We start from the raw sequence: 111,440 nt of genomic DNA, 5'->3' as shown, positions 1-111,440 counted from the left end.
CAGTGTCGGCGGCTCCGGGTCGACCAGGTCACCGAGGTCGGCGTCGAAGATGATGCTGACGTTGTACCCGAGGCTGCCGGGACCGTGTCGGTCGACGCCGAGTGCCTCGCGCACGTCGCTGCGGTTGCCATCGGCGGCGACGAGGTAGTCCGATCGCACCTGGCTCATCTGCCCGTCGCGGCGCCCGCTGAGCATGGCGGTCACACCGTCGTCATCCTGGCTGAAAGACACCAGCTCGGTGTCGAAGCGCAGCTCGGCGCCGAGATCCTCGGCGCGCCGACGCAGCAGCGGCTCCAGCTTGTCCTGGCCGGCCGTGCCCAGCCTGGCCGGGGACAGGGCGCTGAGGTCCGTGGTGTCGGTCTCGGAGACTTCCTCGTGAAAGGTCGGCCCAGGCAGGCTGGCCGCAATCCTGACCCTGAACTTGGCCAGGCTCGGGGTGAGGGTCGGCACGTCCCCAGCGAGCCCGCCGAACCCCAGCAGCTCCATCGTGCGCTGGTTCTGCCCCACCGCCCTGGGAAACAACGAGGTTCCTGAGCGCCGCTCGACCAGGAGCACGTCGACTCCGCGCTGCGCCAGGAACATCGCGCTGGCCAGGCCGGCCAGTCCCGCCCCCACGACCAGCACCGACACCCGTTTCTCCACGACTCTTAAATCCTCCGCCAAGTGTTAGCTCTCTCTTTTAGAGAGAATAGGATCTCGAGGCTATCTGCTCAGGTGTCCGCAGTGCACGAAGATCGACGATCTGTCCGAGATGGCCGATGAACTCGTCGCCCGGCTCGGGGCCCGGCTGGCGTACTGACACTCACAGAACACGCCGTACGCCCGGACGCCATCGCGGTGCGCAAAGCCGGTGAGGCGGCGCTGCGCAGGCGTCTGGAGCAGGCCACCGATCAAGCTTGCGGTAGGCCTTGACGCGGCCGTCCGCGGGTGGGGGCAGTGGCCATAGCGGCAGGACGCCCTGCCGGCCGGCGGTCCAGTCCAGGTAGCCGTCGGAGTGGTCGGCCGCGATCTCGTGCCGCCACACCGCCGGGGCGTGCCGTGGGTCGGGGGAGGGCCGCCAGGGGAGCAGGCTCCACCAGCCGGTGTGCGGCGGTCCGGGGGTGGTCCGGAGCCAGGAGGTGTACCGGTGCGGCCGGGACGGTGCGGTACGAGCCAGGGCGGCGGTGATCGGCGGCAGGAGCGGGGCGGGCGGGGCGAGGCGGTGGTGGTGGACGCCGTAGTTCCGGTGCGCGACCTCGGCGAGCAGCAGCGGCCGGGTGTCCTGGCTGATCCAGAACGGGCGGGGGCCGGCGATCTCGACGCGCAGGCGCTGGGCGGGGCCGGGGCGCGTACGTGCAGGCGGAGTCCTCCGCCGGGCAGGTCCTCGGTGCGCGTGCCCGGGGGCCGGTCAGGCTCGTACGGCGCCGGTGTCACAGGGCCTCGGGCGGGATGCCGACGAGTTTCCCGGTTGGAGTGGCTGAACAGCCTGGCCAAGGACGCGTCGGCGTCGGCGGTGAAGACCTCGATCGAGAAGCTGACCTGGTTCCGCAATATCGACGCCCACCTGCTGGATCTGTCGATGCTGCCGAACGAGCGGCGCCGGTTCCTGGCCACGGTCGCGCGCCGCTCCACCAACCAGGGTCTGGAACGGCGCGGGGATCGCAAGTTCCCGATCCTTTTGGCGTTCGTCGCTCAGGCCGCCGTTGACCAGCTGGACGAGGTCGTGGCGTTGTTCGACCAGGCGGTGTCGGCGCGGGAGTCGCGGGCCAAGTCCAGAACCGATGAGGCGCTGGCCGAGCGGCCAAGAAGGGCGAGGTCCGGCAGCTGCTGATGGATGTGATCCTTCCGGTGCTGGCCGATCCTTCGATCCCGGACGAGGAGGTCGGCGGCATCTTGCGGAACCGGGTCGGGATGCAGATGCTGCGGGAACTGAACGCCGACACCTGGACGCCGCTGCCCAAGGACCACGGCCGGCTGTCGGAGCTGGACTCCTCCTACACCTACCTGCGGCAGTTCATCCCGAACGTGCTGACGGCGATCGACTTTAAGGGCGGGCCGGGCACCCGTGCGCTGATGCAGGCCGCAGCCATCCTCAAGGAGCTGAACGCCACGGGCGGCCGGAAGGTCCCAGCGGATGCGCCGACCGGGTTCGTCCCGGCCAAGTACGCCGACTACCTGGACAAGGCTCGCAGGTCCGAGGAGGACACCGCCTACCGGCATTACTGGGAACTGTGTGTGATCTCTGAGGCGAGATTGACTGGGAAAGAGACGACTCGCTTCTTGCGCGTATCGAGTCGCTGGACTGGCGTCAGCGATATCAGGCCACCGTGACGGCTCCCCTATGAACGCCTCAAGCAAAAAGCCCAGGCCCAGACGTAAATGATCTTCGTCGGTCGCACATCGACAAGCTTGAGGCCCTGTTCCGGGGAGATGGCGTCGGAGCTGTACGGAACCTGAAGCATTCGGCGAACATCGGATAAGGATCTTGATTGATCCAGGCTGCGGATGTCCGAAGGAGAACGAGATGACCCCGCGTTTCCGGTGGCTCGCGTCGCCCGTGCTGGGCGGGGTGTGCGTAGCGGTTGCAGGCTGCACACCGGCGTCACCCGCCTCGCCTGCCCTGCCGAGCAGGCCCCAGGCGTGTGCGTCCAGGACTGCCGTGCCCAGCCCGCGACCGACGCCGACGGCCAAGAAGTTGGCCTGGCGGGCCGAGGAGTTGCCTGACGGCTCCGTGGAGATGACGGTCGGCGACGTCGATGCCGCTCCTCGCGACCCTCGTGCCCTCAATGTCGCCGACTACCGGGCTCCCGCGGACGTGAACGACTGTGACCAGGTGCAAATCGTCTCGGTGCGGGGCTGGTGGTGCACGACCAATGTGAAGGCCCTCCGCGAGGACGGCGAGATCGTCGTGAGTGGCGGGCCGTCCCGCGCCAGGCTCAGCTCGGCGGGATTCGCGACCCGCTGCTCCGGCCCCCGCCCCGGCAAGATGCGCGAGCTGTATCAGATCGAGCGTGACAGCTGGTCGGGCTGGCGTAGCTACACCGGTCAACAGCCGACCGAGTGGACGCCGTCCAAGGACCAGACCGAAGGCCCGGTGTCGGCTCCCTGCCCTGTCGGACGGGTCGGCACCTACGACTACCGCGTGGCGGTGGCGCTGGACATCGAGGGTTTGCCGGTCGGCGACTCACCGGCCACCAGCACCCGGATCCGCGTCCCCTGCGGCACCGGCACGAGCTGAAACCCTCGTCCGCATTGTCAACGACACACCACAATCGGAGCCGCCGGCCTCCCCTTGAGCGCCACCCGGAGCGTGGGTAAGACTCGTGCAATGTCTCGCGTGCCGGTCCTCCCACCGGCCGTGCGACGCTTGGGCCGTGTCCTTCCCGGCTCGTGATACTGGAACATCGGAACGAAAACGTACGCTAAGCCGGTTCTGCCAGGTCAGCCGCCGTACGACGTTCGCGTTCGATGCGAAGCGCGTGCCGCAGAAAGCGGTTCCGGACGTCCGTCGGTCGGACGGGCCGGCACCAGGCGCGCGGTGCGCCGGCGCGGTTGGGGTAATCGGGCGGCGGCGCTTCAGATCCGGCGGTCGGATTCGTGAAACCGCAGTGATCACGACCTACCAACCAGGCCCTACGCCTCAACATCACCGCAGGTGGCGTCCATATCCGACCGAATTTTCGTCAGTGCTACCGGGACCCCGGACCACGAGAGTGACCGCGACCCAAAAGGTCCGCATCTCCTGACCCAGGCCGACCCGGGCCTACGTACCGCCGGGGTGCGCACCGGACCTTCGAACGCGGTACTTAGTACTTCAGTTGACGTACTTCACCTGAAGTGGTTTACTGGGAGTACTTCAAAGCGAGGAAAGAGGTGTGGGATGCGTCAGAACCCGGCCCGTCGGGCCGCGCTGCTCGACGGCGCCATCGAGGTTCTCGCCCGCGAGGGGGCGCGGGGCCTGACGCAGCGCGCCCTCGACAAGGAGGTAGGGGTGCCCATCGGCACCACGTCCAACTACTTCCGCAACCGCGACGAGCTGCTCGTCCAGGCCGGCGTCCGCGTCTACGAGCGGCTCAGGCCCGCGGAGGACGCACTCACCGAGATGTTCGACCAGGCACGGGACGCCGCGTCGTACGGCACGATGCTGCGGGAGAGCATCGGCAGGGTCGCCGCCTTCCGATCCGGGCACCTGGCGATGCTGGAGCTTCGGCTGGAGGCCACCAGAAGGCCAGAGCTGCGCACGCTGCTCACCGAGCGGGTCCGCGCCGACATCGATGAGAACGTCACCCGGCACGAGGCCGCGGGCCTGCCCGGCGGCGCAACCGCCGTCCTGCTGATGTACCTGGCCATGAACTGGCTGATCGTCGAGCAGCTCACACTTCCGGACGTCTTCACAGACGCCGAGCGCGACGAACTGGTCACTCAGGCAGTAGCGCGCCTCGTCACTCCGTTCCCCACAGCCACAAAGTGACACCCCGGTGGCGTCCGGCCCCGACCGGCACCGTCCACGCCGACCGATCAACAAAGGACTGACTTTGCGCAAGCTCGTGTACTTCATCGCCTCCACCCTCGACGGTTTCATCGCCGGCCCCGACGGCTCCGACCCCAGCGGCCCCGGCGGCTTCTGGTCCCCGTCCGAGGACTACATCCAGCACCTCATCGGGGAGTACCCCGAGACCCTGCCGGGGCCGGCCCGGGCCGCGCTCGGTGTCACCGCCGAAGGCACCCACTTCGACACCGTCGTCGAAGGCCGCAAATGCTATGAGGTCGGCCTCGCGGCCAACGTGACCAACGCCTACGCCCACCTCAAGCACCTGGTCTTCTCCCGGACACTGACCGAAAGCCCGGATCCAGGCATCCAACTCGTCGCCGATGACCCGGTGGCGACGGTACGGGAGCTGAAGCGCGATGGCGGCAAAGACATCTGGCTCGTCGGCGGCGGGGAACTGGCCGGCGCACTGTACGGCGAGATCGACCGCGTGATCATCAAACTCAGCCCGCTCACCATCGGCTCCGGCATCCCCCTTTTCGGACGGACCACGGTCTTCGCGCCCAACGCCTGGGAGCTCATCGACCACACCGTCCTCAAGACCGGAGCTGCCTTCCTCACCTACGACCGGGCCCCCGGCACTCCGCAGTCCTCCAGCAGGTAGACGCAGGAGAAGAGCATCCTCACGGACGCCTGTACTGCGGCGACTCTCGGCGCGGCACAGGCATCTCGCCGAGCACGCCGCAAAGTCCCCGACAGCGCCCGCGGCTTTGACCCCTACTTCGGTGCCTGGAAGCCGCCGATCCTCTGCTCGAGCAGTTCGGCCAGCCGCAGCGGGGTGCGGTCCTCGAACATCGGACCGATGAGCTGCACTCCCACCGGCAGACCCTCGCAGGACCGGCCGGCGGGTATGGCGGTGGCGGGCAGGCCGGGCATGGTCGCCACACCGGCCCAGACGGACTGGTCGAGGTAGGGGTACTCGACGCCGTCGATGTCGATCCGGCGTTCCCCGCGATCGGAATTGTGGTCGTGCGGAAACGCGGGGACCGACGTGATCGGACACACCACGGCATCGAACTCGACGAACAGCTCCCGCCAGCCACGGCGGTGCAGTTCACGGCGGAAGTCCGCCTCGATCCAGTCGCGGTGGCTGAACACCATGCCGCGCAGCCGCGCCGCGTCGAGACCCTGATCGTCCGCGCTCAGTCCGGCGGCGCGGCTCCGCAGCCGCTCGTACGCCTCGGCGGGAATACGCGCGCCTTGGTGCGAACACAGCAACTGCGCGTAGAGCGTCGCGGCTTCGGCCAGATCGGGCAGCAGCGGACTGTGCCGTTCGACGCGGGCCCCGCCGTCGACGAGTGCGTCGGCCACCCGGTTCACCCCGGCCCGCACCGCCGACCCGGTCGGAATGAACGGATGCTCGTCGAGGACCAGGACCCGAAAGTCGCTCAGCCGCCGATGGCGCGCGGGCGGCAGCGTCACGTCGTAGGCGACGCCGCGTGTCAGCGGGTCCGGTCCCGCCATCACGTCCAGCAGCAATGCGAGGTCGCGGGCGGTGCGGGCCATCGGACCGCAGACGGCGAGGTCGCCGTCGACCGGCAACGCCGGTGCGGGCGGCGGCACCATTCCTCGGGTCGCCACCAGCCCGAACGTCGGCTTGTGCGCGTAGACACCGCAGAAATGCGCCGGGTTGCGCAGTGAACCGGCGAGGTCGGAGCCGATGGACAGCGCACCGAATCCCGATGCCAGCGCCGCCGCCGACCCGCCGGAGGATCCACCCGACGTACGGTCGTGATCCCACGGGTTGTTGGTGGTGCCGTAGATCTCGTTGAAGCTCTGCCAGTCCTGCAGCATGAACGGCACGTTGGTCTTGCCGAGAATCACCGCGCCCGCGGCCTTCAACCGCGACACCGCTACCGCGTCCTCGACGGGCAGATGGTTCGCGTACTGCGGCATCCCCCAGGTCGTGGGCAGCCCGGCGACGTTGTAGGACTCCTTGACCGTCACCGGAACACCGAGCAACGGCCGGTCCTCACCACCGGCGCGCGCCTCGTCGGCCCGGCGCGCGGCGGCTCGCGCACGGTCGAAGTCCGGCACGCAGACCGCGTTGATCACCTTGTCGTCCCGCTCGACACGAGCGATGGCCTCGTCGGTCAGCTCCACCGAGGTGACCTCACCGGCACGCAAGGCGGCCGTGAGCGCCTCGGCCGGAAGAAAGCTCCACTCCACGAATTCGCCCCTAACGACCCGCGCCACAGGCGCTCGACCCGACAAGCCGCCTCTATCAAATCGCCTCGGACGACGCGGAAGGAACGCCTCCGCAGGACCTTGCGGTTCAGCCGTCGATGGCGTGGCGCATGGCGCGGAACTTGGTCTGGGTCTCGGCGAGTTCGGCGGCCGGGTCGGAGCCGGCGACGATGCCGCCGCCGGCGTAAAGGCGGGCCCGGGTGCCCTCGATGTGGGCGCAGCGCAGCGCGATGCCCCATTCGCCGTCGCCGCGGGCGTCGATCCAGCCGACCGGCCCGGCGTAGCGGCCGCGTTCCATCAGCTCCAGCTCGCGGATCGTCTCGAGCGCGTCCGTGGTGGGCGTGCCGCCGACGGCGGGGGTGGGGTGCAGCGCGGCGACGACGTCGAGGACGGAGCGTTCTTCGCTCAGCCGGCCGCGTACGGGCGTGGCCAGGTGGATGAGGTTGGACAGGCGCAGCAGTTCCGGCTCGTCGGGCACGGTGAGCTCGCGGCACAGCGGGGCGAGGGCGGCGCGGACCATGTCGGCGGCGTAGGAGTGCTCCTCGCGGTCCTTGGCGGAGGCGAACAGGGCCGCGGCGGAGACGTCGTCGGCGGCGTCGCGGGCGATCGTGCCGGCCAGCACGAGCGACTCGACCTGCCCGCCCATGCGGCGTACGAGGAGTTCGGGGGTGGCGCCGACGAGGCCGGCGCAGGCGAAGGTGTAGCAGGAGGGGAAGCGGTCGGCGAGGCGCCGCAGCAGGACGCGCGTGTCGATGGGGGAGTCGGCGGTCGCGAGCAGGTCGCGGGCGAGCACCACCTTCGACAGGTGCCCGGCGCGGATCCGCTCGACGGCGGCGGCCACGGCGCGCATGTGGCGGGAGGCGTCGACCGCGCCGTCGGCCCAGCGGACGCCGGTGGGGGGTACGGGCGGGCGCAGCAGCGCCAGCGGCTCGGGGTTGCCGCCGATCGTGGTGTACCAGGCGTGGCCATCGCGGCGGCCGAGGACGACGCGCGGGACGATGAGCACCGAGTCGCCGGACTTGGGATCGAAGGAGAAGCTGCCGAACGCGACCGGGCCCGACCCCGGGACGCCGAGCGGGTCCTCGACCGACGCGGCGGCGAACACGGAGGCGAGCCATTCGCGGGCGCGCGTGAAGCGGTCCTCGCCGCCCGGCAGGACGAGCCGCGCGGCCTCACCCCAGCCGACGATGCCTTCGCCGTGCCGGATCCAGGCGAGCGCCTCGGAGTGCGGCAGGCGTGCCACCAGGTCTTCGTGCGCTGAGACGTCGCCGGACACGACGGTGGTCCGGACGGCGAGCCGGTCGGGGATTCCCACAGCGACGTTCACAGTGAACCACTGTACGGGATTTTTGAACCTGTTCAAACAGTGGTGATCCCTGCATCCGGTGAGGTCGCGGGGACCGGCCCGACCTGCGCCGACGCGCCTGATGCCGGATCCTGCCATGGCCGGGCGCGGCCATCGCCGACTGCCAGTGACATTCCACCTTGTTCGACGAACTCTCTAGATATATCGTTAACATGTCTAGATCATCGCTGGAGGTGCGACATGGACGACTGGCTGCCGGGGCCGATGGACCCGGCCGTATTCCTCGCCGCGGGCGGCCCGGGCGACGGCCCGCATCCCCCACCGCCACCGCACCCACCGCACCCACCGCACGGCGCGCCGTTCCCGCCGCCGGCTCCTCTTTTGGGCGCGCCGCCGATGCCGGATCTGTTCGGACCGGGCGCGCCGCCGCCCGGCGTCGCGCCGAAGGTGCGGAAGGGTGACGTGCGCGCCGCCGCCCTGGCGCTGCTCACCGAGGGCCCGCGCAACGGCTACCAGATCATCCAGGAGATCGCCGAGCGCAGCCACGGCCTGTGGCGGCCCAGCCCCGGCTCGGTCTACCCGGCGTTGCAGCAGCTGGAGGACGAGGGGCTGGTCCGGGCGAAGGAGGAGTCCGGGCGGCGCACGTACCAGCTCACCGACGAGGGCCGTGCGCACGTGGCCGCGCACGAGGAGGCGCTCACCGAGCCCTGGGCGGCGGTCGCCGGGTCGGTCAGCGAGGAGATGGTCGACCTGCGGACGCTGTTCGTGCGGATGGCCATGGCGCTGCGGCAGGTCGCGGAGGCCGGCACGCCCGCCCAGCACCAGGAGGCCGGACGGATCCTGGCCGACGCGCGCCGGTCGCTGTACCGGCTGCTCGCCGAGGACCTCGGGGAAGAGGACTGAACGCGCCCGCGGGGCCGGCCATCGCGGTGGAGGGCCTGGCCAAGCGGTACGGCGGCCTGGAGGCGGTCAAGGGCATCGGGTTCGAGGTGCGGCCCGGGGGAGGTGTTCGGATTCCTGGGACCCAACGGCGCGGGCAAGACCACGACGATCGGGATGCTGTGCACGCTGGTGCGTCCCAGCGGCGGCGCCGCGTACGTGGCCGGCCACGACATCGTCGGCGAGCGCGGTGAGGTCCGCCGCGACATCGGGCTGGTCTTCCAGGACCCCACCCTGGACGCGTACCTGACCGCCGAGCAGAACCTACCTGCACTCACCGCGGGTCCTGTTCCTGGACGAGCCGACCGTCGGCCTGGACCCCCAGGCCCGCGCCGCGATCTGGAGCTACATCACCGCTGTACCTGCTCGTGCTGGGCACCGGCGGCGGCACGGTGAACCTGAAGACCTTCACTTTCCCCGGCGTCATCGCGATGTCGGTGATGTTCACCGGGATGTTCTCGGCCGCCTCGATCGTGTGGGACCGGGAGTTCGGGTTCTTGCGGGAGATGGGTGTTCGCCCACATCACCGCGCGCCCCGCGCTGAAGGCCCGGTTCAACCCGGGAGTCACCTGGTTCGGCTGGCACGTGCCTCCGCTGCCGGAGGTTGGTCATCGTGCTCGGCGCGGGCCTGCTCGCCGCCGCGATCGCCCAGTTCCGCCGGACCGACCAGCCCCGCCGGCCTTCACTCCGCGTACGGCCCCAGCGCGGCGGAGAAGGTCCGTACGGCGTCGAGCAGGTCGCCCGCCGACGGCACGCCGCCGGGGTCCAGGAGCCACTGGGCGGCCGTGCCCGACAGCAGGGCCTGCAGGTACGCGCCGATCCTCTCGGTCCGGTCCGGGCCGAGCGTCTCCGCGTCGACGCCGAACAGCTCGGCCAGGCCCAGGCGGGCCTGCCGGTTCGCGGCGGCGAAGACGCGGCGCAGCTCGGGGGTGCGCTCGATGTGGGCGAGGACCTCGAACTGGACCGCCCACAGCGGCCGGGTCTCGGCGAACGCGTCGAGGATGCTCGCCCACGTGGCCTCGAATCGTCCGGCCGGGTCCGCGTCGGCGCTGGCCGCGGCGGTCATCGCGGCGGCGATCCGGTCGCCCCACTCCTCGATCGCGCCGCGCAGTGCCTCGTGCAGCAGCACGTCCTTGGAACCGAAGTGGTAGCCGATGGCGGCGAGGCTGACCCCGGACGCCTGCGCGATGTCGCGCGCGGTCGTCCGCGCGTAGCCCTTCTCCAGCAGGCAGCGCCGGGCGCCGTCCAGCAGATCCTCACGATTGCCCATGCCGCCGACTCTATCCACTGACGAGACGAACGTCTAACACGGACGTCTTGCACAATTGTCTAACACGCTTGTACCGTTGGCGTCACCCGAGGCGAACGGCCTGGGGCAGGACGGTGCGAGGAGCCGTGATCATGAAGAACGCCAACGTGTTGATCTCCGGTGCGGGCGTCGCGGGCGTCACCCTGGCCTACTGGCTGAGCCGGCACGGCTTCACCCCGACCGTCGTGGAGCGCGCCCCCGCCCTGCGCGCGGGCGGCTACAAGGTCGACATCCGGGGCGCGGCGCTCACCGTCGCCGAACGCATGGGACTGCTGGAGGAGATCCGCGCGCTGCGCACCGGCGTACGGCGCGGCACCGTCGTCGACGCGACCGGCAAGAGCGTGGCGAGCATGGACGGCGACACCTTCGGCGGCCGGACCCACGGCGACGCCGAGATCCTGCGCGGCGACCTGCACCACCTGCTGTACCGGCGGACCGCCGAGTCGGTCACCTGCCTCTTCGGCGATTCGATCACCGCCCTGCGCGAGACGCCCGACGGGGTCGAGGTCGACCTGGCGAGCGGGCGAAGCGCCACGTTCGACCTGGTGATCGGCGCGGACGGGCTGCACTCGGTGACCCGCGCGCTGGCGTTCGGGCCAGAAGAGCGGTTCGTCCGTGACCTGGGCTACCGCATCTCGATCTGCGACGTGCCCAACCACCTTCGACTGGATCGCGAGGAGGTCACCTACGTCGGTCCCGGCAAGACGATGCTCGCCTACAGCACCGCGGGGGAGGAGGGCGCCAAGGCGATGTTCCTGTTCGGCTCGGCGGAACTGGACGGCGAGCCGGACGGCCCCGCGGAACGGCGGCGCGCCCTGGCGTCCGTCTACGCCGGTGAGGGCTGGGAGGTGCCGCGCTTCGTCGAATCCGCCGTCGCCGCACCCGACCTGTACTACGACTCGATCAGCCAGGTTCACCTGGACCACTGGTCGGCGGGCCGGGTCGTCCTGCTCGGCGACGCCGCGCACTGCGCCTCGCCGGCGTCCGGCCAGGGCACCAGCCTGGCCATGGTCGGCGCGTACGTCCTGGCGGGCGAACTGGCCGCGGCCGGCGGAGACCACCGCGGCGGGTTCGCGGCCTACGAGCGGGAGATGCGGCCGTTCGCCGAGGCGAACCAGCGGCTCGGCCCGGCCAACATCAAGCGGATGGTGATGCGCACGCGCGGGCAGGTCCGGCTCTCGATGGCGACGCTCGGCCTCCTGGACAAACTGCCGGGCAAAGACCGGATCATGGCCAAGGCCGTCGCGCCCATCCACCGGGCCGCCACCGCGATCACGCTCAAGACGTACTAGGGCCTAAGGCTCGATCATCGTGACGCCGGTGGGCGAGGTGGTTCCCATGGCCGCCAGCGCCTGCGGCGTCCCGGCCAGGCCGATCGTGGTGGTGATCAGGCGGTCCGGGCGCAGCGTGCCCGCGGCGACCAGGTCCAGCATCGGCCCGTACGCGTGGGCGGGCATGCCGTGGCTGCCCAGCACGCTGAGCTCGTAGGCGATGACCCGCTCCATCGGAAGCGCCGCCGGGCCCGCCTGCGGCGGCAACAGGCCCACCTGGACGTGCCGTCCGCGGCGGCGCAGGCACGCGATCGAGTTCGCGCAGGTCCGCGGGTCGCCGAGCGCGTCCAGGGACACGTGCGCGCCGCCGCCGGTGACCTCCGCGATCGCCTCGGGTACGCCGTCCGGGCCCTGGAGGCACGTCCCGGCGCCGAACACGCGGGCCAGGTCCAGCGCGGCGGTGGAGACATCGACGGCGACGACCCGCGCACCGGCCGCGGCCGCGATCATCACCGCGGACAGGCCGACACCGCCGCAGCCGTGCACCGCCACCCACTGCCCCGGCGCGACCCGCCCGTGCGCGGTGAGCGCACGGTAGGCGGTCGCGAACCGGCAACCGAGGCCGGCCGCCGCCGCGAAACCGAGCCCCTCGGGCAGGCCGACCAGGTTAACGTCGGCGTTCTCGACGGCGACGTACTCGGCGAAGGAACCCCAGTGGGTGAACCCGGGCTGGGTCTGCCGCTCGCACACCTGCTGTTCGCCGGCGGCGCACGCCGGGCAGCGCCCGCACGCGCACACGAACGGCACCGTCACCCGGTCCCCGGCCCGCCACCCGGTGACCCGCGGCCCGGCCGCCTCGACCACCCCGGCCAACTCGTGCCCGGGAACGTGGGGGAGCGCGATGGCCGGGTCGTGACCCATCCACCCGTGCCAGTCGCTGCGGCACAGCCCGGTCGCCGCGACCCTGATCACCACCCCGTCCGGCGACGGCGCGGGATCGGCCACCTCGCGCAGGTCCGGCATCCGCCCGAACTCCTCGAACACCACCGCTCGCACCCGGTCACCGTACCGCCGGCCGGGCGCGCGGCGGGCCTCAGGTCCGCGAGGTCGCGCGCGGGCCGCGGAAGGGCAGGGTCTGGCGGTAGACGATGTTGGTGGTGGTGCTGCCGAAGTCGGTCAGCTCGCCGACGATCTTCTCCAGGTGGGTCATGGAGGCCGCGGCGACCTTCAGCGTGTAACAGTCATCGCCGGTGGTGCGCAGGCACTCCAGGATCTCGGCGCGCTCCTCCAGCAGCCGGTGCAGCGGCTCGTGCCGGTTGCCCGGATACTTCAGGCGGACGACGGCGAGCACCGGGTAGCCGACCTTCTCCAGGTCCACCTCGGCTCGGTAGCCGGTGATGACACCGGCGGCCTCCAGTCTCCGGACCCGCTCGGTCGTCGCGGAGGCGCTGAGGCTGACCCGCCGGGCCAACTCGGTGAGGGGGACGCGGCCCTCTCGCTGCAGCTCCCCCAGGATCGCCCAGTCCGTCGCGTCAAGATCCTCGGCCATGTCGTGAATATACCGTCAGATCAACGGCTGACCGCGGTCAACGCCGGTGATGATCCCTTCCGTCGGCGGTGATCGCCTGGATAGCGTGAAATGGTGAAAATCGGCGTGAACGTCCCGAACTTCGGGCCCGGTACCGACCCCGGCGTGCTGCGCGACTGGGCGCGCACGGTCGAGGGGCTCGGCTTCGACCTGCTGATGGTCTCCGACCACGTGGTGGTGACGCCCGACGTTGCCGAGCAGTACCCGGCACCGTTCTATGAGCCGTTCACCACGCTGTCGTGGCTGGCCGGCGTGACCGAACGGATCCGGCTCGGCACCACCGTGGTCATCGTCCCGTACCGGCATCCCCTGCTGCTGGCCCGCATGACCGCGAACCTGAACGACCTCAGCGGCGGCCGTCTCGTCCTGGGCGTGGGCGTCGGCTGGGCCCGGCAGGAGTTCGCGGCGCTCGGCGTGCCGTACGGCGAACGCGGCCGGATCACCGACGAGCACCTGCGCGCGGTACGGGCCGCCTGGGCCGACACGGCCGACTACCGCGCGGGGTCGATCCCGCTGTGGGTCGGCGGCAACAGCGACGCGGGCATCCGCCGGGCCGTACGCCTCGGCGACGCCTGGCACCCGCTGCGAATCACCCTGCCGTGGCTGCGGCAGGCCCGCGAACGCCTCACCGCCACCGCGCGCGACCAGGGACGGCCCGTGCCCGCGCTGACGCCCCGCATCGCCCTGCGGCTCACCGCCGAACCCCTTACCGGCCCGGACCGGCTCGCCGGCCACGGCACCCTCGTCCAGGTCACCGCGGACCTGGACGAACTGCGCCGCCTCGGCGCCGAGACCGTCGTGCTCGACCCGTTCCACGGCGACCCGGCCGAGACCCGCCGCCCGCAGGAGGCCTGGCGGGCGCTCGCGACCGTCGCCGCCTCCCTCACCACCGACCGATCGGAGTGACCATGCCATCCCACCCTCACGACCTGTTGCGCCGGGCCATCGCCCTGGCCGCCGAGGCGCGCGCGGCCGGCGACCCGCCGTTCGGGTCGCTGCTGGCCGACCCGGACGGCGCGGTCCTCGCCGAGGAGCGCAACACGACCGTCACCGGCGCCGACATCAGCGCCCACCCGGAGCTGAAACTGGCCCGGTGGGCGGCGCGTGAGCTGGACCCCGCGACCGCGGCGGCCACCACGATGTACACCAGCTGCCAGCCGTGCCAGATGTGCACCGGGGCGATCGCCCGCTCCGGCCTGGGCCGCGTGGTGTACGCGCTGTCGGACGAGCAGCTCGCCGGCCTCAAGCCGGGAGGCGAATGGCCCGACGTGCCGCAGGAGGGCCCGGCGCTGTACGAGGAGGCGCGCGTCCCCGTCGAGGGCTACTACTGAGCCTGCCCGGCTATATACCTTGACTGGCATATAGCCAGTTGGGTATGTTCCCTGCGTGCCCACACCATTCGATGTGCTAGCCGAGCCGACGCGGCGGCGGATCCTCGACCTGCTGCTGGAACGTCCCCGCCCCGTCGCGGAGCTGACCCAGGCGCTCGGCCTCACCCAGCCCGGCACCTCCAAGCACCTGCGGGTGCTGCGCGAGGCCGGGCTGGTGCGCGTCCGCGCCGAGGCGCAGCGCCGCTGGTACGAGCTGCGGCCCGAACCGCTCGCCGAGATCGACGCGTGGCTGCGGCCGTACCGGCGGCTGTGGGAACGCTCGCTGGACGCCCTCGAACGACACCTGGACGCCATGCCCGACGACGAGCCGGGCGGCGCGTCCGCGCAGACGGGAGACGACTCATGAACGCGACCCTGCACACCACCGACGGACGCAGCGTCCTGCGGTTCGAACGCCGCCTCGCGCACCCGGTGGAGAAGGTCTGGCGCGCGGTCACCGACCCGGCCGAGATGGCGCACTGGTTCCCCGCCATCGTCGAGATGGACCCGCGCCCCGGCGGCCGGATCCGCTACACCTACCCGGCCGGCGAGGCGGCGCCCGACGAAGGGCGGATCATCGAACTGGACCCGCCCCGGGTGTTCGCCCTCACCTGGAACGGCGACGCGCTGCGCATGGAGCTGACACCCGACGGCACCGGCACCCGGCTCGTCTTCACCCACACCTTCACCGACCGGCCCATGGCCGGCAGCTTCGCCACCGGCTGGGAGACCTGCCTCGGCGCGCTGGACAAGACCCTCGCCGGACCCGTCGAAGGCTCCCTCATCGCGCCCGAACGCTACGCCGAACGCCACGACGCCTACGTCGCGCGGTTCGGCCTGGGGGAGGGCACCCTGCGCGCCGGCGACGACACGATCCGGTTCGAACGGCTGCTGCCCCATCCGGTCGAGCAGGTCTGGCCGGCGCTGACGCGTACCGAGAACGGGGAACCGGCCGTCGGCGGGCCGCCGCCGCTGCCCGCCACCAACGCCTACGTCCCCGCCGGCGACCTCACCGCCGTCCGCGACGAACAGCTGCTGGAGTACACCTGGCTCCGCGACGGCGCACCGGCCGGGCGGGTGCGCTGGGAACTGACCGGCGGGCACCCGGCCGGCACCCGGGTCGTGCTCACCCAGACCGGCCCCGCCGACGAGCCCGCCACCGCGCTGGCCGCCTGGCACACCCACCTGGAGGTGCTCGCCGACCACCTGCGCGGCGTCACCCACTGCCCCTGGCCCAAGGAGCGCACCGAGGAACTGGCCGCGCGCTACGCCGGGCGGGCCGAGGCCAGGTAGACCACGTCGGGTTCGCCGCGGGGCACCGGCACCGCGTGGGCGGCGACGTCGGCGAACCGCTCGCGCAGCAGCGCCTCGAACACCGGCGCGGCGCCGGCGCTCCAGACCGCCAGCACCCCGCCCGGCCGCAGCCGCCCGGCCAGCAGCGCGAGACCCTCCGGCCCGTACAGGGCGGCGTTGCCCTCGGTGACCGTCCAGTCCGGCCCGTTGTCGATGTCCAGGCACACCGCGTCGAAGGCGGCCGTGCTCGTGCGCAGCCACGCCGCCAGGTCGGCGCGTTCGACGCGCACGCGCGGGTCGGACAGGGCACCGCCGGAGAAGGGCCGCAGGTGCGTCTCGTGCCAGCCGATGACCGCCGGCTCGCGTTCGATGACCGTCACCGACCGCGCGTACGGGGAACGCAGCGCCTCGGCGAGGGTGAAGCCCACGCCCAGCCCGCCGATCAGGACGTCCGCGGGCCGCGCCAGGCGTTCGAGCGGCGCGCGGACCAGCAGGCGCTCGGACTCACCGGCGCGAGTGTCCATGAGGAACACGCCGTTGCTGATGATCTCCAAATGCCGGCCGTCGCCGCGCAGCACCAGCTCGCCGTTCTCCCCGTCCCGGCGCTCGTAGACCTCCACGCGGCCTCACCCTACCGAGTCGGAGCGCTCCTGAAAGCGGGCGCCGGGTCAGGTCCGGGGCCGCCACGGCGAGTCCGGCTGGGTCGGGCGCGGGGCGACGGCCACGCGCAGCCCGTACGCGGGGGTGTCGCCGTACGGCGGCGGCACGGGACCCAGATAGACATGGCCGGTCATGTGACACCAGGCGGCCAGGTCCAGCGGTGCGGCCGGATCGGCGGCGATGAGGTGGACGATCGTCCCGGCGGGCAGTACGGCCAGCCGTCCGCGCAGCTCCAGCAGGAGCCGCACGCAGGCGCGGTCGCCACCGTCGATCACTACCGGGGTGGAGCCGGCATCGGTGTCGGTCATGACGTCCCCTCGGGTGGTTCATCGGCTGCGGACGGTGGTGACACCGGCCGGGACGATGATCAAAGAGCGTACGCCACCGGCGACGGCGGCGGCCGGAACCTGGTTTCGGCGCGGGCGCGCCCGGTCACGGTGTGCGGAAGCCCCGGAAGGTCACGGGTTCGCGGGTCGTGAAGCCGAGCCGCTCGTAGAGGCTGATCGCGCCGGTGTTCGTCTCGGCCACGTGCAGGAAGGGGCGTTCGCCACGCGCCAGGACACGCGCGACGAGCGCGCCGACGAGGCGGGCGGCGTGGCCTCGCCCCCGTGCCTCCGGAGCCGTGCAGACGGCGCTGATCTCGGTCCAGCCCGGCGGCCGGAGACGTTCGCCCGCCATCGCGACCAACGTGCCGTTGTCGCGGACGCCGAGGTAGGTGCCGAGTTCGTGGGTGCGCGACCAGAACGGCCCCGGGCGGGTCCGCCCGGCCAGGTCGAGCATCTCGGGCACGCTGTCCGCGCCCAGTTCGACGACACCGGTGACGGGCTCGGCCCACGGGTGATCGGGCCGGCCGCCGCCGGGCCAGATCATCTGCCGGCCTTCGAGGACGAAGACCGGCTCCCAGTCCGGCGGCGGTGTCGCCGGGCAGCTGAACATGTCGGCGAACCCGCCCGGGCCCAGCAGCCGGGACAGGTCGGCCCACTCCGCCGGACCGGGGTCGGCGGGCACCGCGCAGAAGGTCGCGACTCCCGGCAGGTAGGTCGCGGCCCGGCCGAACCGGCGGGCGAGGTGCGCGTGGTGACCGCGAAGCGATTCGCCCACCGGATCCTCGAGCGCGGCTTCACGATTCACCATCGACGTGCGGCACCTCCCGTATCGCGCGGAACCATCAGCATCGGGTACGGGCCCGGCGTCACAGGAGCGGCAGCTGCTCGGCGACCGGCCCCGGGGCGGCCGGCGGAGGAGGCGGGGCGGACAGGCGGCGGGGGTTGCGGCGGCCTCCGATGCCGTGCTTTTCGGCCAGTTCGGCGACCTTGGCGGAGATGCGCCGCTGGTAGTCCTTGGGGACGTACGCGCCGCGCCCGTACAGCCGCTCGTACGGGGCGACCAGCTCGGGACGGCACTCGCGCAGCCACCGCATGAACCACTCGCGCGCGCCCGGGCGCAGGTGCAGCACGATCGCCGACACCGACGACGCGCCCGCCTCGGCGATGCGGCGGACCGCCGCGTCCAGCTGCCGGGGCGTGTCGGTCAGGTACGGCAGGATCGGGCCCATCAGCACGCCGCAGCCGATGCCGTGCTCGACGAGCGTGGCGCACACCTCCAGGCGTTTGAGCGGGCTCGGCGTGCCCGGCTCGATCAGCCGCCACAGCTCCTTGTCGACGAAACCCACCGACACGGCCGCGCCCACCTCGGTGCGCTCGGCGGCCTCCTCCAGCAGCGGCAGGTCGCGCAGGATCAACGACCCCTTGGTCAGGATCGAGAAGGGGTTGGCGTGGTCGCGCAGCGCCTCGATGATGCCCGGCATCAGCCGGTAGCGGCCCTCGGCCCGCTGGTAGCAGTCGACATTGGTGCCCATCGCGATGTGCTCACCGGCCCACCGGGGCGCGGCCAGTTCCCGGCGGACGAGCTCGGGCGCGTTGACCTTCACCACGATCTGGGAGTCGAAGTCCTGACCGGTGTCGAAGTCCAGATACCGGTGGGTGCCCCGGGCGAAGCAGTTGTGCGAGACGACGCCGTTCGCGATGAAGTCGCCCGTCCCCGTGGTGATGTCGTACATCGGCACGTCGATGCCGATCGCTTCGACGGACGCGACACCCAACTCGGCACTGCTGTTGAGCGCGACGCCTTCGATGTCCCGCTTGCGGGTGATCGCGGGGTCGGTCAGATGGAAGAACCTCAGATGTTCGGCGAGGCCACCGGGCAGCCGGACAACGCCCAGCGACCGCCGGTGCGGTCGCTCGACGGTGTGGTCGAATCCGAGACGTTCCAGGCTGCTCGTGATCGCATGGCTGGTGTCCGGGTCGCGGTGGGGGATGCGCAGGACACCGCCTGAGCAGCTTCCCTCGGCGTCGAAGATGCCGGCGAGGAAGCCCTTCCGCCATTCGTCCGTCGTAATGTCGGGCCAGGCGATCAGACGCTCGGCGGGGACACCGAGATCCTCCAGGAAGAACCGCGCGCGACGCAGGGCCTCATGGCCGGGGGAAGATGCGCATGACCCGAGATTCACGCCGCCGCGCAGCAATCCGCACAGATAGCCGAACCGGTAGTCCGCCTCATTCTTCGGAGGAGCGGCGAACCCGCCCGTCCCCACCAACCTGCTGTCGAGCTTCAGGTGCGGGCGCTGGTCGGTGCCGGTGACGTACCTCCATCCGAGGTCGCTCAGGAAACGGTGATCGCCACTGGCGATCAGCTCGGTTCCGTCCTTCAGACGGATGCGATATGCCGGCTTGACCGTTTTCCAGTGCGCCAGCACCTCTGTCACGACGTAGCGACGAGAGGAGCCCTTGACCTCCGTGCCGTAAATGGCATCGCCGACGCGCAGGTCCCGTATCGGCTTGGCGCGTCCGTCGGCCATGAGGATTGGCGTGTCACCGAAGAGGCAGTAAACACACGCATGACTGCAGCCCCGGTAGGGGTTGATCGTCCAGGTGAACGGCACCCGCGAGGCGCCCGGCACCTTGTTGATGATCGACTTGGCGCGGATCTCGTGGAAGGTGATCCCGCGGAACTCCGGCGTGTCGACCGTCACCGGCCGGCCGAACAGGCCCGGCTCCTGGCCGTCGAGTGACAAAGCGTCCCAGCGCATCCGCCCATGGTAGAACATACGTTCGAGGTGAACCCGCTGGGCGCGTCGAACTTTGTGGAGAGGTCCGAGGTCGGCACTCAGCGCCTGGTCTCGTACCTGGTCAGGAGCACGCCGTCGGGAAACGTCCGGGTCTCCACCAGGGTCAGGTTCACCCAGTTGTCCAGCGCCGTGAAGAACGGCGTGCCGCCGCCCACCAGGACCGGTGCGGTGACCAGCACGTACTCGTCGATCAGCCCGGCCCGCATGGCCGCCGCGGCGAGGGTGGCGCCGCCGATGTCCATGGGGCCGCCGTCCTCGGCCCTGAGCCGGGTGATCTCGGTGACCGCGTCGCCGGTGACCAGGCGGGTGTTCCAGTCGACCGTGCTGGTCGTCGAGGAGAACACCACCTTCGGCATGTCCCGCCAGCGGCGGGCGTACTCGATCTCCGCCGGTGTGGCGCCCGGCCGCTGGTCGGCGGTCGGCCAGTGGGAGCTCATCGTCTCCCACAGCCTGCGCCCGTACAGCGCCAGGCCCGTCGCCCCCACCCGGTCGGACCACCACTGGAACAGCTCGTCGCTCGGCACGCTCCAGCCGAGGTCGTCGCCGGGCGCGGCGATGTAGCCGTCCAGGCTCAGGTTCATGCCAAAGGTCAGTCTCCGCATGGCGTCAGCCTCCCGTGAGTCGGTACTCGGCCTACAAGACCAGCACGGTGCGGAAAAATCATCGGTACGGGGGCGCCCCGGTGCGTCCCCACAGCCGGAGACCGAGAGGACCGCCGATGACCGTTCCGTTGCCCAGGACGCAATACACGCCGCTGGTGCGCACCGGCTTCGCCGACCCGGCCGCGTGGGAGGCCCTGCGCACGGTGGTCGAGACGCCGAACGAGTACGAGTTCCTCGCCCACGTCGACTACATCGACGACCCGGCCTACCGCGACCTGCCGCCGGAGCGGATCCTCGAGCTGACCCCGGACGGGCATCCGATCGTGATCGTCGCCGACGACACCGCCCTCGGCTCGCCCGAGATGCCGCTGCTGGTCATCGACCTGCGCGCCGAGCGCGGGCGGGCGGTCCGGGTGATCGCCGAGAGACTGTGGAGCATCGAGAACAACCTGTCGATCTCCAACATGGACTTCGCCGAGTTCGCCGGCGCCGCCGGCGAGGACGGGATCTTCCGCGGCTTCTAGGAGGCCGGCAGGCGTTCGAGCGCGCGCGTCAGGTCGCGGGGCGTGACGATGCCGACGAGGCGCTCGCCGTCGAAGACCAGCAGGCGTTCGCGGGCGAGGCGGGGCAGCAGTTCGGCCAGCGAGGTCTGCGCCGCGGTGCGCCCGGCCTCCTCCACGACCGCGCCGACCGGCGCGGACGGGTCCTGTTCGCCGATCCGCTCGGCGGTCACGATGCCGCGGACGACACCCTCGTCCACCAGCGGGTAGGCGGTGTGACGGTGGCGGGGCAGCATCTCCCGCGAGAACTCCGCCGCCGTCATCGAGCCCGAAACCGTGAAGGGGTCCGGCGTCATGATCCGGCCGATCGTGATGCCCTCCAGGCGGGCGATCACGCGGGCCTGGCCCGCCTCCATCCCGGCCGCGGCGATCAGGAACCAGCCGATGACGATGAGCCACAGCCCGCTGAAGGTCCACAGCGACACGTAGAACCCGGCCACCATCGCGGCCCAGCCGAACCCGCGGCCGGTCTGGGCGGCGTGCAGGGTCGCCTTCGTACGGTCGCCGGACAGCCGCCACAGCAGGGCGTGCACGAGCCGCCCGCCGTCCAGCGGCGCCGCCGGGATCACGTTGAACAGGGCCAGCACCACGTTGATCGCCGCCAGCCAGGCCAGGCATCCGGCGACCAGGCCGTCCACGCCCGCCAGCAGCAGGACCGCGGACCCGGCGGCCAGCACCACGCCCAGCAGTAGACTCACCAGAGGTCCGGCCCCCGCGATCCGCAGTTCGGCGCCCGGGCTGTCCGGTTCGCCCTCGAACCGCGCCACCCCGCCCAGCAGCCACAAGGTGATGCCGTCGACGGTCAGCCCGTTGCGGCGCGCCACGACGGCGTGCGCGAGTTCGTGCGCGAGCAGCGACGCCATGAACGCCGCGGCGGTGACCAGCCCGCCGAGGACGTACACGACCGGGTGCAGGCCCTTGTAGGACTGGGGCAGGCGGTCGGCGGCCAGGCCATACGCCAGAAGAGTGAAGACGACGAGGACGGTCCAGTTGACGCCGACGCGCACGCCGACGATCCGGCCCAGCCGGAAGGTGTCGTTCATCCGCCGCCGCCTCATGAGAGTGCCCTTGCTGAACCGATACCCGGATGCGGGCCCGGACTCTCCGGCAGAATGCCATCCCATGGGCGGATCTCGGGGGCGGCACGGCAGGTGGAGATCGCGGCGGGTGAGCGCGGCGGCGGGCGCGGCGCTGCTCATCGCGGCCGGATCGGCGGCTTGTGGCGGGGGCCACGACGAGCCGCGGGCCTCGGCGGCGGGCGCGCCGGCGGCCGAATGCGGCCAGACCACCGCCGCGCGCGCCGGAGCGCGCCAGACCCGCGCGATGTGGATCGCGACCGTCAACAACGGCGACTGGCCGAGCCGGCCCGGGCTGCCGGTCGCCAAACAGCAGGCCGAATACCGCCACCTGCTGGACGTGGCCGAGAAGCTGAACTTCAACACCGTCTACGTCCAGGTACGCCCGGCCGCCGACGCGTTCTACGCCTCCCACTACGAGCCGTGGTCGCGGTTCCTCTCCGGGAAGCCGGGCGCCGACCCCGGATACGACCCGCTGCGGTTCCTCATCACCGAGGCGCACAAGCGCGGCCTGCAGCTGCACGCCTGGTTCAACCCCTACCGCGCCGCCACGCAGGCCGACCCCGGCAAGCTCGCGGCGAACAGCCAGACGCGGCTGCACCCGGACTGGGTGCACCGCTACGGCGGCGCACTGTGGTTCGACCCGGGGCTGCCGCAGGTCCGTGACCTGGCCGTACGGGTCGTCCTGGACGTGGTGCAGCACTACGACGTCGACGGCGTGCACCTGGACGACTACTTCTACCCCTATCCGATCGCGGGCAAGGCCTTCCCCGACGCCGCGACGTTCAAGAAGTACGGCGCCGGCTACAAGAACCTCGGCGACTGGCGGCGGCACAACGTCGACGCCCTCATCCAGGACCTGCACACGCGCATCCACCAGACGAAGGGCTGGGTGCAGTTCGGTGTCAGCCCGTTCGGGGTGTGGCGCAACAAGTCCCGCGACAAGGCCGGTTCGGCCACCGCCGCGCTGCAGAGCTACGACGACATCTACGCCGACAGCCGCACGTGGGTGCGCAAGGGCTGGGTCGACTACATCGCCCCGCAGCTGTACTGGCCGGTCGGGTTCAAGGCCGCCGACTACCGCACGCTCGTCGCGTGGTGGGCCAAGCAGGTCGCCGGCACCCACGTCCAGCTCGTCATCGGCCAGGCCGCCTACCAGGTCGGGCAGCCCGGCGCGTGGAAGGATCCCGCCGAGCTGTCCCGCCACGTCGCGATCGACGCGGGCTACCCGCAGGTCGGCGGTGAGGCGTTCTTCAGCGCGCACGACCTGGCCCAGGACCGCCACGGCTTCGCGACCCGGCTGCTGCGCGACCACTACTCCCGCCCGGCGCTGGCCCCGGTCGCCGGTCCCGGCGCGCCGCCCGCGGCCCCGGCCGAGCTGACGGCCAAGAACGGCCGGCTGACCTGGAAGGGCACCGGCGCCGCCGCGTACGCGGTGTACCGCGCCCCGGCCAAGAGCCCGGCGTGCATCGCGCCGGACGGCCGGTTCCTGCTGAAGGTCGTCGACGGCGACGCGCACACGACCTCCGACAAGACGGCCAAACCCGGCCACACCTACACCTACTACGTCACCGCGCTGGACAGCCGCCGCCACGAGTCGGCGACGACCCGCGGTGTCCAGGCGGCCGCGGCACACGACTGAACCCCGGCGCTTCCACGCGTACGGCCCGGACCTCGCCGGTCTCCGGCGCGGCGACAACCCTGTGGATCTCGGCGGCGGATTTGCTGCACACTGATGGCAAACCGCCATCCGCGCCGATGAAGGACAGCCATGGAGCTCGCGCCACCCCTTCCGGCGTACTACCGGCTCAAGCGCCGGCTGCTGGCCGACATCGAGGCCGGTCACTACGGCACGGACGGGCGGCTGCCCACCGAACACGAGCTGTGCGCCGCCTACGGCCTGTCCCGTACGCCGGTGACGCGGGCGCTGTCGGAACTGGCCGCCGAGGGCGTCGTCGTACGGCACCGCCGCCGCGGCACCTTCGTCGACCCCGGCTGGATGGCCCGCCTGCACGCCGCGCCGAAGATCTCGGTGATGGCCACCCACGGCAGCTGGGAGGGGCAGTTAAGAGAGGCGGCAGGCAACGACCTGCGGCTGGAGTTCACCACGGCGCCGCTGTGGGAGACACGGGCGATGTTCCGGCGCGCGATCGCCGAGGGCCGCGGCCCCGACTTCGCCATCGTCGACTCGGTGTGGGTCGCCGAGTTCGCCGAGTCGCACATGCTCACCCCCATCGCCGAGCTGGACGCCGACTGGGCGGCCGAGCACGACGCCGACTTCCTGCCGCCCTTCGTCGACGCGTACCGGTTCGAGGGGCAGGGCCTGGTCGCGGTGCACGCGCCGGCCGACGTGGCCGGGCTGTGGTACGACCGCGCGGCCCTCGGCGGGGCGGCGCCGCCGCAGACCTGGCGTGAGCTGCGCGCGCTGGCCCGCGCCCTGGCCGCCGACGCGCCCCGCGGCGAGCACGCCCTGGTCATGCCGGGCGGCGCCGCGGCGGGGGAGACCACCACGTACGCGCTGGTGGCGCTGCTGGTGGCCAACGGCGCGACCGTGTTCACGCCCGAGGCGGTGACGCTGGACAGCCCGGCGACGGTCGCGACGCTGCGGTTCCTGCGCCGGCTCGCCGACGACGGCGCGCTGCCCGCCGAGGTCGTCACCTACGACATGGACCGGGCCGCGCAGATGCTCGCCGCCGGTCGCGCCCGCATGATCATCGGGGCGAGCTACCAGGCCGAGAGACTGGCCGCCGAGACCGGCACGCCGCTGGCCGAGGTCGCCGGGCGGTTCGGGTTCGCGCCGCTGCCGGCCGGCCCGCACGGCCCGCCGGGGATCCTGTGCGGCGGCATGGTGTACTGCGTCCCCCGCCAGGCCCGCCACCCGGAGCTGGCGATGCGGCTGCTGCGCGCCGCGACCGCGCCCAAGTGGCTGGCGCAGGTGTGCGCCGAGACCGGTCAGCTCCCGCCCCGCCGCAGCGTCCTGGACGCCCTGGCCCCGGTCTCCCCGTTCCACGCCGAGACCGCCGCACTGCTCGAGCACGCCGTCGTACGGCCCTCCGCGCCGACGTACGCGCTGGTGTCGGCGCAGTTGCAGACGATGCTCGAAGGAGTGCTCACCCGCCGCTGGAGCCCGGCCGCCGCGGTCAGCCTGACCGCCGACCGGATCAGCGCCATCACCGGCCGCCCGATCGTCCGCGGCTGACCGCTCCGGCGTCACTGGTCCTCCGCCGGGCGTGGCTCGGCGAGCCGGCGACGGGCGTGTTCGAGTGGTTCGCGCAGGCTCCGGGTCCGGCGTGTGCGCGCCAGGCGGACGAATCGTCGGTAGCAGTCCGCCGCCCGCTCGGTGCGGCCGGCGGCGTCGTGGCACATCGCCTCCCAGAAGTGCGCGGTGACCGCACCCGGGTCGAGCCGCGCGGCCTTGCGCGCCGCGGCGATTCCGCGCGCCGGGTCGCCCGTGCCCGTTCTGAGGGTGTGCTCGGCCGTCGCGGCCGCGAACTCCAGCAGCGCCCGGACGTCGTCGGGGTGCGCGCGGAGGTCGTCCGCCGCGTGGGCGAGCCGCTGCCCGAGCGCGCGGGCCGCCCGGCGTTCCCGGCGGCACTCGGGGCACGACGCGGGCGGCCCGCCCGCCACGGACAGTCCCAGGACCTCGTACCAGTGCCGCTGCCGCTCCGCGGGCCAGACGAACGCCGTGCCGCATGCGCGGCAGCGGAGTTCCCGGTCGACGTAGAAGTACCGCGGCGGCCGGCAGCGCGGGCAGAATCCCCGCTGCCGTGAGGGGTCGCCGCGTACGGCCCCGGAGGGCAGGTCGGGCTGGAACGTCAGGTCGTAGCCGGCCGGGGCGTGGGGGATCGGCCCGTAGAGCGGGTGGTCCTCCCACCGCACGCCATCACGCCCGCCGGCGCCGCGCTCCTTCGGGTTCGGCGTCACGTGGCGGCCCTTTCCGGCATCGGTGCTCTCTCAGCCGGCGTGAAGGATCCGGAGGCGATCGGGTTCCGCCGGATCCCGATCAACGACCTGGACCGGCGTCCAGGCCCATTGCCAGACGCTGACGCCCGGCGTGCGGGAGAACCGGAACGAGAGCGCCGATCCGCACCGCTGATCCGTCAGGTCCGCTCCGCGCCATACGCCCCGCCTCAACTCGCCGTCGTGCGTGATTATGACGTGCGTCGGTGGCCACGCGCGGCGGCGATGTAACCAACCAGTAAGGTGTCTGTCACCTCTTCTGTCAGGCCTTGACGCCACACGCCCGTCCTTCCACATTTGCCACAACACAATGGCAATTCGCGGAGGTGCTGCGCATGCGGCGGCAATGGGCTCTCGTGATGACGGCGGTGACGGTCGCGGCGGGGTTGAGCGCCTGCGGCGACAGCGGATCCTCGGACGGTAAGACGATCAAGGTCGCCTACCAGAAGTTCGGCAACTTCATCGGCGCCGACGAGCTGTTCAAGAAGATCAAACCGGTCTTCGAGCAGCAGAACCCCGGTGTCAAGCTCAAGCTCATCCCGATCGAGGCCGACGAGAACTCCTACTACACCAAGCTCGGCCTGATGCGACGCTCCAAGTCCACCGCGCCCGACGTCGCCTACGAGGACACCTTCTTCGTCAACTCCGACGCCCAGGCCCGGTTCCTCATGCCGCTCGACGACAAGCTCGCCTCCTGGCCGGACTGGAGCCAGTTCGTCGCCGCGTCCAAGGCCGCCGGCAAGGCCGGTGACGGTCACACCTACGGCGTCCCGATGGGCACCGACACCCGCGGCCTGTGGTTCAACAAGAAGATCTTCGCCAAGGCGGGCCTGCCCGCCGACTGGCAGCCCAAGAACTGGAACGACCTGCTCACCGCGGCACGCCAGATCAAGGCCAAGGTCCCCGGCGTCATCCCGCTCAACGTCTACGCCGGCAAGGGCGTCGGTGAGGCCTCCTCCATGCAGGGCTTCGAGATGCTGCTGTACGGCACCGCCGACAAGCTGTACGACGACCAGACCAAGAAGTGGGTCGCGCCCAGCCGCGGCATGAACGACGCGATGAACTTCCTCAAGACCGTCTACTCCGAGAAGCTCGGCCCGACCCAGCAGCAGGCGCTGGACCCGCACTGGAGCGACAACGTCGCCGCGCAGGAACTCCCGCAGGGCAAGCTCGCCATCGCCCTGGACGGCTCCTGGCTGCCGCAGGGCTGGATCCCCGGCGGCGTCTCCGCCTGGCCCGACTGGTCCAAGACCCTCGGCACCGCGCCCATGCCCACCCAGAACGGCCAGGCGCCCGGCAAGGTCAGCCTCTCCGGCGGCTGGCTGCTGTCGGTCGGCGCGAACACCAAGAACCCCGACGCGGCGTGGAAGCTGGTCCAGCTCGCCATGAACAAGGAGAACTCCCTGTTCTTCTACATCAAGGGGACCCAGGTCTCGGTCCGCAACGACGTGACCAGCGACCCGGAGTACGTCAAGGGCAACCCGACCCAGCAGTTCTGGACCAGCCTGGTCCAGTACACCCAGTACCGCCCCGCCTACAGCGTCTACCCCCAGATCTCCAACCAGCTCCAGGCCGCCACCGAGGCCGTCGTCACCGGCCAGTCCGCACCCGACAAGGCGGTCAATGACCTGGCCGGCCAGATCAAACAGCTCGCCGGACCGGACAAGGTCGAAGGGACCTCCTGATGGTCGCGGTGGACCTGCCCGAGTCCACCCGGCCCGCCGCCCGCCGCTCGCCCGCCGCGCGCGGGCGGCGGGCCGCCGGCCGGATCCTGCCGCTGGTTCCCGCGTTCGCGCTGATCGCCCTGTTCTTCCTCGGCCCGATCCTGTGGTGCGTCTACGCCTCCTTCACCGACGTCGCCCTCACCGGCGCCACCGCCAGCACCCCGCACCTGATCGGCCTGCGCAACTACCGGCGGATGTTCGCCGACCCGGCGTTCGGCCAGTCGCTGTGGCTGACCGTCGTGTTCGTGGTCGGCTCGGCCGTCATCGGGCAGAACGTCGGCGGCATGGCGCTGGCGCTGCTGATGAAGTCGCGCCACCGGATCGCCCGCGCCGTCGTCGGCGCGATCGTGGTCGGCGCGTGGGTGATGCCCGAGCTGGTCGCCGGGTTCGTCTGGTACGCGTTCCTGGCCGACGACGGCACCCTCAACGCGATCCTGCGCGCGGTGGGCCTGCACGGAAAGAGCTGGCTGTACGTCATGCCGCTGCTGTCGGTGATCATCGCCAACGTCTGGCGCGGCACGGCCTTCTCCATGCTCGTCTACTCCGCCGCGCTGTCGAACGTGCCCGAGGACCTGCTGGAGGCCGCCGCCGTGGACGGCGCCTCGGCGTACCGGCGGCTGCGGCACATCACCCTGCCGCTGATGCGCCGCGCCGTCATGACCAACCTGATGACGATCACACTGCAGACGCTGGCGGTGTTCACGCTGATCTTCGTGATGACCGGCGGCGGGCCCGGCACCAAGACCCAGACCCTGCCGATCTACATGTACCAGAGCGCGTTCAAGTTCTACCAGCTCGGCTACGGCGCCGCGCTGGCGATCGTGCTGCTCGCCGTCGGCGGCGTGTTCTCGGTCATCTACCTGCGGATGATGCGGGAGGAAATATGACCACGGCCGTGAGCGCGACCCCGCGCACCTCCCGGCCCCCGCGCCTGTCCACGACCGGACCGCGCCGCCGGGCCGCCGCCGCCGTGGCGTACCTGGTGCTGGCGCTGGTCGCGATCGCGTTCCTGCTGCCGTTCGGGTGGCTGTTCCTGGCCTCGGTCTCCGACCAGGCGTCGCTGAAGGCCGACGTTCCGCACCAGCTGACACTGCGCAACTTCGCCGACGTCCTCACCGGCGACAACCTGCACGCGCTCGCCAACAGCCTGGTGCTGTCGCTCGGCGCGGCCGTGCTCACCCTCGTGCTCGCCGCGCCGGCCGCCTACCCGCTCTCGCGCTACACCCGGCGGTTCGGTCGGCCGATCCTGCTCGGCCTGCTGTTCGCCACCGGCCTGCCCATCACCGCGATCCTCGTGCCGGTGTACGGGCTGTTCGTCCAGCTCGAACTGCTCGACTCCATCCCGGCCACCACCTTGTTCCTCACCGCGACCGGGCTGCCGATGGCGATCTGGATGATGAAGAACTTCATGGACGAGGTGCCGATCGCGCTGGAGGAGGCGGCCTGGGTCGACGGCGCCTCGGGGTTCCGTGCCCTGCTGCGGATCGTGCTGCCGCTCATGCTGCCCGGCACCACCGTGGTGTTCACCTTCACGTTCGCGTTGACGTGGGGGAACTTCTTCGTGCCGTTCATCCTGCTCGTCGACCCCGCCAAACAGCCCGCCTCGGTCGCCATCTACCAGTACTTCGGCCTGCACGGCACGGCCTCCTACGGCCTGCTCGCCGCGTTCTCCATCCTGTACTCCCTGCCCGTCGTCGTGCTGTACACGTTGGTCCAGCGGGTGCTGGGGAACGCCTTCGCCCTGTCCGGAGGTGTCAAGGGGTGAGGCGACCGGTTCGCGCCGAAGAAGAACGAACGGTAATCGGACTCCTTCCTCAAGGTTTCCCCCCGGAGGTAAAGGGGGGATGATTCGAGGAAATGTAAGACCCCCTGGAGGTGCGGCATGGCGCTCTCGATGGAGGAGGAGCGGATCCTCACAGAGATCGCATCTCAACTCGGCCAGGAAGACCCGGCGCTGGCGGGCCGCCTGGCGAACTTCGGGCGCCTGCGCAGGCGCCGGCGTATTCGCGCCATCGCGGCGATCGTGATCGCGGTGCTCGTGATCGCCGCATTGGTCGGAGCGGCGTTCGTGACGCTTCCCACCTGACAAACGTGAACCGCCCCCGCCGGATCTGGATCCGGCGGGGGCGGCACGTCTGGGCCGGTGTGGTGGTCGCCTCGCGGCGAAGGCACAACGCGGCTCCTGCTCCGGCCGAGACCGGACGGTATTCCGCGAAGGCGATAGGTGCGGCCCGGGGACACATGCCACACCGGCACCACCAATGTAACCCCTTCCCACCGGTGGATATTCCATCGCCGCGCCTGCGGCCCCGGCCGGCACCCGCCGTGTCACCGGCGCGGCGCCTGCCAGCGGGTGTCGAGCCGGCCGTGCCGCATCCGGCCCACCACGCGGACGTACAGCGTCTCCGGCGTGTCGTCGCCCGCGGTCCTGCTGATCGCGAGCGCGCTGTGCCGTACCGACAGCTCGTTGGCGTCCACCACCATGCCCGGCGCGAGGACCAGCTCCACGTTGCCGCCGCGCACCTGCAGCTCGATGACCAGCTCGGGCGCGCTGCGCACCGCGCTGGTCAGGTCCAGCATCACGTCGCACCACGCGGTGCGCAGGACCAGCCGGCGCGGCAGCGTCCACCGGCCGTCGCGGCGCACCGAGCCGTGCTTCTCACGGATGGTGAGCAGTTCGGCGGCCGGCGTCCCGGCGAGCGGCGGAGGGAGTGCGCCGCCGCCCGGCACCGCGATCAGATCGGTGATGAGCGGGGTCAGCGCGTCGACGGTACGGGCGGCCAGCGCCGCGTCCAGCCGCTCGTCGAACTCGACCGGGTCGAGCCGGCCGTCGGCGACGGCGGCGTGCAGCAGTTCGATGATCCGGTCGCGGTCCGTGTCGGACGCGCGCAGCGCGGGGGAACTGGGCGGATCTGCCGGCATCCGGCCTCCTCGGCGGTGAGGTGATCGTTGACTGTTCGGCTAGCCGGCGACGATTCTGCGGCGGTAGGCGGCCATCGGACCGGCTGCTGTGCGAACAGGTCGCGGATCGTGTCGACGATGGATGTCACGGGTCAGTTGTCGGCGAAGGCGCGCACCGGCGCGGGCATGGTGTCGGTGGGGACGAACGTCGAGCTGATGAACGGCAGGAAGACGAGCGGGTAGGAGAAGGCGCCCGCGCCGTCCGGGGTCTTGGCGGTGAGGCCGGCGACGACGGCGAGCCAGGTCAGGGCCAGGGTGAAAACGACGGTGACGTGGCGCATGGCTCGGCCCGTCAACAGGGCGGTGTCGCCGGAGAAACGCAGGGCCATCGTGATTCCTCGGTGGTCCGTGCCGCGGCGGTGTCACTCGCAGAACACCTGCACCTTGGTGTCGGGCTCGTCGACGTCGACGATGACGTCGCCGAGCTGATCGATGAGCTCTTCGAGGTGTTGCGGCTTGAGTTCGGTGAGGTCGATCGGCACCCCGGACCTGTCCAGCTCCGCGTTGACCCTAGCGAGCGCCGGCGGAGGGATGAGGCTCGCGAGCCGGACCCCGGCGCGCAGCAGCTGGAGCGGGACCCGGATGTTGATCCGGGTCGGCTCGGCGCCGGGGTGGTCCGCCGCGTTCACCACCACGCGCAGGTACTTGGGCCGGCGGCGTGGGTGGGACTCGGCCGCCGGCGGCGACTCGGGCCGTGCCCGTTCGAGGGCGTCGATCAGCCGTTCGGCCTCGTCCGCGGTGATCTTGCCCTCGGCCAGCATCTGCAGGATCTGGCGGCGCTGCTCGTTCATCGCTGTTTCTTTCCTCTGACTCATCTGACGCTTACCAGCACGGCCGTCCGGCCCTGCTCGATCTCGATCCGAGTGCCGGGCAGCGCCCACAGCAGCCGCCCGGTGCCGCGCAGCGCGCCCGTCGGGCTCACCCGGAAGACGAGGCATGCGACCAGTCCGGCCAGCACGCCGAGCAGCAACAGCGGTGAAAGCACCAGGAGTACCGGCACGACAGGGACGTACAGCCGCAGCGACCGGCCGTTGCGACGGCGATGACGGACCGTCACCAGCTGCGGGATCATCAGGATTTCTCCAGCTCGGCCAGCGCCTCCTGGACGCTGATCTCCCCCCGCCGCAGGCGGTCGACGACGTCGGCGCCGGTGGGCTCCGGGTCGACGTCGACGAAGTCGAGGTGCTCGGCGATCCGGTTCAGCCGGGACTTGATGGTCGGGTAGCTCACCCCGAAGATCCGCCCCATCTCCTTGATCGAACCGTGCGACCGCAGGAACGCGGCGACGAACACCTGGTCGTCGACACTGAGCTGAGCCAGCTGCGGCGGCTCGAACCGGCCCTCGACCACGACGCCGCTGTCGGCCAGCCGGACCCGCTCGACCACGAACGGCCGCCCGTGCGTCAGGTCCGTCAGTTCCTGCCAGTCCACTCTCGGCCCCTCACCCTCGGCGACATGCCCGCAGTTCATTTCTACCTTGATTTTCTTAAGCTCTCAACGCGGCGAACATAATTTTATCGATGTTGATCTTGAAGATCATAAAGCTCCAGCTCAGTGTCGCTCGCGTCGCCACGTCCTTCGGCGGCGCGTCCCGGCGGTCATGCCGGCGGCCCAGACGCTGAGACCGATGCGAACACCGACCACACCCGCTCGTGGACCTCCTCAAGGGGCCGGTCCGCGGGGATGTGGACGTATCCGGTGGCCGCGTCCAGGGCCAGGTAGGCGTCCCGCAGCGAGACGAGGTACTCGAGGGACTCCTCGTCATGACCGCGGCGCAGGATCCGTTCCCGGGCGATCCGCGGGTCGAGGTCCAGCCAGACCGTCACCGTCGGGCGCGCCAGGTACAGGTCGGCGAGGACCTGGAGCAACCTCGCCGGATCCGGGGTTCGCGAGACCGCGTCGACGGCCAGGTGGCAGTCCGCGTAGCGGTCAGAGACCCAGACGGCGCCCCGGTCGGCGGCCTCCTGCCGCGACCGGGCGATCCAGCCCGCCGCGGTCTCGGCGAGAGCGACTCGCTCGGCCACCGAGTGCCGCTCGACGTCGACACCCGCTGCGTCCCACCGTGACCCGGCCTCCCGCCGTCCGGAAACGAGGACACGTCGGCGACCTGCGGCGATACCGTCCAGAAAGTCGCCACCGGCCGTTCCGATCTTCCTCGCGGGCCGCCCTGCACGGTCGTGGACATCACTCTCCGTATTTGCTTGTATTCAAATCGTCACCATCGAGGTCAAGTCTCGGGCACAACGGACTAAAGGAGATATCAATGTCCAAACTTCGCAGCTCACTCTGCGTCACGGCCGTGGCCGCCGGATTGGCCTTCGCGGGCGCGGCGGCCGCCGGTACCGCTCAGGCGATCACGGCCACGCCCACCAACCGGCACGGCGCGCACCAGCGGGCTGACGCGATCTTCCGGCCCACGGTCACGCTGTACCGCAACGAGGCGCTGACCTCGGGCAACGGCCGGGCCATCCTGCGGTTGCAGGAGGACGGCAACTTCGTGCTCTACAAGGACGGCAGGCCGGTCTGGCAGGCGCCGAACGCCTGGGGCAACGGCGTCTCCGCGGTCTTCCAGGAGGACGGCAACTTCGTGGTCTACGCCAGCGGCGGCAGGCCGGTCTGGGCGTCGAACACCTGGCACAGGGGCGCCTACCTCGCGGTGCAGGACGACGGCAACGTCGTCATCTACAACAGCAACAGGCAGCCGGTCTGGGCCACCAACACCGGAGACTGACCGCTTCGCCGTCACAGGTGACCCGGGCGCCCTTCCGTAGGCGACCCGGGTCCGCTTGTTCCTGAGAGGCCGAATTCCCGGGGCGCGTGCCGTCCGGCCATCACATACCGTGGCGTGCGGAAGCCGGCACGGGCCGACAGAGGAGCCGGCATAGGAGGAGGTCAGGGGCGTGACGGCGCTGATCCCGCGGCCGCGGGCGGAGGTGGCGCCCGGGGCGGTGCACGTCCCGGGCTGGCTGACCGCCGACGAGCAGCGGCGACTGCTCGACGCCTGCCGCGAGTGGGCCCGTTCCCCGGCGGGGATGCGACAGACCCGCCTGCCGGGCGGCGGCGTGATGTCGGTGCGCACCGTCTGCCTCGGCTGGCACTGGGTGCCCTACCGCTACCAGCGCACGGCCGACGACGGCGCTCCGGTCAAGCCGTTCCCGGCCTGGCTCGCCGACCTCGGCCGGCGCGCCGTCGCCACCGCGTACGGTCACGACGGCGGTTACCGGCCCGACATCGCGCTGGTCAACTTCTACGACGCCGAGGCCCGCATGGGCCAGCACCAGGACAAGGACGAACGCAGCCTCGCGCCGGTCGTCTCGCTCAGCATCGGCGACACCTGCGTGTTCCGTTTCGGCAACACCCGCGACCGGGGGCGGCCCTGGAGCGACGTCCAGCTGGAGTCCGGTGACCTGTTCGTGTTCGGCGGCGAGTCCCGGCTGGCCTACCACGGCGTGCCCAAGACCCTGCCCGGCACGGCCCCGCCCTTCCTGGGGCTGCGCGGCCGCCTCAACCTGACCCTGCGCGAGTCGGGCCTGGGCCCGGACGGCGGTGCGGTGTGAGCGCGCCGTGGTTCGCCGGCCCGCCCCGCCGCGTTGAGGTGGTGTTCAGGATCTTCGTGTTGACTGACCCGGTCACCCGTTGTCGAGCGCAGGGTTCTCCGTTTTGACCACCGTCGCCTCGGTCAGCACCACCCCGCCCGCACGCTCGCGTGCGGCCGTCCGTGACCCCTACTTCGACAACGCCAAGTTCCTCGCGGTCGTGCTCGTGGTGATCGGCCACGCCTGGGAGCCGCTGCGGGCCGCGAACGTCGGCGGTCGGGTGCTCGAGGCGGCCCAGACATTCGTCTACGCCTTCCACCTGCCGGTCTTCATCGTCATGTGCGGATACTTCTCCCGCGGGTTCACCGCCGGACGCGACCGCACGCGCAAGCTCGTCGCCGCGATCGTCGTCCCGTATGTGATCTTCAGCGTGGCGTATCCGCTGTGGGCCGGCCTGCTCGCGGGCAACCACGTCGGCTGGGACCCGCTCGAACCGTACTACCTGACCTGGTTCATGCCCGCGCTGTTGCTGTGGCGGCTGTCGACCCCGCTGTGGCAGCAACTCCGCTACCCCATCACGGCCGCCCTGGTGATCTCGATGCTCGCGGGCTTCATCACGCTGCCGAGCATGCTCAACGCCGCGCAGGTGCTGTCGTTCCTGCCGTTCTTCGTGGTCGGGCTCACTCTGCGGCCGCACCACTTCGCGTTCCTGCGGCGCCGTACGATGCGCGTCGCCGGTGCGGTGCTGCTGGTGCTCGGCGGGGTGGCCGCCTACGCCGCGGCGCTGACCGTGGACCCCGAATGGGTGCACTGGCGGCGCAGCTTCGGCCAGCTCGGCGTCGGCGCGCCCGCGGGCGTGGGGTTCCGGCTGCTCGCGCTGGCCTCGGCGGTCGCGCTGACGGTGGGTTTCCTCGCCGTCGTGCCGGGCCGCCGCACGTGGTTCACCCGCTTCGGGTCCGCCAGCATGTACGTCTACCTGCTTCACGGCTTCGTCACCCTGTTCCTGTCCTACCAGGGCTGGTACTACCGGGTCTCCGGAGCGGAGCTCGTGCTGGTGACCGTCGGCTGCGGGGCCCTGGCCGTGGCGCTGGCCAGCGGCACCGTACGCGGGGTGTTCCGGTGGGCGGTCGAGCCCCGGCTGGACTGGCTCTTCCATCCCCGCGTGCCCGCACCGGCCGGAGCCGTACGGCGGCCGGCCGGCACGGACCACGCCGGCCCCGCCAGGTCGCGGGACCGGGCGCAGGCCCTGCCGCCGGAACGACAGGGCGGCGCATCACCTCGGTGACCGGCCCCGGATCGGCCACCGCGGGACGTACGGGCGTCAGCGTACGAACAGGGCCTGCCGGCTGATCGGCAGCGTGCTCGCGGCCTCGTAGATCTCGGTGATCTGCTCGGGGGTGTAGCGGACGCGCCGGTTCCGCAGCCATCGAGGCAGGCGGTGCGCGCGCAGCAACGTGACGCCCTCGGCGCTGACCAGGCCGCGCTGCAGATCGCCGCCGTAGACGACCTTCACCGGCTCGACGGGAACCTCGCGGCCGAGCCGTTCGCGCAGCATTTCGGCCGCCTCCTCGGCGGTTTCGCGCAATTCCGTGGCGACCTTGGCTCCGGACCGCTCATCGATATACAGCTTCCCGCGGTATTCGGCCAATTGCGTGTCCGGAGGCACCGCCTCGTTCTGGATGAGCATGACGCCGGTGCCGCCGACGACCAGATGGTCGATCTGCCCGCGACCGGGGATGTTCCGGCCGTGCAGCACGTGGAAGCCACGCCATTCGACGAGCGTCCGCAGGATCCGTGCCGTGCGGCGCTCGCCGCGCATCCCCTTGCGCCACACGCTGGAGGACGCGCGTTCCCGCCAGTGCCACAAGGTGTCCGCGGCCGCGACCACGAGCGCGGCCAGCAGGCCCCAGGGCAGGGAGAACAGCCAGGTGCCGACAATGAGGCCCGCGGCGGCCATGCCACCGCGGATCTGCAGGCGCCGGCGCCGGCCCTGTGCCCACAACTGCTCGTTGATGGACTGTGGTGACCCGCCGACCCACGCGGGGTTGTCCGGAACATAGATCGACCTGCCGAACATTTTTGCCGCCCCTTTCCGCGATGCATGCCTATTGTTACTTGCCTCGCGGTGAGGTGCACGAGCGGGTAAGCCATTTGACGCAGCAGAGCAATATTACAGAATGTGTAATGCCAGTGTTGATAAAAGTTGCAGCGCAAGCGCCGGCGGCTGCGAGCGCGGGTCTCCTGCGGCGGGGACGTCCGTGTGGTCGAGGGCCTGAACCGGTCGGAGCCGAGGACCCGTCAGGGGCGCTCCGCGAACGTGACGTCCCACCGGACCAGGGAGGTTGGCGGCCGAGGGCATGAGTTTGGCAGGCTACCGGTGGCCGGGCGCCGCGCTTGTTGCCGAAGGTCGCCGCGCAGCACCCGGGCGGAGGACGGAGGCGGACCCGTGGGCGAAAGTGAGGCGGCGGCGCTGCTGGCGCGGTTGCACGCGGCGCAGAACGACTTCTACGGCGGTGGCGGGGACGCCGCGCTACGCGAGGTGCTCAGCCCGGAGATCTCCTGGCACGTGCCCGGCGACAACGCGATCGCCGGGCACTACGAGGGCATCGAGGCCGTGCTCGCCTACTTCGCCGGACGTCGTGACCTCGCCGGGCGCACCTTCCGGATGCGCCCCCGCGACCTGCTCACGGGCCACGGGGCGTGGGTGGCTTCGCTCACCGACGGCGAGGCGGTGCTCGGCGGGCGGCAGGTCGCCTGGTCGACGGTCGGGCTGTACCGGCTGAGCGGCGGCAGGGTCGCCGAGTGCCGGCTGCTGCCGCTCGACCCGGAGACGTTCGACGCGGTATGGGCGGACCCGGCCGAACGCCGGGCGGACGTACCGGCCACACCCGTCGGCGCCGAGGCGGCCCCGGCAACCAGCGCGATGAGTCGCGCGACGCTGGCCGCCGGGTACGACGTGGCCTCCCCGACCGGCACGCCGGGCGACGCCACGGCGGCCGGATCCGGCCGTACCCCGTCATCTCCGGAGACCGGGTCACGCGCGTCGAGCGTCTCGGCGTTCCGCGTGCGGCCGCGGCACTGTGACGCGCAGGGCATGGTGTACGCCGGTCGGTACCACGAGTTCTTCGAGGACGCCTTCCTCGACTGGCTGGACGAGCACGCCGGCGGTTACGCGCGCCTGCGGGCCGAGGGCGTCGACATGGTGATCGTCTCCAGCGCCTGCGACCATCGCCGTCCCGCCCGCCTGGGCGACCCGCTGACCGTCGAGGCCGGGCCCGAACGGACCGGCCGTACGTCGCTGACCATGGCGTTCACCGTACGCGACCCCGGCGGGCCGGTCGCGGAGGGACGCATCACCTACGTCGCGGTCGGGTCCGGAGGCGTGAAGACCGGGCTGCCCGGAGCGCTGGCCTCACGCACCGAGGATCGGGGAAGATGAGCACCCGCTGCGGGCCCAGGCCTATGTTGTCGCGCTGAACGGCCCGCACCCCGCGGGTGCTCCAAAGCCGCCAGCCAATCGGGCGAACAGGCGCGCCCGCAGCGGAAGCTCGGTGTGCGGCCGCCCGGCGGGCGGCCGCGCGTACACCACACCTTCATCGTTACCCGCCGGCCGCGGGAAACGCAAAGCTATGCGGCCGCGCTTCCCTCCAGCAGGACCTTGGTCACCTGGTCCGGGTCGTCGCCCATCGGCACGTGCCCGCAGCCGCGCAGCCACACGAACCGCACGTGCGGCAGGTTCTGCTGTGCCCGTACGGCCTGGCCGCTGCGCAGGAGCCGGTCGCGGGTGCCCCAGGCGATCGTCGCCGGGACGTCGCGCAACGCGCCCTGGAACCGGGCGCCCCGGCCGGCCCGCAGAGTCGGCACGAACCCGACGGCGCCGTGCAGCGCGGCCGCGTCGGCGATCAGCGTTTCGACGTCGATCAGGTCCGGCCGGCCGTAGATCATGCCGAACATCAGGTTGCGGAGCCGCGGCGAGCGGGCCAGCCGGCGCATGAGCGGCTCTGGCACGCCGGCGCCGAGGCGGCAGGCCCGCAGCACGGCCGCGACGTACCGCAGTTCCATCGGTGTGAAGAAGCCCGCCGGGGACAGCGCGGTGACCGACCGGGCCAGGCCGCGGTCGGCGGCCTCGAGCGCGAACAGGCCGCCGAGGGAGTTGCCGGCCAGGTGCGGGCGGTCCAGGCCGAGCTTGTCGATGAACTCGCCGAGCACCGTGACCATCGTGTCCAGGCCGTACGGCATCTCGGGCGGCAGGGGAGGGGAGGCGCCGAAACCGGGCAGGTCCACGGCGATGACCTCGCGTTCTTTGGCGAGGCGGTCCATGACCGGCTCCCACGCCTGCCAGCGGTGGCCGATCCCGTGCATGAGGAGCAGCGGCGGGCCGTCACCCCGCCGCTCGAAGACGATGTCCACGCGCCGAGACTAGACCTGAGTTACCGCTCAGTCACCGTGACCGCTGTCACCATCGACGCCCCGGAAAGTCAGGGTCATCGGTTCCGGGACTGGTGGGCCGCGCGGCCGGCCTCGATGTGCGGGACGTGCTCGATGGCCCAGCCGGCGCGTACTCGACCCGTGGCGGCACCTCGGCGTACACCGTCCGGGAGACCAGGCCGTCGCCTTCGAGTTCCGCGGCGTTCCGCTCAACATCGTCCTTCTGGTCGCGGCCGCGGCGGCCGTCTGGCTCGGCACCGTCTGGCTCCGAACGGCCGACGATCTTCGCTGCCCATGTCACAGGTCGGCGGGGCTGTCTCGTCTCGGGTCACAGAGACAGACTTCTGCGTCGGGAAGGTGACGATCATGCGGGTTTTCGTGGCGGGTGGGACCGGGGTTCTGGGGCGGAGGTTGGTGCCCCAGCTGGTGGCTCGTGGCCACCAGGTGACGGCCACGACGACGAGCGCGGCCAAGCTGGACCTGCTGGTACGGCTGGGCGCGGACGGGGTCGTGATGGACGGGCTGGACGCGGCCTCGGTCGGCGAGGCGGTGGCCGGGGCCCGGCCGGAGGCGATCGTGCACCAGATGACCGCGATCTCCATGACGCACGCGGGCAAGCCCGACATCAAGCACCCGGATCGGTGGTTCGCCGCCACCAACCGGCTACGGACCGAGGGGACCGACCACCTGCTGGCCGCGGCCCAGGCGACCGGCGTGTCGCACTTCGTCGCGCAGGGCTACGCGAGCTGGAACGGGATCCGTGAGGGCGGATGGGTGAAGACCGAGGAGGACCCGCTGGACCTGCTGGAGGGGACGGCGGCGCAGGTGGGCATGGAGGCGATACGCCACGTGGAGGACTCCGTCCTCAAGGCCGGCGGCGCGGTCCTGCGGTACGGCGCCTTCTACGGACCGGGCGCCATCGACGACCAGGTCGAGCTGGTGCGCAAGCGGCAGTACCCGCTCGTCGGCCGCGCCGGCGGCTACAGCTCGTGGGTGCATCTCGACGACGCGGCGAGCGCCACCGTCCTGGCCGTGGAGCAGAAGGTGCAAGGCGTGTTCAACATCGTCGACGACGAACCGGCCCCGGCGAGTGAGTGGCTGCCCCACCTGGCCGCGTGCGCGGGCGCCAAGCCGCCGAGACGGGTCCCCACGTGGCTGGCCCGGCTGCTGGCCGGAGAGCAGGCGGTGGTGATGATGACGCAGGGGCGGGCCTTCTCCAACGCCAAGGCCAGGGCCGAGCTCGGCTGGGAGCCGCGGTACCCGTCGTGGCGGCAGGGTTTCAAGGAGGAGCTGGCGTGACCCGCGAGGAGGAGTTCGAAGACCTGCGGCCGCTGCTGTTCTCGATCGCCTACCGGATCCTGGGCAGCGTGAGCGAGGCCGAGGACGCGGTCCAGGAGGCCTGGCTGCGCCACGAGGCCGCCGCCGCCCGGCCGGCCTCGACCAAGGCGTACCTGTCCGCCGTGGTGACCCGGATCTCGATCGATGTGCTGCGTTCGGCGCGCCTCCGGCGGGAGGAGTACCCCGGGCCGTGGTTCCCCGAGCCGCTGCTGAGCGACCCCTACGAGGACCCGGCGCGGTCGGCGGAGCTGGCCGACTCGCTGTCGATGGCGGCCCTGTTGCTGCTGGAGCGGCTCAGCCCGCTCGAACGCGCCGTCTTCGTGCTGCGGGAGGTGTTCGGGTTCGGGTTCCCCGAGATCGCCTCCGCCGTGGGGCGTTCGGAGGCCGCCTGCCGCCAGCTGGCGGTACGGGCCCGCCGCCACATGGACGAGGGCCGGCCCCGGTTCCAGGCCGACCGGATCGAACGGGAGAGGCTCGCCGGGCGATTCCTCGACGCCTTCCGGGACGGTGACGTCGACGCGCTGCGGGAGCTGCTGGCCGCCGACGTCCACCTGGTCAGCGACAGTGGCGGCAAGGCGCCGCAGTGGGGCAGAGGCATCCTCGGCGCGGACAACGTCGCCCGGGCGCTCGCCACCCTCCTGCCGCCGTTCGTCCGCATCGGCGGCGTCGTCGAGCCGCACGAGGTGAACGGCCAGCCGGGCGCGATCTTCCGCGACCGCGACGGCCGGGTCATCAACACCTGGACCCTCGACATCCTCGACGGCCAGGTCCAGACGATCCGCACCGTGGTCAACCCCGACAAGCTCGGCCACGTGGGTCCCGTCGCGGACGCCTGGGCGATCGTCCACGACGCCTACCATGCGCGCCGCACCACGGACCGGCCGGAAGAACCACCCGCGCCCTGAGCAGGGGGCGGCCAAGGCCGGACAGAAAGTACGACGCACGGTGGCGGACGGCCCGGATGGCGTGCGCACACCGCTCATCAACGTGATCACCGCAGTCGGGCGGTTCCACCGCGACCTGCGGAACGAGCTCACCGCCGTAGGGTCGTAGATCCGGCCCTACGGACCGTAGGCATCACGACAGGGGAGTGAGTGCGTCCTCCAACGCCGCCCGCGCGCCGCGCAGGGCGAGACGGAGCTGGTCCGGTGTACGGCGGACCTGGGCGAGCAGGAGGCCGCCCTGGATCGCGGCCATCGTGAGGTCGGCCAGTTCCGTCACGTCCACGTCCGGGCGTAGCTCGCCCGACTCCTGCATCCGGCGCAGGCCCGCGATGAGGGGAGCCTCCCAGCGCGCGAAGGCGTCCACGAACGCCTGTCGGGTGAGGTCGTCCCGACCGCTGAGCTGGCTGGCCAACGATCCGATCGCGCAGCCGCCCACCGCGTCCTGCCGTGTCCCGTTGGCCACGATCGCGTCGAACCAGCGGTCGATGCCGGCCGGCGAGTCGACCTCCAGGAGCAGCGGTTCCTGCGCGGCCAACACCGTGTCCACAGTGGAGTGAACCACAGAGCGGATGAGATCGTCCCGGTCGTCGAAGTAGTGGTAGAGCTGGCTGCGGCCGACCCCTGCGGCGCGTTCGACATCGTCCAGCGTCACCGCCGCGACGCCGCGCCGCTGGATGAGGTCTGCCGCCGATTCGAGGATGCGCGCTCGGGTCGCGCGACCCCGCGCGGTGGTCGGTAGGTGTCCCATGATCCTCCCTCCCTGCTCTGTACTTTCCAATACAGAGATTCTGTACTCGGTGATACAGTCTCGCGCGGACCGTTCTGTACTGGACGATACAGTCCGCGAGGAGGAGTTGTGAGTCGGTTCGCGGTTACGAACACACGGGTCTTCACCGGGACACACGTGGCCGATGCCTCGGTGGTCGTCGTCGAGGACGGGGCGATCGCCGCGGTCGGCCACGAGGCCCCCGAGGGCGTGGAGGAGCTCGACGGCGGGGGCGGGACACTGCTGCCGGGTCTGATCGACGCCCACACCCACACGGACGAGGATGGTCTGCGCACGGCCCTGCGCTTCGGCGTGACAACCGAGCTGGACATGATGTCGGTGCCGGAGGTGATGGACCCGCTACGGAAGAAGGTGCAGACCGCGTTCGATCTGGCCGACGTCCGCACCGCCTCGTGGGGCCTCGCCCACCCCGACGGACATCCCCACCAGCTGCGGCGCGGCCTGAACGACCCGGTGTGGCCCACCGCCTCCGTTCCGAGCGAGGCTGCCGCCTTCGTCGCGGGGCGCCTGTCCGAGGGCGCGGACTACATCAAGATCATGGTCGAGGACGGCGCCACGTTCGGCACGTCGCTGCCCGTGGTGCCGCCCGAGGTCGTCGCCGCGGTGGTCGAAGCGGCTCACGAGCGCGAGGTGATGGCCCTGGTCCACGCCTTCAGCGCCACGGCCACACGGTGGCCGTGGAGGCGGGCGCGGACGGCGTGACCCACCTGCACTATGACGAGGTCATCAGCGATGATCTGATCACCCGGATGCGCGAACAAGGCATGTTCGTCATCACCACCCTGGCCGTCACCGCTTCCGGCGCCTCTGACGGCGCCGGCCCACGCCTGGGCGCCGACCTGCGTGTGGCATCCCGCCTGAACACGGCATGGCGCGACAACCTGGGCCGCGAGTTCGCCTGGAATGCCCGCTTGTCCAACGCCCTGCGCTCGGTCGGGTTGCTCCACGCCGCCGGCGTCGAGGTCCTGGCCGGTACCGATGCGGCCCACCTTGGCGCCCCGGGTCTCGCTCACGGCGCCAGCCTGCACGACGAGCTACGCCTGCTCGAGGCCGGCGGGCTGAGTCCGGTCGAGGCGCTCACCGCGGCGACACGGCGTACCGCTGACCGGTTCGGCCTCACCGACCGCGGGCGGATCGAGCCCGGCGCCTCGGCGGACCTGGTGCTCGTGGACGGTGACCCGACCTCGCAGCTCTCCTCGACGCTGAACACCCGCGCGGTGTGGCGTCGGGGGCACCGTCTGGCACCGGGGTGAGCCGAGTGGCCGTACGGACCGCGCCGAACGGCCTGCTGCCCGACCAGAGCACCCAGCCCGCTCGGACGGATGATCAAGCGGACGGGACGACGGCGACCTGGCCGGGCGGTCAGAATTCGAGTTCCGCCGCCACGCCGCTGAGGTCGCCGACGTCCAGGGTGAGGGAGATCTCGCCGCGGAACACCTGGGTCTCGCCGGCCTGGCTGAGATGCCGGCTGCACGCGCGGTCGAGGTAGGCCTCGACGAGGCGGGCGTTGGTGAGCCGCCCGCGCCCGCGCAGCACCCCCAGGTCGCGCCGGGCCTCCTCCCAGGCGCCGGCGGTCAGGCGCAGGTGCCGTTCGGAGGCCAGCAGCCCGGCCAGCGCGACCCGCGCCTGCGGATCGGCGAAGTCCGGCAGGCGTACGGAACGGAAGTCGGTGACCAGTTCGGGGCTGGCGTCGGTCAGGGCGCTCAGCCGGTCCGGCGCGCAGGTGGCGACCAGCGCGATGTCGCTGACGCCCTCGGCCCGCAGCCGGTATAGGGACGTGGCGTACGCGGCGCCGCGGGCGTCGTCGAGGATGAGAGTGTCCAGGCCCTCGACCAGCAGCGTGTGGCCGGAGTGTTCGGCGAGGCGTTCGCGCAGCTGCCGCGGGTCGATCTCGGTGAGGTCGTCGGCGTCGACGGTACGGACGTCGCCGCTGTTCATCCCGCCTTCGGCGAGCGCGCGGGCGATCATGCGGGTGAGGCGGCGCTGCCCGCAGGAGATGTCGCCGACCAGCAGGACCGCCGGCGCGGAGGCGCTGGAGACCTCCTGGCCGCGCAGGCTCTGCGCCCACTTGCCGCGGCGCCGCAGCTCGGTCAGCAGCCGTTCGACGTCGTCGGCGCCGGGCAGGAACGAGATGCCGTACGCCTCGACCACGGCCGGCGGCTGGCCCGCGACCGATGTGGCCGGGGCGCCGGCCGCGACCGTGGGCGGGGAGGGGGAGTACGCGGGCGGCTCCGCGGTGGTGGGCGGGGCGCCGGACGTGCCCGGCCAGGCCGTCGTGCCCTCCGCCGCCGCGTCGGTGCCGGGCCAGGCCGTCGTGCCCGGCTGCTGTGCGGCCGGTTCCGTACCGGGCCAGGCGGTGGTGCCCTGTTGTTCCGCCGCCGCGTCGGCGCCCGGCCAGGCGGTCGTGCCGGGTTCTTCGGCCGCGGGGTCGGTGCCGGGCCAGGCCGTGGTCGCCTCGGGGGCGGGTGCGGGCGGTTCGGCCGCCGCCGCGTCGGCCTTGCGCTGTTCCGCCAGGTGTGCGCGCGCCGCCTCGATGATCTCCCACGGCGTCATCGACTCGCCCGCGACGGGGTCGGGCGCGGCGATCAGCGAGTTCATCAGCGCGGCCGGCACCGTGAAGCCCGGCCGGGGCGGTGCGGTGCCGGCGAGCCGGCACCAGGCCAGGTCGGTGGCGTAGGAGGCGGCCAGCAGGGTCCGCAGGATCTGCGGGTCGGCGCCGGCCACCGCGTCGGGCAGGGTGCCGCCGGTCGGCCACAGCCGCCGCAGCGGATGGCCGGGCTGGGCGAGGGACTGCAGTGTGCGGACGCCGTCGGCGTCGAGCCAGGCCATGACGGGCCCCGCGGCGGCGGGTGAGTCCTGCAGGTCGGCGGCGAGCAGCGCGAGGGCGACGCGCCGGGCCTCGGCCGGCCCGCCCGCCGCGGCCGGCAGCATCGCCGCGGCGGCGGCCAGGTCGTAGCAGGCGAGGCGGAAGTGGTCGCCCGGCGTCGTCTCGCGCAGCACCGCGATCCGCAGCTGCGGCGGGCAGCGCCGCAGCCACTCCTGGTAGACGGCCGCGTCGCCGTAGCGGACGCCGGCGTGGTCGTTCTGGATCATCTGCAGGGTCGCGCCGCTCATCGCGGCCAGCGCGTCGGCGCGCGGCCGGAACGCCGCGCCGCCGCGCAGCGTCTCGGCGGTCTCCCAGATCGTGCGGACGATGTGCGTGGCGCCCATGGGGTCGTTCGCGCGCAGGCGTTCGGTGTAGGCCCCGACGATCAGCGACAGGTCGGGCTGCAGGAACCAGCGCGGCCCGCCGTCGGTGCTGCTGAGGAAGCGGCTGAAGACGCCGAGGATCGGGTGGTCGGCGTCGGCGACCGGCGCGCCCGCGCACCACAGCACCGAGAACAGGCAGACCGCCGCCGGGCTCGGCGTGCCGGGGATGAACTGCGGGTCGCGCATCGGGAACTGCGCCGGGTTGACGGCGGCGGCCGTGACCAGCGTCTGCTGGAGCCGGGCGAGCAGCGGAGGAGGCGGCGGCGCGCCGAACAGCCCGTCGGCGGCCAGCGGGCCGGGCGTCAGGTCGGGGCCGCTGGGCACCATCGACGGGGGCACGGGCGGGCTGCCGGCGCCGGGCGGCGCGGGCCTCATCGCCTGGCGCGTCATCGGGTCGAACGGCGGGGGGCACAGGTGCCAGTTGCCCTCCAGGCCGCAGCGGTACCAGCGGCCCCAGAGCCCGAACAGCCACCACTCGCCGGCGCCGGCGAGCATGCGCGCGGTGACGGCCTGGGCACGTTGCGGCGGCGCGGCGCTCATCCACCAGGGCGAGGCGGTCATGGCACGGATGTCCGTTTCGATCGCCGCGAACGGATCGGTGGGGGCTGCGCCGGGCCAAGTCACCCTGGGCATGGTAGTGGCGTCGGGAGAATCCCGTTGTCGTACGTAAGGAGCATGATGTATTGATGCTCCTGATTCGACAGGTGAAGGGGACTCCGTGGACGCCGCTCGAGTGAAGGCATGGGGACTGGGATTCGGGGTGTTCTCCTCGGTCTGCTTCGGCACGTCCGGTGCGTTCGGCAAGGCGCTGATCGAAGCCGGCATGTCGCCGTTGCAGGCGTCGTGGACCCGGGTGGCCGGAGCGACGCTGGTGCTGGTGCCGGTGATGCTGGCGGCGCGCCGCCGAGCGGCCGCCGCGGCGCTGCGCCACTGGCGCCTCCTGCTGCTGTACGGCGTCATGGGGGTGGCGGGCTGCCAGTCCTTCTACTTCGTCGCGGCGTCGCGGCTGCCGGTCGGGGTGGCGATCCTGCTGGAGTTCACCGGTCCGGTGCTGGTCGTCGGCTGGACCCGGTTCGTGCTGCGGGCGCCGCTGCCGCGTTCGGCCGCGGTCGGGGTCGGCATCGCGCTGGTCGGGCTCGCCTGCGTGGTCGAGGTGTGGTCGGGGCTGCGGCTGGACATGATCGGCGTGCTCGCCGGGCTGGGGGCGGCCGCGTGCCAGGCGGCCTTCTTCCTGGCCGCCGACCGGGCCGTCGGGCGCATCGACCCGCTCGTCATGACCGCCATCGGCTTCGCCGTCGCCACGATCGTCCTCGCCGCCTGCGCCCCGCCGTGGACGGTGCCCTGGCACGAACTGGGCATGGAGGTCGCGCTCGGCGGCCACACCGCGCCCGGCTGGCTCCTGCTCACGCTGCTGGTGCTGATCAGCACGGTCGTCGCGTACGTGACCAGTGTCGCGGCCGTGCATCGGCTGTCGGCGCCGGTCGCGGGCGCGGTGGGCTACGTCGAGGCGGTCGCGGCGGCGGTGTTCGCCTGGGCGACTCTGGGCGAGCACCTGTCCCCGGTCCAGCTCGCGGGCGGTGTGATCGTGCTGGGCGGCGCGTTCGTCGCCCAGCGGTCCGTGGCCGCCCGCGCGCAGGTGATCGGGGAACTGCCCGTCGTGGAGACCGTCGCTCTCACGCGTTCCAGCGGATGAACGTCCGGGTGCCGACGGCGACGGCGACCGCCGCGAACGCCACTGACACGACGACGCCGCCGGTCAGCGCGGCCGAGGCGTAGTGGCCGGCGAAGGCCGCCCGCAGCCCCTCCACCGCGTACCGGAAGGGCGTCGCGCGGGAGAGCACGTCGAGCCAGGCCGGCGCCGTCGACATCGGCAGCAGCGCGCCCGACAGCAGCAGCATCGGCACGATGACCGTGCTGGACATCGGCGCGAACATCTCCTGACGGCGGAGCGTGAGCGCGAAGGCGTACGACAGCGCGGCCAGGCTGACGGCCAGCGGCACGATCAGCGCCAGACCGATGAGCAGCCCGGCGATCGGCACCCGGAACCCGAACGCGAACCCCACGGCGACGACGAGCAGTGACTGGCCCAGCAGCACGACCACGTTGGTGAGCACGCGGCCCAGCAGCAGCGCGGTACGGGGAGCGGGGGTGACCCGCTGGCGGTCGAGCACGCCGAAACGCGCGTCGAAGACGATGCCGAACCCGGCCAGGCCCGCGCTCAGCAGCGCCAGCTGCATCAGCACGCCGGGCACGAACACCTGCCAGCTGCCGGGCCCCAGGTAGGCGCTCAGCAGCGGGCCGAACAGCGCCAGGTTGAGGACGGGCTGGAGCACGCCGAACACCAGCCCGAACCAGCCGCCCAGGGACAGCCGCAGCTGGTGCCGGAAGATCAGCCAGGTGTCACGCGGCACGGGTCACCTCTGATGAGGTCAGGGCGAGGAAGACGTCGTCGAGGGTGGGCCGGGCCAGGCGCACCGACCGCGGCTCCACGCCGCCGGCGTCCAGCGCGCGGGCGAGCTGGAGGAGGATCCGGTCGCCGTGCTCGACGGTGAGGCGCAGCGTCCCGCCGGTCACCTGCACCTCTCGTACGGCGTCCAGGTCGGCGAGCGTGGCCCGGGCCCGACGCGGGTCGCCGTCGATCTCGACGGTGACGATGTCGCCGGACAGGCGGCGCTTGAGGTCATCGGGCGTTCCCTCGCCGATGACGCGTCCCCGGTCGATGATGAGGATCCGGTCGCACAGCGCGTCGGCCTCCTCCAGGTAGTGCGTGGTCAGGAAGACCGCGGTGCCGTGTTCGTCGCGCAGCCGCCGGACGTGGCGCCACACCTCGGCGCGGCTCTGCGGATCCAGGCCGGTCGTCGGCTCGTCCAGGAACACCAGGGCGGGGACGTGCACGATGCCCAGGGCGATGTCGAGGCGGCGTTTCTGCCCGCCCGACAGCGACCCGATGGGCCGGTCGGTGAGGCCGAAGCGCGCCATCAGGTCCCGCGCCCGCTCGTGCGGGTCCGGCACCCGGTACAGCCGGGCCTGCAGCACCAGTTCCCGCATCACCGTGCAGGAGGGGTTCGTCGTGCCGCCCTGGGCGACGTAGCCGATGCGGCGCCGCACGCCGGCCGGGTCGGCGACCAGGTCGCATCCGGCCACCGTCGCGGCGCCGGCCGTGGGGCGCAGCAGGGTCGTGAGCATCCGCAGGGTGGTCGTCTTGCCGGCGCCGTTCGGGCCCAGGAACCCGACGATCTCTCCGGCCGCCACGGTGAGGTCGACGCCGCGGACCGCTTCCGCGCCTGTGAAGGACTTCGCGAGGCCATGCGCCTCGATGACGTGATCCATGCGGCCCACCCTCGCACAATCTTGGTGTCACTACAAATTTAGTGTGACACCAAGTAGGTACGATCGGCGACGTGGCAGAAGAACTGAGCCTGCGCGAGCGTAAGAAGCGCGAGACCCGCCAGCGCATCGCGGACGTCGCCATGGGCCTGTTCATGCTGCGCGGGTTCGAGAAGGTCACGGTCGCCGAGGTGGCCGAGGCCGCCGACGTGTCGGTCAACACGGTCTTCAACTACTTCCGCACCAAAGAGGACCTGTTCTTCGACCGGCAGGACGTCGTCGTGGAGAACATGGGCCGGATCGTGGCGGCCCGGCCGCCGGGCCAGTCGGCCATCGACGCGCTGCGCCGCGACCTCCTCGCCTCCATCGACGCGCGCGACTGGCGGTACGGCATCAACGGCGGCGCGTCCGACTTCTTCAAGATGGTGGCCGAGAGCCCCGCGCTGGCCAACCGGATCCGCCAGCTGCACGAACAGCGCGAGGAGTACCTGGCCCGGGTGCTGGCGGAGGAGACCGACGCCGACCCCGACGACCCCACCCCCAGGCTGGTCGCCGCCCAGCTGGCCGCGCTGACCCGCGCGGTGGGCACCGAGTTCCTGCGGCGGCGGCTGGCCGGGGAGAGCGTCGAGACGATCCTGCCGTCGGTGCGCGCCGCCGCCGAGCGCGCCTTCCACCTGCTGGAGTCCGGGGTCGGCGCGTACGCGGTCAAGCCGGCCTGACGCGCCGGCGCAACTACCGACGCCCGAACGCGGGTAGGTCCCGAAGGGGGAGGGGCGCCCGGAAAGGGGGAGTCGGGTGCGCGTCGTCGTGGATCTCACGCGCTGCCAGGGGTACGGCCAGTGCGTCTTCATGGCGCCCGAGGTGTTCTCGATGAACGGCCGTGAGGCGCTCGCCTACGACCCCGCCCCCTCCGCGGACCAGCGCCAGAACGTGCTGCGGGCCGCGGCGGCCTGCCCCGTGCAGGCGCTGCACGTCGAGCGGAACGCCGCGGACCCCGAGCCCGGGCCGTACCCCGCGGACGGCGACGGCTTCCGCCGCGACGGGCGCGTCGTCATCGTCGGGTCCTCACTGGCCGGCACGCGCGCCGCGGCCGTGCTGCGCGGCGAGGGCTTCGCCGGCTCGCTGACCCTGGTCGGGGACGAGCCCGGCGAGCCGTACGACCGGCCGCCGCTGTCCAAGCAGGTGCTCAGCGGCCGGGTGCCCGCCCGCGGCACGGCGCTGCCCCGGCCCCCCGACCTGGACGCCGTGTGGCTGCGCGGCACACCCGCCACCGGGCTGGACCTCGACCGCCGCCGCGTGATCCTCGCCGACGGCCGCGACCTGCCGTTCGACCGGCTGCTGATCGCCACCGGCACCCGGGCGCGGCCCTGGCCGGACCCGGCGGAGGCGGCCCTGGACGGGGTGTGCACGCTGCGCACGGCCCAGGACGCCACCGTGCTGCGGCGCCGGCTGGCCTCCGGCGACGGCCGGGTGCTGGTCATCGGCGGCGGATTCACCGGCTCGGAGATCGCCTCGGTCTGCCGCGAGCTGGGCCGCCCGGTGACCGTCGCCGAACGCGGACCGGCACCCCTCGTCGGCGCCTTCGGCGGCGTCGTCGGCGCGATCGCCGCCGACCTGCAGCGCGCGCACGGAGTGGACCTGCGCTGCGGGATCGGCGTCACCGCCCTGGAGGGTGAGGACGGCCGGCTGCGCCGTGCCCGCCTGTCCGACGGCGACGTCCTGGAGGTGGACCTGGCGGTCGCCGCGCTCGGCGCGGTCCGCAATGTCGAGTGGCTGGAGGGCTCCGGGCTGGCGGCCGGGCCCTGGGGCGTGGCCTGCGACGCGGGCTGCCGGGCGTTCGACATCAACGGCCTGGTCACCGATGACGTCTTCGCCGCCGGCGACGTCGCGCGCCTGCCGCACCCGGTGTACGAGTACCAGTTCCTCGCGCTGGAGCACTGGGGGAGCGCGGTCGCCCAGGCCGAGGTGGCCGCGCACAACATGCTCAGCGGCCAGACGCACCGCTGGCCGCACCTGGCGCTGCCGGTGTTCTGGTCCACCCAGTTCGGCGTCGAGATCAAGTCGGTGGGCGTGCCGACCTTCGCCGACGAGGTGATCATCGTGCAGGGGTCCGCCCGGGAGTTCCGTTTCGTCGCCGTGTACGGCTACCGCGGGCGGATCACCGCCGCGGTCACCTTCGACCAGGGGATGTGGCTGGAGTTCTACCAGGGCCTGATCGAACAGGCAGCGCCGTTCCCGCCCCGGTTCCGCACCGTCGACCCGGCCGGTGCGGCGTGCCCGGTCCCGGCGCAGGTGCCCGACCGGGTGGGGGCCACCCACGGCGCGACCGTCGTGGTGACCGGCCACGACCCGGCCGAACGCCGGGCCTGGCTGGTCCACCGCTCCCGGTGACCACCGCCGCGCGTCACCGGACACGGCAGAGGGGGAGCCATGACAGAGAGCCAGGTGTTCGGCCGGATCCTCGACCGTGCCGGGCGCGCCGACCCGTACCCGCTGTACGCCGAGTTGCGTAAGACCCCGGTGGCGGCGCTCGACGACGGAGGTTACGTCGTCAGCACCTACCGCGAGATCGTCGCGCTCCTGCACGATCCGCGGGTCAGTTCCGACCGCCGCAACCTCGCCGAGCACTTCGCCGACCGTGAACCCGCCCCACCGGGCCGCGCGCCCGCCTTCATCGTCGTGGACCCGCCGGAGCACGACCGGCTGCGCGGGCTGGCGATGCGCCACTTCGGCCCGCCCGGCTCACCGGACCTGGTGACGGGGCTGCGGCCGGAGCTGACCGCGATCGTCACCGAGCTGATCGACGCGATCGCCGACGACCGGCGTGCCGACATCGTCGAGGCGGTCGCCTACCCGTTCCCGGTGACGGTGATCTGCCGGATCCTCGGCGTGCCGCGCGAGGACGAGCCACGGTTCCACGCGTGGTCGACCGAGATCGTGGAGAGCTTCGGTCCCGGCGATGACCACGTCGCCCAACGGGTGCGCCGCCGGGAGCGCGCCGCCGAGGCCCTGGGGGACTACGTGCGCGGGCTGGCGGACGCGCGCCGCCGCGACCCCGGCCGTGACCTGCTGTCGGGGCTGCTCACCGACGACGGCCCGGACGGCGGCATGTCGATGGAGGAGGTGGTCAGCACGGTGACGCTGCTGCTGGTCGCCGGGCACGAGACGACCGTCAACCTCATCGCCAACGGCATGCTCACCCTGCTGCGCCACCCGGAGGTGCTCGAGCGGATGCGGCACGAGCCGGGCCTGGTCGTCGGCGTCGTGGAGGAGCTGCTCCGCTACGAGCCGCCGGTGCACTTCCCCGCGACACGCGTGGCGCTCGACGACATCACCATCGGCGACACCACGATCCCGCGCGGCGCGCCGATCGTGCTCGCGCTCGCCGCGGGCAACCGCGACCCGGACCACGTACGCGCACCGGAGCGTTTCGACCCGTGCCGCGAGGCCAACGAGCACCTGGGCTTCGGCGGCGGCGTCCACTACTGCTTCGGCGCGCCGCTGGCCCGGCTGGAGGCCCAGACGGCACTGGCGGAGCTGACCCGGCGGCTGCGCGACCCCCGGCTGGTCACCGACCCGCCGCCGTACCGGCCGAGCTCGGCGCTGCGCGGCCCCCGGCGGCTCCTGGTGGACTACGACGGCGTCGATCCCTGAACCTCCGGCGGCACGGTCGACGGCTCAGCGGATCGTGACGGCCGTGAGCTTGGCAGGGTTGCGGACGCAGTAGACGGCCGTCACGGTGTCGTCGCGAATCTCGATCGAGGTGACCTGGTCGAGCCTTCCGTCGATGAACACCGCGATGGAGTGCATCCCGTTGTGGACGCCGAGGCGGATGCCGAGTTCACCCATCCGGGCCCCCTTGACCAGCAGGCCGAGAACCATCCGGGCCACCTTGTCGGGACCCGTCACCGGACGGCGCGCCGCGCTCACGACACCGCCGCCGTCGGCCAGGAACACCACGTCGGGCGCGAGCAGGTCCATCAGGCCCTGGACGTCGCCGGTGGCGGCCGCGGCCAGGAAGCGTTCGGCGATCGGCCGGGCCTCGGCGGGGTCGGCGATCGCGGTACGGCGCCGCGCGTGCACCTGGTTGCGGGCACGCTGGTTCAGCTGCCGCACCGCCGCCTCGGACCTACCGACCGCCGCGGCGATCTCCGGATAGTCGAAGTCGAACACCTCGCGCAGGACGAACACCGCCCGCTGGAGCGGAGTCAGGGTCTCCAGCACCAGCAGCATCGCGGTGGTGACCGCCTCGCCGGTGAGCACATGGTCGATGCCGGTGGGCCCGGTGCCGGCGGTGGTGTCGTCGGCCAGCGGGTCGGGCAACCACGGCCCCACGTACTCCTCCCGGCGCCGGGCGGCGGACCGCAGCACGCCAAGGGCCTGGCGGGTGACGATCCGCGCGAGATAGGCCCGCGGGTTGAGCACGGACGCGTGGTCGACCGACCGCCATCGCAGGTAGCTGTCCTGCAGGACGTCTTCGGCGTCGGCCACCGACCCGAGGACCTCATAAGCGATCGAGAACAGCAGCGGCCGGTGGGCCGCGTACTCCTTCTCCGGATCGGTCTGTTCGGTCACTTCGGGCCTCGGAGCCAGACGTAGTTGGCCGTGCGCGCGCCGTACCTCGCAGAGCGGCAGACGCGCTCCTTGACCATGGCCGCGCCGCGTCCGGCGATGTACAGCCCGCGCACGGTGTCGTCGCGTCGGCTGGCCTGGATCAGCCCGTCTCGGCGGCCCAGGCTGAGCGCCTGCCCGACATAGCCCATGGAGTACGGCGTGGGCTCGCGGCCGTTGAGCATTCGTGCCAGCGTATCGGCGGCGTGCGCGCCCTGGGGGATGGCCGTCGCGCAGGCCGCCCGGGAGCCGGGGACCGCGGCGCAGTCACCGACGACGAAGATCCGCGGGTCGGTCACACTGCGCAGCAGGCCGTCGACCACCGCGCGCCCGTCGGCGTCCACCTCAAGCCCGCTGCGCGCGGCCAGATCCGGGACGGTCCCGATGATCGCCCACAGGGTGAGGTCGGAGTCGAGCCGCCGGCCGGACCGCAGACCCACCGTGTCACCGCCTCGTTCTCCGCGGCCCGGGTCGAGCACCGTGACGAAGTCCTGCACGACCTCCACGTCCAGCCGGTCCAGGGCACGGCGCACCCGCCGGCGCGCCCCGTCCGAGAGGCTCGCGCCGACCGTCGGGCCCACCAGCCGGACACGCAGGTCGGGTCGTGCGAAGGCGACCTCGGAGGCCGTCTCGATGCCGGTCGGCCCACCGCCGACGACCGTGACCACGCCCCCGGCGGGCACCTCGGCCAGCTTCGTGCGCGCCTGTTCGGCGCTCTCCCACGTCCCCACCGCGACCGTGCCCGGCAGCGGTGTCGCCGTGCTCCCCACCGCGAGGATCAGGTGATCGAAATCTCCGGTCTCTCCATCGACGAGCGTGACCGAGCCGTCGCCGATCTTCTCAACGGATCCGAGCCGCACGGTGATGCCGTCGCGCAGCATGGCGGCGAGCGGGGTCGCCGCGGCACCGGTTCCGGCGATCTGCTCGTGGAGCCGGACCCGCTCGACGAACTCCGGCCGCGGGTTGATCACTGTGATCTCCGTCTCCCGGCTCTTCCTGGCCAGCCGGTTCGCCGCGATCATCCCCGCGTAGCCGCCGCCCACCACCACGACCTTCATGTTCTGCCTCCCTGCTGGGGATTCGGGTCGTGCATGGGATGCGAGACCAAGATCGTCTGTGATGGGGCGGAAGGGTGACCTGCGTCACCACGCCGGAAAGACCACCGCGCACCCAGGGAGCGGAAAGGTTCGCCCAGAGTCCCACCTCGCGCGCCGGACCCCTGGCCTGGGGCCTCTACGATCGGGGTATGACCTCCGCCCAGGACAGGGCACCGCAGGCTCCACAACCCGGCGTCCCCTGGGCGGGCCGGCCCCGGCGGGCCGACCTCATCTGCTGGTTCGGCATCGCGGCGAGCGGCCTGTACGCCCTGGCGATCATCCCGGTACGGCCGCTGCTCATCGGCCGCCATCCGGTGCTGCTGGAGCTGCTGACCGGCAGCATGACCTCGATCGTGACCGCCGGCGCGTTCGCCCGGGTCGGTCAGGTACCGCTGTTCCTGGCCGTCGTCTCCGCCGTCCCCGGCATGATCATGTTCGATCCGTTCTTCTGGTGGGCGGGACGGCGCTGGGGACGCGGCCTACTGCTGATCTTCGCGGGCCGCAGCCGCCGCGGCGGCCGGCTGGTCGCCCGCGCCGAGAAGTACGGCCGCCGCCTGGGCTGGCTGGGCGTCGTGTTCGCCTACTACCTGCCCATACCGGCGGCGCTGCTGTTCGTGGTCGCCGGCTGGACCGGCATGCGGCTGGTCACCTTCGTGCTGCTCGACGTGGTCGCCGCGCTGCTGTGGATCGGGCTGCTCACCGGGCTGGGCTACTACCTCGGCCAGGACGCCGTCGACGTCGCCCGTGCCATCTCCCACTACGGACTGTGGATCTCCATCGCCCTGGTCGCCGGAGTGATCGTCACCCAGAGCGTACGGGGCCGCCGTGCCCCGGCCGCCGCCGACGCGGACTGATCAGTGCCGCTCCGGGGGCGGCGGGGGCGGCAGGGACTCCAGGCCCGGCGCCTCCCGCGGCCACACCACCAGCACCGGGCAGGGCGCGTGGTCGACGACGAAACGCGCCGCCGGGCCGAGGCTGTGCGGTCCGAGCCGCTCACGGTCGCCGTCGCGCGCGCAGATCAGCAGGTCGGCGTCCTCGGCGGCCCGTACGACCTCGCGTTCGACCCGGCCTCGGCGCCGCAGGACCGTCGCCGGGCGGCCCAGGCGTTCTCCGGCCGCCCGCAGCAGCTCCTCCGCGGCGGCCTCCGACAGCTCTTCCAGCCGGTCGCCGGGATCGCGTCGACCGCGCCCGCCGCGGCCGAGCAGCCCGGCGAACGCGGCGTGCGCGGCGCCGACCGCCTCACCGCCGCTGACGTGCAGCAACGTGAACTCCGCGCCGGGCGGGGCGAGCGTGCGGGCCGCGTCGACCGCCGCCTGCCACGTGCCCTCCGTGATCCAGATGATCGTTACCACCGGCATGTCATCCTCCGAAGACCTTCAGCATCACCCACAGTGCCACCGTCGCCGCCGCCAGTGTGGCGGGCACCGCGACCAGTCCCAGCCGGGTGAAGTCGCCCAGGGCCGGTTCGGCGTCGCGTTCGTGCAGGACCCGCCGCCACAGCAGCGTGGCCAGCGAACCGACATAGGTGAGGTTGGGGCCGAGGTTCACCCCGATCAGGGCCGCGAGCACCGGGCCCGGCCCGCCCGACGCGAGCAATGGCACCAGCACCAGCACGGCGGGCAGATTGTTGATCAGATTGGCGAGCACCGCCGCGACGGCCGTGACCGCCAGCAGCGCGGGCAGGCTCGAACCGCCCGGCAGTACGTGCCGCGCCACGGCGCCCAGCCCGTTGTCGGTCACACCCTTGACCACGACTCCGAGCGCCAGCACGAACAGGCAGAACAGCGGGTTCGCCGCCCCGGTCAGCTCCCGCACGGTCGTACGCCGCCGCGCCAGCGCCCGTCCCGACAGCACCAGCACCCCGGCCAGCGCCGCCCAGGCCGGGTTGTGCCCGGCGAGGGAGACCAGCGCGAACCCGCACAGCGTCAGCACCAGCACCACCAGGGTGAACACCGGCAGGCGCGGTCGCCCCGCCGGCTCGGCGGGCGTGGCCCAGGCCGCCAGATCCGCGCGGAAGAACCACCGGAAGACCGCGTACTCCACCGCGATCGCGGCCAGCCACGGCAACGCCATCAGCCCCGCGAACCGCGCGAAGGTCAGCCCGGTGGCGGAGAAGGCCAGCAGGTTCGTCAGGTTCGACACCGGCAGCAGCAGCGACGCCGAGTTGGCCAGATGCGTGCAGGCGTACACGTGCGGCCGTGGCCGGGTGCCGGCCCGCGCCGCCGTCGCGAACACCACCGGTGTCAGCAGCACGACCGTCGCGTCCAGGCTGAGCACCGCGGTGACCAGCGCGGCGACGGCGAAGACCCCGCCGAGCAGGCGTTCGGGGCGGCCCCGGCAGGTCCCCGCCATCAGGTCGCCGGCGGCGGTGAACAGGCCCTCGTCGTCGCACAGCTGCGCCAGCACCAGCACGGCGGCCAGGAACAGCACGACCGGCAGCAGCTCGCGGACCTGCGTCCACGCCCGTCCGGGCGGCACCGCGCCGATCGCCACGACCAGCGCGGCCGCCGGCACCGCGGCCACCGCCTCCGGCAGCCGCCGCGGGCGTGCCACGGCGAACGCCAGCACCGACAGGAGCGCCACGGCCGAGACGACCCCGGCGACGACGGTGTTCAGCACGGCCTCCCGGAGATGGTCCCGACGTCTCGAGGTCGGATTATGTCCGCGATCGCCGCCGCCAAGCGCGAGGTCGGCCCGCGCCGCGCCGATCCGATAGCGTTTCCGGCCGTGACGGGGTTCTTGGAGGAGACGTTCGGGCTCACCGGCCGGGTCGCGATCGTGACGGGCGGCAGCTCGGGCATCGGCCGGGGCATCGCGACCGCGCTGGCGCGGGCCGGCGCGAGCGTCGTGCTCATCGCCCGCGGCGCGCCCGCGCTGCGCGAGACCGTCACCGCGCTGGAGTCGGCCGGCGGCCGGGCCGCCCATGTCATCGCCGACCTGGGGGAGCGCACCGAGGTACGGCGGGCGGCCGAGGACGCCGTGCGGATCTTCGGCGAACCCGACATCCTGGTCAACTGCGCCGGGATCAACCTGCGGCCGCCGATGGACGAGCTGGACGCGTCGGTGTGGGACCGGTCGATGGCGGTCAACCTCGACGCCCCGTTCCTGCTCGGCCAGCGGTTCGGGCCGGGCATGGCCGAGCGCGGCCACGGCCGGATCATCAACGTCGCCTCCCAGCAGTCCTTCCGCGCGTTCGGCAACAGCGGCGCCTACGGCGCCGGCAAGGGCGGCCTGGTCGCGCTGACCCGCTCCCAGGCCGAGGCGTGGTCGCCGCGCGGGGTGTGCTGCAACGCCCTCGTGCCCGGATTCGTCGTGACGCCACTGACCACCCACATCCCGCCGGAGCGCCACGCCGCGATGGCGGACCGCACGCTGATCGGCCGCAACGGCCGCCCCGACGACTTCGCCGGCGCGGCCGTGTTCCTGGCGAGCGCGGCGTCGGCGTACGTCACCGGCCAGTCGATCTTCGTGGACGGCGGGTTCTCCGCGCACTGAGCGACCGGCTCATACCGCGTGATCGCCCACGGGTCTCCTCGCCGCGCCTCGAGGGTCCTCGACGGCCTCACTCATAGCGTTCACTCCCAACGTGATGCAACGACTGAGATGCGAAAGTTCGACACCCCCCACCCGATCACCGTCGTCCTGAACGTCCCCGCCGGACGGGTCCAGCTGATCGCCGCCGACCGCACCGACACCACCATCGAGATCCAACCCGCCAACCCCGCCAAGAACCGCGACGTCAAAGCCGCCGAGCAGACCACGGCCGAGTACACCGACGGCGTCCTGAAAATTCAGGCCCCCGCGAAGAACCAGTACCTCAGCCCGTCCGGCTCCATCGAAGTGACCATCAACCTGCCCGCCGGCTCCCACATCCAGGCCACCGCCGCCAGCACCGAACTACACACCACCGGCCGCCTCGGCGACATCACCATCGCCGCCGCGGCCGGCGTCTCCGCCACCCTCGACGCCGGCACCACCCACGGCCGCGTCAGCAACGCCCTCACAAACGACGGCACCCCCGGACTCGACATCCACGCCACCACCACCCACGGCGACATCACCGCCCACAGCCTCTGAAGGAGCAGAGCCAGGGCCACCCGGCCCGGCCGTCCGTTTCCCCAAGGCCGGTACCGGCGCGTGCGGTGGTCAGCTCGACCGGAGCAGGCGTTCGCCCAGCTCCCGTACTGCTCCGCGCAGTTCCGGTGGCGTGCGGACGGTGAACGGCCACCCCAGCCCGGCCAACATCTGGGCCATGCCGTCCAGGCGTTCGGCGCGGGCCCGCAGCAGCACACCCTCGGGCACCTCGGACAGCTGCGCCATCGTCGGCGGCAGCCGCCGTCGTGCCTCGGTGAGCGTCGTGTCCAGCACGACCTCGACCTCGTGCGCGTACGGGACGGACGCGAGCGAGCCGGTCACGTGCGCGACGACGTCGAACTCGCCGGGGTCCGCGAACGTCACCGGCAGCGGCTCGGCCGCGGCGACCCGGTCGACGCGGAAGGTGCGGACCTCGCCGCGCCGGTGGTCCAGCCCGGAGGCGTACCAGCGGCCGGAGTGGAACACCAGGCCGTAGGTGTCCAGCTCGCGTTCGCTGTCCTCGCCGCGCCAGGAGCGGTACCGCAGCCGTACTCTCCGCCGGTCGCGCGCCGCGGCGGCCAGGACCAGCAGCGCCGACGCGTCCGGCACCGTCGCCTCGCGCGGGGTCAGCGTGAACCCGAGGGTCTCGCGCAGCGCGGCGACGCGGTCCCGCAACGAGGCCGGCAGGACGCGATGGATCTTCTCCAGCGCACCGTCGGTGCCGACCCCGAGGCGTCGGCCGACGAGGAGGGCGAGCACGACCGCGACCGCCTCGTCCTCGGTGAACATCAGCGGCGGCAGCTTGTAGCCGGGCAGCAGCCGGTAGCCGCCGTACCGGCCGCGCCGTGCCTCCACCGGAATGCCCAGGTCGGCCAGGCGCAGCGCGTAGCGGCGCACGGTGCGCTCGTCGACGCCGAGTGCGTCGGCCAGCTCCCGGCCGGTGAGCTCCCGGCGGGCCTGCAACAACTCGAGCATCGTCAGCACACGGGTCGTCGGATGTGACATCGAAGTCCTTCCCTGGCCGATTCTGCTCTTTATACCGGACCGGACTTGTCCGGATTCGACTCTAGGTTCGGGGCCAGGCGAACGAAAGGACGCAAGATGGCGACATACGTACTGGTCCCGGGGTTCTGGCTCGGCGGCTGGGTGTGGGAGACGGTCGGCGCGCGGCTGCGGGCGGCCGGGCACGAGGTGCATCAGGTGACGCTCACCGGCCTCGGTGACCGGGCGCACCTGGCGACACCCGAGGTCGGCATGGAGACCCACACCCTCGACGTGGTCAACACCCTGCGGTACGGGGATCTGCGGGAGGTGATCCTCGTCGGGCACAGCGGCGGTGGGCTGCCGGTGGCGCAGGCCGCCGACCGGGTCCCCGAGCGGCTGACGCGGGTGGTCTACCTGGACTCGGTGCCGCTGCCGGACGGGATGCGGCAGTTCGACGCCAACCCGCCCGAGGAGCGCGAGGCGATCGAGAAGCGGGTCGCCGCGGAGGGAGAGGGTTGGCGGCTGCCCCCGCCGCCGTTCGCCGACGTCGCGGAGGACCCGGTCAACCTGGCCGATCTGAGCGCGGCCGACCTGGCGCTGCTGCGGGAACGGAGCGTGCCCCAGCCGTTCGCGACCGCCACCGACCCGCTGCGGCGGACCCACGGCACGCCCGTGCCGGAGACGCTGATCGCCTGTGTCTTCACCGAGGAGCAGGTGCGGCGGATGTTCGAGGCGAGGCATCCGATGATGGCCGGCTTCGACGGCGTGCCGCAGGTCGTGCCGCTGCCGACGGGGCACTACCCGATGCTGTCGCGGCCGGCCGACACCGCGCGGGCGCTGGCGTCACTCGTGTGACTCGGCGCGTTTCTTCAGCGCGGCGTTCATCGCGTCGAAGCGGTCGCAACTCGCGGCCAGGCTGCCGCGCAGGAACGGCACGGCGATGCCGCGGAACGTCTCGGCCTGGGTGAACCGCACCCGACCCGGACCGGCTGCCTCGATGGTGAACCGCTGCTCGCCGTCGGCCAGCCCGCCGACCTCGTGATAGCGGCTGAACCAGCGCAGCTCACGGCCCGCCTCGGCCGCCCGTACGGTCGTGCGGACGGTCGAGACGCCGCCGCCGGAGTGCAGGCGAAGGGTGAGGGTCCGCCCGACGGCGAGGCGGCCGTCCACGTCGGTGATCTCGGGATTCCAGCGGTCGTAGGAGCGCAGGTCGGTGAGGACCTGCCAGACCCGGGCGGGGGAGGCGGCGATCTCGGTGGAACGCGTCACGGTGTACGGGTGGGAGCGGCCCCACAGGTAGAAGCCGGCGAGGACGATGGCGGGTGCCAGAATGCCCGCGATCAGCCGGTTGAACATGATCGGGAGCATGCCACAACCGCCGCGCAACGCACGCACCGGTAGGAGATCCCCTGCGTTCGACGCGTAGGGGATCTCCTACCGGTGGTCGCCGGCGTGAACGGCGTTCCCTTCCCGGGTGAGACCGCGAACGCCGTTTCATGGGCTCTGGCCGGAAAATCCGGTTGCCTCTGAGGGGGCGATGCGCGCTGAATACAACGCATGGCCTCCATTCAGGGCTCATACGATGAACGGTTCACCGCGGTGCCCCGGGCGCTGGCCCGGCTGCTGGACGAGGGAGACGCGGGCGCCTCGGTCGCGGTCTTCGTGGACGGCGAGCCCGTGGTGGACGTTTGGGGCGGGTACGCCGACGCGGACCGCACCGTCCCGTGGCAGCGGGACACGATCACGAATGTCTGGTCGGTCACCAAGACGATGACGGCGCTGTGCGCGCTGGTCCTGGCCGACCGCGGCGAACTCGACCTGGCCGCACCGGTCGGCCGATACTGGCGGGAGTTCGCCGTGGCGGGCAAGGAGAAGGTGCTGGTCCGGCACCTGCTCGCGCACACCGCGGGCCTGCCCGACTGGGACGGGCCGGTCGAGGATCTCTATGCCTGGCCGTCCGCCACCGCCCGTCTGGCCGCCCAGGCCCCGCAGTGGGAACCGGGCAGCGCGGCCGGGTACCACTCGCTCACCCAGGGGTTTCTCGTGGGCGAGGTCGTGCGTCGGATCACCGGCCGGACCGTCGGCGGCTTCTTCGCCGAGGAGGTGGCCCGGCCGCTGGGCGCCGACTTCCACATCGGGCTGCCCGCCGAGCACGACCACCGGGTGGCGCTCACGGTTCCGCCGCCATCGTGGGACGAGGACTACGCCGCCGGCGCGCCCGGCGGCAGCGCACTCCCCGCCGCCGGCACGACCATACGGGTCCGTGACGGCAGCAGCATCGCCTGGCGCCGGGCGCAGATCCCCGCGGCCAGCGGATTCGGCAACGCCCGCTCGGTCGCCCTCGTACAGTCGGTGATGGCCTGCGGAGGAGCGGTGCGCGACCTGCGACTGCTGTCGCGGGCGGGCTGCGACCGTGCGAGGGAGGAGCAGTTCAACGGCGTGGACCGCATCCTGGGCATGCCGGTCCGCTACGGCCTGGGCTACGGACTGTTCGGCGGCACCCATGGGTGGGCCGGCTGGGGCGGCTCGATCGTCATGGTCGATCCCGACGCGCGTATGGCGGTGGCGTACGTGACGAACCAGATGCGCGAACCCGCGGACGACGATCGAGGGCTGGAGATCATCACGACCGCCTACGCCTGACCTTCGGGTCAGCGGTGGTACTCGCCGGGCCTTCGCGGCATCGCACCTTGATGTCGGATTCTCGCTAGCGTAGGCCGGTGGGCAGAGACGATGCTGGGGCACATGCATGAGGACGTGGAACGCTGCGTACGCGCGGTGCGGTCCAAGGACGCGCGGTTCGACGGATGGTTCTTCACCGCGGTGCTGACCACGGGGATCTACTGCCGGCCGAGCTGCCCGGTGGTGCCGCCCAAGGCGGAGAACATGCGGTTCTACCCCAGTGCCGCGGCGGCCCAGCAGGCCGGGTTCCGCGCGTGCAAGCGGTGCCGGCCCGACGCCAGCCCCGGCTCACCGCAGTGGAACGAGCGCGCCGACCTCGTGGGCCGCGCGATGCGGCTGATCGCCGACGGTGTCATCGACCGTGAGGGCGTGCCGGGCCTGGCCGCTCACCTGGGCTACAGCACCCGGCAGATCGAGCGTCAGCTGAACGCCGAGCTGGGCGCCGGTCCGCTGGCGCTCGCCCGTGCCCAGCGCGCCCAGACCGCGCGGCTCCTGATCGAGACGAGCACGCTGCCGATGAGCGACATCGCGTTCGCGGCCGGGTTCGCCAGCATCCGTACGTTCAACGACACGGTGCGAGAGGTCTTCGCGCTCTCGCCCACCGAGCTGCGCCACCGCGTCGGCCGCGGCCGGCCCGCCCAGGCCTCCGGCACGATCACGCTCCGGCTGCCGTACCGTGCGCCGCTGTGCCCCGACAACCTGTTCGGTCACCTGGCCGCGACCGCCGTTCCCGGCGTCGAGGAGTGGCGCGACGGGGCGTACCGGCGCACCCTGCGGCTCCCGCACGGCCACGGCATCGTCTCGCTGCGGCCGGGCCCGGAACACGTCACCTGCAGGCTGGCCCTCACCGACCTGCGCGACCTGGCCAACGCGATCAGCAGGTGCCGCTGGATGCTCGATCTGGACGCCGATCCCGTCGCCGTGGACGATCTGCTGCGCCGCGACCCGGTGCTGGCGCCGTACGTGGACAAGAGCCCCGGGAGGCGGGTGCCGCGCACCGCGGACGGCGCGGAGTTCGCCGTCCGCGCCGTGATCGGCCAGCAGGTGTCCACCGCCGCGGCCCGTACGCACGCGGGCCGGCTGGTCGGCGCGCTCGGCGACCCGGTGACCGACACCGAGGGCGGACTGACCCATCTGTTCCCCGCCTCCGAGGCCCTGGCGGAGATCGACCCGGCCACGCTGGCCTTCCCCCGGGCGCGCCGCGTGACGCTGACGACCCTGGCGGCGGCGCTCGCCGCGGGCGAGATCGACCTGGGGCCCGGCAGCGACTGGGCCGAGGCGCGCGTGCGGCTGGGCGACCTGCCCGGCCTGGGCCCCTGGACGATCGAGACGATCGCGATGCGGGCGCTCGGCGACCCGGACGCCTTCACCGCCACCGACCTGGGCGTACGCGCCGCCGCCCGGCACCTCGGCCTGCCCGGCACCCCGGCGGCGCTGATCCGCCACTCCGCGGCGTGGCGGCCCTGGCGCGCGTACGCGGTGCAGCACCTGTGGGCCACCGGCGACCACGTCATCAACCGGATCCCCGCCTGAACCCCTTCGACCCGATCAGGATCACACCATGCCCCACACCGTCGTGGACAGTCCCATCGGTCCGCTCACACTCGTCGGCGCCGACGGCGCCCTCACCGGCGTGTACATGGACCGGCAGCGGTACCGGCCCGAGCCCGAGACCTTCGGCGACCGGGACGACGTGCCCTTCACCGAGGCGGCACGGCAGCTGGAGGAGTACTTCGCCGGGACGCGCACCCGCTTCGACCTGCCCCTCGCCCCGGCCGGCACGCCGTTCCAGCGGCAGGTCTGGGAGGCGCTGCAGGCGATCCCGTACGGGCAGACGGTGTCGTACGGGCAGCTCGCCGACCGGCTCGGCCGGCCTGCCGCCGCACGCGCCGTCGGCTTCGCCAACGGCCACAACCCGATCAGCATCATCGTGCCCTGCCACCGGGTCGTGGGTTCGAACGGCGACCTGACCGGCTACGGCGGCGGGCTGGAGCGCAAGCGGCGGCTGCTGGACTTCGAGCGGAGCGTCAGCGAGGGCCGGTCGTGACGGTGTGGCGGGCGCGCCACTCGTCCTCGAGTATCGCGTACACCACCTCGTCCACCCATTCGCCCTTGACCCGCTCGTTCTGCACCAGGTGGGCCTCGCGGCGCATGCCGAGGCGTTCGAGCACGCGGGCGGAGGCGGTGTTGCGGGCGTCGAGGCGGCCGGTGACGCGGTGCAGGCCGAGCTCTTCGAAGGCCAGGCGCAGGATCACCTCGGCGGCCTCGGTGGCGTAACCGTGCCCGCCGTAGTCGGGGTGGAAGATGTAGCCGATCTCGCCCTGCCGGTGGGCCTCGCTGATCCAGAAGAGCTGGACATCGCCGATCATCTTCCCGGTCTCGGGCAGCTCCACGGCGAGCGTCAGGTTGTCGCCCTCCTCGCGCAGCGCGGACGCGGCGATCTTCATGGCGAGCGATCCGCGCGCCTGGGTCAGGTCCCGCGGGCCCCAGTACAGGTAGCGGGTCACGTCGGGGCGGGACTGGATGGCCGCGAGATCGGCGAGGTCGTCGTCGGTGTAGCGCCGCAGCAGCAGCCGCTCGGTCTTGATCGGGAGCTCCGGAGACAGCACCGGTCGATCGTAGTGACCGGCCCGTCCCGAGCGCGAGGTGTTTTTCGCCGATCTGGGGCTTTCGCGGCCGCGCCGGGCTGCGGCACGCTGGGACGATGCTGATCACGACCGGCGCGGACGTCGCCGAGGAGACCCGCGCGTTCAACCAGACCCTGGCCGAGACCCTCGCGGCTCTCCCGGCGCACTACGAGGTGAACGACCCCGTGGCGTCGCGTGCGGCGCGCGCCCGCGGCGAGGGCCCCTTCCCGGTCCCCGTGCGCCTGGACGTGGGCCGGGACCGCGCGATCCCCGGCCGCGCCGGGCGGATCCCGCTGCGCGTGTTCGTCCCGCCGGTCGTCCGCGGCGTTCACCTGCACATCCACGGCGGAGGCTGGACGTTCGGCTCGGCCTCCGACCAGGACGCCCTGCTGTGGCGGCTCGCCCAGGCGGCCGAGGTGGCCGTGGTCAGCGTCGACTACCGGCTCGCGCCGGAGCACCCCTACCCGGCCGCCCCGGACGACTGCGAGGACGCGGCGCGCTGGCTGGTCGCCAACGCCCAGAACGAGTTCGGCACCGACCGGCTGACGGTCGGCGGCGAATCGGCCGGCGCGCACCTGGCCGCGGTCACCCTCCTGCGTCTCGGCGGGCGGGGATTCCGCGCGGCCCAGCTCACGTTCGGGGCCTTCGACCTGTCGATGACGCCCAGCCAGCGGCTGTGGGGCGAGCTGAACCTCGCCCTGTCCACGCCGGTCATGGCCTGGTTCTACGACCAGTTCCTGCCGGGCACCGACGCCGAGGCGCGCCGGGCCCCGGACGTCTCCCCGCTGTACGCGGACCTGAGCGGCCTGCCGCCGGCCCGTTTCGTGGTCGGCACGCGCGACCCGCTGCTGGACGACACGCTGTTCATGGAGTCGCGCTGGCGCGCGGCGGGCAACGAGACGGCGCTGGAAGTGATCGCCGAGGCCCCCCACGGGTTCCTGTCGTTCCCGCTGACGGTCGCCGAGCGCGAACTGGCCGCACAGGCGGAGTATCTGGCCAAGGCCGTCGCCGACTAGATGAGTGATTCCGAGGGTGCCAGTGGTGGGGGCGGGCCGGGGGTGCCGGACCGGGCGGGAGGCGGGTGTTCCTCTCAAGGGGTTCTTCTGACAGGAGAAATTTCTCCTCTCAGAAGAAGCCCGCCATCGGCTACCCCCGCCTCCGGCGCGTGACGCACCCCCGGGAATCACTCGTCTAGGGGACGCGGGCGCCGGGCCAGTGCGCGGGGCGTACCCGGGTGGCCGGCAGGCGCGTGCCGGCGTCGCCCTTCGCGGCGTCCAGCTGGGCCTGGGTGAGGAACAGGCTCGTGCCGAGATCGGCGCCGCGTACGTCGGCGTCGCGCAGGTCGGCTCCGGTGAGGTCGGCGCCCGCCAGGTCGGCGTCCTTCAGGTTCGCGCCGATGAGCAGGGCGCCGCGCAGGTTCGCGCCGCGCAGGTCGCGTCCGCTGAGGTTCCGGCCCATCAGGTCGGCGCCGCGGTGGTCGCGTCCGGGCGTCCCGGCGCGGGCCAGCTCACTGGCGCGCGACAGCAGCGCGTTGGCCTCGCGCCGCCACGCGTCGACGTCGATCTTCAGCAGGTCGTCGGGGTCGCCCTCGGCGAGACGCTCGATCTCCCGGCGCGTACGGCCGAGCCGGTCGGCCAGCGGACGCGCCGGGGGCAGTGCCAGCGCCTCGGTCAGGTACCACAGCAGCTCGTGCAGGTCCCGCATGATCGGGAAGACCGCGAACATCCGCCGCGCGGTGTCCGGGTCGGCGCGCCAGTCGCGGCCGCCGAAGGTGTGCTGGGAGACCTGCTGGCCCGCGCCGAAGCAGTCGTAGACGGTGCAGCCACGAAAGCCCTTGTCCCGCAGGTCCGCGTGGATGCCGCAGCGGAAGTCGGCGCGCAGGTTCGGGCAGGGCCGTCCGGCGTCCTTGTCGATCGCGAAGTCCACCGACGCCGCGAACGCCGGTGCGACGCAGCACAGCGCGAAACAGTTCGCGCAGTCGGCGCGCAGCTCTCGTTGCTCGGGCAAGGCGGATCCCCCGTGGTGACTCAGCCGGTCGTTCGCAGCCTAATCCCGGCGCGGTGCCGGTCGGTCACCAGCCGGCGATGACCTGCCGCCCCTGGGGGATGGCGAGGTCGAGCAGGCCGGGGAACCGGGCGTCGAGGTCGTGGCGGCGGAGCCGGTTGAGCCGGCGTGTGCCCTCGTCCCGCTGGCGGATCACGCCGGCCTCGCGCAGGGTCTTGAAGTGGCCGCTCTGCGTGGACTTGCTGACCGGCAGCGCGAACGTCGTGCACGCGAGCTCGCCGTCCGGTTCGACGTCGGCGAGCCGGGCCACGATCGCCAGCCGGACGGGGTCGCCGAGAGCCGCCAGCACGGTGGTGAACCGCAGCTGGGCACGGTCGGGATGCAGGAGTTCGGTCGCGGTCCGGCTGGCCATGGCATCCAGCATAGCCGCCATGTTCGGCGAACCCGAACATCTGCTATGTTCGCGATTCCCGAACATGATGGGAGTCGCGAATGCCGTTCCACCTCACCGCCGCGCGCCGTACGCCCGGGCGCGACCACCGCTCGCCGGACCCGGACCCCCGGCCCGGGCGATGGCGGTTCTGGGCCGTCGCCTACGCGCTGCTGATCCTGCTGACCGGCACGAACCTGCCGACGCCGCTCTACCGCGGCTACGCGGTGGAGTTCGGCTTCTCGTCGCTGGTCGTCACGCTGATCTTCGCCGCGTACGCGGCCGTCCTGATCCCCTCACTGCTCGTGGCGGGCCCGCTGTCGGACGCGGTGGGGCGCCGGGCCGTACTGGTGCCGGCGGTGGCCCTGGCCGCCCTCGGCTCGCTGGTGTTCGCGCTGGCGGAAGGCACGGCATGGCTGTTCGCGGCCCGGATCCTGCAGGGTGCCGCGCTCGGCGCGGCCTCGGGTCCGCTGACCGCGACGCTGACCGAACTCGAACCCGGGGGAGACCGCCGCCGGGCGGCCCTGGTGGCCACCGTGGCCACCGCCGGCGGGCTCGGACTCGGGCCGGTGCTGGCCGGGCTGCTCGCCCAGTACGCGCCGGCGCCGCACGTGCTGCCGTTCGCGGTGGAGCTCGTGTTGCTCGCGCCGGCCTGGGCGGCGATCGCCACGCTGCCGGCGAGGCGCACCCACGCCCGCTGGGTTCCGCGCCGGCCGCAGATCCCCGCCTCGATGCGGACGGTGTTCGCGACCAGCGGGACGGCGAGCCTCCTGGCCTTCGCCGTGATCGGGCTGTTCCTCACCCTCGTGCCGCCGTATGTCGCCGCGCTCTCCGGCAGCGGAAACCTCCTGCTGGGCGGTGCGGCCGTGGCACTGATGCTGGCCTGCTCCGCGCTCGCCCAGCTCACCGGCTACGGCCGGGCGGCGCGACGGCTGGAGTCGGCCGGACTTCCGCTGCTCGCCGCGGGGCTGGTGCTGCTCGCCGTCGCCGGCACCGTGTCCTCACTGGCGCTGCTGCTCGTCGCGACCGTGTTCGCCGGTCTCGGTCAGGGCCTGGTGTTCCTCGGCGGCCTCACCGCGGTGAACCAGGCGGCTCCTCCCGGCCGCCAGGCCGACGTGCTGTCCAGCTTCTACGTGGTGCTCTACCTCGGCGTCGGCGTACCGGTCGTCGGCGTCGGGTTCCTCGCCACCGCCGTCGGGCTTCTCGCCGCCGTACGGTACTTCGCGGGCGTCACCGCCGCGCTGTGCGTGGTGGTGCTGCTCGTCCTCGCCCGCACCCGCCGCTGACTCACCGCTCTCGGTCGAGGAACCCGGCGAGCACGACCCGCAGCGCTTCGGGGGCGTCGAGGTGGACGTCGTGCCCGGCGCGCGGGACGGCCACCATCACGGTGTCCGGCCGCGCCAGAGCCATCTCGCGCTGCTCGTCGGGGGAGATGATGCCGGACTGACCGAGGACGACGAGCGCCGGACAGGCCACCCGCCGCCACTCGGGCCAGAAGGACGGGCGGACCAGGCCGGCCAGGGACCGCACCATCAGCCCGGCCTCGAACCGGGGCCACCAGCCGTCGCCCCGTAGCTCCAGCCCGGCGGCCCAGCCCGCTCCGGCCGGGCCGCCGCCGAAGAACTGCGCCGCGGCGTCGAGCGAGGCGAACGGCACGGGCCAGCCGGCGAGCCAGGCGCCGATCCGGTCCACTTCGCGCGGGTCGACGCCCCGGGCACCCGCCTCGACCATCACCAGCGCCCGTACGAGGTCGGGGCGGGCGGCGGCGACCAGCATCGCGGTGTTCCCGCCGAGGGACTGCCCGGCCAGGGCGACCTTCTCCAGACGCAGCGCGGTGATGATCTCGATGACGTCCGCCACGTACGCCGACCGGGACATGTCGCCGTCGAGCGGACGGCGTTCGCTGGCACCGTGCCCGCGCTGGTCGAGGGTCACCACTCGGTGCCGGTCGCGCATCCCGGCGACCGTGGCGTCCCATTCGCCGCCGTACCCGGCGAGCCCGTGCAGGAACAGGACGGGACGCCCGGCGCCTCCGTGGTCACGCGCGACCAGCCGGACGCCGTCCCGTACGACGGTGTGCTCCGTCCAGCCGGTGTTCGGCTCGCTCATCGATCCCCGCCGAGTACGCCGGTGCCGGTCACGTGACGTCCGGTCCCTCCGGCGGGGCGCCTTCCGGCGGCCGGTCGCGGGCCGCCAGTTCCTCACGCGCGGCCTGCAGGTGCGCCTCTGCCTGAGCGGCGCGTTCGCGCTGCCGGTCGGCCTCGGCCCGGGCCGCGCCGCGATCGTGGCGGAGCCCGTCGACCTCGGCCGTCACCCGGTACAGGTCGGCGCGCGCCTGTTCGGTCTCGCGCCGCTGGTCCTCCAGCTTCTGGGTGAGTTCCCGTACGGACCGCTCGGCGCGGTCGCCGACCGCGGCATTCGCCGCGGCGGTCCGCTGTGCCTCCGCCGCCTGCTGTTCGGCGGTCTCGGCCCGCTGCCTGGCGGCGCGTGCGTCGGCTCGGGCGGTCTCGGTCGCGGCGTGCGCCGCGGTGAGTTCGGCCTGTGCCGCGGCGAGGTCGGCCCGGCAGTGCGCGAGTTCGGCGGCGAGGCGCTCCCGGTCGCGCCGTTCCTCCTCCAGCCGTTCGGTGGCCGCTTCCAGGCGTGCGGCCAGGGACTGCTCGGCCTGGCGCGCGAGCGTGGCGGCGCGCTCGGCGTGTTCGCTGGCCTGCTGATGCGCGGCGACGGTCTCGGCGGCCCGCTGCCTGGTCTCGGCCGCCTCGGCCCGGGCCTGAGCGGTCTGCGCCTCGGCCTCGGCGCGGGCCCTGCGGTCCTGCTCGCCACGGGCGGCCGCCTGAGACGCCCGGTCCTCGGCCTGGTCCGCCTGACGACGTGCCGCTTCGGCCTCCTGCCGGGCCGCCTCGGCGTCGGCCTTCACCTCGGCGACCTGGACGCTGGTGACGTCGGTGATCGCCGCGAACCCCTCGATCGCCCTGGCCAGCATCGCCTGGACCTCGGCCATCACGGGAACGGCCTCCTCCGCCACGGCCGTCACCATCCGCAGCGGATCACCGAGCGCCTCGGCGACCCGCGCCTCACGCATGGACTGCGCCCGTTCCTTGCAGTCCTTGGGCGGCGGGCAGTAGAGACGCCGCCGTCCGCCCTTGTACCGGCCGTCGGCGCGTCGGACCGGCTCCGGAAGCGGAACCCGGCAGACCTGACACCGCCCGTACGGAGCGGGTCCCTCGCCCTCACCGTCCGCCGGCTGCGGCTCACCGGCACTGAGCGCGGCTGCGGGTTCCTCGGTGTTCGCTTCGGCATCAGCCATGATCGAGAAGCTATCAGGTTCTGTTGATCGATACTCGAAACTCGTAAGGAGAAAAGCGAAACTTAACAATGCCGTGCTGAGGAGAGTAGATGAGAATGACTCTTATCATTCACTCGCGTGACGAGCGCCGACGGAAGCCTTCACAGCCGTACGGGCGAACGCGACGTCCAAGCCGCGCAGCAGGACACCGAGCGCTTGATCGCCGAACGCGGCCAGGCCCGCACCGGCCTGGCCGCTACCCAAGGCGGTCGCCGAACCCGGCCCGCGAGACGAACCCACCGCCGCCCGGGGCGGATGCGGCCGAGCGGCGCGAGCGCGCCGGGCGTGCGTCTGCGGTGGTGCGGGGTTCAGTCGGTACGGCGCGCGGCCCAGACGGTGCGTTCGGTGCGCACCACCAGGTCTTCGCGGCGCAGGATGCTGTGCGGGCCGTGGGTGTCGAGCAGCCGGTCGAGTGCGGCCAGGTCCTCGGTCGAGAGGGCGTCGGCGACGCTGCGGCGCATGCGCTGCAGGCTGCCGAGGGCGTAGGCGCCGACGGCCTCGCCGTGGGGGCTTTCGATGTTCACGGTGATGGTGCGCTCACCCTCGACGGTGAAGCCGGCCTCGGCCAGCTTCGGCCCCCAGTCGGCGCCGCGGTGGGGGACGTGTTCGGCGTGGAAGCGGTCGCTCGCCTCATGGCAGCGCTCCTCCAGGCCGGGCCGGTCCGCTGGGGCGTCTTCGGGGAGGAAGCGGGGGAAGCCGGACAGCTCCACCACCGCGAAAAGGCCGCCCGGGGCGAGCAGGTCGTGAACGATGCGCAGGGCGCGGTCGGGATGGGCCATGTGGTGCATCGAGGCCGACGCCCACACCAGGTCCGGCGTGCCGAGATCGGGCCAGTCGGGCTCGTCGAGATCGGCCTGCACGGTACGTACCCGCTCCTCAACGCCTCGGGCGCGCGCCTTCTCCCGCAGGCGCTGCAGGTGCCCGGATGAGGCGTCGACCGCCGTGACGTGGGCTTCGGGGAAACGCTCGAGGAGCGCGAAGGTGCCCGCCCCCGTGCCGCACCCCAGATCCACGATCTGGCGGGGAGATTTCCGGACGGGCAGCCACTGGGTGATGGCGAGGGTGTGCTCGGCCAGGACCTCCGCGTCCAGGTCGAGGATCTCCGCCTGGCCGTCGGTGTCGTGCTGGTGGCCGTCAGGGGAGATGCGCGGATGCACGTGGGTCATGACCTCACGCTAAGGCGATGACGCGCGGATGACGCGATCGCTTCCCGGATCCGCAAGGAGATGGCCGTACGGGATGCCGGACGCGCAAAACGTCCTCCTCGGCGGGGCGGGCGGTCACGTGGAGGAGCCCTCTGATTCGCGTTCGCCGGCGGCGCGCTGGTGGCCGCGGCGGGCGTCGCGGTCGAAGATGCCCAGGATCTCGCAGGGGCCGCCGTCCGCGCCGATGGCGTGCGGCAGCATCGTGGGGAACTCCGCGGCCTGGTTGGTCTCGACACGAAAGCGCCGGTGGCCCAGGAGGAGGACCGCGGTGCCGGACAGGACGACGAGCCATTCGTGGCCCGGGTGGGCGCGCATGCGTGCGGGGTTGTCCGGGGGTGGCTCGGTCATCCGCTGACGCACGACGCTCAGGCCGGGGTCGCTCCTGATGGGCCAGCGCATCAGCCCGTGCGCGCCGTCGATCATCGGGCTGATGATGACGTCGTCGGAGGCGGTCTCCACCAGCTGGTCCAGGGAGGTGTCCAGGGCGCGTGCGAGGGTGACCAGCTGGTCCAGTGCGAGGCGGCGCCGGCCGTTCTCGATGCGGGAGAGCGTGGACTGGCTGACCCTGGCGCGGGTGGCCAGTTCCTCGAGCGACCAGCCCTGTGCCACCCGCAGAGCACGGATGCGTTTGCGTACGAGGCTGTCCAGCTCGCCATCATCTTGCGTCATGCGCAACACTGTATGCCCCTGTCGCAAGACGCGGTTAGCGTCGTGCACAAGCCCGACACCACCGGGGTCCGAGCACGAGCGAAGGGGGCACGGCCATGGCTGCCACCACTGCCGTGTACGCGAGCGAGACCGTGGACGCCGTGCTGATCGGCGGCGGTGCCGCAGGTCTGAGCCGGGAGCCTGGTCATCGTCGGCGCGGTCACCTCGGCCGAGCCCGCCGCCCCGTCCGCCGGCGGAGACCCGCGCTTCACCGTCACCCTGGCCGACGGCCAGACGGTGACCGCGTGCCGGGTGCCGGTGGCCGCCGGACTCTGCGACGTGCTGCCGAACACCAGGTCCACGGCGTGGTCCACGGTCCGTACCGTCACGGCCGGGAGGTGCGCGACGAGCTCATCGGCCACGCCTCGATCCACCACGCGCCGCTGTTCCGCCGGCTGACCGAAGACCTCGTCCACTTCACTCGCGTCATCGACGCCCCGGTCGAGTCGGGTCGAACGCCGCGTCCTCGCAGTGGTCCGGCGGATGCAAACCCGCACTGGAGCTCGGGCTGCCGATGGAGGACCTGCCGGAGGGCATGGGCCGCCGCTTCGCCTCCGGCATGGCCGGCCCCGCCTGATGCCCGCCCGGCACGCGAGCACTGACCTTCAACCCGATCCCCGGCGACCGGACATGGGTCCGGCGCCGCTCTCCGCATGCCCTTCTTGAGAGGAACCATGAGTACGAACCAGTTCGCTCCAGCGGCAGCCGACGCCGGCGGTGTGCCGGATGCGCGTCAGCTGCGCACCATCCTGATCGCGGTCTGTGTCGCGTTGATGGCGGTCATCGCCTCGGTGTCCGGGCTGAACGTCGCGCAGCCCGACCTGGCCGTCGAGTTCGGCGCCTCACAGACCACGATCCTGTGGATCATCAACATCTACACGCTCACCCTGGCCGCGCTGCTGCTGCCGCTCGGCGCCATCGGTGACCGCCTGGGCCGCAAGCCCATGCTGCTCACCGGCCTGGTCGTCTTCGGCGTCGCCGGCGCGATGGCCGGACTCGCCCCGTCGGCCGGAGTCATGCTCGCCGCGCGCCTGCTCAGCGGCATCGGCGCGGCGATGATCATGCCCATCACCCTCGCTGTGATCACCTCGACCTTCCCCGAGGAGGAACGCGGCAAGGCGATCGGCGTGTGGACCGGCGTCGCCGGAGGCGGCGGCATCCTGGGTATGTTCCTGTCCGCCGCACTCGTGGACGTCGCCAGCTGGCGCTGCCTGTTCATCCTGCCCGTCGCGCTGGTCGCCGTCGCGCTCGCCATGGCCATGCGCGCGGTGCCCAACTCCCGCGAGCGCTCCGGCCACTCCTTCGACACCGTCGGCGCGGTGACTTCCGTCGTCGCCGTCGTCGGCCTCATCTTCGTCCTCCAGGAAGGCCCCGAACGCGGTTGGACCGCCCCCGCCACCCTGATCAGCCTCGCCGCCGGTCTCAGCGCCGCCGTCTGCTTCGTGGCCTGGGAGCTGCGTCGCCGGGACGCCTCCCTGCTGGACGTGCGCCTGTTCCGCGAGCGCGGTCTGGCCGGCGGGTCGATCACGCTGCTGACCGTCTTCGGCGTCCAGGCCGGGATCTTCGTTGTCCTCTTCCCGTTCTTCCAGGCCGTGCTGGGCTGGTCGGGCCTGCTGTCCACGCTCGCGCTGATGCCCATGGCCGTGGCGATGATGATGACCTCCGGCCTGGCCCCCAAGTCGGCCGCGCGCATCGGCTCCCGCGCCACCATGGCCGTGGGTGTCGCGCTGGCCGGTGCCGGCTTGGCGCTGATGGCCGGCATCGTGTCCGTCGACGGCGGATACCTGTCGATCCTGCCCGGCATGCTCGCCATGGGCGTCGGCATGGGCCTGTCCATGACCCCGTCCACCGAGGCCATCACCGGTTCCCTGCCGCGCGAGCGCCAGGGCGTCGCCTCCGCGCTCAACGACGTCGCCCGCGAGTTCGGGACCGCCCTCGGTGTCGCCCTGCTCGGCGCGCTGGTGTCCGCCGGGTACCGCGGCTCCATTGACGGCAGGCTCGACGGCGTTCCGCAGGGCACCGCGCAGACCGCACGGGAAGGTGTCGCCAACGCCGTCGAGGCGGCCGGCGGTGCGGGTCCCCACGCCCACGAACTCGTGCGGGCCGCACGGCAGTCCTTCGTCGACGGCTGGCAGCAGGCCATGTGGGCAGGCGTTGTCGTGATGGGCGTCCTGTTCGTCTACATCCTCGCCCGCGGCCCGAAGAACACCGCCATCGGATGAAAAGACATTCCATGTCAACGTTTGAAGTCTTGACATGGAATGACATTCCACACCACTCTGAGCGCCTCGGACCCGGCCCTACGGGAGGTCGTTCATGGTTCAGCGCGATGGCTGGGCGGCGGTACGGCGGCGGGTGACGCCGGTCATGCTGGTCACGGTGGCGCTCGGAGTGTTCGTGGCGTACCGGCCCGCCACGGCGGGCGGCCAGACGCCTCCCGGCGCCGACCCCGGCAAGGCGACGAGCCCCGTACCGAACTCCGGCTTTGACGCCGGCGACCGTGCCGGCCATCCGATCGGCTGGGCCGTCGAGGGTGACGAGTCCGGTGCGAACATCGTCAACCTGTCGGCCTATCGCACCGCCGGCCTCGGCTCTCTGGAGGTCAGCGCCAGGGGCACGGCGGTCACCGTCTCCAGCGACCGGATCGTCGCCGCGGCCGGCCGGGAGTACCGGGTGTCCGCCAAGGTCAAGGGCAAGAGCGGCGAACCGGCCGCGCTCTCGCTCGACTTCACCGGGTTCGACGGCACCGACCTGGGCGACCGCGCGGCCACCCCGGATTCGAGCACGGACTGGCGGACCGTCACCGTCTCCGGCGTCGCGCCGGCCGGCACCGCGAACGTGACCGTCCGCATCGCCGCCGGCGACGAGGGCGTGTCCTACTGGGACGAGGTGAACCTCGCCGAGGCGGCACCGGCGTACGACCCGAACCTCGGCTCGGCGCGCGAGCTGTTCCTCGACGACTACCGGATCGCCTCCTCCAAGGACGTCGGCCGGGTGGTGTATCCGGCGAGGAAGCTGCCCGAGCCGGTCATTCGCCCCGACCATCCGTGGGAGTCGTCGGCCTACACCTACGGCTCGGTGTTCAAGATCGGAGGCGTCTACCGGCTCTGGTACGACTGCAACAACGACGTCGCGCCCGGCTACTACCTGTGTTACGCCGAGAGCCGCGACGGCAGGACGTGGACCAAGCCGCTGGGCCGGGGGAGCGTCGGCTACAAGGACATCCCCGCGTCCAAGACCAACATCGTCATCGCGGGCGGTGGCACCATCGCCTACAACCCCGACGCGGCCCCGGACCGCCGCTTCGCGCTGATGCAGTTCCACTCCGGCGTGGTCAACCAGACGCTCGGCTACTACGTGTACTTCTCCAAGGACGGCTACGACTGGACGCCGGGGGAGGACACGCCCGCGCTGCTCGACGGCGACGTGTCGCAGGTGACCTGGGACCCGCGTACGAAGCGGTACATCGCCACCATCAAGAAGCGGATGTTCACCTCGCGCACGCCCGGTATCTACGACCGGGCGGCGTTCGTCTCGACGAGCAAGGACTTCCTCACCTGGAGCACACCGCAGCTCGCGGTGGCCGGCGACCACGCCGACGACGGCGCGGCCGAGGCGCTGAACGGGCTGGAAGGGCAGATCTACGGCATGCCGGTGCTGCCGTACGAGAGCACGTACGTCGGCATCCCGTGGGTGTTCCTGACCACCGACTACGTCACCGGTTCGCAGGCGTCGGCCGGCGCCGGGCCGGTGCTGCCACAGGTCGCCTCATCGCGTGACCTGACCGACTGGAGCCGTCCGGTACGCGACCCGGTCATCCGGCCCGGTGACCCCGGGGCCTGGGACGACGGCGCGCTGTACACCTCCTCCAACGCGCTGGTGAGCGACAGGACGGTCACCATGTACTACGGCGCCTTCAACGCCGGACACGGCGGGCAGGACCAGACCGCGCCGAACCCCGACACCTATGTCGGGCAGACCGGCATGGCCACCTGGCGGCGCGACGGCTTCGTCTCCCTCACCAACGCCTCGACGCCGGGCGCCGGCGAGCCGGGGGAGCTGACCACCAAGCCGGTCGTCTTCCACGGCGACGCGCTCAAGGTGAACGCGGTCGTCCACTCCCGCGGGTCGCTGACCGTGGAGGTGCTCGACGCCGCGGACGACACTCCCGTCCCCGGTTACGCCGCGAAGGACGCGATCCCGGTCACGGGCGACCAGTACGCCGCGACGGTGCGGTGGAAGGGCGGCCGGTCGCTCGCGTCGCTGTCCGGCCGTCAGGTGCGGTTCCGCTTCCACCTCACCGGCACGGATCTGTACTCCTACTGGGTGCCGCCGGCCGGCTGACGGCGCCCTTTCGCCGGCGGATCGGCGACACGACCCGCTGATCGGCCACGATGCCCCCTTGACGTGGGGGACTCCACACCTCCATTGTGTACGTGAAATTTCGTTCCATGTCGGTGCGGATCCCCCCGGTTCCCCTGAAAACCAGACCGACTTTGCGAGGTTGCGATGGCAAGACGGTTCAAACACGGCGCTCTCGGCGCCGCCGTTCTCGCGGCCGTGTCGGCCGCCGCCTGCACCGGCCCGGCACCGGACTCCGCCTCCGGCAGCGCCTCCGGTAAGAGCGCTATCAACGTTTACCTCTATCAGGAACCGGCCGGGATCTTCAGCCCGCTGGCCCCCTCCAACGGCCCGGACAACCAGGTCATGTCGTTCCTCGACCAGGGACTGCTGGCCGTCGACCCGAACTACAAGCTCCAGCCGCAGCTCGCGCAGAGCTACGACGTCTCCTCCGACGCCAAGACCTTCACCTTCCACCTGCGCCAGGGGCTGAAGTGGAGCGACGGGCAGCCGTTCACCGCGCAGGACGTGCTGTTCAGCTACCGCCTGCTGGCCGACCCGAAGAGCACCAGCGCGACGGCCGGCAGCTTCGCCGCCGTCGAGGGCGTCAGCGACTTCGTCTCCGGTAAGGCCAAGACCATCTCCGGCTTCAGCGCCCCGGACGACCACACCTTCGTCATCAAGGCGGCCAAGCCCGACATCGGACTGCTCGCGCAGATCAGCGTCGCGTACGTCCTGCCCAAGCACGTCCTCGGGGACGTGCCGGTCGCCCAGGTCGCCAAGAACCCCTACTTCCGCGCCCCGAACGTCACGCTCGGGCCGTACAAGTTCGTGGACTACAAGACCAACCAGTACGTCCACGTCACCGCCAACCCGAGCTACCCCTCGCCGGCGAAGATCAAGGACGTCTACCTCAAGCCGATGACGTCCGACGTCGCCACCGCCCAGCTCGGCAACGGCGGCATGGACATCGCGTCCTTCTCCCCGGCCGACCTCAAGACCGTGCAGGGCTTCAAGAACATCGCCGTCCAGGAGAAGGCCGGCGCCGGATTCGTCCGCATCGCGCTCAACCAGAGCAAGTCCTACTTCAAGGACGTACGGGTGCGGCAGGCCTTCCTGTACGCCATCGACCGCAAGGCGCTCGTCGCCAAGGTCCTCGGCGGCAAGGCGACCGTGCAGAACTCCGACTTCTTCGCCGGCAACACCCCGGCCGGGATCAACGAGTACGCCTACGACCCGCAGAAGGCCAAGTCGCTGCTCCAGGCGGCCGGCTGGGACCCGAACCGCACGGTCGAACTCCAGTGGGTACCCGGCCAGCGCGACCGGGACGCGACCACCACCATCGTGCAGAGCCAGCTCGGCGCGGTCGGCGTGAAGGTCAAGCTCAAGCAGGCCCAGGCGGCGGAGATCCCGACGACCTACGCCAAGAAGTCCTACGACATGACGCTCTACGGCGGCGGCAACTACGCGGTCGACTCCTGGAACGTCAACGTGATCACCGCCTGCGACCAGCAGTTCCCCAAGGGCGGCAACATCGTCTGGTTCTGCGACAAGAAGCTGGACGAGCAGATGGCCAAGGCCAACGGCACCGCCGACGACGGACAGCGCAAGGCGCTGTACGACCAGGCCGTGCTGGAGGAGAACGCCCAGGCCGACCTGATGTGGCTCTACGACCCGACGGGTCTGTGGGCGGTGAACAAGCGGATCAAGGGATTCCAGGCGGCCGGTTCGCAGGACAGCCCCTTCTGGAACCCGGCCGGCTGGTCTCTGTGACCCCGGCATTCCTGTCCGCCGAGGCGGGCCGCGCAACGACGCGCGGCCCGGTCGGCCGGACCGTACGCACGAGGGGAGGACGATGGGCGCCTACATCATCCGGCGACTGCTGATCAACGTTCTGGTCTTCTTCCTCATCACCGTCGTGATCTTCTGGCTGGTGCACAAGGCGCCGGGCGACCCGATCGCGATGATGGTGCCGCCGGACCAGCTCAACGCCGGCAGCGCGGCCTTCATCGCCGCCAAGCGGCACGAGCTGGGCCTGGACCAGCCGCTGGTCGTGCAGTACTGGCACTGGCTGACCGGCGCGTTGCACGGCGACTTCGGGTACTCCCTGGTCAACGGGCGTTCGGTGACCTCGCTGCTCGGTGAGCGGTTCGGCCCGACGATCGAGCTGATGGGCACAGGCCTGCTGCTGTCGCTGGTGATCGCGTTCCCGCTGGGCATCGTCGCCGCGCTGCGGCGCAACACCCGGGTGGACTACGCGGCCACCGTGGTCAGCCTCGGCTCGGTGTCGATCCCCGCCTTCTTCATCGCGCTGATCGCCATCTACGTCTTCACGGTGAAGTTCCCGATCCTTCCCTCGTCCGGCATCTCGGACCCGAGCGCGCCGAGCCTCGTCGACTCGCTCCGGCACCTGATCCTGCCGGCGGTGATCCTCGGCTTCGCCAACTCCGGGCCGTACATGCGCTACGTCCGCAGCAGCATGATCACCGAACTGGGCGCGGACTACGTGCGGACCGCCGAGGCCAAGGGCGCGACCCGGCGCCGGGTCGTGGTGCGGCACACACTGCGCAACTCGCTGATCCCGGTGCTCACCTACGTCGCCGCGAACCTGCCGCAGCAGCTCGCCGGCGCGGTCGTCATCGAGCAGGTCTTCGCCTGGCCCGGCATGGGCCAGCTCGCGGTCAGCTCGGTCGGGCGGCACGACTACTCGGTGATCATCGGGTTCGCGTTGATCATCGCGGTGCTCGTGCTGATCTCGAGCCTGCTCGCCGACGTCCTGTACACGCTGGTCGACCCGAGGGTGAGGCTGAATTGAGCGTGATCGAGCCCGCGGTGCTCGCGCCCGAGGCCGCACGCCGCTCACCCGGCCGCCGGGCCCTGCGCCGGTTCCTGCGGCACCGGATGGCCGTGGTCAGCGCCGTCGTGCTGCTGCTGATCGTGCTCGCGGCGGTGTTCGCCCGTCAGATCGCCGGCCACGACCCGAACACCACCGACCTGTTCGCGACCCGCGCCGGGCCGTCGGGCGACCACTGGCTCGGCACCGACGCCACCGGGCGTGACGTGCTGGCGCGCCTGCTGTTCGCCGGCCGGGTCTCGCTCGGCGTGGGCGTGGCCGCCGCGCTGCTCGCGGTCGTCGTCGGCACCGTGGTGGGCAGCCTGTCCGGCCTGCTCGGCGGCTGGGTGGACCAGACCGCGATGCGGCTCGCCGACGTGTTCATGTCCTTCCCCTCTCTGGTGGTCATGGTGGTGATCGCGGGCGTCATCGGGCCGAGCGTCACAGCGATGGTCATCGCCATCGGCCTGTTCCAGTGGCCCCAGTGCGGGCGGCTGGTCCGCGGCGTGACCTTGGCGGTGCGCGAGCAGGAGTACGTCCAGGCCGCGCGCGCCGCGGGCGCCGGGCCGCTGTGGCTGATCCGCCGCCACATCGTGCCCGCCGCGCTCCCTCCGGTGAGCGTGGTCGCCACCCTCGCGGTGGCCCAGGCGATCGGTCTGGAGGCCACCATGTCCTTCCTCGGCCTCGGCGTTCAGCCGCCCGCCGCGAGCTGGGGGAACATGCTCACCGACGCGCAGAGCCTGACGGTCATCTCGACCATGCCGTGGCTGTGGCTGCCGCCGGGACTGGCGGTCGCCGCGACGGTTCTCGCGGTGAACTTCATCGGCGACGGCCTGCGCGACGCCGTCGACCCCCGGCACACGTGAGAAGGAGGGCCATGACCGAGCGAAGCGAGGGAACCGAAGACGCGGCCCCCGTGGTCACTCCTCCCGACGAAGGAGGGCTCATGACCGAACGCAGTGAGGGAATCGAAGACGCAGCCCCCGTGGTCACTCCTCCCGACGAAGGAGGGCTCATGACCGAGCGAAGCGAGGGAACGAGCGAGCCCCCGCTCCTGTCGATCGAGAACCTCGTCGTGGACTTCGCCACCGACGACGGTGTCGTGCACGCCGTCGACGGTGTGAGCCTCACCGTACGCGCCGGCGAGATCGTCGCCGTGGTCGGTGAGTCGGGCTCGGGCAAGAGCGTGACCGCCATGTCGGTCCTCGGCCTGGTCCGCACCCCGCCCGGCGTCATCCGCGAGGGCCGGATCCTGCTGCGCGGCGAGGACCTGCGCGCGGCGAGCGGCGAGCGGCTCCGCGAGATCCGTGGCGGCGAGATCGCGATGATCTTCCAGGACCCGATGACCGCGCTGAACCCGGTCATGACGGTCGGCCGTCAGATCGCCGAGGCGCTGCGGCTGCACGACCACGACCTCGGCGCGGACGACGCGCGCTCCCGGGTCGTCACGCTGCTGCGCAAGGTCGGCGTGCCCGAGGCCGAACGGCGGTACGGGCAGTACCCGCACGAGTTCTCCGGCGGCATGCGCCAGCGCGCGATGATCGCCATGGCCATCGCCAACGACCCGGACCTGCTCATCGCCGATGAGCCGACCACCGCGCTCGACGTCACGATCCAGGCCCAGGTGCTCGAACTGCTGCGCACCGCGCAGCGCGACACCGGGGCGGCCACCATCCTCATCACCCACGACCTCGGCGTCGTGGCGGAGCTGGCCGACCGGGTGATCGTGATGTACGCCGGGCGGATCGTGGAGGAGGCCGACGTCCGCTCGCTGTTCGCCCGGCCGCGGCACCCGTACACCGCGGGGCTGCTGTCGAGCGTGCCGCGCGCGGACCTGGACGGTGATCTGGTGTCCATCCCGGGCAGCCCGCCCAACATGATCGATCCGCCGGGCGGGTGCGCGTTCCATCCGCGCTGCCCGATGGCGCGCGAGCGGTGCCGCACCGACCGGCCCGAGCCGTACGACCTCGGCGACGGCCGGCGCAGCGCGTGCCACTACGCGGAGGAACTGGACGAGGGCCTCGCCCTGTACGCGGCCGGAGAGGAGGCCGGGTGACGACGTCGGAGCTGCTGCGGGTCGAGGACCTGCGCAAGTACTTCCCGATCCGGGGCGGGGTGCTGCGCCGGCACCAGGGCGACATCCGCGCCGTCGACGGCGTCAGCTTCTCCCTGAACGCGGGCGAGACGCTGAGCGTGGTCGGGGAGTCCGGCTGTGGCAAGTCCACGACGGGCCGGATGATCGTACGCCTGCTGGAGCCGACCGGCGGCCGGATCCTCTACCGGGGCGAGGATCTGACCGCGGCCCGCGGCGGCCGGCTGCGCGAGCTGCGCCGCGAGATCCAGATCATGTTCCAGGACCCGCACTCCTCCCTGTCGCCGCGGATGACCGTGCACGACATCGTCGCCGAACCGCTGCGGGTGCACGGCCGCTACCGCGACGGCGGCGCGGCCCGGGTGCGGGAACTGCTCGACCTGGTCGGCCTGTCGGCGCAGTACGAGAACCGCTACGCCCATGAGTTCTCTGGCGGCCAGCGGCAACGCGTCGGCCTGGCCCGCGCGCTCGCGCTGGACCCCAAGCTGCTCGTGCTGGACGAACCGGTCAGCGCCCTGGACGTGTCGATCCGCGCCCAGGTGGTCAACCAGATGCGCCGCCTCCAGCAGACGCTCGGCCTCGCGTACGTCTTCATCTCCCACGACCTGTCGATCGTGCGGCACATCTCGCACCGGATCGCGGTGATGTACCTCGGCACGGTCGTGGAGATCGGCACCCGCGACCAGGTGTTCACCGCGCCGCGCCACCCGTACACGCGTGCGCTGCTGTCCGCCATCCCCGTGCCCGACCCGGAGCTGCGCGGCGAACGCGAGCGGATCACGCTGACCGGCGACGTCCCCGACCCGAGCGACCCGCCCTCGGGGTGCCGGTTCCGTACCCGATGCTGGAAGGCACAGGACATCTGCGCCACCGAGACGCCCGCGCTGACCGGCCGTACGGGCGATGGGCACGCCAGCGCCTGTCATTTCCCGGAGAATGACGTCGCGGCGGTCTCCTGACCGCTCGTCCCCTACGACTCTGAGACCCGAACCGCCCGTGCAGGAGGCAATTCAGGTGGCCGCAACATCGCGCCGCAAGCAGGCGCCGATCGACGAAGCGCGTCCCGCGTCGGCGAACTACCACGCCAACGCGCTGGCCCGCGGCCTCGCACTGCTCGAACAGATGGCCATGCGCCCCGAGCCGCCCACGCTCGGCGACTTCAGCGAGTCGACCGCGCTGCCCAAGAGCACCCTGGTACGCCTGCTGAGCGTGCTGTGCGAGCTGGAGTACGCCGTGCGCGTCGACGACCGGCCCTCGTACCGGCTGGGACACAAGGTGCAGCGGCTCGCGACGGCGTACGTCTCGTCGCTGGACCTGTCCGAGGTCGCCGGGCGGTACCTGCGGCCGGTGGCGGACAAGACCGGTCAGACCGCCAACCTCGGCGTGCTGGACGGCGCGCAGGTGCTGCACATCTGCGTGACCGAGCCGGACCGTCCGCTGCGGTTCATGGCGCCGCCGGGCACGCGCGACCACGCGTACTGCACCGGGCTGGGCAAGGTGCTGCTGTCCTACATCGACCCGGGGCAACTGCCCGCGTCCACGCCCGACGAGCCGTTCCCGGCGTTCACCGAGGCGACGACCACGACGCTGGCCGAGCTGGCCGAAGAACTGGCGATGACGCGTGAGCGCGGATACGCGCTCGACGACAACGAGCGCAGCGCCGGGCTGCGCTGCGTCGCCGTACCGCTCCTGATCGGCGGCGAGTGCCTGGCGGCGATCAGCGTCTCCGGACCGTCGGGGGAGTTCACCGAACCGCAGCAGGAGGAGTACGTCGCCGCGCTGAGAGCCGCCGCCGAGGGCCTGACCGCCGACCCGGACTTCGACGCGGCCCTGCGCATCGTGCACCGCTCCCTGCGTCCCGCCGGCTTCACCCCGGCCGGAGACCCGTGATCCGCGCCTACGTGAGGTCGTAGGGGGTCGGGTCGTGTCGCTCCCAGATCCGGCGAGATGCCTCTTCCGGGTAAGGCGAGGTCTTCGGCTCGATGTCCAGGACGCGAGTCAGCCGTCGCTCGGGCCGGTGGGCGGGCCATCCGGGGTCGCCGGTCGTGGCGAAGCGGACCCATGCCCGCCGCAGTTCCCGGGATACCGCCGAGACCTCCGGCGTCGGCCGGTCGCCGAAGAGGTGCCGGCCGGCGGGGCTGTCCAACGTGCCGAACGCCAGGGGAACGTCGAGGCTGTGGCAGGCGCCCAGGACTCCGCCGGACGCGGGAGCCGCCATTCGCAGCTCGAACAGGAACGACGTGCCTCCAGCCGCTTGGTTCGCGTGGGCCAGCCGCAGTGAGGGCATCCGGAAGAGGGCATCGGAGTACACCAGTTCGAGCAGTTCTTCGGGGCTGGCCTGGGGGTAGGCGGCACGGTAGGCGTCGGCGCCGTCCGGTGGGGCGAACAGCTCCAGGGCTGTTCGAGCCTCGACCTCAGTGAAGGTGCCCAGCCGCCCCATCATGACGCTGAACAGCCGGAACTCATCGCGGGTGTGGCCGACGAGGAGCTCGATCCCGCCCGTAAGGCCACCGGCCAGCGCCCTCCAGGGCGTTTCGGTGAGCACCACGCCGTCGAGGACCGGGCATACGGCGACACCGAGCTGCGAGAGCCGGCCCCAACGCTCGCGGTATCCGGGAAGGTCGAAACCGAGGGCGGTGAGCTCGCCGGCCAGGCGTGAGGGGTCGATGCCGGACAGGGCTTCAACGTCCGGTGCCGCACCGACGCGGCCCGCGAGCGCGGCGGCGACGTCTTCCGCCAGCGCGCGGGTGCACAGCGTTCCCGGCACCGAGTGCACGATGGCCCTGCGGAACAACGCGTGCGCCCGCTTCATCGTCAGCAGGGCCGCGATCGACCCCGCCCCGGCGGACTGTCCCGCCACCGTGACCTGGTCGGGGTCTCCTCCGAAGGCGGCGATGTTGCGCTGTACCCATTCCAAGGCCGCGATCTGGTCGAGAAACCCGCGGTTGGCCGGAGCGCCCTCGACGAGAACGAAACCCTCGGCCGCCACCCGGTAGTTGATGCTCACCACGACCAGGCCCGCGCTGGTCAGGGCCGCAGGGTCGTACATCGGATCGCTGGAGGCCCCCGCGATGTAGGCGCCACCGTGGATCCACACCAGCACGGGCAGCCCGGCAGACCCCAGGGCCGGGGTGCTGACGTTGAGCGTGAGCCAGTCGTTCCCGGCTGAGCTCTCGGCCGTCGGTCCCGCCTGGGGGACCACGGGGCCGAACTCGGTCGCCCGCCTCGTCCCGTCCCACCCCTTGACCGGTGCGGGGGCCTGGAAGCGCAGCGGCCCGACGGGCGGCTGAGCGTAGGGGATGCCACGGAACACCGCGTGCTCTCCCCGCCGGCGCCCTTCGACGAGTCCTTCCGCGGTCCGTGCCGTTGGTCGTTCGTACATGCCACACCTTTCTCCTCGGACGGGCCCCCAGCTTTTATCGGTCACATGTAATATGTCAACTGTATTGGAAAAGAGGAGGGTGACGATGCCCAAGCAGGTGGATCACCGCGAACGCCGCGAGACGATCGCCCGAGCGCTGTGGCGCGTAGTGGAACAACGCGGCATCGCGCACGCGAGCGTCCGTGAAGTGGCCCAGGAAGCGGGGATCTCCCACGGTGCGGTGCAGCACTACTTCGCCACCCGAGAAGAGATGCTGGTCTTCGCCATGGACTTCGCGTCCGAACAGACATCGCTACGCGTCGCCGAAGGCGTCAGAGGGCTCGGCGACCCACCACATCCGCGTGACGTGCTCCGAGTGATGCTCACGGAGATGCTCCCGCTCCATCCCGACGCACGCGCGACGAGCCGGATGAGCGCCGCCTACGTCCTGGAGGCCCTGCACAACTCGAACATCCACGCACGCGCACGCGACGGGTTGACTCACGGCCGCGACCTCGTCGAGCGGATGGTCCGCCAGGCGATCGCCGATGGCCACATCGACCCCGACCGCGACCCGGCGACGGAGACCCACCTGCTCCTGACGCTCACCGGCTTGACCCCGCTCATCGAACTGGGTGTGATCGAGCCCCAAGAGGCCCTGACCGCCGTCGACCAGCACCTCGACCGGCTGTTCACCGGGAACGCCACCGACTCGCCCGGCAACGGCCGTTCGTCCGGCTGACGTCAGGAGCTCGTGAGGATGACGAGTTGCCGGGTCGCTCGGGTCATCGCGACGTAGCGGTCGACTGCGCCTTCGATGCCCTTGCCGAACGCGTCCGGGTCGATGAGCACGACCAGGTCGAACTCGAGCCCCTTCGACAGCTCCGGGGTCAGCGACCGGATGCGGGACGTCGTCCGGAACGTGGGATCGCCTATGACGCAGGCGATCCCGTCGGCATGTGCGGCGAGCCAGGTGTCGAGGATCGAGTTCAGATCCGCGGAGAATCCATGGACGACGGGGACGTCGCCGCTGCGGATGGAGGTCGGCACGTTGGCGTCCGGGAGCACGGCCCGGATGACCGGCTCGGCTTCCGCCATGATCTGTTCCGGCGTCCGGTAGTTGATGCTCAGAGAGGCCAGGCTGATCCGGTCGAGCCCGATCCGCTCGAGCCGCTCCTGCCACGACTCCGTGAACCCGCGCCTTGCCTGGGCGCGATCCCCGACGATGGTGAAGCTCCGTGACGGGCACCGGAGCAGCAGCATCTGCCACTCCGCGTCGGTCAGTTCCTGAGCCTCGTCCACGATGATGTGCGCGAACGGGCCGGCGAGCAGGTCCGGCTCGGCGCCGGGCAGTTCGGACTCGTCGACCAGGGACACCTGGGCGTCCTGACCGCGCAGCATCGTGACCAGTCCCTCTCCATACGGGTCGGCGTCGTCGTCGGCCTCGATCAGGCTGTCGACGACCTGCGCCATGCGCTCGCGTTGGGCGGCGAGAGCCGCGGCATGGCGGCGCTTACGCAGCGACTCCTCCGGGTCGCCGAGTCGCTGCCGTGCCGCGTCCAGGAGCGGCAGGTCGGACACCGTCCAGGCCTGGGGGTCCTCGCGCTGCAGCCGCCGAACATCATCGGGACTGAGCCAGGGAGCGCACAGCCGCAGGTAGGCGGGTACCGACCACAGGTCTCCGACGAGGTCGGTCGCTTCGATCAGCGGCCACGCGCGATTGAAGGTCGTGCGCAGCTCCCTGTTCCGTGCCAGCGACTCGCGGAGCAGTTCGGCCGAGACGTCACCGTCGTCGCCCACCGGGCCGTCGTGCTTGTCCACCAGGATCGTGAGCAGTTCCTCCCAGATCTGGTCACGCGCCTCGTTGTGCGGAGTGCCGGGTTCTGGTGCTTCGAACGCCTCGGCCCAGTCCTCGGCGCTCACCCGGATGTCGGACCAGTGGGTCGTGACCGTCATCCCCTTGGTGGGCGGCTTCTCGTAGAACCTGACGGCCGGCTCGATCGCCTTCACCAGGTCCGCGGACGACTTCAGGCGGGCCACGTCCGGGTCGGTCTCGACCGTCGCCTCGGCTCCCTCCGCGACAAGGCCCCGCAGGGTGCAGGTCTGGACGCCTTCCTCCCCGAGGCTGGGGAGGACGTCGGCCACGTAGGCCAGGTAGGGCTGGTGCGGACCGACGAACAGGACGCCGCCACGATGGTGGCCGAGGCGAGGGTCGGAGTAGAGGAGGTACGCGGCGCGGTGCAGAGCGACGACGGTCTTGCCCGTACCGGGACCGCCGTCGACGACGAGAGCACCGCGGGATCCCGCACGGATGATAGCGTCCTGGTCGGCCTGGATGGTGCCGAGTACGTCCCGCATCCGCGCCGACCGGTCGCTGCCGAGGCTGGCGATGAACGCGGACTGGTCGTCGAGCGCGGCGTGCCCTTCGAACCCGTCCGGGGTGAACACCTCATCCCAGTAGTCGCTGATGCGGCCGCGGGTCCAGCGATATCTGCGGCGGCTCGCCAGGCCCATCGGGTTGCCGTGGGTGGCTCCGAAGAACGGCTCGGCCGCGGGGGAGCGCCAGTCGAGCAGCAGCCGGCGGCCCGTACGGTCCGTGAGGCCGATTCGCCCGACGTACACGGGCTCGGGGTCGTCCGTGCCGACCATGTGCCCCAGGCACAGGTCCAGACCGAAGCGGCGCAGTACGCGCAGGCGAGCGGTCAGCCGGTGGATCTCCGTGTCCCGCTCCAACGCCTGCGGACCCATGCCACCGGGCGCCTTGCGTTCGGCATCGAGGCGGTCGGACAGGTCGGCGATCGACTGCTCGATGCTCTCCGCGATGGCCGCGAAGTGTTGCTCATCGCCCGTGATCAGCGTCGGGTCGGCCTTGGCGGAGAGGCGGTCGGGAAGGTCGAACACGCTGGTGGTCATGCGGTTCACGCCTCAGCTCCGATTCGAGGTCGCTCGCGAACGTACGCGGGGGTCAGGGTTTCGCTGAACGCGGCCGACAGGGACTCGAAGGTCGGAGTCGGACCGTAGTGCGCCGTGCCGGCCCGATTACGCCGGCGGCGGGTGGTGCGGCGGCATCATGCCGGTCACCGCGAGCCCCATCACACGCATTCCGCATCCCCGATTTCCGTAGGCTCTGGCCTAGGCCGACGATTCTGCGGCACGACCCGGGTCTTGCCGCAAGCCCCCCGGTGCGCTATACGTTGGAAATGGAAGGGAGCGGGTCTCCCTTCCCTTCTTTGTTTTCGGGACGGACGACCTCCTCGCGAAGCGCCGTGGCCGGAAGCGGCGTCATCTTTCAGGTCTCACGGGCGCGTTCCGCCTTCACGGTGCGAGATTCATTTGGCGGGGCCCCCGTCCGAGGGCCCCGCCGGGCTCAGTCCCGGTCGCCGAGGTAGGCGACGGCCTCGATCTCGACGCGGACGTCGGGGTGACCGAAGTCGACCACGACGGTCGTACGGGCCGGGGGCACGGCGCCGATGCGGCGTGCGTACAACTCGTTGAACGGGGCGAACAGCGTCGCGTTCGCCAGGTAGGCGTTGACCTTCACCACGTCGGCCAGGCTCGCTCCGCCCGCACGCAGGACGGCCTCGACGTTGTCGATGGTGGCGTTCACCTCGGTGGCGAAGTCGCCGATGAACACCGAACCGTCCGCCGTCGTCGCGACCTGACCGGAGACGAACAGCAGGTCACCGGCGCGTACGCCGTGGCTCAGGGGGACGGCCGGGGCAGGGAAGTGCTCGGGGTGGATCGTGCGCATCGCGCTACCTCTCTCAGTCGGGTACTCCGACCATACCGTTGACATGGAACGGTATTCCGTGTCGTATTCCGGGGGGATGCCGAGAGAGAGGGCACAGCCGATGTCCCGGACCACCAGACCCCTGAACCTCCTGCTCGCCTTCGTCCTCGCCGTCGCGGCGGCTGGTCTCATCGCCGGCCCGGCGACCGCCGCCGTCACGGTGCGGACCTATGAGACCGATCCGGTCGGCCAGGTGCCGTCCGGCTGCTCCACCCCGTCGGGCGCGGCGTCCGCCGTCGTCAGCTCCACCCGCGGGCGGGCCAGCGCGCGGTCGCTGCGGGTCGATGACCCCAGCACCACCACGATCACGAAGATCGCCTGTCCGCGGCCGGCGCAGCAGGGCGCGGAACTGAGCTTCTACGCCTACCCGGCCGCGCTGCCGAACGGCTTCATGGTCGACCTGCTCGGCCACCAGAAGAACGTCACCGGCGAGCAGCCGGTGTTCCACCTCGTCGTGGACGGCAACGGCCGGATCCGCTGGTACGACGCCGCCAACTGGACGCAGGTCGCGCCGGCCGGCACCGTGCCCCTCACCAAGTGGACCGCCATCGACATCCAGGTGCCCGCGGACATGAGCGCCGCGCACGTCTACGTCGGCGGCCGGTACGTCGGCGACGCCGGGCCGGTCGGCGTACGGGCCCTGGCGGACATCACCGGCTACCAGTTCTCCAGCGACGGCACGCCGACCTCGGGCGACGACGTCTACCTCGACGACGTCGGCTACGGCCCGGCGGTGAACACCCCGCCGCCCGGCTCCGCGCCGTTCACCGTCGCGCCGCCGGTCACCGTCGACCAGTCGACGACACCGGTGCAGATGCCGAACGCCGCCGTCATCGTGCCGCACGGCACCGGCCGCAGAGTGCTGCTCGCCTACCCGGCGCACACCGACAGCTCCGCCACGAACGGCACGCGGTTCGCCTACTCCGACGACATGGGCACGAGCTGGGTCGCCGACCAGGCCGCCAACCCGATGCCGGACGCGGCCTCCTACAACCTGACCCGGCTGCGGAACGGCGACGTTCTCGCCGTCTCGTACCACACGTACATGGTCGCCGGCTCGGGTGACCTCAAGGCCGAGGTCGACTCGAGCGTCTCCCACGACGGTGGGGCGACCTGGACCACCCGTACGGGCGCGATGACCACCCCGACGGCGATGCGCACCATCTCCTCGGTCACCGACCGGCCCGGCTCGCCGCTCGGCGGGTTCGTGCTGGTGCACCCCGTGGTCGAGGACCCGGACGGCACGCTGTACCAGTCGGGGTACGGGTACTACGCGGACGACACCAAGTACCGGCAGATCGTGCTGAGGTCCACCGACGGCGGCCTGAACTGGACCGTCGCCGCGACCGTCGCGGTGAACCCGAACCTGACGACCGCCGCCGGGTACGAGGGTTTCTGCGAGGGCGCGCTCGAACGCGTCGCGGACGGCTCGCTGCTCATCGTCATGCGGATCGGCAGCTACCTGCCGATGTACGTCTCGCGCTCCACCGACGACGGCAGGACCTGGTCGGCGGCGACGCAGCTCGTGGCCGGCCCGGACAAGCAGTCCGTGGTGAGCGTGTACCCGTCGCTGAGCCTGCTGCCGGGCGGCCCGCTCGTGCTGATGGTCGGCCGCCCCGGCCTGGCGCTGCTCACCTCACCCGACGGCAGCGGTCGTACCTGGACCCGTCCGGTCGAGGCGGACTACCAGAACTCCGCGAACGGCGTGCTCCTGCCGACGGGCGCGAACACCATGATGGTCTTCGGCGACCGCGGCGCCAACTGGTCCCACCCGACACCGGACCCGTACTCGGTCTGGTCGCGCGTCGTGACGGTGAACCGATGAAGATCATGACGATCTACGCCCATCCGGCCGACACGATCACCAACTGCGGCGGGACGCTCGCACGGCACGCCGCGGCCGGCGACGAGATCGTGGCGCTGATCCTCACCCACGGCGGCCGGATCCACGCCAACCGGTACGCCGAGGAGTGGCGCAAGGACGAGCCCGACGAGTCCATCGCCGGCGCCGGCCTGGACCAGATCGTCGCGCACAAGAAGGGCGAGCTCGAACGCGCCGCCGAGATCGTCGGCATCGGCACGCTGCTGACGCTCGACCTCGACGACTCGATGGCCGTGGTGCGCGAGGAGGTCGTGGACGAGGTCGCCGCGGCGCTCGCGCGGGAGCGGCCGGACGTCGTCATCTGCGACTACCCGCAGAACCCGGCGATGACGGCCAACACGCACACCGTCGCCACGATGACCGCCCTGGCCGCCCTCGGCCGCGCCGCGACCCACCTGAAGAACCTCGACGGCCGGGAGGAGACGAACGTCCGTCAGGTCTTCTTCACCTCGGTGCCGGTCGCGGTGACGGACGGGCTCAGCCTGTACGGCGTCCGCAACGACCTGTTCGTCGACATCACGCCGGTCGTGGGCACGAAGCTGGCCGCGATGGACTGCTTCGAGAGCCAGGGCTACGCCGGCCTGTTCGCCCGCAAGCTGGTCGAGTCGAGCAACGGCGAGTTCGGCCGCGCGGCGGGCGTGAACTTCGCCGAGGCGTACTCCCGCCTCTACAACGAGACCCACGACCTGCTCCCGCTCACCGAGGCCGCCCTGCGCGCCGACCCCCTGACCCGGCACGTGGACTACTCGCGGATCGACGTACGGGCCCGCTTCCCCGCAGGCTGAGACACTTCGCCGAGCTCCTCCGCGACTGGGCGGAGGAACTCGGCGAGGTGCGGGTGTCCCGCTCGATCAGCCGATCGGTGGTGCGAGGTATTCCAGGGCATAACCGTCGCCGGAGGGGGTTACGCGGGCGACGCCGGGTGAGTCGAGGTGGGCGCCGGCTACGAAGTGGTGTGGCCGGGTCAGTCGTTCGAGGAGCGCCGCTCGCGCGGTGCGGGCCTGGGACTGGTCGCCGTCGAGCTCCCAGGACACGTTCGGCTGATCGAATTGGAGCGTGGGAACGTGAACGGTGTCGCCCCAGGCGAGAAGGTGGTCGGTGCCGCTCCTGACCTCGTAGACGGTGTGACCGGGCGTGTGGCCCGGTGTCGGGATCGCGGTGGTCCAGTCGTTGATCGCGACCTTCTCCGACACGGATACGACCCGGTCGCGGATCGGCTCGAGCCGTCCCGTGAACACCGAGGTGTCGCCCGCGCCGATCCACACGCGCTCGAGTTCGGTGAACGCCTCTGAACCGTCCGGCGCGATCAGACCGCTGACGTGGTCTTCGTGCTTGTGGGTGATGGCCACATCGGTGACCTGCGCGCGATCGATTCCCGCTTCGTCGAACGCGTCGTAGATCAATCCCATGGTGGGCTCGTGCCAGACGTTGGACGCGCCGGTGTCGATGAGGACCGACCGCGTGCCGTCGGTGACGAAGAAGGCGTTGACCGACAGCCGCAAGTTGTCGCCGGCCAACGGGACGGCGGCTGGCAGCTCATCGAGCGTGCGCCCATCCTCGTCGCGGAGCCGTGTCGGCGGCATGTCGATGTATCCGTCTCGCAACGAGATCACCTGCAGATCGCCGAATTCGAACGTGGCATGGTGCTGGCCACTCGAGATCAAACGCATGGAACCTCCGTCGTGGTGGGTGGACATCCCGTCTCCGATAGAAGAATCTATCTTCTTTAGGAGATCCTTACACTATGGGCCGGCGAGGTACCCATCGATCGAGGAGCATGGTGGCCAAGCAAGACGGAAACGCGGCCGAACCACAGCACGGTGACGAGCTGACCGGCGCGTTCGGCCGTAACGTGCGGCGACGCCGCGAGGAGGCGGGTCTCACGCTGGAGCAGCTGTCCACACAGTCGTCGGTCAGCCGGGCGATGCTGTCCAAGGTCGAACGCGGTGAGAAGAGCCCGACGATCGGCGTGGCGTCCAGGATCGCCCATGCGCTCAACGCGTCGCTCTCGGACCTGATCGGTGCGCCGGCCGCTGCCGCGTCTGGTGTGGCCGTTGTCATGCGCAAGAGCGATCGCCCCGTTTTCCGTGACCCGGAAACCGGCTTCGAGCGGCACATGGTGTCAGCGGCCCCGGGCGCGGGAGGAGCCGAGATGATCGTCCACTACCTCCCCCCGCGGGTCTCTACCGGACTGCTGCCCGCGTATCCGCCCGGTACGGAGAAACAACTCCTGGTGCTCAAAGGCACCCTCACCGTCGCGATCGGCGGGATCGGCGAGACCCTGAACACAAGCGACTCCCTGTTCTTCCAAGCCGACACGGACCACGGCTTCGCCAACCGAACAGACGCTCCCTGCGAATACATCATGGTCATCTCGCGCAGAACCTGATTGGCCGCAGAGTCCTGTGGCTGATCGAAATAAGGTACGGGGATGGCTGAGCTGCACTCCTCGCCCACGTCGGATGAGAAGCTGATGGACGCGGCACGAGAGGGGGATCGCGGCGCGTTCGATCGCCTGGTGTCGCCCTACTATGGCGAACTCCACGCGCACTGTTATCGAATGCTGGGCGGAGTGCACGACGCCGAGGACGCGTTGCAGGACGCTCTCGTCGGAGCGTGGCGAGGCCTGGAGGGATTCGAGGGGCGCAGCTCAGTGCGGTCATGGCTCTACCGCATCGCCACCAATTCCTGCCTCAAGTTGATCAAGAAACGTCCGAAACGGCTGCTGTCGGCGGACTACCACCCGGCCAGATCCGCCACCGACGACCTTGGGCGCCCTGCGGCCGAGGAGTTCTGGATGGAGCCCTACCCCGAAAGCGCCTGGGGAGCGGAACCGGCCGATCCACAGGTCGTCTATGAACTGCGCGAGAGCGTGGAGCTGGCGTTCGTGGCTGCGCTACAGCACCTGCCGGCGACCCAGCGCGCGGTGTTGATCATGCGGGAGGTGCTGGCCTTCTCGGCGGCCGAGGTCGCCGCCGCGCTCGACACCTCGGTCGCATCGGTGAACAGCGCCCTGCAGCGTGCGCGGGGCAGCCTGGACCAGCGCGTGTCAGGCCAGAGTCAGCAGGCGACCTTGCGCGAGCTGGGCGACGAAGCATGCCGTGCGCTGGTGACAGACTTCGTCAGCGCGTGGGAGCGCGCGGATGTGCCCGCCTTGGTCGGAATGCTCGCCGAGAATGCTCGTCTCACCATGCCGCCGCTGCCCGCCTGGTTCGACGGTCCGGAAGACATCGGTACGTTCCTGGCCGAGCGAATCTTCGATCGATCCTGGCGGATGGTTCCGGCGTCGGCCAACGGTCAGCTCGCGTTCGTGGGCTATCGCGCGAGCGACGATGGTGCTCGGTTTCTGCTGGCCGGGCTCAACGTCGTCACGCTGCGCGGCGACCGAATCCTCGAGATCACCTCTTTCCTTGATCCCCGGATGATCGAGGCGTTCGGTCTGCCCGCAGAGCTGACCGGCTGAAGCCCGACCAATTAGGCAGTGTTGCGCTGGGCGCATCAGCTGGTACCTGTTCGGGCGCTTGAACTGCGGGTGATTGCGTGGTGCTCCGTGTCGAGTTGTCGCGCGCTTTCAGACCTCCTGTCCCGAGTTAGCTGCGTTTTCAGTGATCGTGCTGTGCAACAGTCATGTTTGATGCATGCTGTGCATCCGATCAAAAGGCGTCGGAACTGGCGAAGATACACGGAGCGTGAGGATGGCGGGGAGTCGAGGAGCGTCTGCCGGGCAGGTGAGGTCTCGGGTTCCGGGGGTGGCGACGCTGCACGTGGTGCCGGGCGTGCTGATGCTGCGGCCCGCCGAGGCGGTGTTTGAGAAGACGCTGGAGGGGTTCGCGGATCATCATCGTGCCCGGGGGTTGAAGCCGCGCACGATCGCGACCCGGATGCGCATTGTGCGGCAGGTGCAGGCGTTCGCCGGCGGGTATCCGTGGGAGGCGTCGTGGAATGCGGCGCTGGTTGATCGCTGGTCGGCGGCGATTGCGCGGCAGACGTCGCTCGTGACCGCCACCCAATCGATTGTGGCAAGTGTCACATCCATGACATTCTTCCAGTCGCCACGGAAATCGATGAGTTCTTTCTTGTACAGACTGTTGAGCGACTCCGCAGCGGCATTGTCGTAGGAGTCTCCCTTACTTCCGACCGATCGGGCAGCGCCGATCTGGTCCAGCCGCTCGGCATACCGGATAGACGTATACTGGACGCCGCGATCGGAATGATGGACCAGCCCGTCACCGACGCCGTCCCGCGAGCAGATCGCCATTTCCGGCGCGTCCAAAGCCAAGTCGGCGCCAAGATGATCGGCGACCTGCCATCCCACGATCGCCCGGGAGAACAGGTCCTGCACGAACGCGGTATACGCCCATCCAGCAGCGGTTTCGACATAGGTGATGTCCGCGACCCAGCTCCGGTCCGGCGCGTCCACGGTGAAGTCCCGTTCCAGCAGGTCACCCGGCCGCTCCACACCCGGCACCGTGGTACGAGGCCGTTTACGGACCGCGCGCACCCCGGACAGGCCCAGCTCACGCATCAGCCGCTCCACCGTGCACCGAGCGACCTCGATTCCCTCGCGATTCAGCTGCGACCACACCTTCCGGGCGCCATAAACTTCGCGGCCCGTCCCGGACCACACCCGCCCGATCTCCTTCTTCAGCTGTTCATCACGCACCGCACGAGCCGATGGTTCGGCCTCGCGTTTCTTCGCCGCCCAATACGTCGACGGAGCACATTCCAGGACAACGCAGATCGGCTCGACACCGAACCGGTCCCGGTAAGAATCGATGAACTCGACTAGCGCGGCAGTCTGGGATCTAGTTCCCGGGCGAAAAACGCACTCGCGGCCTTCAGGATCTCGTTCGCCCGCCGCAGCTCACGATTCTCCCGCTCCAACTCCGCAAGCCTTTGCGCGTCGCTGCTCGTGGTCCCCGGACGCTTGCCGGCATCGACCTCGACCTGCCGGATCCAGGTGCGCAATGCCTCGCGATGCACCCCGAGCTGGTCGGCGACCCGAGCGATCGTGCCGGTCTTCTCACCGGTCTGCTCACGCAGTTCAAAGACCATCCGGACCGCACGTTCACGCAGCTCAGCGGAGTACTTCCTCCGGGGTGCCATAGCCCCTCACCCTTCCAGGTATCAGCGCCTCCATCCAACCCGGGGCGCTCCACGGGGCCGTCCACTGGAAGATGCTCGCCGACCTGCTCGGCCTGTCCGACACCGCCGCGATCGGCTGGCACGCCGCCGCCGGCGGCGACCGCGCCGCCTACGTCGCCCGTAAACTCCACGCCGGTGTCAGGCCGCCCGGACCGGAGTGACAACTGCGGACTGGCCGCTCTCGGCTTGACTCCAGTTACCGGGAAAGATGCGGAGCGGCTCTGGCCAGCTTAGTTATCCCCAGTCGCCGCGGCCGAGCGTTCGGGTGCCCAGAGTTCGGCTAGGTGGCGGGCTGAGGCGTCCCAGGACCAGGTCTGCCGGACCCACCGGCGGCCTGCGGCGCCCATCGCGGCGCGTTCGGGGTCCAGCAGTGTCGTCGTCAGAGCTTCGGCGATCGCGGCTTTATCGATCGGGTCCACCAGCCTGCCGGTCCGGCCGTCGAGCACAGTGTCCGGTGCGCCGCCGGCGTCGCCGGCGATCACCGGTAGACCGCTCGCGGCCGCCTCGAGGAAGACGATCCCGAGGCCCTCGGCCTCCAGGCCGCCCAGACGGGTACGACACGGCATTGCGAAGACGTCCGCGGCGGCGTAGTAGGGCGGTGTCTCGGCGTGCGGCCTGCCCCCGGCGAAGTACACCGAACCCTCGGCGTGGTGTCGCGCAAGCTTGCGCAGCCGAGCCTCGTCCGGCCCTTTGCCGACGATGAGGAGGACCGCGTCCGGGACATTGCGCCGGACCAGCGGAAGTGCCCGTATCAGCATGTCCACACCCTTGCGCGGCACCAGCCGGGCGACACAAAGGATCACCTGCCTGTCGTACAGGCGCAGGTCGGTGCGTATCTGCTTGGAAACGGCCTCATCGGGCCGGAACACGTCGGTGTCGACGCCGGGGACGAGTCGGCTCAGCAGCGGGTTGTGCCCCAGGGCCGGCTCGATTCGCTTGCGCGTGTAAGGGCCGAGGTAGGTGACGACGTCGACGCCATCGCCGATCCGCCGCATGAGCCGACGTGTGCCGGGTACCTTGGCCCACCAGATCTCGTGCCCGTGCGTGGTGGCCACAATGCGCTCCAGACCGCCGCGACGAAGGGCCGGTGCCATTAGGGCAAGCGGCGCCGCTGCCCCGAACCAGGCCCGGTCGCAACCGTGTGCCTGGGCGATCTCGACGGCCTTTCCGGCGACTCGCCGAGTCGGTAGCAGCAGATGGCCGGTGTCGCGGATGACGGGAAACGGGAGAGTCGCATCGAAGGCGGTGTCACCGTCCTCGCGCGAGGTATAGACGACGACCTCGTCGTCTGGCATGCGCGTTGCCATCGCGTGCACGAACGTTTCGATCCCGCCCTGCCGGGGGGGAAAGTCGTTCGTGACGATGAGGGTGGAACCCATGGGGGCATTCGTTCCTTCGGTCTTGGGGGCAGCGGGGCGAAGGCGTCCGCGTGCGGAATCGCGGCGCCCGGGGGAGCCGGCCGAATGTGAGTGGCCGGCTCCCCCGGTTGTCAGGTCGCCTGGCCTACTCGGTGCGCAGCGCCGTGACCGTGCGGGCACGCGCGGCCCAGCCGGCGGGCATGAGCGCGCCGAAGACGGCGATGAGCAGGCCACCGAGACCGAGCACGACGAGTTGTGGCGCGCGATAGACGTCGATGGCCGCGGCGGGGAAATTCAACCCGGCGCTGTGGCCCATGGCGGGTACGGTCACCGCGTGGATGGCCAGGCCGGCGGGTAGTCCGACGGCGCCGCCGATCAGGCCGACGACGGCGACGGAGGCCAGGACCATCCAGACGGTCTGAGCGGGCGTCATGCCCAGCGCCTTGGCAACGCCGATTTCACGGACGCGTTCGCGGGTCTGCAGGACGACGGCGTTGAGCACGCCCAGGGCGGAGACGGCGACCAGCATGAGCGTGAGGATCGCGGTCAGTGTGTCGAGGGCGAGGATGACGTCGCTGGCACCGTGATCCTGGCCGGTTTGGGCGGAGACGCCCAGCGGCTGCAGTCTGGTGTTCAGGGCGTCGATGTAGGCGCCGAGGTTCGTGCCGGGTCTTACTTTGATGTAGTAGCTCGCGGGAGAGGGATGGGCCTTGGCCGGGGCGAGGGTCGCGGCGTCGGTGAGGACCTCGTTGGCCTGGCTGTGAGGGTCGAAGACCTCGCCGACGATCCGGATCCTGATCGCCTGGCTGTGATCTTGGAGGGTGACCGTGTCTCCGATGCGCGTGGCGGTCGCCGTCATGAAAGTGGACGGCACAACGGCCTCGCCTGGGCGGCGGAACCAGCGTCCGGTAACGATCTTGTAGCCGGCCCAGGAGGAGTCGCCGGTGAAGGCGAAGACGGTGGTGCTTCCGGAGACTCCCGCGACCGTCACGTCCGTGGTGGTGGTGCCGTAGTACTTCAGGGTTCCGGATTGGGCGATGATCGCCGCAGTGACCTTGGAGGGATCGGTCGTGGCCGGTGTCGCGGCCAGCGGTCCGGCGTGGCCGGGGCCGGGAGGAGGGCCGGCGGTGTTGATGACGGTATCGGCGGTGTCGTGATTTTTGGCGGTCTGCACCCAGTTCAGCGATGAGGTCATGCCGATGGCGAAGGTGGTGGCGGCTGCGCCGAACACGATCGCCACAAGCATCCCCGCAGTGCGGACGGGGCGGGCGAAGGGATGGGCCAGGCCAAGGGTGGCGGGCCGGGGCAGCGGGAATCGCGCGGTCAGCCGGGCGACGTGTCGGCCGTGCCCGGTCCGTGGGGTCCGCCCGACGGCGAGCGCGTCCACGGTGCGCAGCCGTCCGGCCCGCAGCGCGGCCGCCCACGCGATGATGGTCACCAGGCCCAGAACGCCCGCGATCACTGCGGCGTCGACCCAGGGTGCGACGCCTGCGGTCGTGGCGCCATAGACCTGCGCGGTGGTGGACAGCACAGGGATCGCCAGGGCGTCGCCCGAGACAGCGCCGATCGCGGTGCCGACGGCCGCCGGGATCAGGGCCTGACCCATGTAAGAACGTACGATCTGGGACGGGGTGAAACCGAGGGCCTTGAGGATGCCGATGCGTTGCGTTCCCGCGCCGACCGCCCCCGCCACGACGTTGCCGACGATGAGTACCGACATGAGCACGCCGAGCAGGCCGAAGGCGATGAGGAAGGGCACGAACAGCGCGGTGTTCCGGTCGGTTCCCTGCTTGGTGTTGAGCCAGGACTGAACCCCGGTCAAGGCGCCCGCGGGAGTCGCGGCCGTCACCGCGGCACGGTCGGCCGCGACCTGCGCGGTGGTGCCGGCCGCCGCAAAGCGGTAGAGCATCTGTTGGCCACCGGACGTGCCGGGCACGGTGAGCGAGGCGATTTCGGACGACGTCACCCAGGCATCGGCGGTCTGGCTGACCGATCGGGCGACGCCGACCACGGTCAGCGTTGGATGGCCGGGAAGGGCGGGGAATCGCAGGGTCGCGCCGACCCGCTTGGCCAGGCTGTCGTTCGTGGCGGACAGCACGATCTGGCCAGGGCCGGACGCCCACCTGCCCTGGAGCAGCGTGACGTCGTCGACGGGTCCGCCAGGGTGGTCGCGGCCAACGACCATCATCGGTGGAAGGCTTATACCGGCAGGAAGCTCGATGCCGGAACCACCCTGCGGGTTGACCGTCGCGGTACGGAACGGGCCCGAGGCCGCCGTGACGCCGGCGGTGTGCGCGGAGGCCGAGAGCTGTGCGGCGGTGACCTTGCCTGCGTGGAACTGGGCGATGAGATGCGCACCGTGCTGGCGGGCGAACGCCTGGTCGAACGGCCCGTTGGAAGCCGCCAGCAGCGACCCGCCGAGCACGGACGCGGTCACCGCCATCATCGCGGCCAGTCCCGTCCCGAACGTCTGTGCCTTGCGGCGCCGTACGCCCGACCGCACGACCCTGCCCAGGCCGCTCATCGGGTCGTCCCGGTCCGGACGTCGGCGGCGATCCTGCCGTCGGTGATCCTCACCGTGCGTGTCGCGCACTCCTGCGCCAGCGTCAGGTCATGCGTGACCGTCACGATCGTCTGCCCGTCGGCGTGCAGTTCCTTGAGCAGGGCTTTGACGTCCTCGCCCGAAGCAGAATCCAGCGCCCCGGTCGGCTCGTCGGCCAGCAGCAGCGCCGGCCGGTTCATCAATGCCCTGGCCACCGCCACTCTCTGGCGCTCGCCGCCGGACAGCCGCCCCGGGTAGGCGCGAGCGTGCCGGCCAATGCCGAGCGCGTCGAGCAGCTCCGCCGCCCGCCTGCGCGCCTTGCCACGCGACATCCCGGCCAGCTCCGCCGGGAGCACCACGTTGTCGGTGACCGTCAGGTCATCGAGCAGGTTGAAGAACTGGAAGACCATACCGATCTTGGCGCGCCGGTAGCGTGCCGAGCCCGCCTCTCCCAGCTTGTCCACGCGCACGCCGTCCACCGTGACGGTCCCCGCGCTCGGCCGGTCCAGGCCGGCGATCAGGTTGAGCATGGTGGACTTGCCGCTACCGGACGGTCCGAGGATCGCCACCGACTCCCCACCCCCCACGGTCAGCGACACGTCGTTCAGCGCTGCCGGCCCTTCGTCGTATCGGCGGCTGACGCCGCTCAGCTCGATCACAGGCGTTGTCATCATCGTTTCCCTCTGTCGCCCGACTGGCTGGTGCGACGCTAGGGGCGCATGCCGGACCGCCACGTCGCTCGGCGGAGGCATTTGCGGTACCCCGTGGGGTTGAGGCCGCTCGGCGTCATCCTTGCGATGTAGCCATGAGATGTAGGGGCGTTGGTCACGCCGAGGGATGTACCGGGGCGGGCCGTCGGCAAGAATGATCCGGTGCTGAACGTGCTGATAGCGGGCCGAATGCGCGGTCTGGCCGGCCAGATGACGCGTCAGACCGGTCGCCTTCCGCGCCTCGCGCGGCGCAGCCGGGCATTCGACGCGGCGCTGGTGCTTGCCCTGGCTCTCATCGGCGCCCGCTATGTCACCATCATCAGTGGGGTCGACTGGACCGGCTCGGTGCTCCTCGTACCGCTCGCCTCGGTGCCCCTGGCACTCCGCCGCCGGTTCCCGCTGGCGGTGCTGTGGACGGTGATGACAGTGACGCCGTTGATCAGGAACAGCTCCCAGGACATCGCCTTCTACGCCGGTGCGGTCTGCATCGTCGCCGCCTACAGCGCCGTCGCCCACTGCCGTCACCCGATGCCGACACTGCTGAGCCTGCCGGTGACCGCCGCGGTCCAGGTGATCCTGTTCACGAACGCGAAACTGCCCCACTTCCCCAACGGCGTGATCGCGGTCCTGGTTCTGGTGCCGGTCTTCGCGGCGGCGTACGAGATCCGCATGTGGAGACGCCGGGTCGACGAGGGACACGCACGGCTGTCCATCATGGAACGCCGACAGGTCGAGGCTTTGAACCGTGCAGTTGAGCACGAACGCGCCCGGATCGCCCGCGAACTGCACGACGTGGTGACACACAACGTCGGCGTGATGGTCATCCAGGCCGGCGCCGCCCGAAAGATCATGGACACCGCCCCCCACGAGGCCCGCGAAGCGCTCCTCGCGGTCGAGACCGGCGGCCGGGCCGCGATGACCGAGCTCCGCCACGTCATGGGACTCCTGACGATGGACACCGACAGCCCCGATACGGAGGCACCGGCAGACCTCACACCGCAGCCCGGCCTGAACCGGCTGGACGCCCTGATCGGAGGCGTACGCCATGCCGGGATGCCCATCGCGTTGACGGTGACCGGCAACGAACGCCCCGTACCGCCCGGCGTCGAACTCGCCGCGTACCGAGTGGTCCAGGAGGCCTTGACGAACACGGTGAAACACGCCAGCGGCGCGACCGCGAACGTGGTCGTCGACTACGCGGCCGACCACCTGCGCGTCGAGGTCACCGACACGGGCGGCCGCCCGAGCACCACCCTGTCCTCCGGCAGGGGACGCGGACTGATCGGCCTCCGTGAGCGCCTCTCGCTCTACGACGGGACACTCGACGCCGGACCACGCCCCAGCGGCGGATACCGTGTCAAAGCGCTGATACCTCTGGAGACGCCGTGACCCAGCCACTGCGCGTAGTGGTCGCCGACGATCAGACGCTGGTGCGCACCGGCTTCAAGATGATCTTGAGGTCCGAGGGCATCGAGGTGGTCGCCGAGGCCACCAACGGCGCCGAGGCCGTCGACGCCGTCCGCCGCACCCGACCCGACGTGGTCCTGATGGACATCCGCATGCCGGAGATGGACGGCCTGGAGGCCACGCGGCGTATCCTCGCCGGCGACACGGACGGTCCACGCGTGATCATCCTGACCACCTTCGACCTCGACCGGTACGTCTACGCCGCGCTGTCCGCCGGGGCCAGCGGCTTCCTCCTCAAGGATGTCAGCCCCGAACACCTCGCCGCCGCCGTCCGCATGGTGCGCACAGGCGACGCGCTGCTCGCCCCGGCCATCACCCGCCGCCTGGTCGAACGATTCGCCCGCCGCGACGCCACGGCCTCCGCGCTTCACCGGGACCTCGCCGCCCTGACCCCGCGCGAACTGGAGGTCATCGGCCTGCTCGCCCGCGGACTGAGCAATGCCGAACTCGCCGACCGGCTTCACCTATCCGAGGCGACCGTCAAGACACACGTCGCCCGCATCCTCGCCAAGCTCAGACTCCGCGACCGCGCCCAAGCGGTCATCGTGGCATACGAGACCGGACTGGTCACCGCTGGCGGAAGCACAGCACCGTCCTCTTGAACCTTCCACCACGTGCCTCTGACTGATTGTCGCTGACAGTCACCTGTGGATGTGACTATCTGTAACTATGCGATGAGTGGCATTCGTCTTTGTCAAAAAACGCTGGTCGCCAGCAGAACAGGCGCCCGGCGAGGCGCCGAAACTCGTTGCCACCGGACCGATGAGTTCGGCGTTGACGCTGACTCCCTACCCATGAAAGGCGCAAAGAGCGCCTGCCGCGAGAGTAGGAGAACGTCATGCGCAAGGTCATCCTGTTCGTCAACGTCACCATCGACGGTTACCTGTCCGGGCCGAACGGAGAGCTGGACTGGATGATGGTGCCCGACCCGGAGATGAACCAGACGTTCACCGACGAGCTGCGCGCCGAGGTGGACACCATCGTGTCCGGTCGCATCGCTCACCAGGCTTTGGACGCCAACTTCCGGGCCCAGGCGGCCGACACCGCCAGCCCGCCCGCGTTGGTGGACTTCGCCCACTGGATGATCAAGACACCAAAGGTGGTCTTCTCGCGGTCGCAGTCCGACGTCGGCGAGAACGCCCGTCTGGCCACCGCCGACATCCCCGAGGAGATCGCAGCGTTGAAGGCGCAGCCGGGAAAGGGCATGGTCCTGTTCGGCGGCGTCGACACCGTACAGCAGTTCGTCCAGCACGGACTCGTAGACGAGTACTGGATCAAGCTGTACCCCAGCGCGCTTGGCGAGGGACGGCCACTGTTCACCGATCTCCAGCAGCGCCTGAACTTGACCCTCGTCCACAGCAAGACCTACGACTCCGGCATCGTCACCCTCCGCTACACCCCGGCCTAACGGCGAAAGCGAATATCACGCCGGTCATCCGAAGAACACCGTATGACCGGCGTGATATTCGCCGGGGACATCAACGGCCGTCGCAGCGATCCGCTCAGTGGCGGGCGCGGATCGGCCAGCGGTCCACCACCTGGCCGTCCTCGACCACGTGCAGGCGGCTCCACATGTTCGTCGTCCCGCAGGCGTGGTTGGGGACGACGCGAAGAAGGTCGCCGGGGCGCAGCCGCGCCGTGCCCTCGCCGGTCAGGTAGCCATGCTCCTCGTTGCCGTTCGCGAAGAGCACGTCCTCCAGCGGCCAGCCCGCCACGTCGCAGACCGTGCCCAGGCTTCCGCCCGCGAGACCGTCGGAGCTCATCGCCTTGATGCCCGCGTCCACGATGGCGGTTCCCCGGCGTTGCGTGCTGACCACCCGCGTCAGCACGGTCTGGGCGCAGCGGTCCGGCGTCGCGCTGCCCAGCCGTACCTGGCCCGAGTCGTAGTAGACGTACGTGCCGGGCCGTGCCTCGGTGACGCCCTCGGCGAACGGCGCCGACGTCGCGCCCGGCGTCGAGCCGACCGACACGATCGGGCAGTCCAGCCCGGCGGCGCGCAGCTTCGCCGCGACCGAGGCCAGCAGCTCACCGGCCCGCGTGCCCGCCTCCTCCAGGGCGGCACGGTCCCCGTACGTGCCGAGATGCCCCTCGTGGGTCATGACACCGCGCAGCGCGAACCCCGGCAGCGAGGCGATCCGCGTCGCCGTCTCCACCGCGCGGTCCGGGTCGACCCCCGTACGGCCCAGACCGGTGTCGACCTCCAGCAGGAACGGCACGGCCACCCCGCCCGAGGCCAGCGGCGCGGCCACCTCCACCGAGTCCAGCCCGAGCGTCAGCCCGCCGCGCCGCAGCGCCCCGATCGCGAACGCCACCTTGGCCGGACCGACCGGCTGGTGCGCCCACAGCAGGTCGCCGACCCCCTCGTCCTGGAGCAGGCGCACCTCGGCGGGCGTGGAGCAGGTGAAGCCGATCGCGCCCTGGTCGAGCTGGCGCCGGGCCACCTCCAGGCACTTGGAGGTCTTGAAGTGCGGGCGCAGCGCGACCCCCGCGCCGCGCATGGCGGAGGCCATGGACGCCACGTTGCGGTCCAGCCGCGCCCGGTCCACCAGCAGCGCGGGCGTCGCCAGCGCGTCGAGCGACGTCACGCCAGCCCCATCTCGGCCCGCGGGTCCCCGTCCAGCAGCCACTCGATCGTCGAGGACTTGATCGGCGGGAACCCGGACGGGTGGGAGGAGGCCAACGATCGCAGGCCCTCGACCGCCTCGGCCGGGGTCCACAGCGGGAAGTCCGAGCCGAACACCAGCTTGCTCACCACGTCCCACTCCTGGGCGCGGGCCAGCGCGAGGTACCCGTCCAGGGGCCGAGCCCACGAGGCGGACACGTCCGAGTAGACGCGCCGGTTCTTGCGCAGCGTCACGATCGTCTCGCGCTGCCACGGGTGGCCGAGGTGGGCGATGATCTGCACGAGGTCCGGGTGCCGCCGCGCCACCTCGTCCACGACGAGGGGCTTGCTCACCGACAGGTCGCCGGCCGGGCTGGGCGTCGCCCCCATGTGCCAGAGCACGACCAGGCCGTTGTCGGCGGCGGCGCGGTAGAAGGCGTCGTGCTTCTCGTCGCGCGGGTCGAACAGGGCCAGCACCGGGTACAGCTTGATGCCGCGCAGCCCCCGGGCCACCCCGTCGGCGAGCTGGTCGAGCACGTCCGGGTCGGTGGGGTCGAGCGCCATGAACCCGATCGTCTCGGTGGTCGTCTCGGCGCAGAACCGCTCGGTGAAGTCGTTCGGGGTGAGCACGCCGGCGGCGGTCGCCCGGATGCCGAACACGCACGCCGCGGTGACCGGGGCCATCGCCCGGTCGTACTCCTCCGGTCCGTAGTCGTGTGCCTCGTGGCCGTACACGGGTTGCCAGTGCTTCTCCCACTCACAGCCCCAGTGCTCGGGCCGGTGGCAGTGCGTGTGAAAGTCGATCAACTCAGTCTCCCTGCCCGGCGCGGAGCACCGCTCCGGGCCGTTCGCCGAGGTGGGTGCCGTCCTGGACGACGATCTTCCCGTTGACCAGTACGGCGCGGATGCCGTCGGGGTACCGCTGAGGATCGGCGTACGTGGCGCGGTCGCCGATCCGGTCGAGCTCGAACACGACCACGTCGGCGGCCTTGCCGGGGACCAGTTCGCCGCGGTCGGTCAGCCCGGCGCGGGCGGCGGCGGCGCCGGTGCACTTGCGCACCGTTTCGGCGAGGGGGAGCCGCCCGGTGCGGACGTGGTCGGCGAACAGGCGCGGGTAGCAGCCGTACGAGCGCGGGTGCGGCACGCCGGCGCCGGTCGGGCCGTCGGGGTCGAGCGCCTGACCGTCCGAGCCGATCACCGTCGCCGGATGCCGCAGGACGGCGAGCAGGTCCTCCTCGCTCCGCCCCCCGGCCACCATCATCACCGCGTTGCCGAACTCGGCGACCAGGTCCAAGGCGACGCCTGCGCCGTCGTCGGCCAGGTCCGCGACGGTCCGGCCCTCGACGCCGGGGCGGTCGGCCGGGATGCGGCTGACCGTGATGTCGGACCAGCCGTTCGGCAGGTCCCGCCACTCCTCGCGAATCCGGTCGCGTACGCCAGGGTCGGCGAGCCGGTGGCGCATGGCCTCCTCGCCGCCGGCCTGGGCCCAGGCGGGGACGAGCTGGGACAGCGGTGCGTTGCCCGCCAGGTACGGGTACACGTCCGCCGCCACGTCGATCCCGCGGTCGCGGGCGGCGTCGATCAGCTCCAGCGCCCGTGCGACCTTGCCCCAGTTGCGCCGCCCGACCGCGATCAGGTGGGAGATCTGGGTGCGGCAGCCGGTGGCCTCGGCGACGCGCAGCACCTCGCGTACCGAGTCCAGCAGGTGGTCGCCGTAGTCGCGGATGTGCCAGGAGAACAGCCGGCCACGGGAGGCGGCGGTGCGCGCCAGCGCGGTCAGCTCCTCTTCGCGGGCGAAGGTCAGCGGGGCGTACATCAGGCCGGTGGAGACGCCGGCGGCGCCCGCGTCGAGCGCGTCGCCGAGCAGCCCGCACATCCGGTCCAGGTCGGCGGGCGCCGCCTCCCGGTCGCCGAAGCCGATCACCCCGGCGCGCAGCGGGATGTGCGCGACCAGGGAGGCGACGTTCACCGCGGGCCGCGCCGCCGCCAGCACGCCCAGGTAGCCGGGCAGGTCGGTCCAGTCCCAGCCGACCGACGGATCCAGGTCGAGGTACCCCGCCGCGCCACGCAGCGCGGCGATGTCCCCGAGCACGGGCGTGACGCCGAGGCCGCAGTTGCCGATCAGCTCGGTCGTGACGCCCTGCCGGACCTTGCTGTGCGCGGAAGGGCTGGACAACAGAGTCAGGTCCGAGTGGGTGTGCACGTCGACGAACCCCGGGCACACCACGGACCCGGACGCGTCGAGGACCCGGGCGGCGGTCCGCCCGGCCAGATCGCCCACGGCCTCGATGCGCCCGCCGGATATCGCGACGTCGGCGGTACGCTCCGGCGCTCCCGTGCCGTCGGCGACGAGTCCGCCCGCGATCAGCAGGTCCGTCATCAGCGGACGGTGTTGACGAGGTCGCCCAGACCCGCGAGGCGGGCGGTCATCCGGTCGCCGGCCTTGAGGAACCGGTTGGTGGCGAGACCGACGCCCGAGGGAGTCCCGGTGTAGATCAGGTCGCCGGGTTCGAGGGTCATGATGCGGGAGGCGAAGGCGATCTGCTCGGCCACGGTGAAGATCATGTCGCCGGTGCTCCCGTGCTGCATGACCTCGCCGTTGACCTCCAGCGAGATCTCCAGGTCCTGGGGGTCGGACACCTCGTCGGCGGTCAGCAGCCACGGTCCGAGCGCCGCGAACCCGTCGAGCCACTTGCCGTTCAACCAGTCGAAGAACCCCACCGCCGAGTCGTCGGTGTCGCGTTCGTAGCCGTAGTCCATGGCGCGCGCCGACACGTCGTTGCCGACCGTGTAGCCCGCCACGTGCGCGAGGGCCTCCTCGACCGGGATGTCCTTGCCGCCGCGCCCGAGGACGACGACGAGCTCGACCTCCCAGTCGATCCGGTCGCTGACCGACGGCAACGCGATGTCCTCGCCGGGGCCGCTGATCGCGGTGGGCGGCTTCAGGAACAGGCGCGGGGAGATCCGCGACTTGTCGATCCGCTCGCCCCCGGTCTCGGTGACGTGGTCCTGATAGTTGGCGGCGACCGCGAGGATCTTGCCCGGCCGCAGCAGCGGGGCGAGCAGCGTCACGTCCTCCAGCGGGTACCGCGGCGCGTCCGTGTCCGTGTCGGAGCGGCCCAGCAACGGCGTGACGTCGCCGGCGCCGAGGTCAGTGACGTGCGTGTCGTCGATGATCCGGCCATGGCGGACCTGGCCGTCTTTGCGGTAGGTGGCGAGCTTCACTGTCGGCCTTCCTGGGAGTCGGGGGAGAGGGGGACGGGCCGGCCGGTCTCCAGGGACCGCCGCGCCGCCTCGATCACGCGGATCGCGGCGAGGGCGTCCGCGGGTCCGACCTCGGCGGGCCGGCCGCCGGTGATCGCGGCGTGCAGTTCGGTCAGCATGAGGGCCACGGTGCCCGGCCCGGTCCAGGCGCTCCGCAGGCCGGTGGAGGTGCGCAGCGTGGCGCCGGGCTTGGTGGCGTCCACGTTCATCACCCCGTTCGAGCCGCTGATCCGGTAGCGGTGCACGGCCAGGCCGCCGGGCCGCAGGTCGGCCGTCCCGCTGATCCGGCCGACGGAGATCGTGCTGGTCAGTCCGCGGTCGTGGTCGAGCAGGAGCAGAGTGACATCCCCGCTAGCACGGGCGTGCACACGGCGTACGGGCTGCCCGACGAGGGCGGCGACGACGTCGATCGGGTACAGGCCGAGGTTGGTCAGCTCGCCGAGCGGGCACGGGGCGCCGCCGGCGACGAGGAAGTCCGCCTGGACGTTCCAGGGCAGGCCGACGCGCCCGGCGGCGACGGCGGCCCGCGCCGAACGGACCGCGGGAGCGAAACGCTGGTGGTGCGCCGGCATGCAGACGGTGCCGGACTCGGCGGCCGCGGCGGCGACCGCGTCGGCCTCCTCGGCGGTCAGGGTGAGCGGCTTGTCGGCGAGCACGTGCCGGCCGGCGCGCAGCGCGGTGACGATCGCCGTGGCGCGCCGGTCCGGCGGCAGGCACACGCTCACCACCTCGGCGGGGTCGTCCGCGAGCGCCGTGGCGAGGTCCGGATACGAGGGAACGCCGAGGTCGTCCGCGCCGACGGCGCCGGCCACGGTGAAGCCGGGGTGGGCCTGGAAGGCGGGCAGGTACATGGCACGCTGGTGGTCCTGGCCACCGCCAAGGCCGCCGAAACCCGCCAGCAGGACGCGCGTCATACCCCGGCCTCCGTCAGGACGTCGTCGACGCGTACCGGCTCGCCGGTCGCGATGGACCGTTCGGCCGCCACGCCCATGGCGACGGCGAGTACGCCGTCGCCGGGTGTCATGAGCGGTTCCGCGCCGCCGATGGCGTCGAGCCACGCGCCGAGCTGGACGGCGAACCCGTTCGCGCCCGCGGGCGGGAGCAGCCCGGTGCCGGACTCGTCGGTGACGATGCTCGCCTCGGCGTCCCAGGGCAGGGTCAGCACGCCGTGCTCGCCGACGACGAGGACGTCGCGAGCCGCGTACGTGGCCGGGCGGTGGCCGCGGCTCATCTCGCACAGCGCGGTCGCGCCGCCCGCGAACCCGACCGTCATCTCCAGGTAATCGTAGATGTCCAGCTCGGCGGCGGTCTGCTTACGGCCTCGCGCGTACACCGTCTCCGGCCGGTCGCCGGTCCACCAGGTCACCAGGTCGAGCAGGTGGACGCCGTTGTGGAGCGCGTGCCCGCCGGAGCGCGCCGGGTCGAGCACCCAGGCGCGCCAGTCCGGCCAGATCCAGCCGCCGAGGATGGCCAGGCGCAGGAACTCGGGGCGGCCGAGGTCGCCGAGGCCCTCCTTGACCGCGCGTGCGTAGTCGTAGCAGCGATGGGTGTGGGCCGGCATGAGAACGCGGCCGGCGTCGGCGAACGCGGCGGCGATGCGGCGTGCGCCGGCGACGTCCGTGGCGAGGGGTTTTTCGATCAGCAGGTGCCGGCCGGCCTCGGCCACGGCCACCGCGATCGGGGCGTGGGTGTGGTTGGGCGTGCAGACGACGACCGCGTCGACCTCGGGACGGGCGAGCGCCTCGGCCAGGTCGGTCGACCACGGGACGCCGCCGTTCGCGCGCGCCGCGGCGGCGGCGCGGCCCGCGTCGAGATCGACGATGCCGACGAGGCGTGCCCGCGGGTCGGCGTGGATCGCTGCGGTGTGCTGCTCCGCGATGAAGCCGACGCCCACGACCAGCACCCCGACTGACGCGGAATGATGTTCCATGTGAACGGATCCTGAAGTGCGGCGCGGGGGACTGTCAAGGGGCCGTCGGGCGATATGGACGAGGTCACACGCTGCGCGAACCCTTGACATGAAATGACTTTCCATGAAGGCTTCGGGCGGAACACAGCCGCATCCGGTGCCCGCCGCGACGGTGACCTCGCAGGTGCCGGGCACCTCGACTTGGGGGCCTGTCCATGACTTCCGCGGACCTCACCGGCGACTCCTCGACCGGCGCCAAGCTGCTCAACACCGCCCGGGACGTGATCCCCGGCGGCGTCAACTCGGCGACGCGTCTGGTCGGCGCGCCGTACGTCCTCACCGACGCCTCCGGCGCGTACGTGACCGACGCCGACGGCCGCCGCTACCTCGACTACCACGCCGCGTTCGGCGCGATCCTGCTCGGCCACCACGCGCCCGAGGTCGACGACGCGGTGCGACGCGCCGTCGGCGACGGCATCGACCTGGCCGGCTGGGGCGTGACCGAGCCGGAGATCGAGCTGGCCCGCCTGGTCGTGGAGACGATCCCCTCCGCGGAACAGATGATCTCCGCGATGAGCGGCAGCGAGGCGGTCGCCCAGGCCGTACGGCTGGCCCGCGCGATCACCGACCGGCCGCTGATCCTCAAGTTCCAGGGCGGCTTCCACGGCTGGCAGGACGCGGTCGCGCGCAACGTGATCTCCGCGCCCGACCGGGCGTACGGGCGGGACCCGCTCTCGCGCGGCATCCTCGAGGACGCGATCGAGTCGACCGTCATCGCCGAGTTCAACGACCTGGACTCCGTACGCGAGCTGTACGAGCGGCACCCCGAACGCATCGCCGCGGTGATCCTGGAGCCGATCCCGCACAATGTGGGCGCGCTCGTACCGGAGGCCGCGTTCCTGGAGGGCCTGCGGGCGATCACCTCCGAGCAGGGGTCGCTGCTCATCTTCGACGAGGTCATCACCGGGTTCCGGCACGCGCTGGGCGGCTACCAGCAGGTCAGCGGGGTACGCCCCGACCTGACGACCTTCGGCAAGGCGATGGGCAACGGCTATCCGATCGCGGGGCTCGCCGGGCCGCGCACGCTCATGGAGCGGTTCAGCTCCGCGGGCGGCGACGTGCTACTCGCCGGTACCTTCAACGGCAACCCGGTCTCCTCGTCCGCCGCCATCGCCACCATCACGTACCTGCGTGAACACCCGGACTTCTACGAGCGCACGCACGCCCTCGGCGACCGGATCCGTACGGGCCTGGGCGCGATCACCGAGGAACTCGGCATCCCGGCGGTCCCGGCCGGCTTCGGCGGCGTTTTCGCCCTCTACTTCACCGAGGGGCCGATCCGCGGCTACCGCGACCTGCTCCGCGACAACGACGAGGCGTACGTCGCCTTCCACCGGCGCATGACCGACCGCGGGTTCTTGATGCTCCCGCTGGCGCTCAAGCGCAACCACATCTCCGCCGCCCACACCGAGGACGACATCGACCGCACGCTCGAGGCCGCCCGCGACGTGCTGCGCGGCATCCGCGACGACGGCCTGCTGGGGTAACGGCTCAACCCAGGCCTTTTGTCCCAAAGGGACCAACAGCCCGCCGCGGCCACCGCGACATCCGTGACCGGGAGGGTGCGGCCCTGCGTCGCTCGGCCGCACCCTCCACCGGCTAGTCCGGCCGGGTGACGGCCGTGCGCCGGATCACCACCTCGCCCTGGTCCGTGGCGACTGCCACGGCGTACAGGCCGGGGCGTTCGCCGTTGTACCTGAGGGGCAGGTCAGCGGCCCCGTCGCCCAGCCACGAGCGCATGTCCTTCTCGGTGCCTCCGACCTCCATCCAGACGATTCCCTGGGGGCGGTTCTCCTCCCCGGAGCGCTTCTGAGCAGCCGGGTGCCGGGAGAGGTCCTCGATCAGGAAGACGTTGGGCAGTCCGCGTCGCCAGCAGGGAATCGTCTCGGGAACGCGTATCGCGTTGCGCTGCACACCATCCGTACGCCTGCGCAACGGCTTGTCGATGATGTCCGTGCCGAAGTGCTTCGCCATCCGCGTGAGTTCGTCGTGCGAGTCGACGCGCAGGCACCAGCCGATGAAGACGTCGCCTCCTTCGATCTGGTCGTAGAACCAGCGGGCACTCGGGTTGGTCTGCGGGGAGTAGGCGTCGATGACGCTTTCCACCTCGATGTACTGGTCGGGTCCCAGCGGCACGATGCGATTGGCGATGCCGAGGTGGGGGAACCAGCCGCCTTCGTACTGCCCGAACCCGGTCTCCTCGCAGAGTCGTTCGGTGCCCTCGTAGATGTTGCGGCAGCCGAGGGAGA

Annotated in this window: 110 protein-coding genes and 1 pseudogene (2 of these 111 only partly in view); 58 read left to right on the top strand and 53 right to left on the bottom strand. The window is 71.5% G+C overall.

Annotation, left to right across the window (positions count from 1 at the left end):
- A protein-coding gene (gene rdmE / locus ACQEV1_RS27410) for an aklavinone 12-hydroxylase RdmE (protein ID WP_433405979.1) crosses the window boundary here: on the bottom strand, positions 1-624 show its start. It extends 969 nt beyond the left edge of the window; only the first 624 of its 1,593 coding nucleotides appear in the window; it begins with the start codon at positions 622-624; the stop codon falls past the left edge of the window.
- An 823-nt stretch (positions 625-1,447) separates the two neighbouring features.
- Between rdmE and ACQEV1_RS27405 the strand changes: the two genes are divergently transcribed.
- The 5 genes from ACQEV1_RS27405 (at position 1,448) to ACQEV1_RS27385 (ending at position 5,132) form a co-directional block, all read left to right on the top strand.
- The gene (locus ACQEV1_RS27405; protein ID WP_433397073.1) at positions 1,448-1,810 is read left to right on the top strand and encodes a hypothetical protein; all 363 of its coding nucleotides are present in this window, start codon (positions 1,448-1,450) and stop codon (positions 1,808-1,810) included.
- Positions 1,810-2,310: a hypothetical protein gene (locus ACQEV1_RS27400; RefSeq protein ID WP_433397071.1), complete on the top strand. Its 501-nt coding sequence runs from the start codon at positions 1,810-1,812 to the stop codon at positions 2,308-2,310. The genes ACQEV1_RS27405 and ACQEV1_RS27400 overlap by 1 nt, the downstream gene beginning before the upstream one ends.
- Before the next feature lie 328 nt (positions 2,311-2,638).
- The gene (locus ACQEV1_RS27395; protein WP_433397069.1) at positions 2,639-3,217 is read left to right on the top strand and encodes a hypothetical protein; all 579 of its coding nucleotides are present in this window, start codon (positions 2,639-2,641) and stop codon (positions 3,215-3,217) included.
- A gap of 642 nt (positions 3,218-3,859) precedes the next feature.
- A complete protein-coding gene (locus ACQEV1_RS27390) occupies positions 3,860-4,450 on the top strand; it encodes a TetR/AcrR family transcriptional regulator (RefSeq protein WP_285623923.1) in 591 nt (196 codons plus the stop codon).
- Between the two features lie 64 nt (positions 4,451-4,514).
- On the top strand, positions 4,515-5,132 hold the full coding sequence (locus tag ACQEV1_RS27385) for a dihydrofolate reductase family protein (protein ID WP_433397067.1): 618 nt from the start codon (positions 4,515-4,517) through the stop codon (positions 5,130-5,132).
- A 113-nt stretch (positions 5,133-5,245) separates the two neighbouring features.
- Here the strand turns inward: ACQEV1_RS27385 and ACQEV1_RS27380 are convergent, their stop codons facing one another.
- Complete coding sequence (locus tag ACQEV1_RS27380) at positions 5,246-6,697, bottom strand: amidase (protein WP_433397065.1); 1,452 nt, start codon at positions 6,695-6,697, stop codon at positions 5,246-5,248.
- A gap of 106 nt (positions 6,698-6,803) precedes the next feature.
- A complete protein-coding gene (locus ACQEV1_RS27375) occupies positions 6,804-8,042 on the bottom strand; it encodes an isochorismate synthase (RefSeq protein ID WP_433397063.1) in 1,239 nt (412 codons plus the stop codon).
- 219 nt (positions 8,043-8,261) lie between these two features.
- Here ACQEV1_RS27375 and ACQEV1_RS27370 point away from each other — a divergent pair, with 219 nt between their 5' ends.
- Both ACQEV1_RS27370 and ACQEV1_RS27365 read left to right on the top strand, forming a co-directional pair.
- A complete protein-coding gene (locus tag ACQEV1_RS27370) occupies positions 8,262-8,924 on the top strand; it encodes a PadR family transcriptional regulator (RefSeq protein WP_433397061.1) in 663 nt (220 codons plus the stop codon).
- Positions 8,925-9,026: 102 nt separating this feature from the next.
- A complete protein-coding gene (locus ACQEV1_RS27365) occupies positions 9,027-9,356 on the top strand; it encodes an ATP-binding cassette domain-containing protein (RefSeq protein WP_433397059.1) in 330 nt (109 codons plus the stop codon).
- A 286-nt stretch (positions 9,357-9,642) separates the two neighbouring features.
- Here the strand turns inward: ACQEV1_RS27365 and ACQEV1_RS27360 are convergent, their stop codons facing one another.
- A complete protein-coding gene (locus ACQEV1_RS27360; protein ID WP_285623940.1) occupies positions 9,643-10,230 on the bottom strand; it encodes a TetR/AcrR family transcriptional regulator in 588 nt (195 codons plus the stop codon).
- 131 nt (positions 10,231-10,361) lie between these two features.
- Between ACQEV1_RS27360 and ACQEV1_RS27355 the strand changes: the two genes are divergently transcribed.
- On the top strand, positions 10,362-11,561 hold the full coding sequence (locus tag ACQEV1_RS27355) for an FAD-dependent monooxygenase (protein ID WP_433397057.1): 1,200 nt from the start codon (positions 10,362-10,364) through the stop codon (positions 11,559-11,561).
- A 3-nt stretch (positions 11,562-11,564) separates the two neighbouring features.
- Here the strand turns inward: ACQEV1_RS27355 and ACQEV1_RS27350 are convergent, their stop codons facing one another.
- Both ACQEV1_RS27350 and ACQEV1_RS27345 read right to left on the bottom strand, forming a co-directional pair.
- The gene (locus ACQEV1_RS27350) at positions 11,565-12,596 is read right to left on the bottom strand and encodes a zinc-dependent alcohol dehydrogenase family protein (protein WP_433397055.1); all 1,032 of its coding nucleotides are present in this window, start codon (positions 12,594-12,596) and stop codon (positions 11,565-11,567) included.
- Positions 12,597-12,633: 37 nt separating this feature from the next.
- Complete coding sequence (locus ACQEV1_RS27345; RefSeq protein ID WP_285623948.1) at positions 12,634-13,089, bottom strand: Lrp/AsnC family transcriptional regulator; 456 nt, start codon at positions 13,087-13,089, stop codon at positions 12,634-12,636.
- A gap of 93 nt (positions 13,090-13,182) precedes the next feature.
- Between ACQEV1_RS27345 and ACQEV1_RS27340 the strand changes: the two genes are divergently transcribed.
- The 4 genes from ACQEV1_RS27340 to ACQEV1_RS27325 are packed head-to-tail and all read left to right on the top strand — an operon-like array spanning position 13,183 to position 15,791.
- Positions 13,183-14,034, top strand: coding sequence for an LLM class flavin-dependent oxidoreductase (locus ACQEV1_RS27340; protein WP_433397052.1), 852 nt, complete (start codon positions 13,183-13,185; stop codon positions 14,032-14,034).
- Positions 14,035-14,036: 2 nt separating this feature from the next.
- Positions 14,037-14,459, top strand: a complete 423-nt coding sequence (locus ACQEV1_RS27335) for a nucleoside deaminase (protein ID WP_433397050.1) — start codon at positions 14,037-14,039, stop codon at positions 14,457-14,459.
- Positions 14,460-14,514: 55 nt separating this feature from the next.
- A complete protein-coding gene (locus ACQEV1_RS27330) occupies positions 14,515-14,865 on the top strand; it encodes an ArsR/SmtB family transcription factor (RefSeq protein WP_285623955.1) in 351 nt (116 codons plus the stop codon).
- Positions 14,862-15,791 carry an SRPBCC family protein gene (locus ACQEV1_RS27325; protein ID WP_433397047.1) on the top strand — a complete coding sequence of 310 codons (930 nt, stop codon included), beginning with the start codon at positions 14,862-14,864 and terminating at the stop codon, positions 15,789-15,791. The genes ACQEV1_RS27330 and ACQEV1_RS27325 overlap by 4 nt, the downstream gene beginning before the upstream one ends.
- Here the strand turns inward: ACQEV1_RS27325 and ACQEV1_RS27320 are convergent.
- The 5 genes from ACQEV1_RS27320 to ACQEV1_RS27300 form a co-directional block, all read right to left on the bottom strand.
- Positions 15,764-16,411, bottom strand: a complete 648-nt coding sequence (locus tag ACQEV1_RS27320) for a spermidine synthase (RefSeq protein WP_433397045.1) — start codon at positions 16,409-16,411, stop codon at positions 15,764-15,766. The genes ACQEV1_RS27325 and ACQEV1_RS27320 overlap by 28 nt on opposite strands.
- Positions 16,412-16,459: 48 nt before the next feature.
- Positions 16,460-16,759, bottom strand: coding sequence for a sulfurtransferase TusA family protein (locus ACQEV1_RS27315; RefSeq protein ID WP_433397043.1), 300 nt, complete (start codon positions 16,757-16,759; stop codon positions 16,460-16,462).
- 124 nt (positions 16,760-16,883) lie between these two features.
- Positions 16,884-17,585, bottom strand: coding sequence for a GNAT family N-acetyltransferase (locus ACQEV1_RS27310; RefSeq protein WP_433397041.1), 702 nt, complete (start codon positions 17,583-17,585; stop codon positions 16,884-16,886).
- Between the two features lie 58 nt (positions 17,586-17,643).
- Positions 17,644-19,539 carry an intein-containing Rv2578c family radical SAM protein gene (locus ACQEV1_RS27305; RefSeq protein ID WP_433397039.1) on the bottom strand — a complete coding sequence of 632 codons (1,896 nt, stop codon included), beginning with the start codon at positions 19,537-19,539 and terminating at the stop codon, positions 17,644-17,646.
- 77 nt (positions 19,540-19,616) lie between these two features.
- Entirely contained in the window at positions 19,617-20,180 is a 564-nt protein-coding gene (locus ACQEV1_RS27300) for a dihydrofolate reductase family protein (protein ID WP_433397037.1), read from the bottom strand.
- Between the two features lie 116 nt (positions 20,181-20,296).
- Between ACQEV1_RS27300 and ACQEV1_RS27295 the strand changes: the two genes are divergently transcribed.
- Positions 20,297-20,704 carry a DUF6924 domain-containing protein gene (locus tag ACQEV1_RS27295; RefSeq protein WP_285623972.1) on the top strand — a complete coding sequence of 136 codons (408 nt, stop codon included), beginning with the start codon at positions 20,297-20,299 and terminating at the stop codon, positions 20,702-20,704.
- On the opposite strand, the gene ACQEV1_RS27290 is transcribed toward ACQEV1_RS27295, so the two are convergent.
- Positions 20,701-21,783, bottom strand: coding sequence for a site-2 protease family protein (locus tag ACQEV1_RS27290; protein ID WP_433397035.1), 1,083 nt, complete (start codon positions 21,781-21,783; stop codon positions 20,701-20,703). The two genes, ACQEV1_RS27295 and ACQEV1_RS27290, sit on opposite strands and share 4 nt — an antisense overlap.
- Before the next feature lie 124 nt (positions 21,784-21,907).
- On the opposite strand from ACQEV1_RS27290, the gene ACQEV1_RS27285 reads away from it, so the two are divergent.
- Entirely contained in the window at positions 21,908-23,458 is a 1,551-nt protein-coding gene (locus ACQEV1_RS27285; RefSeq protein ID WP_433397033.1) for a glycoside hydrolase family 10 protein, read from the top strand.
- A gap of 129 nt (positions 23,459-23,587) precedes the next feature.
- Entirely contained in the window at positions 23,588-25,015 is a 1,428-nt protein-coding gene (locus ACQEV1_RS27280; protein ID WP_433397031.1) for an extracellular solute-binding protein, read from the top strand.
- Positions 25,016-25,026: 11 nt separating this feature from the next.
- On the opposite strand, the gene ACQEV1_RS27275 is transcribed toward ACQEV1_RS27280, so the two are convergent.
- On the bottom strand, positions 25,027-25,740 hold the full coding sequence (locus ACQEV1_RS27275) for a zinc-ribbon domain containing protein (protein WP_433397029.1): 714 nt from the start codon (positions 25,738-25,740) through the stop codon (positions 25,027-25,029).
- 371 nt (positions 25,741-26,111) lie between these two features.
- On the opposite strand from ACQEV1_RS27275, the gene ACQEV1_RS27270 reads away from it, so the two are divergent.
- The 4 genes from ACQEV1_RS27270 (at position 26,112) to ACQEV1_RS27255 (ending at position 29,586) form a co-directional block, all read left to right on the top strand.
- On the top strand, positions 26,112-27,461 hold the full coding sequence (locus ACQEV1_RS27270; protein WP_285623985.1) for an extracellular solute-binding protein: 1,350 nt from the start codon (positions 26,112-26,114) through the stop codon (positions 27,459-27,461).
- Positions 27,461-28,387, top strand: a complete 927-nt coding sequence (locus ACQEV1_RS27265; protein ID WP_285623989.1) for a carbohydrate ABC transporter permease — start codon at positions 27,461-27,463, stop codon at positions 28,385-28,387. Before ACQEV1_RS27270 ends, ACQEV1_RS27265 begins: the two co-directional genes overlap by 1 nt.
- A complete protein-coding gene (locus tag ACQEV1_RS27260; protein ID WP_285575904.1) occupies positions 28,384-29,265 on the top strand; it encodes a carbohydrate ABC transporter permease in 882 nt (293 codons plus the stop codon). Before ACQEV1_RS27265 ends, ACQEV1_RS27260 begins: the two co-directional genes overlap by 4 nt.
- A 117-nt stretch (positions 29,266-29,382) precedes the next feature.
- Entirely contained in the window at positions 29,383-29,586 is a 204-nt protein-coding gene (locus ACQEV1_RS27255; protein WP_285575903.1) for a DUF3040 domain-containing protein, read from the top strand.
- Positions 29,587-29,828: 242 nt separating this feature from the next.
- Here the strand turns inward: ACQEV1_RS27255 and ACQEV1_RS27250 are convergent, their stop codons facing one another.
- The 6 genes from ACQEV1_RS27250 to ACQEV1_RS27225 all read right to left on the bottom strand — a co-directional run bounded on the left by ACQEV1_RS27250 (position 29,829) and on the right by ACQEV1_RS27225 (position 32,485).
- The gene (locus ACQEV1_RS27250) at positions 29,829-30,422 is read right to left on the bottom strand and encodes a DUF1707 SHOCT-like domain-containing protein (protein ID WP_433397026.1); all 594 of its coding nucleotides are present in this window, start codon (positions 30,420-30,422) and stop codon (positions 29,829-29,831) included.
- Between the two features lie 131 nt (positions 30,423-30,553).
- Entirely contained in the window at positions 30,554-30,790 is a 237-nt protein-coding gene (locus ACQEV1_RS27245) for a hypothetical protein (protein WP_433397024.1), read from the bottom strand.
- A gap of 33 nt (positions 30,791-30,823) precedes the next feature.
- On the bottom strand, positions 30,824-31,252 hold the full coding sequence (locus ACQEV1_RS27240) for an SHOCT-like domain-containing protein (protein ID WP_433397022.1): 429 nt from the start codon (positions 31,250-31,252) through the stop codon (positions 30,824-30,826).
- A gap of 20 nt (positions 31,253-31,272) precedes the next feature.
- Complete coding sequence (locus ACQEV1_RS27235) at positions 31,273-31,533, bottom strand: hypothetical protein (RefSeq protein WP_433397020.1); 261 nt, start codon at positions 31,531-31,533, stop codon at positions 31,273-31,275.
- Positions 31,533-31,931, bottom strand: a complete 399-nt coding sequence (locus ACQEV1_RS27230) for a DUF2089 domain-containing protein (protein WP_433397018.1) — start codon at positions 31,929-31,931, stop codon at positions 31,533-31,535. Before ACQEV1_RS27230 ends, ACQEV1_RS27235 begins: the two co-directional genes overlap by 1 nt.
- Before the next feature lie 128 nt (positions 31,932-32,059).
- Positions 32,060-32,485 (bottom strand): dTMP kinase, encoded by a 426-nt coding sequence (locus ACQEV1_RS27225; RefSeq protein WP_433397016.1) that lies wholly within the window; start codon positions 32,483-32,485, stop codon positions 32,060-32,062.
- Positions 32,486-32,724: 239 nt separating this feature from the next.
- On the opposite strand from ACQEV1_RS27225, the gene ACQEV1_RS27220 reads away from it, so the two are divergent.
- From ACQEV1_RS27220 to ACQEV1_RS27210, 3 genes are all read left to right on the top strand, one after another.
- Entirely contained in the window at positions 32,725-33,192 is a 468-nt protein-coding gene (locus ACQEV1_RS27220; protein ID WP_433397014.1) for a hypothetical protein, read from the top strand.
- 169 nt (positions 33,193-33,361) lie between these two features.
- A complete protein-coding gene (locus ACQEV1_RS27215; protein ID WP_285624007.1) occupies positions 33,362-34,018 on the top strand; it encodes an alpha-ketoglutarate-dependent dioxygenase AlkB family protein in 657 nt (218 codons plus the stop codon).
- Between the two features lie 103 nt (positions 34,019-34,121).
- Complete coding sequence (locus ACQEV1_RS27210; protein WP_285624010.1) at positions 34,122-35,282, top strand: acyltransferase family protein; 1,161 nt, start codon at positions 34,122-34,124, stop codon at positions 35,280-35,282.
- A 36-nt stretch (positions 35,283-35,318) separates the two neighbouring features.
- On the opposite strand, the gene ACQEV1_RS27205 is transcribed toward ACQEV1_RS27210, so the two are convergent.
- Positions 35,319-36,074 carry a nuclease-related domain-containing protein gene (locus ACQEV1_RS27205; RefSeq protein ID WP_285624013.1) on the bottom strand — a complete coding sequence of 252 codons (756 nt, stop codon included), beginning with the start codon at positions 36,072-36,074 and terminating at the stop codon, positions 35,319-35,321.
- 369 nt (positions 36,075-36,443) lie between these two features.
- Here ACQEV1_RS27205 and ACQEV1_RS27200 point away from each other — a divergent pair, with 369 nt between their 5' ends.
- Positions 36,444-37,436, top strand: a complete 993-nt coding sequence (locus tag ACQEV1_RS27200) for a hotdog domain-containing protein (RefSeq protein ID WP_433397011.1) — start codon at positions 36,444-36,446, stop codon at positions 37,434-37,436.
- Between the two features lie 188 nt (positions 37,437-37,624).
- Here ACQEV1_RS27200 and ACQEV1_RS27195 read toward each other — a convergent pair whose 3' ends face one another.
- Positions 37,625-38,407, bottom strand: a complete 783-nt coding sequence (locus ACQEV1_RS27195; protein WP_433397009.1) for an alpha/beta fold hydrolase — start codon at positions 38,405-38,407, stop codon at positions 37,625-37,627.
- A gap of 384 nt (positions 38,408-38,791) precedes the next feature.
- Between ACQEV1_RS27195 and ACQEV1_RS27190 the strand changes: the two genes are divergently transcribed.
- Together ACQEV1_RS27190 and ACQEV1_RS27185 are read left to right on the top strand one after the other, a co-directional pair.
- Complete coding sequence (locus ACQEV1_RS27190; protein WP_433397007.1) at positions 38,792-39,724, top strand: NAD-dependent epimerase/dehydratase family protein; 933 nt, start codon at positions 38,792-38,794, stop codon at positions 39,722-39,724.
- Positions 39,721-40,668, top strand: a complete 948-nt coding sequence (locus ACQEV1_RS27185; protein WP_433397005.1) for an RNA polymerase sigma-70 factor — start codon at positions 39,721-39,723, stop codon at positions 40,666-40,668. Before ACQEV1_RS27190 ends, ACQEV1_RS27185 begins: the two co-directional genes overlap by 4 nt.
- Positions 40,669-40,840: 172 nt before the next feature.
- Here ACQEV1_RS27185 and ACQEV1_RS27180 read toward each other — a convergent pair whose 3' ends face one another.
- Positions 40,841-41,455 carry a TetR/AcrR family transcriptional regulator gene (locus ACQEV1_RS27180; protein ID WP_285624025.1) on the bottom strand — a complete coding sequence of 205 codons (615 nt, stop codon included), beginning with the start codon at positions 41,453-41,455 and terminating at the stop codon, positions 40,841-40,843.
- A 108-nt stretch (positions 41,456-41,563) separates the two neighbouring features.
- Between ACQEV1_RS27180 and ACQEV1_RS27175 the strand changes: the two genes are divergently transcribed.
- Positions 41,564-42,196, top strand: coding sequence for a hypothetical protein (locus ACQEV1_RS27175; protein WP_433397003.1), 633 nt, complete (start codon positions 41,564-41,566; stop codon positions 42,194-42,196).
- Positions 42,172-42,747, top strand: coding sequence for an amidohydrolase family protein (locus ACQEV1_RS27170; RefSeq protein WP_433397001.1), 576 nt, complete (start codon positions 42,172-42,174; stop codon positions 42,745-42,747). Before ACQEV1_RS27175 ends, ACQEV1_RS27170 begins: the two co-directional genes overlap by 25 nt.
- 109 nt (positions 42,748-42,856) lie before the next feature.
- Here the strand turns inward: ACQEV1_RS27170 and ACQEV1_RS27165 are convergent, their stop codons facing one another.
- Positions 42,857-45,367 (bottom strand): hypothetical protein, encoded by a 2,511-nt coding sequence (locus tag ACQEV1_RS27165; RefSeq protein ID WP_433397000.1) that lies wholly within the window; start codon positions 45,365-45,367, stop codon positions 42,857-42,859.
- Positions 45,368-45,461: 94 nt separating this feature from the next.
- Here ACQEV1_RS27165 and ACQEV1_RS27160 point away from each other — a divergent pair, with 94 nt between their 5' ends.
- Positions 45,462-46,436 (top strand): EamA family transporter, encoded by a 975-nt coding sequence (locus tag ACQEV1_RS27160; protein WP_433396998.1) that lies wholly within the window; start codon positions 45,462-45,464, stop codon positions 46,434-46,436.
- On the opposite strand, the gene ACQEV1_RS27155 is transcribed toward ACQEV1_RS27160, so the two are convergent.
- Together ACQEV1_RS27155 and ACQEV1_RS27150 are read right to left on the bottom strand one after the other, a co-directional pair.
- Positions 46,417-47,154: an ABC transporter permease gene (locus ACQEV1_RS27155; protein WP_433396996.1), complete on the bottom strand. Its 738-nt coding sequence runs from the start codon at positions 47,152-47,154 to the stop codon at positions 46,417-46,419. The two genes, ACQEV1_RS27160 and ACQEV1_RS27155, sit on opposite strands and share 20 nt — an antisense overlap.
- Positions 47,144-48,073 carry an ATP-binding cassette domain-containing protein gene (locus tag ACQEV1_RS27150; RefSeq protein WP_433396994.1) on the bottom strand — a complete coding sequence of 310 codons (930 nt, stop codon included), beginning with the start codon at positions 48,071-48,073 and terminating at the stop codon, positions 47,144-47,146. The genes ACQEV1_RS27155 and ACQEV1_RS27150 overlap by 11 nt, the downstream gene beginning before the upstream one ends.
- 71 nt (positions 48,074-48,144) lie before the next feature.
- Between ACQEV1_RS27150 and ACQEV1_RS27145 the strand changes: the two genes are divergently transcribed.
- The 3 genes from ACQEV1_RS27145 to ACQEV1_RS27135 all read left to right on the top strand — a co-directional run bounded on the left by ACQEV1_RS27145 (position 48,145) and on the right by ACQEV1_RS27135 (position 51,724).
- Entirely contained in the window at positions 48,145-48,789 is a 645-nt protein-coding gene (locus ACQEV1_RS27145) for a TetR/AcrR family transcriptional regulator (RefSeq protein WP_285624041.1), read from the top strand.
- A 76-nt stretch (positions 48,790-48,865) separates the two neighbouring features.
- Positions 48,866-50,461 (top strand): FAD-dependent oxidoreductase, encoded by a 1,596-nt coding sequence (locus tag ACQEV1_RS27140; RefSeq protein WP_285624043.1) that lies wholly within the window; start codon positions 48,866-48,868, stop codon positions 50,459-50,461.
- Between the two features lie 39 nt (positions 50,462-50,500).
- A complete protein-coding gene (locus ACQEV1_RS27135) occupies positions 50,501-51,724 on the top strand; it encodes a cytochrome P450 (protein ID WP_433396991.1) in 1,224 nt (407 codons plus the stop codon).
- Between the two features lie 24 nt (positions 51,725-51,748).
- Here ACQEV1_RS27135 and ACQEV1_RS27130 read toward each other — a convergent pair whose 3' ends face one another.
- Together ACQEV1_RS27130 and ACQEV1_RS27125 are read right to left on the bottom strand one after the other, a co-directional pair.
- Complete coding sequence (locus tag ACQEV1_RS27130) at positions 51,749-52,645, bottom strand: RNA polymerase sigma-70 factor (protein WP_433396989.1); 897 nt, start codon at positions 52,643-52,645, stop codon at positions 51,749-51,751.
- Positions 52,642-53,739, bottom strand: a complete 1,098-nt coding sequence (locus ACQEV1_RS27125) for an NAD(P)/FAD-dependent oxidoreductase (protein WP_433396987.1) — start codon at positions 53,737-53,739, stop codon at positions 52,642-52,644. The genes ACQEV1_RS27130 and ACQEV1_RS27125 overlap by 4 nt, the downstream gene beginning before the upstream one ends.
- A gap of 188 nt (positions 53,740-53,927) precedes the next feature.
- Here ACQEV1_RS27125 and ACQEV1_RS27120 point away from each other — a divergent pair, with 188 nt between their 5' ends.
- Positions 53,928-54,632 carry a DedA family protein gene (locus tag ACQEV1_RS27120; protein ID WP_285575851.1) on the top strand — a complete coding sequence of 235 codons (705 nt, stop codon included), beginning with the start codon at positions 53,928-53,930 and terminating at the stop codon, positions 54,630-54,632.
- On the opposite strand, the gene ACQEV1_RS27115 is transcribed toward ACQEV1_RS27120, so the two are convergent.
- Together ACQEV1_RS27115 and ACQEV1_RS27110 are read right to left on the bottom strand one after the other, a co-directional pair.
- Positions 54,633-55,136, bottom strand: coding sequence for a universal stress protein (locus ACQEV1_RS27115; RefSeq protein WP_433396984.1), 504 nt, complete (start codon positions 55,134-55,136; stop codon positions 54,633-54,635).
- 1 nt (position 55,137) lies between these two features.
- Complete coding sequence (locus ACQEV1_RS27110) at positions 55,138-56,397, bottom strand: SLC13 family permease (RefSeq protein ID WP_433396982.1); 1,260 nt, start codon at positions 56,395-56,397, stop codon at positions 55,138-55,140.
- 39 nt (positions 56,398-56,436) lie between these two features.
- Here ACQEV1_RS27110 and ACQEV1_RS27105 point away from each other — a divergent pair, with 39 nt between their 5' ends.
- Both ACQEV1_RS27105 and ACQEV1_RS27100 read left to right on the top strand, forming a co-directional pair.
- Entirely contained in the window at positions 56,437-57,273 is an 837-nt protein-coding gene (locus ACQEV1_RS27105) for an SDR family NAD(P)-dependent oxidoreductase (RefSeq protein WP_433396980.1), read from the top strand.
- A 108-nt stretch (positions 57,274-57,381) separates the two neighbouring features.
- The gene (locus ACQEV1_RS27100) at positions 57,382-57,855 is read left to right on the top strand and encodes a hypothetical protein (protein WP_433396978.1); all 474 of its coding nucleotides are present in this window, start codon (positions 57,382-57,384) and stop codon (positions 57,853-57,855) included.
- A gap of 69 nt (positions 57,856-57,924) precedes the next feature.
- Here the strand turns inward: ACQEV1_RS27100 and ACQEV1_RS27095 are convergent, their stop codons facing one another.
- Positions 57,925-58,857, bottom strand: coding sequence for a helix-turn-helix transcriptional regulator (locus ACQEV1_RS27095; RefSeq protein ID WP_285624071.1), 933 nt, complete (start codon positions 58,855-58,857; stop codon positions 57,925-57,927).
- A 96-nt stretch (positions 58,858-58,953) separates the two neighbouring features.
- Between ACQEV1_RS27095 and ACQEV1_RS27090 the strand changes: the two genes are divergently transcribed.
- Positions 58,954-59,691, top strand: coding sequence for an alpha/beta fold hydrolase (locus tag ACQEV1_RS27090; RefSeq protein ID WP_433396976.1), 738 nt, complete (start codon positions 58,954-58,956; stop codon positions 59,689-59,691).
- Here the strand turns inward: ACQEV1_RS27090 and ACQEV1_RS27085 are convergent.
- Positions 59,680-60,192, bottom strand: coding sequence for an SRPBCC domain-containing protein (locus ACQEV1_RS27085; RefSeq protein WP_285624076.1), 513 nt, complete (start codon positions 60,190-60,192; stop codon positions 59,680-59,682). The genes ACQEV1_RS27090 and ACQEV1_RS27085 overlap by 12 nt on opposite strands.
- A gap of 201 nt (positions 60,193-60,393) precedes the next feature.
- Here ACQEV1_RS27085 and ACQEV1_RS27080 point away from each other — a divergent pair, with 201 nt between their 5' ends.
- From ACQEV1_RS27080 to ACQEV1_RS27070, 3 genes are all read left to right on the top strand, one after another.
- Positions 60,394-61,479, top strand: coding sequence for a serine hydrolase domain-containing protein (locus ACQEV1_RS27080; protein WP_433396973.1), 1,086 nt, complete (start codon positions 60,394-60,396; stop codon positions 61,477-61,479).
- 102 nt (positions 61,480-61,581) lie between these two features.
- Positions 61,582-63,051, top strand: a complete 1,470-nt coding sequence (locus tag ACQEV1_RS27075; protein ID WP_433396971.1) for an AlkA N-terminal domain-containing protein — start codon at positions 61,582-61,584, stop codon at positions 63,049-63,051.
- Between the two features lie 28 nt (positions 63,052-63,079).
- Complete coding sequence (locus tag ACQEV1_RS27070; RefSeq protein WP_433396969.1) at positions 63,080-63,565, top strand: methylated-DNA--[protein]-cysteine S-methyltransferase; 486 nt, start codon at positions 63,080-63,082, stop codon at positions 63,563-63,565.
- On the opposite strand, the gene ACQEV1_RS27065 is transcribed toward ACQEV1_RS27070, so the two are convergent.
- Positions 63,546-64,127 carry a GNAT family N-acetyltransferase gene (locus ACQEV1_RS27065; RefSeq protein WP_285624108.1) on the bottom strand — a complete coding sequence of 194 codons (582 nt, stop codon included), beginning with the start codon at positions 64,125-64,127 and terminating at the stop codon, positions 63,546-63,548. The two genes, ACQEV1_RS27070 and ACQEV1_RS27065, sit on opposite strands and share 20 nt — an antisense overlap.
- Before the next feature lie 95 nt (positions 64,128-64,222).
- Between ACQEV1_RS27065 and ACQEV1_RS27060 the strand changes: the two genes are divergently transcribed.
- A complete protein-coding gene (locus ACQEV1_RS27060; protein WP_433396967.1) occupies positions 64,223-65,161 on the top strand; it encodes an alpha/beta hydrolase in 939 nt (312 codons plus the stop codon).
- Between the two features lie 175 nt (positions 65,162-65,336).
- On the opposite strand, the gene ACQEV1_RS27055 is transcribed toward ACQEV1_RS27060, so the two are convergent.
- Both ACQEV1_RS27055 and ACQEV1_RS27050 read right to left on the bottom strand, forming a co-directional pair.
- Positions 65,337-66,152, bottom strand: a complete 816-nt coding sequence (locus tag ACQEV1_RS27055; RefSeq protein WP_285624113.1) for a pentapeptide repeat-containing protein — start codon at positions 66,150-66,152, stop codon at positions 65,337-65,339.
- 64 nt (positions 66,153-66,216) lie between these two features.
- Positions 66,217-66,561 (bottom strand): ArsR/SmtB family transcription factor, encoded by a 345-nt coding sequence (locus ACQEV1_RS27050; RefSeq protein ID WP_433396964.1) that lies wholly within the window; start codon positions 66,559-66,561, stop codon positions 66,217-66,219.
- 80 nt (positions 66,562-66,641) lie between these two features.
- On the opposite strand from ACQEV1_RS27050, the gene ACQEV1_RS27045 reads away from it, so the two are divergent.
- A complete protein-coding gene (locus ACQEV1_RS27045; protein WP_433396962.1) occupies positions 66,642-67,865 on the top strand; it encodes an MFS transporter in 1,224 nt (407 codons plus the stop codon).
- Between the two features lies 1 nt (position 67,866).
- Here ACQEV1_RS27045 and ACQEV1_RS27040 read toward each other — a convergent pair whose 3' ends face one another.
- The 4 genes from ACQEV1_RS27040 to ACQEV1_RS27025 all read right to left on the bottom strand — a co-directional run bounded on the left by ACQEV1_RS27040 (position 67,867) and on the right by ACQEV1_RS27025 (position 71,796).
- Complete coding sequence (locus ACQEV1_RS27040) at positions 67,867-68,688, bottom strand: alpha/beta fold hydrolase (RefSeq protein ID WP_433396960.1); 822 nt, start codon at positions 68,686-68,688, stop codon at positions 67,867-67,869.
- 28 nt (positions 68,689-68,716) lie between these two features.
- On the bottom strand, positions 68,717-69,883 hold the full coding sequence (locus ACQEV1_RS27035) for a hypothetical protein (protein WP_433396959.1): 1,167 nt from the start codon (positions 69,881-69,883) through the stop codon (positions 68,717-68,719).
- A gap of 347 nt (positions 69,884-70,230) precedes the next feature.
- Positions 70,231-71,088 carry a class I SAM-dependent methyltransferase gene (locus ACQEV1_RS27030; RefSeq protein WP_433396957.1) on the bottom strand — a complete coding sequence of 286 codons (858 nt, stop codon included), beginning with the start codon at positions 71,086-71,088 and terminating at the stop codon, positions 70,231-70,233.
- 114 nt (positions 71,089-71,202) lie between these two features.
- Entirely contained in the window at positions 71,203-71,796 is a 594-nt protein-coding gene (locus ACQEV1_RS27025) for a helix-turn-helix domain-containing protein (RefSeq protein WP_433396955.1), read from the bottom strand.
- 713 nt (positions 71,797-72,509) lie between these two features.
- Between ACQEV1_RS27025 and ACQEV1_RS27020 the strand changes: the two genes are divergently transcribed.
- The 8 genes from ACQEV1_RS27020 to ACQEV1_RS26985 all read left to right on the top strand — a co-directional run bounded on the left by ACQEV1_RS27020 (position 72,510) and on the right by ACQEV1_RS26985 (position 82,991).
- Entirely contained in the window at positions 72,510-74,057 is a 1,548-nt protein-coding gene (locus ACQEV1_RS27020; protein WP_433396953.1) for an MFS transporter, read from the top strand.
- A 94-nt stretch (positions 74,058-74,151) separates the two neighbouring features.
- Positions 74,152-76,179: a hypothetical protein gene (locus ACQEV1_RS27015; protein ID WP_433396950.1), complete on the top strand. Its 2,028-nt coding sequence runs from the start codon at positions 74,152-74,154 to the stop codon at positions 76,177-76,179.
- 165 nt (positions 76,180-76,344) lie between these two features.
- On the top strand, positions 76,345-77,949 hold the full coding sequence (locus ACQEV1_RS27010) for an ABC transporter substrate-binding protein (RefSeq protein ID WP_433396948.1): 1,605 nt from the start codon (positions 76,345-76,347) through the stop codon (positions 77,947-77,949).
- Between the two features lie 82 nt (positions 77,950-78,031).
- Positions 78,032-78,991, top strand: a complete 960-nt coding sequence (locus ACQEV1_RS27005) for an ABC transporter permease (RefSeq protein WP_285575793.1) — start codon at positions 78,032-78,034, stop codon at positions 78,989-78,991.
- Positions 78,992-78,993: 2 nt separating this feature from the next.
- Complete coding sequence (locus tag ACQEV1_RS27000) at positions 78,994-79,875, top strand: ABC transporter permease (RefSeq protein WP_285624952.1); 882 nt, start codon at positions 78,994-78,996, stop codon at positions 79,873-79,875.
- 149 nt (positions 79,876-80,024) lie between these two features.
- Positions 80,025-81,065, top strand: coding sequence for an ABC transporter ATP-binding protein (locus tag ACQEV1_RS26995; protein ID WP_433396945.1), 1,041 nt, complete (start codon positions 80,025-80,027; stop codon positions 81,063-81,065).
- Positions 81,062-82,060 carry an ABC transporter ATP-binding protein gene (locus ACQEV1_RS26990; RefSeq protein ID WP_285624174.1) on the top strand — a complete coding sequence of 333 codons (999 nt, stop codon included), beginning with the start codon at positions 81,062-81,064 and terminating at the stop codon, positions 82,058-82,060. Before ACQEV1_RS26995 ends, ACQEV1_RS26990 begins: the two co-directional genes overlap by 4 nt.
- Before the next feature lie 55 nt (positions 82,061-82,115).
- Positions 82,116-82,991, top strand: a complete 876-nt coding sequence (locus ACQEV1_RS26985; RefSeq protein WP_433396943.1) for an IclR family transcriptional regulator — start codon at positions 82,116-82,118, stop codon at positions 82,989-82,991.
- A 7-nt stretch (positions 82,992-82,998) separates the two neighbouring features.
- Here the strand turns inward: ACQEV1_RS26985 and ACQEV1_RS26980 are convergent, their stop codons facing one another.
- Complete coding sequence (locus ACQEV1_RS26980) at positions 82,999-84,483, bottom strand: carboxylesterase/lipase family protein (protein ID WP_433396941.1); 1,485 nt, start codon at positions 84,481-84,483, stop codon at positions 82,999-83,001.
- A gap of 85 nt (positions 84,484-84,568) precedes the next feature.
- Here ACQEV1_RS26980 and ACQEV1_RS26975 point away from each other — a divergent pair, with 85 nt between their 5' ends.
- The gene (locus ACQEV1_RS26975; RefSeq protein ID WP_433396939.1) at positions 84,569-85,204 is read left to right on the top strand and encodes a TetR/AcrR family transcriptional regulator; all 636 of its coding nucleotides are present in this window, start codon (positions 84,569-84,571) and stop codon (positions 85,202-85,204) included.
- Between the two features lie 2 nt (positions 85,205-85,206).
- On the opposite strand, the gene helR is transcribed toward ACQEV1_RS26975, so the two are convergent.
- Positions 85,207-87,375: an RNA polymerase recycling motor ATPase HelR gene (helR, locus tag ACQEV1_RS26970; RefSeq protein ID WP_433396938.1), complete on the bottom strand. Its 2,169-nt coding sequence runs from the start codon at positions 87,373-87,375 to the stop codon at positions 85,207-85,209.
- Positions 87,376-87,829: 454 nt separating this feature from the next.
- Positions 87,830-88,213, bottom strand: coding sequence for a RidA family protein (locus ACQEV1_RS26965; protein ID WP_285624188.1), 384 nt, complete (start codon positions 88,211-88,213; stop codon positions 87,830-87,832).
- 100 nt (positions 88,214-88,313) lie between these two features.
- Between ACQEV1_RS26965 and ACQEV1_RS26960 the strand changes: the two genes are divergently transcribed.
- Both ACQEV1_RS26960 and ACQEV1_RS26955 read left to right on the top strand, forming a co-directional pair.
- On the top strand, positions 88,314-90,077 hold the full coding sequence (locus ACQEV1_RS26960; protein WP_433396936.1) for a sialidase family protein: 1,764 nt from the start codon (positions 88,314-88,316) through the stop codon (positions 90,075-90,077).
- The gene (locus tag ACQEV1_RS26955) at positions 90,074-90,919 is read left to right on the top strand and encodes a PIG-L deacetylase family protein (RefSeq protein ID WP_433396934.1); all 846 of its coding nucleotides are present in this window, start codon (positions 90,074-90,076) and stop codon (positions 90,917-90,919) included. The genes ACQEV1_RS26960 and ACQEV1_RS26955 overlap by 4 nt, the downstream gene beginning before the upstream one ends.
- A 66-nt stretch (positions 90,920-90,985) precedes the next feature.
- On the opposite strand, the gene ACQEV1_RS26950 is transcribed toward ACQEV1_RS26955, so the two are convergent.
- Positions 90,986-91,804 (bottom strand): MBL fold metallo-hydrolase, encoded by an 819-nt coding sequence (locus tag ACQEV1_RS26950; RefSeq protein WP_433396932.1) that lies wholly within the window; start codon positions 91,802-91,804, stop codon positions 90,986-90,988.
- A gap of 110 nt (positions 91,805-91,914) precedes the next feature.
- Between ACQEV1_RS26950 and ACQEV1_RS26945 the strand changes: the two genes are divergently transcribed.
- On the top strand, positions 91,915-92,523 hold the full coding sequence (locus tag ACQEV1_RS26945) for a helix-turn-helix domain-containing protein (protein ID WP_285624197.1): 609 nt from the start codon (positions 91,915-91,917) through the stop codon (positions 92,521-92,523).
- A gap of 42 nt (positions 92,524-92,565) precedes the next feature.
- On the top strand, positions 92,566-93,597 hold the full coding sequence (locus ACQEV1_RS26940) for a sigma-70 family RNA polymerase sigma factor (RefSeq protein WP_433396929.1): 1,032 nt from the start codon (positions 92,566-92,568) through the stop codon (positions 93,595-93,597).
- A 537-nt stretch (positions 93,598-94,134) separates the two neighbouring features.
- Here ACQEV1_RS26940 and ACQEV1_RS26935 read toward each other — a convergent pair.
- Positions 94,135-95,240 (bottom strand): annotated as a pseudogene (locus ACQEV1_RS26935) (IS3 family transposase); the annotation flags it as partial.
- Between the two features lie 71 nt (positions 95,241-95,311).
- Between ACQEV1_RS26935 and ACQEV1_RS26930 the strand changes: the two are divergent.
- Positions 95,312-95,440, top strand: a complete 129-nt coding sequence (locus tag ACQEV1_RS26930; protein ID WP_433396927.1) for a hypothetical protein — start codon at positions 95,312-95,314, stop codon at positions 95,438-95,440.
- A 69-nt stretch (positions 95,441-95,509) separates the two neighbouring features.
- Here ACQEV1_RS26930 and ACQEV1_RS26925 read toward each other — a convergent pair whose 3' ends face one another.
- The 3 genes from ACQEV1_RS26925 to ACQEV1_RS26915 form a co-directional block, all read right to left on the bottom strand.
- A complete protein-coding gene (locus ACQEV1_RS26925) occupies positions 95,510-96,658 on the bottom strand; it encodes a glycosyltransferase family 4 protein (RefSeq protein WP_433396925.1) in 1,149 nt (382 codons plus the stop codon).
- 124 nt (positions 96,659-96,782) lie between these two features.
- Positions 96,783-99,161, bottom strand: a complete 2,379-nt coding sequence (locus ACQEV1_RS26920) for an ABC transporter permease (RefSeq protein ID WP_433396923.1) — start codon at positions 99,159-99,161, stop codon at positions 96,783-96,785.
- A complete protein-coding gene (locus ACQEV1_RS26915; RefSeq protein WP_433396921.1) occupies positions 99,158-99,850 on the bottom strand; it encodes an ABC transporter ATP-binding protein in 693 nt (230 codons plus the stop codon). The genes ACQEV1_RS26920 and ACQEV1_RS26915 overlap by 4 nt, the downstream gene beginning before the upstream one ends.
- Positions 99,851-100,051: 201 nt before the next feature.
- Here ACQEV1_RS26915 and ACQEV1_RS26910 point away from each other — a divergent pair, with 201 nt between their 5' ends.
- The 3 genes from ACQEV1_RS26910 to ACQEV1_RS26900 all read left to right on the top strand — a co-directional run bounded on the left by ACQEV1_RS26910 (position 100,052) and on the right by ACQEV1_RS26900 (position 102,764).
- Entirely contained in the window at positions 100,052-101,278 is a 1,227-nt protein-coding gene (locus ACQEV1_RS26910) for a sensor histidine kinase (RefSeq protein ID WP_433396919.1), read from the top strand.
- Complete coding sequence (locus ACQEV1_RS26905; RefSeq protein WP_433396917.1) at positions 101,275-101,958, top strand: response regulator; 684 nt, start codon at positions 101,275-101,277, stop codon at positions 101,956-101,958. Before ACQEV1_RS26910 ends, ACQEV1_RS26905 begins: the two co-directional genes overlap by 4 nt.
- Before the next feature lie 236 nt (positions 101,959-102,194).
- Entirely contained in the window at positions 102,195-102,764 is a 570-nt protein-coding gene (locus tag ACQEV1_RS26900) for a dihydrofolate reductase family protein (protein ID WP_433396915.1), read from the top strand.
- Between the two features lie 94 nt (positions 102,765-102,858).
- Here the strand turns inward: ACQEV1_RS26900 and ACQEV1_RS26895 are convergent, their stop codons facing one another.
- The 6 genes from ACQEV1_RS26895 to ACQEV1_RS26870 are packed head-to-tail and all read right to left on the bottom strand — an operon-like array spanning position 102,859 to position 109,152.
- A complete protein-coding gene (locus tag ACQEV1_RS26895; protein ID WP_433396913.1) occupies positions 102,859-103,941 on the bottom strand; it encodes an alanine racemase in 1,083 nt (360 codons plus the stop codon).
- Positions 103,938-104,765 (bottom strand): amidohydrolase family protein, encoded by an 828-nt coding sequence (locus tag ACQEV1_RS26890; protein WP_433396911.1) that lies wholly within the window; start codon positions 104,763-104,765, stop codon positions 103,938-103,940. Before ACQEV1_RS26890 ends, ACQEV1_RS26895 begins: the two co-directional genes overlap by 4 nt.
- Position 104,766: 1 nt before the next feature.
- Positions 104,767-106,338 (bottom strand): N-acyl-D-amino-acid deacylase family protein, encoded by a 1,572-nt coding sequence (locus ACQEV1_RS26885; RefSeq protein ID WP_433396909.1) that lies wholly within the window; start codon positions 106,336-106,338, stop codon positions 104,767-104,769.
- Positions 106,338-107,183, bottom strand: a complete 846-nt coding sequence (locus ACQEV1_RS26880; RefSeq protein ID WP_433396907.1) for a fumarylacetoacetate hydrolase family protein — start codon at positions 107,181-107,183, stop codon at positions 106,338-106,340. The genes ACQEV1_RS26885 and ACQEV1_RS26880 overlap by 1 nt, the downstream gene beginning before the upstream one ends.
- Positions 107,180-108,136, bottom strand: coding sequence for a Gfo/Idh/MocA family protein (locus tag ACQEV1_RS26875; protein ID WP_433396905.1), 957 nt, complete (start codon positions 108,134-108,136; stop codon positions 107,180-107,182). The genes ACQEV1_RS26880 and ACQEV1_RS26875 overlap by 4 nt, the downstream gene beginning before the upstream one ends.
- A complete protein-coding gene (locus ACQEV1_RS26870) occupies positions 108,133-109,152 on the bottom strand; it encodes a Gfo/Idh/MocA family protein (RefSeq protein ID WP_285624218.1) in 1,020 nt (339 codons plus the stop codon). Before ACQEV1_RS26870 ends, ACQEV1_RS26875 begins: the two co-directional genes overlap by 4 nt.
- A gap of 194 nt (positions 109,153-109,346) precedes the next feature.
- On the opposite strand from ACQEV1_RS26870, the gene ACQEV1_RS26865 reads away from it, so the two are divergent.
- On the top strand, positions 109,347-110,678 hold the full coding sequence (locus ACQEV1_RS26865) for an aspartate aminotransferase family protein (RefSeq protein WP_433396903.1): 1,332 nt from the start codon (positions 109,347-109,349) through the stop codon (positions 110,676-110,678).
- A 112-nt stretch (positions 110,679-110,790) separates the two neighbouring features.
- Here ACQEV1_RS26865 and ACQEV1_RS26860 read toward each other — a convergent pair whose 3' ends face one another.
- On the bottom strand, positions 110,791-111,440 hold the 3' portion of the coding sequence (locus ACQEV1_RS26860; RefSeq protein WP_433396901.1) for a VOC family protein. 19 nt of this gene lie beyond the right edge of the window; the window shows 650 of its 669 coding nt (coding positions 20-669); its start codon lies beyond the right edge, outside the window; its stop codon occupies positions 110,791-110,793.

Source organism: Actinoallomurus sp. CA-142502, from assembly GCF_050936355.1.
In the GTDB taxonomy this organism is placed as follows: domain Bacteria; phylum Actinomycetota; class Actinomycetes; order Streptosporangiales; family Streptosporangiaceae; genus Actinoallomurus; species Actinoallomurus iriomotensis.
The sequence above is the reverse complement of the archived record's forward strand: the minus strand, read 5'-3'. Positions and strand labels throughout refer to the sequence as shown.

What these genes read in the sequence shown, in the direction of transcription:
- ACQEV1_RS27400 (WP_433397071.1), top strand. Translation starts at nt 1,810, where the DNA reads ATGGATGTGATCCTTCCGGTGCTGGCCGATCCTTCGATCCCGGACGAG.
- ACQEV1_RS27390 (WP_285623923.1), top strand. Translation starts at nt 3,860, where the DNA reads ATGCGTCAGAACCCGGCCCGTCGGGCCGCGCTGCTCGACGGCGCCATC.
- ACQEV1_RS27370 (WP_433397061.1), top strand. Translation starts at nt 8,262, where the DNA reads ATGGACGACTGGCTGCCGGGGCCGATGGACCCGGCCGTATTCCTCGCC.
- ACQEV1_RS27360 (WP_285623940.1), bottom strand. Translation starts at nt 10,230, where the DNA reads ATGGGCAATCGTGAGGATCTGCTGGACGGCGCCCGGCGCTGCCTGCTG.
- ACQEV1_RS27355 (WP_433397057.1), top strand. Translation starts at nt 10,362, where the DNA reads ATGAAGAACGCCAACGTGTTGATCTCCGGTGCGGGCGTCGCGGGCGTC.
- ACQEV1_RS27345 (WP_285623948.1), bottom strand. Translation starts at nt 13,089, where the DNA reads ATGGCCGAGGATCTTGACGCGACGGACTGGGCGATCCTGGGGGAGCTG.
- ACQEV1_RS27335 (WP_433397050.1), top strand. Translation starts at nt 14,037, where the DNA reads ATGCCATCCCACCCTCACGACCTGTTGCGCCGGGCCATCGCCCTGGCC.
- ACQEV1_RS27325 (WP_433397047.1), top strand. Translation starts at nt 14,862, where the DNA reads ATGAACGCGACCCTGCACACCACCGACGGACGCAGCGTCCTGCGGTTC.
- ACQEV1_RS27315 (WP_433397043.1), bottom strand. Translation starts at nt 16,759, where the DNA reads ATGACCGACACCGATGCCGGCTCCACCCCGGTAGTGATCGACGGTGGC.
- ACQEV1_RS27310 (WP_433397041.1), bottom strand. Translation starts at nt 17,585, where the DNA reads ATGGTGAATCGTGAAGCCGCGCTCGAGGATCCGGTGGGCGAATCGCTT.
- ACQEV1_RS27305 (WP_433397039.1), bottom strand. Translation starts at nt 19,539, where the DNA reads ATGCGCTGGGACGCTTTGTCACTCGACGGCCAGGAGCCGGGCCTGTTC.
- ACQEV1_RS27300 (WP_433397037.1), bottom strand. Translation starts at nt 20,180, where the DNA reads ATGCGGAGACTGACCTTTGGCATGAACCTGAGCCTGGACGGCTACATC.
- ACQEV1_RS27295 (WP_285623972.1), top strand. Translation starts at nt 20,297, where the DNA reads ATGACCGTTCCGTTGCCCAGGACGCAATACACGCCGCTGGTGCGCACC.
- ACQEV1_RS27290 (WP_433397035.1), bottom strand. Translation starts at nt 21,783, where the DNA reads ATGAACGACACCTTCCGGCTGGGCCGGATCGTCGGCGTGCGCGTCGGC.
- ACQEV1_RS27280 (WP_433397031.1), top strand. Translation starts at nt 23,588, where the DNA reads ATGGAGCTCGCGCCACCCCTTCCGGCGTACTACCGGCTCAAGCGCCGG.
- ACQEV1_RS27270 (WP_285623985.1), top strand. Translation starts at nt 26,112, where the DNA reads ATGCGGCGGCAATGGGCTCTCGTGATGACGGCGGTGACGGTCGCGGCG.
- ACQEV1_RS27265 (WP_285623989.1), top strand. Translation starts at nt 27,461, where the DNA reads ATGGTCGCGGTGGACCTGCCCGAGTCCACCCGGCCCGCCGCCCGCCGC.
- ACQEV1_RS27260 (WP_285575904.1), top strand. Translation starts at nt 28,384, where the DNA reads ATGACCACGGCCGTGAGCGCGACCCCGCGCACCTCCCGGCCCCCGCGC.
- ACQEV1_RS27255 (WP_285575903.1), top strand. Translation starts at nt 29,383, where the DNA reads ATGGCGCTCTCGATGGAGGAGGAGCGGATCCTCACAGAGATCGCATCT.
- ACQEV1_RS27250 (WP_433397026.1), bottom strand. Translation starts at nt 30,422, where the DNA reads ATGCCGGCAGATCCGCCCAGTTCCCCCGCGCTGCGCGCGTCCGACACG.
- ACQEV1_RS27245 (WP_433397024.1), bottom strand. Translation starts at nt 30,790, where the DNA reads ATGGCCCTGCGTTTCTCCGGCGACACCGCCCTGTTGACGGGCCGAGCC.
- ACQEV1_RS27240 (WP_433397022.1), bottom strand. Translation starts at nt 31,252, where the DNA reads ATGAACGAGCAGCGCCGCCAGATCCTGCAGATGCTGGCCGAGGGCAAG.
- ACQEV1_RS27235 (WP_433397020.1), bottom strand. Translation starts at nt 31,533, where the DNA reads ATGATCCCGCAGCTGGTGACGGTCCGTCATCGCCGTCGCAACGGCCGG.
- ACQEV1_RS27230 (WP_433397018.1), bottom strand. Translation starts at nt 31,931, where the DNA reads ATGAACTGCGGGCATGTCGCCGAGGGTGAGGGGCCGAGAGTGGACTGG.
- ACQEV1_RS27220 (WP_433397014.1), top strand. Translation starts at nt 32,725, where the DNA reads ATGTCCAAACTTCGCAGCTCACTCTGCGTCACGGCCGTGGCCGCCGGA.
- ACQEV1_RS27205 (WP_285624013.1), bottom strand. Translation starts at nt 36,074, where the DNA reads ATGTTCGGCAGGTCGATCTATGTTCCGGACAACCCCGCGTGGGTCGGC.
- ACQEV1_RS27190 (WP_433397007.1), top strand. Translation starts at nt 38,792, where the DNA reads ATGCGGGTTTTCGTGGCGGGTGGGACCGGGGTTCTGGGGCGGAGGTTG.
- ACQEV1_RS27180 (WP_285624025.1), bottom strand. Translation starts at nt 41,455, where the DNA reads ATGGGACACCTACCGACCACCGCGCGGGGTCGCGCGACCCGAGCGCGC.
- ACQEV1_RS27150 (WP_433396994.1), bottom strand. Translation starts at nt 48,073, where the DNA reads ATGGATCACGTCATCGAGGCGCATGGCCTCGCGAAGTCCTTCACAGGC.
- ACQEV1_RS27135 (WP_433396991.1), top strand. Translation starts at nt 50,501, where the DNA reads ATGACAGAGAGCCAGGTGTTCGGCCGGATCCTCGACCGTGCCGGGCGC.
- ACQEV1_RS27125 (WP_433396987.1), bottom strand. Translation starts at nt 53,739, where the DNA reads ATGAAGGTCGTGGTGGTGGGCGGCGGCTACGCGGGGATGATCGCGGCG.
- ACQEV1_RS27120 (WP_285575851.1), top strand. Translation starts at nt 53,928, where the DNA reads ATGACCTCCGCCCAGGACAGGGCACCGCAGGCTCCACAACCCGGCGTC.
- ACQEV1_RS27115 (WP_433396984.1), bottom strand. Translation starts at nt 55,136, where the DNA reads ATGCCGGTGGTAACGATCATCTGGATCACGGAGGGCACGTGGCAGGCG.
- ACQEV1_RS27105 (WP_433396980.1), top strand. Translation starts at nt 56,437, where the DNA reads ATGTCCGCGATCGCCGCCGCCAAGCGCGAGGTCGGCCCGCGCCGCGCC.
- ACQEV1_RS27100 (WP_433396978.1), top strand. Translation starts at nt 57,382, where the DNA reads ATGCGAAAGTTCGACACCCCCCACCCGATCACCGTCGTCCTGAACGTC.
- ACQEV1_RS27095 (WP_285624071.1), bottom strand. Translation starts at nt 58,857, where the DNA reads ATGTCACATCCGACGACCCGTGTGCTGACGATGCTCGAGTTGTTGCAG.
- ACQEV1_RS27090 (WP_433396976.1), top strand. Translation starts at nt 58,954, where the DNA reads ATGGCGACATACGTACTGGTCCCGGGGTTCTGGCTCGGCGGCTGGGTG.
- ACQEV1_RS27085 (WP_285624076.1), bottom strand. Translation starts at nt 60,192, where the DNA reads ATGTTCAACCGGCTGATCGCGGGCATTCTGGCACCCGCCATCGTCCTC.
- ACQEV1_RS27080 (WP_433396973.1), top strand. Translation starts at nt 60,394, where the DNA reads ATGGCCTCCATTCAGGGCTCATACGATGAACGGTTCACCGCGGTGCCC.
- ACQEV1_RS27075 (WP_433396971.1), top strand. Translation starts at nt 61,582, where the DNA reads ATGCATGAGGACGTGGAACGCTGCGTACGCGCGGTGCGGTCCAAGGAC.
- ACQEV1_RS27070 (WP_433396969.1), top strand. Translation starts at nt 63,080, where the DNA reads ATGCCCCACACCGTCGTGGACAGTCCCATCGGTCCGCTCACACTCGTC.
- ACQEV1_RS27060 (WP_433396967.1), top strand. Translation starts at nt 64,223, where the DNA reads ATGCTGATCACGACCGGCGCGGACGTCGCCGAGGAGACCCGCGCGTTC.
- ACQEV1_RS27050 (WP_433396964.1), bottom strand. Translation starts at nt 66,561, where the DNA reads ATGGCCAGCCGGACCGCGACCGAACTCCTGCATCCCGACCGTGCCCAG.
- ACQEV1_RS27045 (WP_433396962.1), top strand. Translation starts at nt 66,642, where the DNA reads ATGCCGTTCCACCTCACCGCCGCGCGCCGTACGCCCGGGCGCGACCAC.
- ACQEV1_RS27040 (WP_433396960.1), bottom strand. Translation starts at nt 68,688, where the DNA reads ATGAGCGAGCCGAACACCGGCTGGACGGAGCACACCGTCGTACGGGAC.
- ACQEV1_RS27035 (WP_433396959.1), bottom strand. Translation starts at nt 69,883, where the DNA reads ATGGCTGATGCCGAAGCGAACACCGAGGAACCCGCAGCCGCGCTCAGT.
- ACQEV1_RS27030 (WP_433396957.1), bottom strand. Translation starts at nt 71,088, where the DNA reads ATGACCCACGTGCATCCGCGCATCTCCCCTGACGGCCACCAGCACGAC.
- ACQEV1_RS27025 (WP_433396955.1), bottom strand. Translation starts at nt 71,796, where the DNA reads ATGACGCAAGATGATGGCGAGCTGGACAGCCTCGTACGCAAACGCATC.
- ACQEV1_RS27020 (WP_433396953.1), top strand. Translation starts at nt 72,510, where the DNA reads ATGAGTACGAACCAGTTCGCTCCAGCGGCAGCCGACGCCGGCGGTGTG.
- ACQEV1_RS27015 (WP_433396950.1), top strand. Translation starts at nt 74,152, where the DNA reads ATGGTTCAGCGCGATGGCTGGGCGGCGGTACGGCGGCGGGTGACGCCG.
- ACQEV1_RS27010 (WP_433396948.1), top strand. Translation starts at nt 76,345, where the DNA reads ATGGCAAGACGGTTCAAACACGGCGCTCTCGGCGCCGCCGTTCTCGCG.
- ACQEV1_RS27005 (WP_285575793.1), top strand. Translation starts at nt 78,032, where the DNA reads ATGGGCGCCTACATCATCCGGCGACTGCTGATCAACGTTCTGGTCTTC.
- ACQEV1_RS26995 (WP_433396945.1), top strand. Translation starts at nt 80,025, where the DNA reads ATGACCGAGCGAAGCGAGGGAACGAGCGAGCCCCCGCTCCTGTCGATC.
- ACQEV1_RS26980 (WP_433396941.1), bottom strand. Translation starts at nt 84,483, where the DNA reads ATGTACGAACGACCAACGGCACGGACCGCGGAAGGACTCGTCGAAGGG.
- ACQEV1_RS26975 (WP_433396939.1), top strand. Translation starts at nt 84,569, where the DNA reads ATGCCCAAGCAGGTGGATCACCGCGAACGCCGCGAGACGATCGCCCGA.
- helR (WP_433396938.1), bottom strand. Translation starts at nt 87,375, where the DNA reads ATGACCACCAGCGTGTTCGACCTTCCCGACCGCCTCTCCGCCAAGGCC.
- ACQEV1_RS26965 (WP_285624188.1), bottom strand. Translation starts at nt 88,213, where the DNA reads ATGCGCACGATCCACCCCGAGCACTTCCCTGCCCCGGCCGTCCCCCTG.
- ACQEV1_RS26960 (WP_433396936.1), top strand. Translation starts at nt 88,314, where the DNA reads ATGTCCCGGACCACCAGACCCCTGAACCTCCTGCTCGCCTTCGTCCTC.
- ACQEV1_RS26955 (WP_433396934.1), top strand. Translation starts at nt 90,074, where the DNA reads ATGAAGATCATGACGATCTACGCCCATCCGGCCGACACGATCACCAAC.
- ACQEV1_RS26950 (WP_433396932.1), bottom strand. Translation starts at nt 91,804, where the DNA reads ATGCGTTTGATCTCGAGTGGCCAGCACCATGCCACGTTCGAATTCGGC.
- ACQEV1_RS26940 (WP_433396929.1), top strand. Translation starts at nt 92,566, where the DNA reads ATGGCTGAGCTGCACTCCTCGCCCACGTCGGATGAGAAGCTGATGGAC.
- ACQEV1_RS26930 (WP_433396927.1), top strand. Translation starts at nt 95,312, where the DNA reads ATGCTCGCCGACCTGCTCGGCCTGTCCGACACCGCCGCGATCGGCTGG.
- ACQEV1_RS26925 (WP_433396925.1), bottom strand. Translation starts at nt 96,658, where the DNA reads ATGGGTTCCACCCTCATCGTCACGAACGACTTTCCCCCCCGGCAGGGC.
- ACQEV1_RS26920 (WP_433396923.1), bottom strand. Translation starts at nt 99,161, where the DNA reads ATGAGCGGCCTGGGCAGGGTCGTGCGGTCGGGCGTACGGCGCCGCAAG.
- ACQEV1_RS26915 (WP_433396921.1), bottom strand. Translation starts at nt 99,850, where the DNA reads ATGACAACGCCTGTGATCGAGCTGAGCGGCGTCAGCCGCCGATACGAC.
- ACQEV1_RS26900 (WP_433396915.1), top strand. Translation starts at nt 102,195, where the DNA reads ATGCGCAAGGTCATCCTGTTCGTCAACGTCACCATCGACGGTTACCTG.
- ACQEV1_RS26885 (WP_433396909.1), bottom strand. Translation starts at nt 106,338, where the DNA reads ATGACGGACCTGCTGATCGCGGGCGGACTCGTCGCCGACGGCACGGGA.
- ACQEV1_RS26875 (WP_433396905.1), bottom strand. Translation starts at nt 108,136, where the DNA reads ATGACGCGCGTCCTGCTGGCGGGTTTCGGCGGCCTTGGCGGTGGCCAG.
- ACQEV1_RS26870 (WP_285624218.1), bottom strand. Translation starts at nt 109,152, where the DNA reads ATGGAACATCATTCCGCGTCAGTCGGGGTGCTGGTCGTGGGCGTCGGC.
- ACQEV1_RS26865 (WP_433396903.1), top strand. Translation starts at nt 109,347, where the DNA reads ATGACTTCCGCGGACCTCACCGGCGACTCCTCGACCGGCGCCAAGCTG.